Raw genomic sequence first — 96,156 nt, 5'->3', positions numbered from 1 at the left:
CGGCATGGTCGAGTCCATCCTGCCCTCCGCGGAGTAGCAGGGACCCCACCGTCCATCCCATCAGCTAGTCGGAAAGAGACATGATGCAGGAATTCGACTACGACCTCCAGAGCATCCAGGCCGCGCGTGACCTCGCCCGCAAGGGCCAGGTCGCCGCGAACCAGATCGCCAACTACAGCGTCGAGCAGATCGGCCGCATCCTCCGCGCCATGGTCGAGGTCGCGGAGAAGAACGCGGAGCAGCTCGCGAAGATGGCCGTCGAGGAGACGACCTTCGGCAACGTGCATGACAAGATCTACAAGAACCACATGGCGTCCGGCCTGCTCTACGAGCAGATCAAGGACAAGAAGACCATCGGCGTCATCGACGTGGACGAGAAGAGCCAAGTCATCACCATCGCCGAGCCCGTGGGTCTGGTCATGGGCATCGTCCCCTCGACCAATCCCACCTCCACGGTCCTCTACAAGTCCCTGATCGCGCTCAAGTCGCGCAACGCCATCGTCTTCTCGCCCCACCCCAAGGCTGCCAAGTGCACCAACCTCGCCATCAGGCTCATGTGCGACGCGGCCGTCGCCGCGGGCGCGCCGGAGAACATCATCCAGGGCGTCTCGCTTGCCACCATCGCCGCGACCAACGAGCTCATGCACGCCCCCGAGGTCAAGATGATCATCGCCACGGGCGGCCCCGGCATGGTGAAGGCCGCCTACAGCTCTGGCAAGCCGGCCCTCGGCGTCGGGGCGGGCAACTCTCCCTCATACATCGAGCGTACGGCCAACGTCCGCCAGGCAGTGCGCCAGATCATGGCGTCCAAGACCTTCGACAACGGCACCATCTGCGCCTCGGAGCAGAGCGTCATCTGCGAGACGGTGAACCACGACGAGGTGGTCTCTGAGTTCAAGAGGCAGGGCGGCTACTTCATGAGCGAGGAGGAGTGCAAGAAGGTCTGCGCCATCCTCTTCCGCAACGGCCACTCCATGAGCCCCAAGTTCGTGGGCCACTGCGCGCTCGACATCGCCCAGGCCGCCGGAATCCACGTGCCCGCCGACACCAAGGTCCTCATCGGGGAGCAGTACGGCGTGGGCGACGAGTGGCCCCTCTCGTTCGAGAAGCTCACCACCGTCCTCGCCTTCTACACCGTCGCCGACTGGCATGAGGCCTGCGACCTCTCCATCGCGCTGCTCCAGAACGGCATCGGCCACACGATGAACATCCACACCGAGGACAAGGAGATCGTCCGGAAGTTCTCGGTGAAGCCCGCCTCGCGCATCCTCATCAACACCGGCGGAACCCAGGGCGGGACGGGCCTCTCCACCGGTCTCGAGGTCGCCCTGACCCTGGGCTGCGGCACCTGGGGCGGAAGCTCGGTCTCCGAGAACGTGGGACCCCAGCACCTCATCAACATCAAGCGCATCGCCAACGGCACCGTCGAGCCCGACCAGGTGGCGGCCGCCGACGAGACCTTCGCCAAGTGGCACCCCGAGCTGGCCGCGCAGTACGGTTGCGCTCCCTGCGGCCAGGCCGGTGCAGTCTGCGAGCACTCCGGGAGCGTGGCCGTCCCCGAGACCCACGAGACGGGCATCGAGATGCCCGTGGGCCATGGCACGAGCGGCATCAGCTACTCCGTGGGCTGCAACGGATGCGGCAGCGCCCCCGCCCAGGCGCAGCCCCAGGCTCCGAGCGACGCGATCGACGCCGAGGAGCTCAAGAAGATGGTCAACGAGCTCGTCGCGGCATTCCGCGGGGAGTAGCCAGGCAAAGCTGTCGGTGGCGCTGGCAGCCACCGCCAAGGCAAGGAGCTGAACTATGAACGAGGCACTGGGAATGGTCGAGACCGTGGGCTGCGTCGGCGCGGTCGAGGCCTCTGACGCCATGGTCAAGGCCGCCGAGGTCACCCTCGTGGGCAAGGAGAACGTCGGCGCCGGGATCGTGACGACCTTCGTGCGCGGCGACGTCGCCGCCGTGAAGGCGGCCACGGACGCGGGGGCGGCTGCCGCCGAGCGCGTGGGGGAGCTGCGCGCCGTGCACGTCATCCCGCGCCCGCATGCGGACGTCGAGCTCATCGTCCCTCACCTGAACGCCTAGGGCCTTGGAGCCGTCGGCCTTCTACTCCGAGCTCGACCGCCTGTATGGCGAGCCGGGCTCGGACGTCGCGGGCTTCCTCCGCGAGGCGCTGAGGCGCTCCCGGCTCGCCGATGACGATGCCCTCGAGGCGGCGTCGGCCAGCGAGCTGGGGAGCGTCCTGCGCCTGCGCGGCGAGCTCGACGAGGCCGAAGGGCTCTACGGCGAGGTCCTGGACGCCCTGGACCGCCTGGGGGCGGACGCGTGCTCGCGGGCGAACGCCCTCATCAACCTTGGTGACGTCTACGTTGCCCAGGGGCGAGGCATCGCGGCGGTCGACGCCTTCGACCGCGCGGAGTCGCTCCTGGGGAGCGCAGGGGAGCACCCGCTCGAGCTGAGCGCCATCTGCAACAACCGCAGCTCGGCGTATCGGAGCCTGGGACGCCTCGAACGGGCGCGCTCGGAGCTGAGAAGGGCGGGGAGGCTGCTCGAGCAGGTCCCCGGGTCCGAGGGCAGGCGGGCCACGAACGCCATCAACCTCGCCCAGGTCCTGGTGGACGAGGGGAGGCTGGACGAGGCGGAAGAGGTCCTCTCGCCCGCGCTGCGGGCGTACCGCACGCTCACGGGCGGCAGGGACGTGCACAGGCCGCACGCGCTCGCCACGGCGGCCCGAATCTCGTACCTGAGGGGGCGCTACGCGCAGGCGGCCGTGCTGCTGCGGCAGGCAGCCGACCTCCTGCGCGACAAGATAGGGGGCGACTCCCCCAACCTGCGAACGCTCGAGCGCGAGTCGCGGCGCATGGAGGGGCTCGCCTCCCGAGCGGGGCAAGGACGGACGACGGAGGGACGGTGAAGCGCATGAGGGGCCTGGAGCTGGCACGGCGCTACTTCGGGAGCTTCGAGCCCGCCTTCGTGGCGGGCCTGCCGTACTCCGTCGAGCGACGGCTGGCCTTCGGCCTCGTCGGGCCGGGGTCCGAGTGCCTGGGCTTCGACGACGGGCTGTCTTGCGACCACGACTTCGGCCCCGGCTTCTGCGTGTGGGTTCCCCGCGACCTCTACGCGGAGTGGGGAGAGGAGCTCGCGCGCCGCTACGAGGCCCTGCCCAAGGAGTTCATGGGCGTGCGCAGGGTCGCGACCCCGCTTGCGGGCCAGAGGGTGGGCGTGTTCGAGACGGAGGCCTTCTATCGTGGCTTCATAGGCCTCGAGAGGGCACCCCAGAGCGTCTCCGAGTGGCTGCGCATCCCCGAGCAGCTCCTTGCCACCGTCACCTGCGGCGAGGTCTTCTGCGATCCCAGCGGGCAGTTCACGGGGGTGCGCCGGGCGCTCGAGGCGTTCTATCCCGACGAGGTCCTGCGGAAGAAGCTCGCCGCCGACATGGCGGTCATGGCGCAGGCGGGGCAGTACAACCTCGGGCGCTGCCTCCGGCGCGGGGAGCTCGTGGCGGCCGACGCCGCCCGCACGGAGTTCCTTATGGCCTCCATGGCGGCGCTGCACCTGCTCTCGCGCCGCTACATGCCGTTCTACAAGTGGTCGTTCCGCTCGCTCTCGCAGAGGGCACAGGCTCCCGCCCCGGTCTGCGGCCTGGTGGAGGGCATCGCGTCCGCCCCCGTCGAACGGGTCTCCCTGGACGACGTGGAGCGGCTCTGCTCCGTGGTGCTGGGGGTCGCGCTGGCGCTCGGCTGGACGACGACGGAGTCCAACTTCCTGCTCGATGCCGCCACGTCCATGTGGCAGGCGATCCCGAACGACTACCTCAGGACGAGGCCGCTCAACGAGGGGGCGTATCGCTGATGGCAGGTGACCGCCATGGCGCCGAGGGCCTCTGCGGCTCCTACGGGAGGCGCCTTGGGCGCAGGAGGGGGATGAGGGGGCTGTTCTCCGCTCCGGCGGTCGTCGGGCTGCTCGAGGGCGAGGGGCTCGACGCCGCCGCCAGGGAGACGCTCGAGCGCGTCGTGTGCCTCGAGTGGGAGCTGTTCGACGGCGTGAGGAATGCCGGCGGCCGCGCGAGCTGCCAGGATGACCTGCGCTCCTTCTTCTCGTACCGCTGCGCGCAGTACCTCGCCTTCCCGCACGAGATCGTCCCCCGGGTGCTGGGGGAGCTCGAGCGGGCGGAGCTGGAGGGGAGGAACGTCGTGCGCGAGAAGTACGCCCGCATGATGGCGGTGACCGACCCCGAGGCGTTCGGCAGGGAGTGGTCCTCCCTCCTCGCCCCGCCCTCTCCCGTCAAGTCGGAGGCCCTGAGGCAGCTGCGCCGCCTGCTCGTCCCCGCACTCGAGGAGGCCGCCGCCGCGCTTCCCGTCTCGCACGGGCACGCCCGTCCGGACGAGTCCTCCGCAGGCCACGTCTCGGCTCTCGACTACCTCGAGGCGGAGGTCTGCTCGTACTCCCTTGGCACGATCTTCGCACTGAGGGACGCGCTCCGTCGCCAACTTGGGCACACTAACCCGATTGCACGGAGCTACGTGCTCTCAGGAAGGCTCCACGACGCAACGGAGGTGATTGAGTGAGCTCACGCAAGCAGGGCGGCGGGGACGACCGCCTGTACCAGATTGGCGAGGTCAGCAGGATGGGAGGACTCTCCCAGCGCATGCTGCGCCACTACGACGAGCTCGGACTCATGGAGCCCGACGTCGTGGGCGAGAACGGCTACCGGTACTACAGCCGGCAGACCATGCTCAAGATCCCGGTGGTCAACTACCTGAAGATGATGGGCTTCTCGCTCGACGAGATAGCCTCCATGCAGCGTCACTCGAACCTCCTCGAGGCGCGCAAGCTCCTCGGCAGGCATCTGGAGATCTGCGAGGACGAGGCGCGCAGGCTGTCCGAGAGGCGCGAGGCCATCGTCGACTGGGCGGAGCTCGTCGAGGAGGCGAACACCGTCCTGAGGGTGCGTCCCAGCGCCGTGAGCGTGAAGTTCCTCTCCTCCTGCGAGCTCCTCTGCCTTCCCTCGCGCTTCTCCGGCAGCTTCGCCGACGCCATCGTGAGCCTCGACTTCGCCTCCTTCGTGAGCGACGTGAAGAACGTCATCACGGGTCCCGTCATCCTGGGGTTCGACTCGGTGGACGACGCCGTGCGCGCCGCGTCCGAGGGCAGGGAGTGCGACGTGAGGCTCCTCCAGAAGCCCATGCACCCCATCTCGGGCGAGACGAGCGCGTCGCTGCCTGCGGGCATGTACCTCTCCGCCTACCACATCGGGGCCTTCGAGGACATGGGCAGCACCTACCGGCGCGTGCTCCAGTTCGCCCAAGAGAGCGGCTACCGTCCCTGCGGCATGGCCTACGAGCGCTTCGTGACCGACTTCTGGACCACCTCCAACCCCGACCTCTTCGTGACCGAGGTCCTTCTGCCAACCGAAACGGAGTAACGATGAACGAGTTCTACCTCAAGACCAAGCTGTTCTTCGGCGCGCGCGCCGTCGAGCACCTGCAGTCCCTCTCCCGCGCCAACGTCCTCGTGATCACCGACGGCTTCCTCCAGGAGTCCGGCATGGTGGACAAGATGACGCAGCACCTCCCTGTGGGCTCGCAGGTCCACGTGTACTCGAACGTCAAGCCCGACCCCAGCCAGGAGCTGGTCGACGCCGGCGTGAGGATGATCTTCGACGTCAGGCCCGACCTCGTGATCGCCTTTGGTGGCGGCTCGTGCATCGACGCCTCCAAGGCCATCCTCTACTTCGCGGCGGAGCAGGGCCTCGAGCGCCCGTACTTCCTCGCCATCCCCACCACGGCGGGCACCGGATCCGAGGTCACCAACTTCGCGGTCATCACCCGCGGGTCCACCAAGGTGGCGCTCATCGATGACGCCCTCATGCCCGACGGGGCGCTCCTCGACGCGGGCTTCACCCGCTCTGTCCCGCCCAAGATCACTGCCGACACGGGACTTGACGTGCTTACCCACGCTCTCGAGGCGTACGTGAGCAACGCCGCCACCACCTTCACCGACGCCATGGCGACCAAGGCGCTTCGCATCGTGTTCGAGGACCTCCCCGTGGTGTTCCGTGACGGGGACGCCATGAGGGCGCGCGGCCGCATGGCAGAGGCGTCCTGCGTGGCGGGCATCGCCTTCACCAACGCGGGCCTGGGCATCAACCACAGCCTCGCCCATGCGCTGGGCGGCCGCTTCCACGTCGCCCATGGCAGGCTCAACGCCATCCTCCTTCCCTACGTCATGCGCTTCCACATGGCGGAGACGAAGTACCGCGAGCCCTACGAGCGCCTCGCGGGCGAGCTGGGCATGGCGGACGCGGACGAGCTGCTGCGGCGCGTCCTCGACCTGCGCCGCGCCCTGGGCGTCGAGGGGAGCCTCTCGGAGCTGGACGGCATCGACGCCGCGAGCTTCGAGGCCCATGTGGGCGAGATGGCCGAGGCGGCGGCAAACGACCGCTGCACCCCCACGAACCCGCGCCCCGTCTCCAAGCAGGACCTCGTGAACCTCTACCGCGACGCCTGGCGGGGGTAGGGACGTCCGGCCCTGGCCTCGCGCCAGCACGGCGAGGCCAGGTGCATCCGCCCGCTGGGAAGGCGTCGCATCCCGCCCGCCGGACCACCGCTTGACACTGACAGCGAGTGAGCCCTTAGGACGGTAGCGAGGCAAGGCAGTTCGCATGTGATTGGAGGTCGCGAGCGTGGACGACGGCCAGGGACAGATACGCGTCGTACAAGAGACCGTCTCGGGCAAGGAGATCACCCTCGCCCACGTGATCGGCGGGCCCGAGCCCATCATCTACACGAAGCTGGGGCTCAACCCCTCGGTGGACTACGGCTCGAGCGCGCTTGGGATCATGAACATCACCCCGCCGGAGTCCGCGGTCATCGCGTCCGACATCGCGATAAAGAGTGCCGACGTCTACCTGGGGTTCGCCGACCGTTTCACGGGGACCATGATCATCACCGGCGAGATAGCGGACGTCACCTGCGCCATCGCCCGGGTCGTGGAGTTCTTCCACGACACCCTGGGCTACGTCACCTGCCGGGTCACGAAGCGCTAGGGGGTGCCGTGGGCGAGAGGGTCACGCGCAAGGAGTTCTTCGACCAGCTCTTTGGCGGGAGGCTGCGTCGCGACGAGCGAGGCGAACTGCGCATCACCCGTGTGAGGGTGCCCGGTCGCGAGATAGACCTCGCGCATGTGATGGGGAGTTCCCGCGAGCCGGTGTGCACGACCCTGGGTCTCGACATCGGGGTGCACGAGGGGGAGGACCACGCCGGGGAGGCGCTGGGCTTCATGCGCTTCACCCCCTGGGAATCCGTGGTGGTGGCCGCGGACATCGCGGTGAAGCACGGCTCGGTGGGCATCGGCTTCATGGACCGCTTCAACGGGTCGCTCATCCTCACGGGCCAGATCTCCGAGGTCGAGAGCGCCGAGCGGGAGGTACTCGACTACTTCGCGCACGTGCTCGACTTCCACGTGTGCAAGATGACGCGCAGGTAGGGAGGGGGAGAGGTGAAGAGGCTGTTCCTGATGGGCCGCAGCGAGGCGGGGAAGACCTCCCTCACCCAGGCGCTTCGCGGCGAGAAGCTGCATTACCACAAGACGCAGTACACCTATGCCGACGGCGAGACCATCGACACGCCAGGCGAGTACGCCGAGTCCAAGCAGGCCGGCGTCGGCCTGGCGTGCTTCTCGTTCGAGTCTGACGTCGTCGCCATCCTCATCGCTGCAAACGAGCCGTTCACCGTGCACGCCCCCAACGCGAACGCCTTCCTCAACCGTCCCCTCATCGGCGTCATCACGAAGATCCACGCCCCCAACGCCAACATCCCCATGGTCCGACAGTGGCTGGTCGACTGTGGATGCGAGAGGGTCTTCCTCGTGGACAACAGCACGGGAGAGGGGGTCGGCGCCCTCAGGGCGTACCTGGCGGAGGACAACCCCAGGATATCGCTCGAAGAGGCGAAGGAGCGCCAGCGCATGGGCCTGAGCGACTGGGCCCCGCTGCCCCAGGGGGCATAGCGCCGGCCCGTGACGAGCAAGCTCCATTCCGCGAGGAGGGACCACGAACATGGACACGCACTTCGACTTCGGGGGCTTCGTCCCCTCCGAGCGCATCTCCAGGCTCAAGGCGGCGTATCTGGACGCGCGCCCCAGCATCACCATAGACCGCGCCCTGGCCTTCACGCTCGTCGCCATGGAGCAGCCCGACCTCCCTCCCCAGCTGCGCATCGCGAGGAGCTTCCGCAAGGCCTGCGAGACGGCGCCGCTCCTCATCCAGGACGACGAGCTCATCGTGGGCCACCCCTGCGGCAGGCCTCGCGCGGGGGCGCTCTCTCCCGACATCGCCTGGGAGTGGCTCGACGACGAGCTGGACGAGATTGGCACGAGGCCACAGGACCCCTACTACGTGAGCGAGGAGGACAAGAGGACCTGCCGCGAGGTCATCTTCCCGTTCTGGAAGGGCAAGTCGCTCGCCGAGGCCTGCGAGGAGCGGCTGCGCGCGGCGGGCTTTTGGGACTATGCCGCCGACGCCTGCATCACGGACGTCACCTACCACGTGACGAGCGGCGGTGGTGACACCGCCCCCGGCTTCGACATCATCCTCTTCGAGAAGGGCATCGACGGCATCGAGGCCGAGGCCCGACGCCACCTCGCGGGACTCCCTGCCGAGAGCGACGACGTCGAGGGGCGCCGGGTCTACTACGAGGCGGCCATCGAGACCTGCGAGGGGGTGAAGGCGTACGCCGGGCGCCTGGCGGACCATGCGGAGGAGCTCGCGGGGAAGGCCGAGGACGCCAGCCGCAGGGAGGAGCTCCTCAGAATCGCAGAGGTGAACCGCAGGGTGCCCGCCAACCCTCCCAGCAACTTCTGGGAGGCGCTGCAGTCCCTCTGGACGGTGCAGTCGCTCTTCTCGCTCGAGGCGAACCAGTGCAGCACCTCCCTGGGTCGCGTCGACCAGTACCTCTATCCCTACTACGCGCGCGACGTCGAGTCCGGGGCGCTCTCGCGCGAGCGGGCCTTCGAACTCTTCGCCTGCTTCACGATCAAGTGCTCCGAGGTCATCTGGTACACACCTGGTGCGAGCGCCAAGTACTTCGCCGGCTACATGCCGTTCATCAACATGTGCGTCGGTGGCGTGGGCCGACACGGCGGAGACGCCACCAACGAGCTCACCTACCTCATCATGGAGGCCGTTCGCAAGGTACGCATGTACCAGCCGACGCTTGCCTGTCGCGTGCACAACCTCTCGCCCCAGCGCTACCTCGAGAAGATCGTGGACGTGATACGGGCGGGGGGCGGGATGCCCGCCGTGCACTTTGACGACGCTCACGAGAAGATGATGCTGCGAAAGGGCTACGACTTCGAGGACGCCCGCGACTACAGTTGCATGGGCTGCGTCGAGCCCCAGAGGAGCGGTCGCGTGCACCAGTGGACCTCGGGCGGCTTCACGCAGTGGCCCATCTGCATAGACCTCGCGCTGCACAACGGCGTGCTCAACAGCTATGGACCTCGACAGTGGCTCGCGACCGGCGAGGTCGAGGACTTCAAGAGCTTCGAGGACTTCGAGCATGCGGTGAAGGCCCAGCTCGACCACCTCATCGACGTCAACTGCAACGCCTCCAACATCGTCGAGGAGACCTACCGCGAGGTAAATCCGACGCCGTACATGTCGCTGTTCGTCGATGGCTGCATGGATAAGGGAAGGGACGTCATGGACGGGGGAGCCGTGCTCTATGCCGGTCCCGGCACCATCTTCGCCGGCCTCGGCACCTATGCCGACAGCATGGCTGCGGTCAAGAAGCTCGTCTTCGACGACCACAAGTACACGCTTCCTCAGCTCAAGGCCGCCATGGATGCCAACTGGGTGGGCTATGAGAACGTGAGGCGCGACTGCGTCGAAGCCCCCAAGTACGGCAATGACGACGACTACGCCGACCACTTCGCGGCGGACATCGTCGACTACACCGAGCAGCGCATGAACGCGCACAAGTCGCTGTACGCCTACCACATCCACGGCACGCTCTCCCAGTCGTTCAACACGCCACTGGGCGAGATGGACGGTGCCACACCTGATGGCCGCGCGGCGTACGCTCCGCTCTCCGACGGCATGAGCCCGTCGCAGGGCATGGACAAGAAGGGCCCCACCGCCGTCATAAAGTCGGTCTCCAAGATCAACGTCGAGGAGATGAGCCTGGGCATGTCACACAACTTCAAGTTCTCGCCCGGCTTCATCGACAAGCCCGAGGGCCGCAAGGCCGTCGTGGCTCTGCTCATGACGGCGTCCCTGCTCGGCAACGCCCAGATGCAATTCAACTGCGTCGACAACGCCGAGCTGAGGGACGCCAAGGCCCACCCCGAGCGCCATCGCGACCTCATCGCGCGCGTGGCGGGCTATTCCGCCTTCTTCAACGAGCTCTGCGAGGAGGTTCAGGACGAGATCATCAGCCGAACCGAGATCGACCGGGCATAGCGCACCTGTCGTCGCTCGTCGGTCTCTGGATTGCTGGCTGCGCCCCCTTCCCTCGGCCTTCCGGAGGCCGACCCCTCGCCCACGGGTGACGGAGGCCTGGCCCGGGGGATGGTATGCTGGAGCCCCTGGATGATGGCGAGGAGCTTGGGGCCAACGCCGCGACGCTCGATCGCATGCTCTCTGGGGACATCGAGACCCAACAGGCGTCAGGGAGGAAGTGCGGCATGAGGAAGGTCGTCGTATTCGGTAGCCTCAACACCGACATGTCCATCGAGTGCGACCGGCTTCCCGAGCTCGGGGAGACCGTGCGCGGGTCCGGCTTCGTGACAGTGCCCGGCGGCAAGGGGGGCAACCAGGCCGTCGCCTCCGCGCGCATGGGGGCGGACACCTTCATGGTGGGCAAGGTCGGCAACGACCCCAACGGGCGCGAGCTCGTCTCGTCCCTGGCCATGCACGGGGTGGTATGCATGAACGTGAGCGCCACCACGCGCGCGCCGACGGCGACCGCGGTCGTGCTTCGCACCAAGGGCAACAACCACGTCATCCTGGACGCCGGCGCCAACGAGAAGATGACCTACGAGGAGGTGCGGGCCGCCATCCACGGCCTGCGCGGCCTCGGAAACATCTTCCTGACCCAGCTCGAGTGCGACTTCGACGTGACCATGAAGGCGATATCCTGCGCGAAGCGCAACGGGCTCTACACCGTGCTCAACGCATCGCCCGCCCGCGAGCTGCCCGACGAGATCTACCCCCAGCTCGACCTCCTCTGCGTCAACCGCACCGAGTGCGCCGCCATCAGCGGGATCTGCCCCGAGGACGACGAGTCGGCCAAGGAGGCGCTGCGCTTCTTCGCCGGCAAGGGCGCCCGTGACGTCATCGTCACGCTGGGCTCCGAGGGCTCCGTGGCGCTCAGCCACGGCAAGTTCGTGCGCATCGACCCCTTCCCGGTGGACGCGGTCGACTCCACGGGCTCCGGGGACGCCTACCTCGGGGAGGTCGTCGCCCACCTCGCCTTCGGCGGCACGCTCAAGGGCGGCATGGTCTATGGCTCCGCCGCCGGCGCGCTCTGCGCCACGAAGGTGGGCGGGCAGGACACCATGCCCAGCTGGGCGGAGGTGGAGGCCCTCGCCAAGGACCGCGTGGCGGAGCTTGGCCCAGGCGCCTAGCCCCTCGGCACGATCGGACGACCAGGGAGCCCGGGGGCCAACGCCCCGGGCTCCCCTTATGCTCAGATGCTGGAATGTCGCCGGCAGGCCTGCCGCACGCCCTGGCGTGTGAGAGACTCTAGAGAGCTGTGCGTGCGTCCGCGGAAGCTCCGCCGGCGGCGCCAGGAATCCCGAGCGAGCGATTGGACTCTCATGGCCAGGCATTTCTCCGACCTCCAGCAGACGATGGGACGGGGCTTCGCCCGTGTGGGCGAAGATGGCCCCAAAGGGGGCCCGGAAGGAGGGGAGCCAGGCTCCAGCCATGTCGTGGCCGTCGTGGTCGTCTGCGCCGTCGTCTGCCTCCTGGCGCTCATGGCCGTGGGAGGATGGCGCCTCTACGTCTCGGCCCAGAGGGTGAAGGCCGAGGCCCAGCAGGTCGTGGGCAGCGTGGACGGGCTCAAGGCCGCGCTCAAGGACGGCGACGCGGAGAGGCTCTCGTCCATCGCCGCCGACGTCAACGGGGCGGCGCACGGCATGCAGAACGAGACGTCCGGCCTCCTCTGGGCCGCCGGCTCGCTCGTTCCCGTCGTGGGCAGTGACGTCTCGAGCGTCCGGAGCCTCGCCAACGTGCTCGTCGACCTCTCTGACAACGCGCTCACCCCGCTTGCCGCGAATCCCGATGCCCTTCAGCTCAAGGGGCTCGTGAGCGATGGTGCCGTGAACGTCGAGAGGGTCAAGGAGCTGGCCGCCCTCGAGCAGCAGCTCTCTCCCGTCGTCCGCCGCAGCGTCCAGACCATCGCTGGGCTGCCCAAGGCCCACCTGTCCCAGCTCGCCTCCGCCCTCGACAAGGTCCAGGCCAAGGTGGGCAAGGCGGACGAGGCCCTCGCCAAGGCGGACGCCATCGTGCCCCAGCTTCCCGCCATGCTCGGCGCCGACGGCCAGACGAGGAACTACCTCGTCGTCGCCCAGAACAACGTCGAGCTGAGGGCCACAGGTGGCTTTGCCGGCTCATGGACGACGCTCAGCGTCACCGACGGCGTCATCCAGATGGGGGACTCCCTCACCCTCCAGCACGCCGCGAACTTCCCCTTCGACTGGAGCGACGAGGAGCGCGCGGTCTTTCCCATGGTCAGCGTGGACGACCCCAGCGGCGTCAACTTCACGCCCGACTTCACCCGCGCCGGCGCACGCTTCGCCGAGGCGTACCAAGACAACACGGGAAGCCGCGTCGACGGCGTGGTGGGAATCGACCCGGTCTTCCTCCAGAGGCTGCTCTCGCTCACGGGTGGCGTCGTCGCCTCGGACGGGACCGAGGTGAACGGCGACAACGCCGCCGCAGAGCTCATGAACGGCGTCTACTGGCGCTACCCGGACAACCCCGACTACCAGGACGCGTTCTTCGCCGAGGTCGCCGGCCTGTCCTTCCAGAAGGTCCTGGGGGGGTTGGGCGACGTCGACGTGAAGAGGCTCTCCGACGTCATCGAGAAGTCCGCCGACGACCATCGCCTTCAGGTCTGGATGGCCGATGCGGACGAGGAACGGGCGATGGACGGCCTGGGCATGTCCGGGGGGATCGGACAGGACGAGGCCACCCCCGTCCTCGGGGTCTACCTCAACGACAACACCTGGTCGAAGATCGACTGGTACCTCTCCTGCGAGACGACCGTGGGCGAGGGCGTGCGAAACCCCGACGGCAGCACGACCTACGAGGTGGTGACCTCCCTGACGAACAACGGCAGCGAGGACGAGTTCGCAGGCATGCCCGAGTACATCTCGGGAAAGAACCCTGACAAGTGGAGCGTGGGTGACATGATCACCATCCCGCTGGTCCTGGGGCCAGCTGGCGGCCACGTCGACGGCCTCATCGTCTCTGACGGCAGCAGCCTCGACGAGCACACCCTCTACGGCCTCGACGCCTGGACGGGCACCCTGCACGTCGGTGCCCAGCAGACGGTCCAGCTGAGCTACAAGGTCACCGTCTCCCCGAAGGCGACCGCGCCGCTTGCCGTGCGCACCACCCCCCTGGCCCAGGAGTAGAATCCAAGGCCGCGTGCCATCGCGCGCACGTCCATCCGACCACCCATGGAGGTAAGTTCGTTGCTTTCTGTCGAAGAGCAGCTCAAGGTCATCACGTCCGGAACCATGCAGATCGTCCCCCTGGACGAGCTCAAGGTGAAGCTCGAGAAGGGCACGCCCCTCAACATCAAGCTGGGCGTCGACCCCACCAGCCCCGACCTTCACCTGGGGCATGCCGTCCCCCTGCGCAAGATGCGCCAGTTCCAGGACCTCGGCCACAAGGTCACCCTCATCATCGGCAACGGCACGGCGCTCATCGGCGACCCCTCGGGCCGCGACAGCACCAGGCCGCCCCTCACCGAGGAGCAGGTCGAGGCGAACGCCAGGACCTACGTCGAGCAGGCAATGAAGATCCTGGACCCCGAGAGGACGACCATCGTCCATAACGGCGACTGGCTCAAGCCCCTCGACCTTGCCCAGATGCTCAAGCTCATGAGCCAGTTCAACGTGGCGCGCATCCTCGAGCGCGAGGACTTCCACAAGCGCTACGCGGGCGGTCAGCCCATCGCCCTGCACGAGTTCATCTACCCCGTGCTCCAGGCGTACGACTCCGTGGTCATCAAGGCCGACCTCGAGATGGGCGGCAACGACCAGATCTTCAACCTCCTCGCCGGCCGCGACCTCATGCGCGCCATGGGCATGGAGCCCCAGGTAGCCCTCACCATGCCCCTGCTCGAGGGCACGGACGGCGTCAAGAAGATGTCCAAGAGCTATCACAACTACGTCGGCCTCACCGACGAGCCCGCAGACATGTTCGGCAAGGTCATGAGCATCACCGACGAGATGGTCCCGCGCTACTACCGCCTGTGCTCCACGCTCACGGTGGACGAGATCGACGCCATCGACGCCTCCTTCGCGGATGGCAGCGCCGATCCCTACCAGCTCAAGCGCGCCCTGGGTCGCAACATCGTTGACCTCTACCACGGCGAGGGCGCGGGAGCGTCCGCCGAGGCCGCCTTCGACGCGCAGTTCAAGAAGAACGAGGCGCCCGAGGATACCCCCGAGTTCCCCCTCTCGCTGGTCCAGCCCAACGACGAGGGCAGGGTCTACCTGGCCAAGTTGCTCGTCGACCTCGGGATCGCCAAGTCTGCGGGAGAGGCGCGTCGCCTCATCGACGGCGGTGGCGTCAAGGTCGCCGGGCAGCCCATTGCCCCCAAGGACTACAACGTGGCCCCCGAGCTCTTCGAGGCGGGCTGCTACGTACAGGCGGGCAAGAAGCGCTGGGCGCGCCTGGTCTAGGAGGCTCGGGACTCGTCCCTTCGAGCACATGATGCGGGCACCTACCATGCATGGTAGGTGCCCGTTGCGTCAGATTGCCTCCATCCGTGCGGTCATGTCGATGGGGGGCGCGTTGAACGGTGCCGTGGTCACGATGCCGTCGACGCCCGTCGCGGCGTAGGACTCGGCGTTCCCCTCGTTCACGCCCCCTGCGGCTATCAGGGTCAGCTGCGGGTCCGCCTCGCGGAGTCGCAGCACCAGGTCCGCCAGCTGGTCGACCGGGATCTTGTCGAGCTGGATGCCGTCGACGAGCCTCCTGCCATCCAAGCCGCGCGCGAGCTCCAGGGCCTCGTCGGGCCCTGCCTCGACGAACAGCTTCTTCTCGACGCAGGAGCCCCTGACCTCCGCGAGCCTTCGTGCCAGGCCGTCCATCCCGTCCAAGAATGCCACGTGCTGAGAGAACACGAGGACCGTCTCGGAGAGGCCCAGGCGATGCGGCCAGGCGCCACCCGCGTGGACTGCGAGGGTGAGGAGGTCCTTGGCGCCCGGCAGGCTCTTCCTCGTCGTGAGGACCTCGCAGGAGGGGTTGGCGCGGTGTGCCGCGTCGACCATCCGCCGGGTCTTCGTCGCCACTCCCGAGAGGTGGTCGAAGAGGTTGAGCGCGACCTTCCAGCCCATGTGCAGCTGGCCCGCCGCGCCCTCGACGACCATGAGGGTGCCGCCGGCCGCGATTCTGCTCCCGTCCGGCTCGAGCGAGACGACGGTGGCGCCCAGGCGTTCCATGACGCGCGCCGCCACGTCCCCGCCCGCCAGCACGCAGTCCTCGCGGGTGAGGTACTCCATGCGCCCCCTCCGCCCTCCGATGCCCAGGAGCTCGCAGGTGAGGTCGAGGTAGGGGATGTCCTCGGATATAAGCTGGTCGATGCGCTGGTCAGGAATGAATGTCATGCGGATCCTTCTTAGGGTTGGATTCCAAGAAAACGTGCCACGTCGTCCTCGTGGGTGGTGCGGAGCAGCAGCGTGGAGTCGACCACGGTCCTGAGCCTGCCGTCGAGGACGATGCCCACGCGCTCCGACATCTCCTGCGCCTCGCTGAAGTCGTGCGTGACGAACAGCAGGGTGCAGCCGAAGTCGCGGACGACGCGCCTCACGGCGTCGCGTATGTCGCCTCGTGTGGTCGGGTCCAGCGCGCTGAACGGCTCGTCCAGGACGAGCATCCCCGGACGCGTCGCCAGAGCCCGGGCGAGGGCGACGCGCTGCGCCTCGCCTCCGCTGAGCAGGTTGGGATGCGCGTCGGCAAGGTGGCCGACCCCCAGGAGTTCGAGGAGCTCCTGGGCTTGCCACCGCGCCTCGTGTGTCCCGGCACCCATCCTCTGCGGGCCATAGGCGACGTTGTCCACCACGCTGAGGTGGGGGAACAGCAGGCAGTCCTGGTACAGCAGCCCGATGCGACGGTCCCTGGGATCGAGCTCGCGGACGTTCGTCCCGTCGAGCTCGATGCTTCCCTCGCTGACCTCGCACGCGCCGGCTATGCTCTCCATGAGGACCGTCTTGCCTGACCCCGTCCGTCCGAGCACGGCGAAGGACTCGCCGGGGGAGATGCTCAGCCGCGGCACCCTCAGGACGAACTGCCCCCTACGCACGACGAGCCCCCTGATCTCGATTCCGATGCCCATCAGACCTCACGAGCTCCTTCTGCGCGCGAGACGGGGTGCCCGCCCAGGACGTTCGCCGCCGTCAGGGCGGCCGCAGAGACGAGGAGCATGATCATCGCGGTCGCCATCGCCGTGTCCGTGTCTCCCGTGGAGATGCTCAGGAAGATGCTCCCGGGCAGCGTCTCGGTCCGCATGCGCGTCACGCCGACCAGCATGAGCGTGGCGCCGAACTCACCCATTCCCCTCGCCCAGGTGAGGACGAGTGCCGAGACGAGCTGGTTTCGGCACAGGGGCAGCGTGATGGTCCTGAACACGTCCCACGAGCCCGCGCCCAGCGTCCTCGCCACGAACTCCATGCGTCGGTCGACCCCGCACAGGGCGGTTCTCGACATGCGGAGGGCGAAGGGCACGTTGACGGCCATCTGGGCGAGGACGATGCCCGCGGGCTGGAAGACCACCGAGACGCCATGGTCTCGCAGGGCCACCCCGAAGGGGGAGGAGAAGATTACCAGGAGGGCGAAGCCCAGGACGATGTAGGGCAGCGACAGCGTGAGCTCCACGAGGGTCTCGAGCGCGCGTCGGCAGGGGAGGCCTCCCCTCGTCATCGCCCAGGCGCACGGGAGGGCGAGCGCCATGCACAGGGCGGTCGAGAGGGAAGACGTCATCACGCTCATGCGGAGAGAAAACATGACCTCTTCGGACGAGAGGGCAAGGCCCAGATGGGCGATTCCGTTCGCCGCGATCGCGAGGATGGTGGTGCCCATGAAGAGGACGAGCACCGCGCTCGTCGCGACGCACAGGACCGGGAACAGCTCTCTCCTCCGAGTGGTCGCCAGGTGAGAACGATGCATCCCTAGACCGTCTCGTAGCCGTGGGACTCCCAGATCTTCCGAGCTTCGTCGCTGGTCAGGAACCCGACGAACTCCGAGAGTGCCTCGCTGTCGGACGCGCCTGACAGCTCCGCCGCGGGGACGGTCTTGGCGAAGGGCTCCATGTCGGACTCCGCCACGATGGAGACCCCCTCCCCGACGTTCTCCTTCCATACGATGCCGGCGTCCCCCTGCCCGTTCGCGAGCGCGGCGGAGATCTGCGGGGCGGTGGTCGTGGTCGAGACCCTTCCTTGCACCTCGTCCCAGATGCCGGCCTTCGTCATCGCCGCCCGAGCGACCTTTCCGATGGGGGTCGACTCGGGGTCGCCTATGAGTATGGCGTCGGCGTTCGCGAGGTCGACAATGGACTGGATGTTCCTGGGGTTCGAGCTCGGAACGGCGAGGACGGGGATGTGCCGCACGAGGTCCGTGCTGGCGGCCAGGGCGTCCCCCAGCCTCTCCGTCTCCTCGACGGAGCCGGCTATCCACAGGTCGCCCGTGCCGGACTCGCGTATCTGCGTGGCGATCTGTGCCGCATTGGCGTAGGTGACGTTCATGGTGCAGCCGGTCTCGTCCTGGAACCTCTGGGCTATCTCCTTGAACGGTTCGGCCATGCCGGCGCCGCAGTACACGTTCAGGGACTTGCCGGAGAGGGGAGCGGATGAGGCGACGTCCTTGCCCCCATTCGTCCCACCGTCGTCCGCCCCGTTCCCGGAGCAGCCGGGGAGTGCCCAGACGGAGAGCAGCGATGCGGCCGCCCCGAGCCGTAGCAGTCCGCGTCGGGTGATTGCTGGGTGGGTAAGCTCGTGCCTGAACATGGGTCTCTCCAATCCTTTGGTGGCTGCGCCCGGCCATAGGGTGGTGACTGCCCGCGGTCCCCCAAGGCTCCCGCCGCGCCCGACCTGCCGCCGGTCCTTTCCACCCGTTATAACTTATCGTGGATATCGATATTGCGAGCTAATCGCATTCCATAAATATAATAAATTCTTATATTTAATTATGTACAAAATATATCGACTGGCGATGCATGGTGGCATGGCGGGCCAGGCGACCTGGACGCATGGGCCTGGATCGTGCCCCCCGGCCCACCATCACGCCATCGGGGCACGTCCCCCGCCTCGTCCCGCACGTACGCGTAAGCAGCGTCGCGTGCGTGGCCTCTGCCTGTGTTCGCTTCTTTCTGGCGCCGTCCAGCGCCCCCCTGGGGTAGAGTCTCTCCCGTCTTTGGAGGGGACGTCGACGAGGATGGGCATGGGGACGTTCGGATCGGGGAAGGCTGCGCCGGCGGAGGCGCAGGCCAGCAGAGCCTGTGAGTCGATCGAGGGTGTGGCGGCGGGTCGCCCCCACATTCCCGCTGTGCCGCACAGCTTTCGCGAGAGGCACGGCGTGCCCGAGCTTCTTGCGCCCGCAGGCGGTCCCGAGCAGTTCAACGCCGCGTTGGCAGCCGGTGCCGACGCCATCTACTGCGCCCTGGGCAGCGACTTCAACGCCCGCCGTGGCGCCCATAACTTCAACTACGAGACCTTCGGGCGCGCCTGCCGCGACGCGCATCTGGTCGGCTGCCGCGTGTACGTGACGGTCAACGTCGTCATCCGCACCGACGAGATGCCTCGCGCGCTTGCCCTGGTGAGAAAGGCCTGGCTCCTGGGCGCCGACGCCTTCATCATCCAGGACTGGGGCCTGCTCATGGAGGTTCGCCGCCGCTTCCCGCAGATGGAGTGCCACGTCTCGACTCAGGCCAACGTCCATGACGCCCGCGGCGTCGCCTGGTGCCGCGACCTTGGGGTGGGCCGCGTCACCCTCTCGAGGGAGCTCTCGGTTGACGAGATAGCCACGATCGCCCGCGAGGGCGTGGAGCTCGAGGGCTTCGGCCACGGTGCGCTCTGTTTCTGCTACTCGGGCGTCTGCATGATGAGCTCGCTCAAGGGGAACCGCTCGGCCAACCGTGGCCTCTGCGCCCAGCCTTGCCGCCTCCCCTACGAGCTCCTGGACGGGCGGGGGAGGGTCGTCTCCGCCGAGGGCCGTGGTCGCCCGCTCTGTCCCAAGGACTACTGCACGGTCGACGACCTCGCGCGCCTTAACGACGCCGGGCTGGGCTCTCTTAAGGTCGAGGGCCGCATGAAGGCCCCCGACTATGTGCACTCGGTCGTCTCGTCCTATCGCCTCGCCCTCGACGAGCTCGCGGCCGGGCGCACGTCGACCCCGTCCGAGAGCGACCTGATCCACGACCGGCTCCGCCGCGCCTTCAACCGCGACTTCACCGACAGCTACCTGGACCACCGCTCGGACGACGACATGATGAGCTACGAGCGCTCGAACAACCGGGGCGAGCTCGTGGGAAGCGTCGTGGGCAGCCGTGACCTGGGCGGCGGAAAGGTGAGGCGCGGGGGGTCCAACGGCGGTCGCGAGCGCCTCCGCAGCAAGACCTTCGCCGAGATCGACGTCCTGCTCGACCGCCCGGTCGGTGCAGGCGACCTTCTGGAGCTCCGTCCCCAGGACGATTCCAGCCAGTTCCTTACCGCGCACGCCCCTTCGGACGCGCTGCCGGGCGACACCATCAGCTGCCGCGCCACCCGCGTGCTGCCTCGGGGCAGCGCCGTGCGCGTGATTCGCTCGAAGCGTGCCATGGACGACGCCGCGCGCGCCGCCACGGGCGAGCTCAGGCCGCGACGCGGCGTAGACGTGCGCGTCGTCTCTCACCTGGGCCAGCCCTTCGCCGTCGAGCTCGTCTGCTGCGACGGGAGCGCATCGGCGCGGGCGGAGGGCTTCGTCGTCGAGCCCGCGCGCACCCGTCCCGTGACGCGCGAGGACCTCGTCGAGCACGTGGGTCGCATGGGCTCGTCCCCCTTCGAGCCCCGCTCGTTCGAGGTCGAGCTGGACGAGGGCTGCGGCATGGGGTTCAGCGCCGTCCATGCGCTGCGCGCCCGGGCGGTGGAGGAGCTGACGCGCCAGGTCGAGGCACCCGTCAGGGCGCGCGCGGAGGGCCTCGCCACGGTGCCCGACCTTCGTGACATCGAGCTCGAGCTGGGAAACCTGAGAGGCGCACCAGCCACGCAGGGTGCGGGAGCGGCCGAGGTCTGCGCCCTGGTGGACGACCTCGACTCGGCGGAGGCGGCGGTTAAGGCAGGCGCCACGCGTCTCTATGCCACGCCCGAGGCGCTGCGGGACATGGATGGGCTCGTGCTGCCCGGGGGCTGCGTCCTGGTTCCCTGGCTCGACGAGGTCTGCCGCGAGTGCGACCACGAGCGCCTCGATGCCCTCGTGAGGCCCGGGGCGCCCTGCGCGGTGGGCAACGTGAGCGAGCTCGCCCTCGCCGCCCGGAGGGGTGCCATGGCCGAGGTCCGCGATTGCATCCCCGTGCACAACACCAGCGCCGCGGTCGCCCTCGAGCGCGCCGGCGCCGCGGGCATCTGGCTCTCGCCCGAGCTCACGCTGGAGGAGGGCTGCGCGCTCGCGCGGGCTGCCTCGGTGCCCACGGGCCGCATGGTCCTTGGGCGCACGCGCGCCATGACCAGCGAGCATTGCGTCCTCCAGGTCGCGGACCGCTGCATACACGACTGTCCGCGCTGCGCCCTGAGGAGGCGCCCGCACAGCCTGAGGGCGACCGACGGAAGCCTCATGCCCGTCCGGACCGACGTGCACGGCCGTAGTCGCATCTATGCCGCCACGCCCCTGGACGCCACGCCTGAGCTGCCGGAGCTCCTCGCGGCGGGGATGACGCGCTTCATGGCCGACTGCACGCTCCTCTCGCCCGACGAGGCCGCCTCCGCCGTCGGCCGCGTCGCCGCCGCGCTCAAGGCCGTCCAGGCGGGCCGACCTCCCCTCCGTCGCCTCGCAAACCACGACTCAGGCCACCTCTTCGAGGCGATCGACTGACGGCGATGGTCACTTCTGGGTTTTGTGGGGCGTCCTCGGAGTCTTGCGGCGAGGTTTGGGTAGACTCAGCAACGTAAATGGAATCGATGTGGTGGGAATTGCCGCACGAGGAGAGGAAGAGCATGGCAGACGAGCAGAGGACCCCGGTCAACCGCGAGCTCCTGGACGCGACCCTGGGCGTCATCCGCCAGAGCCTCCAGGCCGATGGGGGCGACGTGGTGCTGGTCAACGTCAACGACGAGGGCGTCGTGACCCTCGAGATGCAGGGCGCCTGCGCGGGCTGCCCGCTCTCGAGCTACGACATGAGCGAGGGCATCGAGCGCATCCTCAAGGAGCACGTGCCCGGCGTCACCAAGGTCGAGCCCGCCATGGCGTGGTAGCACCTGTAGGAGCGTTCGACGCTGCGGTCCCGGGAGGGGCCGCAGCCATTTTTTGCCCCGTGGGCAGGCGAGAGGAGCCTTCATGTGGCTTGATGCCATCTACCAGGGACTGAACCCCATCGCGTTCACGCTGGGCCCGCTCTCGGTCCGCTGGTACGGGCTGGCCTACTTCGCGGGCTTCGTCTGCGCTGGCGTCGCCATCTGGAAGGTTTCTAGACGCTGGGGCATAGAGCTCAGCCTGGACGACCTGACGGAGGTCATGGTGGGCATCGCCCTCGGGGTCATCCTGGGCGGTCGCCTCGGCTACGTGCTCTTCTACGGGGACGGCTTCTACCTGGCCAACCCGCTCAAGATCCTTGCCCTCTCCGAGGGCGGGATGAGCTTCCACGGGGGGCTCGTCGGCGCGGTGCTGGGAGGCTCGCTCGCCTGTCGCAGGCTGCACCTCTCCATCCCCACGGTCGCGGACCTCGCGGTCATCGGCGCACCCCTGGGGCTCTTCTTCGGCCGCTGCGCCAACTTCGTGAACGGGGAGCTCTGGGGCAAGGAGACGAGCCTGCCCTGGGGCGTCATGTTCTGGAACAACGGCGGTGGCCACGTGTACCGCCACCCCTCCCAGCTCTACGAGGCCCTGCTCGAGGGCGTCGTGATGTTCTGCGTCCTCTATGTGCTCTCGCGTCGCAGCCCGGTACGTCCCCAGGGGACCTTCCTGGGAACCTTCCTCGCGCTCTATGGCTGCTTCCGCTTCCTCGTGGAGTTCGTGCGCCTTCCCGACGCCCAGCTGGGCTACCTCCTGGGGACGGGTTGGCTCACCATGGGTCAGTGCCTCTCGCTTCCCCTGGTCGTGCTGGGGGTGGGGGTCCTCGTCTGGTCGCGCAGGGCGGCACGCCCGCAGCGGGGCAGGTCGTAGGGTCTGCCGAGGCCCCTTGCCCGGCCTCGGGACGGCATCCCAGCTGCTAGAATGATGCCCAACTGAAAAGACACCGAGGGCACGGTCCTACAGCTGCAAAGCCTAGGAAAAAGGATTCCGGTTCGACTCCGGACCAGCGGGAACTGTGTTCCAGGGAGAGGCGCGCCATGCGTGCGCGCCGTCTGGCGGGCGCGTGCGGCGCCTCCATCCTGCCTGCCCTCTTCGTGCCCTTTGGGGCGAGAGGAGCGGGAATGCGCTTTCCCACACCGGTCAAGCTGGCCCAAGGCGGCCTTGCGGTCGTGCTCTCTCTCGGCCTGGCGCTGGGCGGCGTCCCCGCCCAGGCCTGGGCCGAGGTGGCATCCGATGGGGGAGGGGCGGCTGCCGCCGAGGCCGTGGCCCAGCCAGGCCTCGAGTCGGATGGCGCCCCAACGTCAGGGCCGTCGGACAAGGGCGGCGCCCAGGCCCAGGAGCATCTGGACCAGTTCCTGAGGGACACCCGAATTATCTCCGGCGGGGGCGACGCCGTCCAGAAGTCTGCCGACGGACTGAGCTACGACATCGGCTACAAGACGAAGAACGGTAGCCCGAACACCTCCCTCAACTTCCGTCCCCTGGTCAACGACAAGACGTATTCCTACGCGCTGACCGTCGAGCAGAACGCCTACGTCAGCGCGAGCAGGGGCATCACGAGCGGCAGGTTCAACATCGTCGGGCGTCCCGTCGGCGGCGACGCAACCGTAGCGCTCACCATACGGGCCTACGCGCCCGGCACGAGCGCTTCCGCCATGGAGGACGGGAACGCCAGGGAGCTGGCGCACGCCACGGTCACCCTCGTGCTCGAGCCCGGTCCCACGACCTACCAGGTCGACCTTTCCCCCGTAGACGCTAAGACGGGCAAGAGGGTCGACGCGACCGCGGTCAAGGTCAACGAGGGCAACTCTTGGGGTAGCTCGGTCCGTCCCAACGACCAGGGGCTCTACGAGCTCGACTCCACCAAGACCTACTACGTGAAGGTGACGGCCGACGGCTACGAGGACTACGAGGACGGCAGCTTCAGGCCTGCCGGCAACGGCTCCGCGGGCATCAAGCTGAATCCCCTCGCCTTCGTGGACCTCTCCTTCAGGGCGGTCGACGCAACGGGCGCCCAGATCAAGGGTGCGAAGGTCGTCGTGAGGAAGGGCGGCTACTCCGGTCAGGTCCTCTCTCCCCAGCCCGACGGCAGCTATCGCGTCGTCGTCGGGCAGAAGCTGCAGGTCAGCGCATCTGCCGACCACTACGGTCAGGCAACGAGGACCCTTTCCGTCACGGAGGGCATGGCCGCGTCGCAGGACGTCCAGCTGAAGCTCAGCGAGGTGGTCGTGAGCTTCGTCGGCATCGACGCCGACGGCAGCGTTGACGCCGGCGCGAAGGTCACCGTGACCCATGTCGAGGAGGACCCCTACGGAGAGGACGAGGACGAGACGGTGACCGACCGGCCGGGAGCCGACGGCCGCTACGCGCTTGCGCTCTCGGACGGCCCCTACGCCGTCACCATCACGGGCTCCGACGGCTACAAGGCGCGCACGACCTACGAGCCGGACGGCAGCAAGGCCGAGGACCTCGTCCGCCTCAAGCTCTATGACGACCCCAACCAGGCCAGGGTGGACGCCCTGGCGAGGGCCCTGGATGACGCGCTTGGCGCACTCAGGCCGTGCTACCGCAAGGACAAGAACGCCAACGAGCTCGTGCGCAGCCTGCTCGCGGAGAAGCTGGGCAAGCCCGCCCTCGAGGGAGTCACGGTCTCCGTCGCCTCGACGGCAGACCCCCAGCGCGTCGCGGCCGACGGAAGCATCGGCTACCGGAGGTCGTCCCTCGACGGCAGCTTCCACAACCCCAACGTAAGCTGCAGCTTCGCCTTCGCGGCGGACGACTGCACGGCGGTCTCGAAGCCCAAGAGCGTCACCATAGGCTGGGATCAGGATTACTTCCACAGCCAGATGGAGGTCGAGGGACAGGCGCTCGACACGGAGTCCATCCTCGGGGGCAATTCCTCTCTGGATTCAGTGGCCTCCGACCTCGCGCTGCCATCGAGCCTGCAGGCAGACCAGCGCAAGGCGTACTCCAGCGTTCGTTGGTCGAGCTCCGACGAGGCGACGGTCGACACGGCGGGCAAGGTGACCCGCGGTGCCGTGGACAAGAGGGTCACGCTCACGGCGACGCTCGTCCCCAACGACTCAAACCTCAACGCCAACGTCGAGAGGGCGGCGGACTTCGGCAGCGTGACCAAGGTCTTTGAGGTCACGGTCAAGGCCGATCCCGAGAAGGTCGCCTCTGAGTCCGCGCGCCTGCAGTCGGCACTTGACGACAGGTTCGTCTACCCGAACCTGAGCTACTCGAGCGGTGGCCCCATCCCGGCGAATGGGGAGGGCATAGACGCCGACCTGCAGCTTCCCACGACGCGCACCCTGGGCGTGGACGGCAAGCTGGATCGCGTGAGCTACTCCAGCTCCACTGACGCGATCAAGGTGAACGGCTATGCCGCCCGGGTCGTGCGCCCGCTTCCCGGGGAGCAGGAGGGCGAGGCCGAGCTCACCTGCACCATCCAGAGCAGGGAGAATCCCGAGGTGAGGGCCAGCAAGACCCTGCGACTTTCCGTCAAGCCGCTGGACTCCCAAGAGGTCGGCGCCGCCCTCGACCTGATGGCAAGGGTCAAGGCGGGTTACGCGGCCGCCCTCGCGGCCGGGCAGTCGCCGCTCGGCATATCCAAGAACCTCTCCACCTTCCAGAAGGCGTACCTGGACGACTCGGGCGAGCTGCGCTGGGCGCGCAACGTCTCCGAGTCGTCGGCGCACGCGGGCGTCGTTCCCGAGCAGTTCCCCGAGTACGACAGCATGGGCAGCTACGACCAGGCGCGCACCTTCCGCTCGAGCAACACCAAGCTCGTGCTCAACGAGACGCTGCAGCTCGCCTGGAACGCCGACAACAGCACCATGCTCAGCCTATTCAGCCCCCAGCCCACCTACAACCAGGAGGTCACCGTCAGCTCCGTGCTGACGGACGAGCGCTACTCCGAGCTTGCGAGGCTCCGTGGGGACGACCCCGTCTGGGGAGAGAGGCTCCGCTCCCTCGTCTCGCAGCCGGTCTCCGCGCAGCTGAGGGTGCTGGGCACGACCGGCGTCGACGCACCCAGGCCACAGGTCGAGGTCAAGGCATCCGTCATAGGAAGGGATGCCTTCGGAAGCCCCGAGGTCTGGGCGCGTGAGGCCAGCTACGCGCTGGACGAGGGCTCGACTGCAGATGTGCTCACCGAGAGGATGCTCCAGGGGACGGGGCTCGCCCACGAGTCCCAGAACGGCCAGTACGGCTACTACCTCTCGACCATCAGCTCGCCTGACGGGAGCCGCAGGCTCAGCTACGACCAGGCCTCCGGCAGGTATTGGCAGCTCTTCGTGAACGGCGTCGCCGCCGACGAGGGGGCGGGCGGAATCACGTTGAAGAAGGGTGATTCCATCGTCTGGTGCTACTCGGCCTACGGTGACAAGCTGCCCGAGGACGACAAGAGGATGGTCACGGCCAAGGTCCGGGTCGTGGGGCCTGGCGCGGGGGGCGCAGACGTCAGTTGGGTCTCTTCCCGCGAGCTGGCTGTGCCCGAGGGAACCACGGCGGCTCAGCTCTCCAAGCAGGTGCTGAACGACGCCGGCTTCGACGTGGACGATGGCATCTACACCATCTCCGCCCGCTCGGGGCAGACGCTTCCCAACGGGACATCGCAGCTTGGAGCAGTCCAGGGACAGGACGGCGGCTGGAGCTGGTGGCAGTTCTTTGTCAACGGCGAGATGTCGAAGGAATACGCGTCCAACTACGTCCTGGGCCCAGGAGACGAGATCGTCTGGGCGTACGGAACGGAGAAGAGGGAGTACCCAAAGAACGACGTCACCGTCGATCCTGGCCTCAGCCTCCCGGACTGGCCATCCGAATGGCCGGGCTTCAGGGGCGAGGGCGAAAAGGGGTCCACTTCCGCGGCAACCCCCGTCGAAGGCGGCGAGGCGCAGTGGACCTTTGCTCCGAGTGCGGGCGAGGGGGCGCCAAGCGATCCCGTCCTTGCGGGCGGTAGGGTCTTCGTCGCGAGGGGAGACGTCCTCTATGCGCTTGATGCCACCACGGGGAAGGAGCTTGGCAGTGCCCAACTCCTCACCTCGGTCGACTCCACGGCACGCCTGGTGTACGACGGCGGTCTCGTAGTCGTTCCTCTGCACGGTGGGCGCCTTCAGGCCGTCGCGGCAGACAGCCTGAAGACCAAGTGGGCGATAAAGGACGCCCTCCCCGGGTCCAACGGCCTGCCCCAGCAGTCGCTGAGCACCCTGACGGTGCAGGGCGGCTACCTGTACTACGGCACTGCCGCAGCGGACGCCGGTGGCGGTTCGCAGGGCGGCTACCTCCTCTGCGTGAGCCTGCGGGACGGTAGCATTCGCTGGAGGAGGGAGAACTCCCAGACGGGCTTCTACTGGTCGGGCGTCACGCTCGTCGGAGGTCGTGCCATAGTCGCGGATGACTCCGGTGCCGTTCGCGTCCTCGACGCATCGGACGGCAGGGAGCTGGGGACCCTCGACCTGGGGGAGTCATCTCGCGCCGGCGTCGTTGCTTCCCCCGACGGCAAGGTCATCTTCGTGGTCACCAGGGACGGAGTGCTTCACCGCCTCGCCCTGGGTGCAAGCGGCGAACTTCGCGAGGAGGACCGGGTCAGGTTCAGCGACTACAGCACCTCGACGCCCACGCTCGTGGGCGGGAGGCTCTACGTGGGTGGCAGGAGGCTCCTGAACGGAAGGTATGCGGGGGGCATCTACGAGATAGACGCCTCGTCGATGAGGGTCGTCTCCAAGGCCGAGGTCCTGAAGTCCGGTGCGGCGCTTCCCGGAGAGGTCAAGTCTAGCCCCCTGGTCCGCACGGGCGAGGACGGGACCTACGTCTACTTCACCTGCAACGCACTCCCAGGTGGCGTCTACCTGTTCAGGGCCGGTGATTCCGGGGCGACGCTCCTGTACCAGCCCGAGGCTGGCCGGCAGCAGTTCGGCATTACCTCGGTGGTTGCCGGAGCTGACGGCAGCCTCTACTACGGCAACGACTCGGGCATGCTCTTCAAGCTCGTCGGCGGCGGCCCGATTGAGCAGCCGAAGCAACGCGATCAGGACGGCTCGGGTGGCGCGAGTGACAGGCGGGGCTCTGGGGCGCACGGCAACGGTGGTGGCGCAAGCGCGTCCGGCGAAGGCTCCGGCGGAGCCACCTCGTCCGGCGTTGGGGTCGGAAGTGGAGGCGGCACCTCCACGGCTGCCGGCGATGGCAAGGGCGCGGCGTCGAAGTCCACGGGCAAGTCCAAGGATGCCAGGTCCGCCTCCGAGGATGACGCGGCATCCCCCCGCGCGCGGAGGCTTCCGCTCTGGCCCATCGTGGGCATGGCGGGCGGCGTGGCGGTCCTGGCGCTCTGCCTGGCGTGGTGCAGGCGCGGTGACGAGGGGGAGCGGGCATGAGCGCACGTAGGCAGAAAGTCGTTCGCGGCGCTCTCTCGGCCGTCTCCGTCCTCGTCATAGCCTTCTGCGCGTGGTCCATGTCCCAGTACGCGAGGGGAGAGGACCCGCTGGCATCCCTGACGGCCGTCTCCGGACCCTCGCTTGCCACGACCCAGGAGGCGGCTGCCGGTTCGGGCATGGCAGCCGCTGCCTCGGAGTCCAGCTCGACGGGCGAGGGCCCTGCCAGCGCAGGCGATCAGGGGGAGTCCAGCTCGGAGGGGCGGTCGTCGGACACCTCCTCAGAGACGTCGGCTGCACCGCAGGACAAGCCTGCGGAGGGCTCTGAAAGGGGGAGTGACGAACCGGTCGAGGGTGCCTCGTCGGATTCGTCCGCGGGCGCCCCGTCCGAATCGACGGCCTCGGCGCCTTCCACGGACGACGGCCTCATCTCGGTCACCGTCTCCGTCAACGGGCGCGCCTCCACCGTCCGCGTGCGCGAGGGTGCCACGGCATATGACGCGCTCTGCGCCGTGGCGTCGGTGGACGCGGGCGCGAATCCCTATGGCTCGGGCAGCTGGGTCTACGTCATCGACGGCGTGGGGAGCACGGACATGTCCGGGGGCCACGGCTGGGTCTACGCGGTCGACGGCTCCAGTCCCAGCGTCATGAGCGACGAGTGCCCCGTGTCTGATGGCTCGGTCGTGAGCTGGAGCTACGTCTAGCCCATGGCAGCCTCAAGTCCATACCGCCCCTTCTCAACCTGCCACCCGGTGGTTCCCCTCGCCTGCGTCCTGCCCACGCTGCTCATGGCGATGCTCGTCGTGCAGCCGGTCTACGTCGGCATCTCGCTGGCGGGGGGCCTGCTCCTCTCGTCCCTCGTCCTCGGTCCCTCGGCCATCCTGGCCCGCCTGCGCTGGCAGCTGCCGTTCCTCGCCCTCATTGTGCTTCTCAACCCGCTCTTCGTCAGGGCGGGATCGACCGTCCTCTTCGAGCTCGGCCCCCTCGCGCCGAGGCTGGAGGCGCTCCTCTACGGTCTCTGCATGGGCGCGACCCTCGCCTCCGTCCTCCTGTGGTTCGAGTGCTGCGGCCAGGTCCTGGACGCGGACGGCGTGCGCGACGCCTGGGGCGGGCGCCTTTCTAGCCTCGCCCTCGTCACGTCCATGACGTTCCAGCTGCTGCCGCGCCTGCTGTACCGTGTGCGGCAGGCGGAGGGCGTGCTTGCCGCCTGCACGGCGGCGGAGGGGACGGGCGGCGCCCCAGGCGAGCCCGTCGAGGAAGGTGGCCCGGCCACGCACGCGCACTGGGCGCTCCCGGTGCGCCGCAGGGTCCGCTCCCTGGGCGTGGTCCTCGGCTGGGCCCTGGAGGACTCCCTCGAGCGTGCCGACTCGATGCGTGCCCGAGGCTGGGGAGCCCTGCCTCACAGGAGCTTCTACGCCCGGCAGCGCCTGCGCGCTGCGGACGTGACGCTGGCCTTGGCATTCACTCTGCTGGGGGTGCTGAACGCCCTCCTCGCCCGGGTGGCGCTCGGCCAGTGGCACTTCTATCCCCAGATGCCCCGGCTCATGGCCTGGTGGGGCTACCTTCCCTTCGTGCTGCAGGTCCTGCTGCCCAGCCTCGCGGTCCTTGCGGACAGAGTGTCTTGGAGGTCACGCTGATGCCCAAGGCCCTGCGCATGAGCCACGTCGGCTTCGCCTATCCCGATCCCGCCAGCGAGGGCGCCTGCCTGCCCCCCGTGCTGGGGGACGTCTCCCTCGAGCTCGACGAGGGAGACTTCGCCGTGCTCGTTGGGGCAACGGGTAGCGGCAAGTCCACCCTCCTGCGCCTCGCCAAGCCCCAGATGGCCCCTGTGGGCAGGATCGTGGGGGAGCTCGAGGTCGAGGGCGTACCCGCGGCGTCCCTCGCCAACGACGCGCGCCTTGGCGTCTCGCTCGTGGGGTACGTGTCCCAGGACCCCCAGGCCCAGCTCGTCTGCGATGGAGTTCTGAGGGAGCTGGCGTTCGGCCTCGAGAGCCTCGGCGTCCCCCAGCCGGAGATGCGCCGTCGCGTGGCGGAGACGAGCTACTTCCTGGGCATGGGGCCTTGGCTCCACGCCCGCTGCGCGGAGCTCTCGGGAGGTCAGCTGCAGGTGCTCGCCCTCGCCTCCGTCCTGGCCATGCGTCCGCGGCTGCTGCTGCTCGACGAGCCCACGGCGATGCTCGACCCCGTGGGGGAGGCGACCTTCGCGTCCCTGCTCGGGAGGGCCAACCGCGAGTTGGGCATCACGGTGCTCGTGGCGACGCATCGGCCGGCGCCCTTCGCGGGGTCGGCCACCAAGGCCCTCCTCCTCGAGGAAGGCCAGGTGGGGGAGCTGTCGCTCGAGGCGCTTTCCGGGCGAGAGGCGCTTGGCCTTCGCCCGTCGGGGCCCCGGCCCGACCACGAGGGGGGTGCCGCCTGCCTCGACCTGGCCGACGTGTGGTTCCGCCACGCGCGCGGCGCGGAATGGGTCCTGCGCGGACTCGACCTCTCGCTCGCGCGGGGGGAGTGCCGGGCCCTCGTGGGCGCCAACGGCTGCGGGAAGTCGACGCTCCTCTCGCTCGCCGCCGGCCTGCTGCGTCCCCAGAGGGGCAGGGTCCGCAGGGCCCGCGGCCTCACGCAGGCGCTGCTTCCCCAGAACCCCAAGGCGCTCCTCTCGCTTCCCAGCGTGCGCGAGGAGCTCATGGAGTGGGCGCCACGTTGTGGCTACTCGGAGGGGGATGCCGTGCGCGCCTTGCGCGAGCTGGGGCTGGGCGAGTCCCTCTGGGAGACGCACCCCTACGACCTCTCGGGCGGCCAGCAACAGCTGGTCGCGCTGGCAAAGCTGCTGCTGGCCAGGCCCGGCCTGCTGCTGCTGGACGAGCCCAGCAAGGGGCTCGACCTCGCGGCACGCCGCAGTCTGGGCAGGGCCATGCTCGCCGCGCGCGAGCGCGGGACGGCAGTGCTGGTCGCGACCCACGACCTCGCCCTGGCGCGCGAGCTCGCGGACACGGTCACCCTGCTCTTCGACGGGGAGGCAGCGGTCACCGAACCCAGCCAGGAGTTCTTCGAGAGCTCCTGGCTCTGGCGCTAGCCGTTGTGCGCCTGGGGGCCGGCTGCGCGCAGGAGGAGGCAAGCGGGAGGCACCGTCAGCTGCGCGCCAGTGCGAGCGTGCCGTGAGAGGTGCGAAGTGGGCGGTTGTCCTCCGCCAAAGATGGCCGGAACCGCTCACTTCTCGCACGCGGCGGCGGACGAACCGCCCACATCGACTCTCTCGTGGCAGCGTCGCCGTCGGTAGCCGACCGGGCGCTCGCGCCGCGCTCCCACGGCAGTGTCGTCGGCGGCACTTGGCGGCTGGCGAGGCGTGCGCCTCCCGGGGGAGAGGTCCGCTACTCGAAGCTGAGGAAGACCTCCTCGTCCACCTCGTCCTCGTCGTAGGGGTCGTCGTGGTCGTGGTCGTGCGCCTCGTCGGCGTCGTTCGAGACCCAGCTATAGGCCTCGGCGTCGTCACTTCCGGCGGGCAGGACCGAGCTGATGAGCGAGAGCCCGTCCACGGAGGGGACCACCTTGGTCCATTGGGTGATGAGCGCCTCGGAGGGGGCGGCCTCAAGCTCGACGAGCGAGTCGAGGTTGATGCGCGCCGCGCCCTCGAGGAGGTCCGAGCCCTCGTGCAGCTCCTGCAGGGCGTGGGCGATCTTGGTGAGGGCCTCCTCGGGGTCCGCCGCCTCCACCAGCGCGGGCATGAGGCAGTAGTTCTCGGCGGAGTCCGCCTGGTCGCTGTAGCTGAAGTTGCCAAGGTAGAGCATGGTCTTCTCCCCTCGTCGAGGACTCCTTTGCTCCGCTCTAGACCACTTGCCCGTGTCAGCCCGCCCTGTCGGCCGGACGGTCCCGCGAAGGCGACGGGTGCTATTCTGGACGAATCGAGGAGGGGAGGCGCGCATGGCCGGCACGGAAGGGATGGTGGCCCGGCCCGTCCGGGCCAGGGCGCTTTCCGCGTTGGAGCCCCTCTCGCTCGCGGCGGTGCCCCTTGCCATGGCGGCCTGCGCGATCCTGGGGGTCGAGGCGAGCGCGGGGCTCACCATGCTCGTCCTCGTGCTCTGCCTGACGCTCTTCCTCGCGGGCTACGAGGCCTCGCGCCCGACGCTCCGCCAGCTCGTGCCGACGGCGGTGCTCGCGGCGACCGCAGCGGCGGGGCGGGTGCTCTTCGCCCCCTTCCCGGACGTGAAGCCCGTCAGCGCCATCGCCATCGTCGCAGGCGCGGCCCTGGGCAGGAGGGAGGGTTTCATGGTGGGGGCCCTTGCCGCCCTCGCCTCCAACGCCTTCTTCGGCCAGGGGGCGTGGACTCCCTGGCAGATGTACGCGTGGGGCCTCGTCGGCTACCTTGCCGGGGCGCTCTTCGAGCGCGGCATGCTCGGTCGGCGCGGGGCGCTCTACGCCTTCGGCTTCGTGTCGGCGCTGCTCTACGGGCTCCTGCTCAACGGATGGTACGTGCTGGGCTTCGTCCGGCCCCTGACCTGGCCGGGAGTGCTTGCCGCCTTCGCCGCCGGGCTGCCCCTCGACTTGGTCCATGGCACGTCGACCGTGGCCTTCCTGCTTGCCATCTGGCTTCCCTGGGGAAGGTCCATCCGCAGGGTGGTGGCGAAGTATGGCCTCTAGCGGGACGTCGCGCGCGTCCGTGCCGGCATGCCGGGACCGGAAGGGAGGGCTGCCATGCCGAAGCACCTAGGGGCTCGGGGAGGCGGGGGAGAGGGTCGTCGCCCCCTGGCCGCCTTGGCCGTCGCCTTCGTTCTGTTGCTCGCGATGCTCGCCCCTCGCCTCGTCTCGCAGGTCGGGACCCTCGCGGCGGGCGACGCCCCAGAGACGGGCGGCGCCGGTCCCGACGCGCGCGCGGGCTTCCCGGGTGACTCGGCCGCGACGGCCACGGTCAATGACCCCAGTGCCGGCCAGCCGCAGCCCTCGCCCCTCGCCGACATGCTTGCCTCGGGGGAGCTGGGCTCCATCCGCCTCATAGGGGACTCCATCACCGCCGGCTACCTCTGCGACGGATGGGATGCGCCCTCGGACACCGGCGTCATCGTCTACCAGGGACGGCAGGGGAGCTACGAGGAGGTGGCGACCACCGTCGGCTGCTGGGCCAACGACTTCAGGGCCTGGGCGGGCGAGAGGGGCGTCTCGTTCGTGAACGCGGGGGTCAGCGGGTTCAGGATGCAGTACCTGGCGGAGGACCCCGACGCGTGGCTGGGGGACGGCGCCGACGTGGTCGTGGTCATGCTGGGCACCAACGACGCCGCCAAGGAGCCCCTGGGGGACTTCCGCTCGTGTGCCCGCGACGCCCTGGCGGCCGCCGCGGCACGTTGCCGCCTGCTCGTGGTGGTCTCGCCGCCCGCGAACGAGCGCACCGACGCGCACAACCTCTATGGCATGGACCAGGTGGACTCCGTCCTGGCTGAGCTCTGCCGGGAGGAGGGCTACCTGCACGTCTCGCTCCTTGACGCGCTCGAGCTGGGGACGGGCGACTTCAATCCCGACCAGGTCCACCCCACCAGCTCGGGTTCCCACAAGCTCTGGTCCGCGCTCTCGGGGCAGTTGGGGATTGACCGGGTCGACGCCAGCTGACCGTCTCGCCCGCGTGTCGTGCTTCTGTAGATGCGGGTGCCTCCCTTGTGCGTCCGCCCTGGGTTTGTGTACCATTCGTATGTTTGTTCCAATGTCAGAAGGAGAATCCATGTCCGGACACTCTAAGTGGGCCACCACCAAGCACAAGAAGGCCGCCATCGACGCCAAGCGCTCGGCCCTCTTCTCCAAGCACTCGCGCAACATCACCGTTGCCGCCCGCAACGGGGGGGACCCCAACCCGGACAACAACGCCTCCCTCGCCGCCGCCGTCGCCCGCGCCCGCATGGTCTCGATGCCCAACGCCAAGATCCAGGCGGCCATCGACAAGGCCTTCGGCACCGGCGCCGACGCCGTGGTCTACAAGGAGGTCACCTACGAGGGCTACGGCCCCGCGGGCGTGGCCGTCTACGTCGAGTGCCTGACCGACAACCTCAACCGCACCGCGGCCGACGTGCGCTCCTCTTTCACCCACGCCGGCGGCAACCTGGGCACCACGGGTTCCGTCGCCTTCCAGTTCGAGCGCAAGGGCTCCATCGCCATCGAGAAGGTCATCGTCAGCGACGACAAGAAGGTCGCCGACAAGGAGAACGCCGTCGACGAGGACGAGTTCATGATGGCCGTGGCCGAGGCCGAGGGCGACGACTACGAGGACGCCGGCGACCAGTGGATTGTCTACACCGCCTACGACAAGATGCAGTCCGTCGAGGCCGCCCTCAAGGCGCAGGGCATCGAGGTCAAGGGCTCCGAGCTCACCATGGTTCCCACCACCCCGACCGAGCTCGACCTGAACGACGCCAAGAAGGTCCAGCGCCTCGTCGACCGCCTCGAGGAGCTCGACGACGTCCAGAACGTCTACACCACCATGAGCGTCTCGGACGAGGTCGCCGCCCAGCTGGACGAGGACTAGTCCCGGAAGTGTCCCCCTTGGGGCGCCCATAGCCCGTGGATGCGGCGGCCCCTCGCGGCCGTCGCATTCTTTTGGGGGTCGGGCACGCAGCGAGCGCGAGCAGGGAGTCGCACATGAGGCAGGACATGACGCAGGCACAGGCCGAGGAGGCGCTCGAGCTTCCCGATCGCTACGGCAAGGCGGAGCTGCGCGCCGCCTTCAAGAGGCTCGCCCAGGAGTACCATCCCGACAACGCCGCCAAGAACGGGATCAGCCCGAGGTTCGCACAGCGCAAGATGACCGAGGTCAACAAGGCCTATGCCGTGCTGAAGCCCCTCTTCGAGGGCGACCGCGCCACCGTGCAGCGCGACCTCGTGGGCGGGAGCGTGGGCAGGCACGGCGTGGGCGTCCACTTCGACCCCGCCGGACGGAACTCCACCCGCACGCAGGTGGACGACAGCCTATTCTGGGACGAGGAGGGCAACCCCAGGAGCGCCGCCGCCGAGCGGGACGCCAACGCCGCCGCGGACGCGCCCGGCCACGGCCTCAGACGCCTCCTCCTCGGGCCCTGGCTCATCCGAAGCCTGCTCGTCCTCGCCTTCGCCCTCCTCTGGTACCGGACCTTCCCCTTCGTGGGGGGCAACGAGGCCCGCTTCGACCTGGGCCCTGCGGCGGGCCTCGGTGACTGGGCGCGCACGGTCGCGGCCTGCGTCTACCCCAGCTACCTCCTGCTCTACGAGCTCTTCGCGGGGCATCTGAGCGGGACCCTGCGCGAGGCCGCCAACGGCCTGGTCAGTCACGTCACCCGCATCCACGTCGAGGTGCGTCGGCAGGGGGCCTACCAGTCGAGTCTCGCCGACCTCATAGAGAAGCAGTGGTACGGCATCCTCATGCTGCCGCTGGTGCTCGTCGTCTGCGACTGGGCGCTGGCGCGGCAGGACGCGGCCCAGCGCATGGCCATCCTCGTCCTGGCTGCCCTCCTGGGCCTGGACGCCCTCCTGAGCTGCTTTGGGAGCGGCGTCGCCAACGGCATCGCACGAAGGCTCGCCCAGGCGGTCGAGAAGCGCTACGTCACGGCTCGCATGGAGCTCCTGCGCCGATGCGGCCAGTGGTCCTCCGGGCGCCACGCCGCGCACGCCAGCTAGGAGGGGCCGCGCGCGGCGGCGGGCGGCGCGTACCCGCACGTTCGGCGGACGCGGCGAGATGCCCGCCCCGGCCTGTCAAGGGCGGGAGGCATAGTAGAATGGCGAAAGGCAGAAATACGGGCGGCGGCGGAGCCGTGGTCCAGCGAGGAGAACGCACATGCACAACGTACGCAAGGTAGCGGAGGACACCTGGTGGCTCGGTGCCTCCGACCGCCGCATCGAGCTCTTCGAGAACATCCACAGGGTGCCGGAAGGCATGTCATACAACAACTACCTCGTCCTCGACGAGAAGACCTGCCTCCTGGACGGCGTGGACGAAGCGGTGACCACGCAGTTCTGGGAGAACCTCGACTTCGCCCTGGGCGGGCGCGACCTCGACTACATGGTCGTCGACCACATGGAGCCCGACCACTGCGCCGTCATCCCCGACCTTGTGAGGCGCTACCCCCAGCTGAGGCTGGTGGGGACCGCCCAGGCCTTCAAGCTCATGGGGCAGTTCTTCGACTTCGACGCCGAGTCGCGCGCCATCAAGGTCAAGGAGGGGGACACCCTCGACCTCGGGCGCCACACCCTCCAGTTCGTCTGCGCCCCGATGGTCCACTGGCCCGAGGTCATGGTCGCCTACGACCAGCTCACGGGTACGCTCTTCTCGGCTGACGCCTTCGGCGCCTTCGGTGCCATGAGCGGCTGCATCTTCGCCGACGAGGTCGAGTGGGAGCGCGACTGGGCCGACGAGGCGCGCCGCTACTACGCCAACATCGTGGGCAAGTACGGCATGCAGACCACCGCGCTGCTCAAAAAGGCGTCGAAGCTCGACGTCAGGCTCATCTGTCCCCTGCACGCCCATCTCTGGAGGCGCGACTTCGACCAGATCCTGGGCCGCTACGCCAAGTGGGCCTCCTACGAGCCGGAGCTCCGCTCGGTCGCGATCTTCTACGGCTCCGTGTACGGGCACACGGCAAACGCCGCCGACATCCTGAGCCGCCAGCTCGCCGAGCTGGGCGTGCGCGACGTGCGCGTGTATGACAGCTCCAAGACCGACGTCTCCGAGCTCATCTCGCGTGCCTTCCAGTACTCCCACCTGGTATTCGCCTCGTCGACCTACAACATGGAGATCTTCGACGGCATGCGCGACCTCTTGCTCGACCTGGGCAACCACGGCTTCTCGAAGCGCACCGTGGGCGTCATCTACAACGGCTCCTGGGCGCCCGCCGCAGGCAAGCTGATGCTCGCGCAGCTGGAGGCCGCGAAGGACGTCGAGGTCCTGGAGCCCGTCGTTCACCTCGCCTCGTCCGTGAAGGAGGAGACCGTGGGGGAGCTGGACGCCCTGGCGCACGCCCTCGCCGCCTCGGTCAGGGGAGAGTAGCCAGGTCCGGGCGGGGCGAGTCCCCTCCGCGCGCAACGACCGCGAAGCCCCGTCGGTAGCTGTTGCCGGCGGGGCTTCCGTCTCCCGTCCCGGCGGCGCGACGTGCGCCCCACCCGCCTATGCGGGAATGGGACATGGCTGCCGGATGTTTATCTATATGTTTAGTTCTTGTTAGGTAGATAATGCAGGAGGCGTTCATAGGTCAGCTTCGTCCCTGGGAGGAATCATGGCAAACCGCTTCGTCCTCAACACCGTCTCGTACCACGGCTCCGGTGCGATCAAGGAGATCCCCGGCGAGATCAGGCGCCGGGGCTTCAAGAAGGCCTTCGTCTGCTCCGACCCCGACCTCGTCAAGTTCGGCGTGACCGCGAAGGTCACCGACCTCCTCGACGAGGCGGGCATCCCCTGGTCCCTCTACAGCGAGATCAAGCCCAACCCCACCATCAAGAACGTCCAGGACGGCGTCGCCGCCTTCAAGGGGTCCGGCGCCGACATGATGGTCGCCATCGGCGGCGGCTCCTCCATGGACACCTGCAAGGCCATCGGCACCGTCGCCGAGAACCCCGAGTTCGCCGACGTGCGCTCCCTCGAGGGCGTCGCCGACACCAAGGCCCATGCCACCTTCACCATCGCCGTCCCCACCACCGCCGGGACGGCCGCCGAGGTCACGATCAACTACGTGATCACCGACCCCGAGAAGGTGCGCAAGTTCGTCTGCGTCGACGTCAACGACATCCCCGAGGTCGCCGTCGTCGATCCTGACATGATGGCCTCGATGCCCGCCGGCCTCACCGCCGCCACCGGCATGGACGCCCTCACTCACGCCATCGAGGGCTATACGACCCGCGGTGCCTGGGAGCTCTCGGACATGTTCCACTACAAGGCGATCCAGCTCATCTCCCGGAACCTGCGCGACGCGTACGCGGAGGCGAAGAGTGGCGTGCCCGCGAGCGGCCGCGAGGGCATGGCGCTCGGCCAGTACGTCGCGGGCATGGGCTTCTCCAACGTCGGCCTGGGCATCGACCACGCCATGGCCCACACCCTCTCGGCCCACTACGACACCCCCCACGGCGTGGCCTGCGCGATGCTGCTGCCGATCGCGATGGAGTTCAACAAGCCCGCCGTCACGAAGCGCCTCGCCGAGGTGGCCGTCGCCATGGGCGTCGACACCTCCGGCATGGGCGAGGACGAGGCCGCGGACGCCGCCATCGCGGCGGTCAGGCAGCTCTCGGCCGACGTGAACATCCCCAAGACCTGCGACGGCCTGGTCGAGGGTGACCTGGACCGGCTCGCCGATGACGCGCTCGCCGACGCCTGCTACCCCGGCAACCCCCGCAAGGCCGACCACGAGGCGGTCAAGGGGCTCTTCCGCAAGATCATGGCGTAGGCCTCGCCACCATCGTCACCTGCGAGGGGGGCGGTCCATGGGGCCGCCCCCCTTCCCCACGGCGTGCCTACGAGGCCTCGAGGGTCGCGAGCAGGGCGAGGTGATCGCTGCCCGCGATTTGCAGGGTCTCGAGCTGGCCGACCGCGATGCCCGCCCCCTTGCTGTAGACGATGTGGTCTATCTCGATTAGGGGAGGGATGACCGAGTTGGCGGGAAAGCTCAGGTGGAGTCCCTCGCCTGCGGCCTCTCCCGCGTCCAGGAAGCTGTCCCCCAGAAGCTTTCTGAAGCCGACGTGGTCCCAGGTCGCGTTGAAGTCCCCCATGATCACGTAGGCGTTGTCGTAGCCTGCCAGCTCCGACACGCTCGCCAGTCCCTCGCTCCAGAGGCCCTGCCCTCCCAGATGGGGCGAGTTGGGGTGCGTGCTCACGAAGCGGAGCCGACGCTCGCCCAGGGTCACGGTGCCCGCGGCGAGGGCAGAGGACTCGGTGGGCATGAGGTTCGAGCTCGTGTGCGAGAGGGGCTGCAGCGAGAAGATCGCGTTGATGCCGCCGTTGTCCGTGGCGGAGGCCTCGCCCAGGACGTAGTGGGGGAGAAGCTCGTGGATGCCCGACTCGCCCAACTCGTCCAGGAAGGTCCAGCTCACCTCCTGTAAGGCGAGCACCTCGACGCGCCTCTCCCTGACGGCCCGGACCAGCGCGGCCGCATCCGCCCTGCCGTTCCTCGTGTTGAAGGTCATGAGCCTGAGGTAGTCGTCGTCCGCGACGGGGGCGTCGACGTCAGAGGGGCTCGTGGCCTCGACCGCCGCCTCCGACACGGTCTGCGTGGGGAGGAAGTAGCCCAGGTGCCAGACGACCACCAGGGCCGCAGCCGCGAGGGAGAGCGCGGCGAGGTTCCTGCGCCGCCAGAGGAGGGAGAGCGCGAGGACGAAGGCGAAGGCGGGAAGGGTCCAGATCACGAAGGAGGTCAGCTCGGGGACGGCGCGTCCCTGCGCGTGGCTCAGGGGCAGCATGCGCAGGACCAGGAGCCCCAGGAGGGGCAGCATGAGCATCCAGAGCAGGAAGCTCAGGAAGTTGTGGCGTCCCCCTCGTCCGCGCCTCATGGAAGCCCCTCTCCCCTCGCGCCCATGGTCTGGCCCTCTCCCGTATCCTTGCATTCTAGACGTGCCAGGGCGCCGATCGCCCCTGGGCGCGGCCGTCTCCCGTCTGGGGCCGGCGCGCGGCCACGACGGCGCCCCAGGGGCAAGAGCCAAGACGGGCCGCCTCCGTCTTGGGGGCCACGCGGGCGAAGGCGACACAAGAGGGGGCAGCGCATGTTCCACATGAACGACTATCTTGCCTGGAGGGGCGACCTCCGCTTCGACGAGCGCCCCCTCAACGAGGTCGACGCGCTCGTGCTCTCGTGCCTGAGCTACCTCGACTTCACGGGGTTCGTCCCCGGGCCGGGAGCTGGTGGCGTGAGCCTCTCTGCCGCCTGCCTCGCGCTGGCCGACGAGGCGGGCGAGGACGTGTCCGGCCGCGTGCGCTCGCTTGCCACGCTGGACGCGGAGTACCTCCGCCGCCTCGCCTCGTCGAGGCGCTTCGGCGACCTCGTGCTCCACGACTACGTGGACCAGATCGACGAGGGGAGCTCGCTGCAGTTCGCCGCCCTCCGCGCGACGCTTCCGGACGGGGACGAGTTCGTGTCCCTGCGGGGGACCGACTCGACCCTCGTGGGCTGGCGCGAGGACTTCATGCTGAGCTTCACGGTGACCGAGGCCCAGAGGCGCGCGGCGGCCTACTGCGCGGAGGCCCTGCGCGGGCTTGCGGCCCGGGGGAGGGACGCCTACCTCGGTGGGCACTCGAAGGGCGGGAACCTGGTCGCCTTCGCCGCCCTCTCCTGCCCCGAGGGGCTACGCCCGCGGATCCGCGAGGCGTACAGCTTCGACGGCCCGGGCATAGCGCCCGAAATCATGCCCCAGAGCCCGTCCTCGCTCCTCGGTGACCGCTTCCATCACGTCTGTCCCGAGCACAGCGTCATAGGCATGCTCCTCTCGCGTCCCGAGGACCCCCACGCGTTCGTGCGAAGCGACGGGAGCGGCATGCTGCAGCACGACCCCATGACCTGGGAGTGCCTGCCCGACGGGCTGGCGAGGGCGGAGGGCCTGGACGACGACGCGAGGAGGGTGGACGAGGCGATCGCGGCCTGGGTCTCGCAGATCGACTTGGACCACCGCGCGGAGTTCGTCTCCGAACTCTTCGGCGTGCTCGGCGCAGGGGGTGCCGCCACCTTCGACGAGGTGCTCCAGCCGCCGAGCATCCAGGCGGTGCTCGCGGCCGCGGTGTCCGTCAGCGACCAGAGCCGCGAGCTCGTGCGCAGGCTGGTGGGGGCGACCGTGGACGCCTACCGGACGTCGGCGGGGGAGCGCGTCGCCGAGGCGCGGGAGGCTGCCGCCCGCCAGGCCCGCGAGCTGGTCCGAGACGTCGCCGACCACCTGGCGCTCGCGGGCGAGGAGGGGGAGGCCGAGGCCCCGCGGAGGCAGCCGCTCCTGCCCAGGGCGAGGGGGACGCGCCCGGACGACGACGCCTAGCGCAGCCCGGTCACGCCGCCCACCAGGCTGGCGACGACGCTGATCACGATGGCCCCGAAGAACGCCGCGCCGAAGCTCGAGATGAGGATCCCCGCGTGGAAGACGTTGCGCGAGAGGTAGCTCGCGAGCTCGAGCATCAGGGCGTTGATTACCAGCGAGAAGAGGCCGAGCGTCAGGAAGTTGAGGGGAAGCGAGAAGAACGTCGCCACGGGCTTCACGGTCGCGTTGACGAGGGCGAGCATGAGGGCGCACATGGCCGGGCCCATCCAGCTGCCGCCCACGGCCTCGATGCCGGGGACCAGCGCGATCGCTGCCATGGTGGCAATTGCGGTGACGAACCAGGTTCCGAGAAATGACATGGTTTCCTCCTTCTGATGGCTTGGTTATACCCAGGTCCGGTTCCTGTCATGCCTCGTGCCAAGGCCCCCTCTCGCTTTAATGGAGTAAAGTAGGCGGCCAGGGGAGGCCACGGATGTCCTGCCCATGGCGAAGGGCGGGGCGCATGGCTCGGAGTGCGGGCGAGAGGATCGGAAGCGCGGACGCGGAGCGGCTGTACCAGGCGGTCGGCCTGGTGTCCGACCCCTCCGAGGCCCGTGCCTTCCTCCAGGACCTCCTGAGCCCGAAGGAGGCGGAGGAGCTGGCCCGCCGCCTGCAGGTCGCCACCATGCTGAGGGACGGGGCGTCCTACCTCGAGGTGTCCCACCAGACCGGGGCGTCCTCCACCACCGTGAGCCGCGTCTCGAAGTGCCTGAACGGCGAGGCGGGCGGGTACCGCCGCGTGCTCGCCCGGATGGACGGGGAGTAGGGCGCACCGCCATCCGGCACCGCCATGGGCCCGCGGCTCCCTGCCGCGGGCCCATGGCTTGACGTCCCACCCCCGCGCTACCATGTGCCCGTCGGCACGGGCGACGAGGCGCGGCCGTTCGGTTCGAGGAAGGGGAGGGCACATGCCACTCAAGCTCATACGCACGGACGACCCCCGGCTCCTGGGCGCCCCCGTCATGCGCGAGCTCGGCGCCACTTCCGCCGTCGCCGAGGCGACCCTCCTCGTGCCCTCGGTCGATCAGGCGCTCGCCTGCAGGAGGGCGCTTGCGGACGACCCGCGCGCGCCCCACCTCCTGCAGGTGGCGACCCCCGTCGCCTGGGCGGAGGAGCGCTGGGGGCTGTGGGGTGACGGACGCCGCGTCGTCGACGCCACGGCACGGCTCGCGCTTCTGCGCGTCCTGCTCAACCGCGCCCGGTCCCAGGGCGCCCTCGAGGGCCTTGCCGGCACCAGCGGCACGCTGGACCTCCTCGCCCGCCTCTGCTCCGAGCACCTTCCCGAGCTGCCGCCGGATCAGGGCGACCCGCGATGGAGGGCCCTGGGGAGCGCGGAGCGCAAGCTCTGCGGGCTTGTGTGCGAGTACGGGGAGGCGCTCCGCCGCCGTGGCCTCGTGGAGCTCTGCGAGGCCATGTGGCTCCTGCCCGACGCACTCGCCGAGGCTCATGACAGCCACCCGCGCGTCGTCGCGGCGGGGTTCGACCAGGCGCCCCCCTCGGTCCTGCGCCTCCTCGCGCGCCTCGCGGGCGCGGGGGAGCTCGTACTGGTGGTGCGTTCGGACGGGGGTCCCGCGACGGCCCTCGCGGAATCGTCCGCGCGCGCCGTCGTGGCGCTCTGTCGCGAGCTCGGCGTCGAGGTTGCCGAGGAGGAGTCGGTCGAGGGGCATCGCGCGCCGGCGGCAGGCGAGCTCCTGGGACTGCGTGCGCGGCTCTTTCGCATGGGCGAGCCCTCCATGGGCGCGCTCGAGCCATCGGGCAGGGTCGCGCTCCTCGAGGCGTCGGGCCCCCTCAGCGAGGGGGAGCTCATGTGTGCCGAGCTCCTCGAGCGGGGACGTGCCCTGGCGGCCGATGCCGGGACGGCGAGCCTTGCCGTGGTGGTGCCCGACGTAGGCCGCGCCTGGTCCGAGCTCGCGCCCAAGCTCGCCACCCGCGGCGCCTGCGTCCGGGCCAGCATCCCCGTGCGCCTGGACCGCATCCCCCAGGTTCGTGCGTTCCTGGGCTTCGCAAGGGAGCTCGCGCGCCTTTCCGAGCTCGACCTCGGCTGGCCCGGGCCCGTCCAGGGTCCCGACGGCAGGCCACTGCCCCAGCTGGGCGACATGTCCTGGTGGCCCCCCCGGCCCATCGTGGACTTCCTGCTGAGCGACGCGAGCGGGATGGGACGGCAGCAGGCGTGGGAGCTCGACCGCCGCTGGCGGGGGAACCGCTCCCTCACCCCGCGCCAGCTGCTCGAGTCCCTCGGCCGCAAGCGCAGCACCAGTCCGGAGGTCCAGCAGGCGACGGCGGCGATACTCCGCGGCCAGATCGGTCACGCCGCGGGGCTGCTCGCCCATGCCATGGAGGAGGCGGACCAGGCCCAGGCCGACCTCGCACGCTCGCGGGGGGAGGGGCCGGGGACGCCTGGCGAGTCCCGGCTCCGCGGCATCGACGGCCTGCGCTCCCTCCAGGCGGTCTCCGGTAGCGTCAGCGAGCTCGGCCTGGGCCGCGGGAAGAGCAAGGGGCTGGCGCCGGCCGGCATGTCGCTCTCCGAGCTCTGCGACCTCTTCGTCGAGCTCGCGGGGAGGCAGGCGCTGCGCCGCCGCCTCGTCCTGGGGGACGAGGCGGCCCAGGTGGGAGTGAGGCTCCTCTCCCGCCCCGAGGCGGCCCGGCTCGAGCCCGCCTCCCATGACCTCGTCCTGGTCTCGGGGCTCACGGCGGCGGAGTACCCGCTCGCGCCCAGGGACGACGCGTACGAGGCGCTCCTCTCCAAGCTTGGCCTCGGCGGCTCCGACGACCCGCTCGAGCTCGCGCGCTCGCAGTTCGCCTCCGCCGTGGCCGCGGCGCGCAGCTCGCTTCTGCTCGAGCGCGCGACCCATGCCGCGGACGCCTCGGTCGGCTATCCGGCAGTCATGCTCACCGAGGCGCTGGCCTGCTACGGCTTCGAGGGCGAGGGTCCTTGTCCCCTCCGCGTCCGCGGCATGGGGGAGGGCGAGGCGAGCCTCTGCCTCTCGGGGGAGGGCTCGCGTCCCGCCCCGCAGGGCTCGCGCGCGGTCGCGGCCGGCTCGATGCTCTCGCCGGGGTTGCGCGGGATGATCGTCGTCCCCCGCCCGGGCGAGGCCGAGCTGCCGGGGGGCCGTCCGTCCCTCTCCGCCTCCCAGATGGAGTCCTACCTGGAGTGCCCCCACAAGTGGTTCACCCTCAGGAGGCTCGGCCTGGACCGCGTGGACGCCGGCTTCGGCCCGCTCCAGATGGGAAGCTTCGCCCACCGCGTCCTGGAGGTGTCGCACCGCAGGCTCGCGACGGAGGCCGCCCGCGCCGCCGGGCTCCTCGGGGATGGCGGGGAGGCCGACTTCGAGCTGCTGGGGCAGTCGTACGTCCCGGGAACGCGGGTCACGCCGCAGAACCTCGAGCACATGCGCGAGCTCGTCTTGACCGAGGTGGACCACCACCTCGCCCACCAGCTTCGTCGGGCCACCACCGTCGCCGCGCAATCGCTCGTCCCGCATGACAGCGGGGAGCGCCTGCAGCTCGACTTCCTGCGTCGCGACCTCCTGAGCACCGTCGAGTTCGAGCTGGGGGTGCTCGAGGGCTTCGAGCCCCGCCACTTCGAGCTCCGCTTTGGGGGGAGGCGTCCCCAGAGCGTGCACGTGAGCTATGCCGGCGCCGACTTCGTGGGCAGCGTCGACCGGGTGGACGTGAACGAGCACGGCTGCGCCGTGGTGATCGACTACAAGCACAAGGGCGCTGCGGGCTTCGCCGCCGAGTACGACGTGTTCGGGAGGGAGGGCTGTCCCGGGCCGGGGGGGCTCAGGCTCCCGCGCAGGGTGCAGGCCCTCATCTACGCGCAGGTCATCCGCCGCATGATGCCCGACCTCAAGGTGGTGGGGGCGATGTACCTCTCGACCAGGGGGTCGCGCGCGGACCAGCACGAGCTCGCGGGGGTGGTCGACGCCAACTTCGCCGACCAGGTGCTGGGGCCCGCGAGGCAGGCCCGCCTCGACTCCTGCTGCTGCGGCGGGCCTGGACAACTGGGCTTCGAGGAGCTGCTGGACGCCACCGAGGAGCAGGTCGCCGCGGCGATAGGGCGCATGCTCGCGGGTGACGTCCGCGCCGACCCCGTCGACGCCAAGGCCTGCCAGTGGTGTCCCGTCACCAACTGCGAGAGGAGGCTGTCCTAGTGGCACGCCGTCTGACACCGGAGCAAGAGCGCATCACGCGGACCCTCGACAGGCCGCTCTTCGTGGCTGCGGGGGCCGGGTCGGGCAAGTCGTCCACCCTGGCCGAGAGGGTCGCGTGGGCCCTCACCCCCGGCTCGGGCGAGGGAGGGGCGCCCTACCTCGACAGCCTCGACGAGGTCCTGGTGATCACCTTCACGCATGCGGCCGCGGACGAGATAAAGGAGAAGATCCGCGCCCGGCTGCGCGAGGGGGGCATGGCAGGCCATGCCCTCGAGGTGGACTCTGCCTGGATCAGCACCATCCATGGCATGTGCTCGCGCATCCTGAGGAGGCACGCCCTCGCCCTCGGCCTGGACCCCGGCTTCAAGGTCGCGGGGGAGGGCGTCTCGGCGGACCTGGTCGAACGGGCGGTCGACGAGGTGTGCGGCATCGTCCAGGACGACCCCGCCTACGCGGAGCTCAGGCGTAGCTTCGAGCTCAGGGGGCGGGCCGGAATCGACGGCGCCGCTACGGTGTTCGGCATGCTCAGGACCCTTCGCGACGCGGCGGGATCGGCCCTGGAGGGCTTCGACTCGGTCGAGTTCCCGGGGACCGCCCCCGACGTCTTCGGGGAGCTCTCGCTCTACCTCGACTGCGTGCAGAGGGCGCTCGTCCTGGGGCAGGAGGCAAAGGCCTTCTCGTCCAAGGCCGGCGAGGCGGAGCGCGCGAACCTCCAGAACTCCCTCGAGGTGGTGGGAAGGCTCCTCTCGCTCCCGCCCTCGCAGCGCGACGCGGCGCACGCCGCGGAGGCCTTCGGGCGCATAAGGAAGCCCGGCGACGCCTACAGGTCGAAGAAGATGAGGGAGCTGGGCGCCCAGATCAAGGCCGCCTATGCCGACTGCGCGCTCGCCGTGCAGATGGCTGGCGCGATGCGCTTCCGCACCCAGCTCGTCCAGCTCGCGCGCGAGGTGGACCGTCGCTACGCCGGGCTCAAGGCGGGGCTCGGGGTCCTCGACAACGACGACCTGCTCTCGCTCACCCTGCGCGCCTTCCGCGAGCATCCGGAGGTCGCGGCAGAGTACGGTCGGCGCTTCCGCCTGGTCATGGTGGACGAGTTCCAGGACACCAACGCCCAGCAGGTGCGTATGATCGAGCTCCTGAGCGGGCCCGGTGCCTGCCACCTCTGCACGGTGGGGGACGCCCAGCAGTCGATCTACCGCTTCCGTGCCGCCGACGTGCAGGTGTTCCGCGACCGTCAGGCGTCGCTGCCCCCCTCCTCGGTGGTGGAGCTCAAGAACAACTTCCGCAGCCACGACGACGTCCTGCGCTTCGTGGCACACGTCCTCGGACGCGGCCAGGAGGGAGGAGGGGGACTCCTCCCGCGCTTCATGGACCTCGTCGCCTGGGAGGGGCGCGCGAGCGGCTTCGCGGCGCGGGGGCTTCCCCGCGTCAGCGTGGAGCTCGTGTGCTCGAGGCGGCAGGGGAGGGCGCAGGTCTCGTCCCAGGACCGCGCCCGCGTGATGGCGGACAGGGTGGCCGAGCGCCTGGCGAGCTACATCGACGCCGGCCAGAGGCCCTCCGACGTGGCCCTCCTCCTGGGGCGCATGAGCAGGCTCGGCAGCTACCTCGAGGCCCTGCGCTCCCGCGGCATCGAGTGCGTGGTGAGCGGCGGGTCGACCTTCTCGCAGAGCGAGGAGGTGCGCCTCGTCTCGGCGCTGCTGCACCTCCTCGCCAACCCCAGGGACACCCAGGACGGGCTCTACCCCGTGCTCACGAGCCAGATGTTCTGCCTCTCGGCAGACGACCTCCTCCTCCTCGCGACCCGCGACCAGGAGGAGGTGGACGCCCTTACGAAGCGGGGGATAGACGCCGGCCTCGTGTCGTTCGACCTCCCCGCGGGCCTCGAGCCCTCTCCCGCGCTGCGCTCAGCCCGCGAGCTGGTCGTGCGCGCCTTCCGGAGGCTGGGGAGCTGGCCCGTGCGCGACGTGCTCGCGGCGATGCTCCGCGAGTCCGGCCTCGTCGCCCGCCTCGAGGACGGCGGTCCCGACGGCCAGGCCCGCCTGGCAAACGCCCTCGCGGCCGTGCGGCACGTGGGCGAGCTCGTGGACGAGGGCGGCCTCGGCGTCTGCGAGGCGTCCGTCGAGTTCGACCGCTGGCTCGAGGTCTGCAAGCTCGGTCCCGCCTCGCTCGTGGGCGGGGGTGGCGGCCCGGTGCAGGTCATGACCGTGCATGCCTCCAAGGGCCTGGAGTTCCCCGTCGTCGCGGCGTGCGAGTGCTGGGGCAACGACGCGCCCCCCTCCAAGGGCGTCTGCTGCGAGAACCGCTCCGGCTCCGTGCTGGCCGCCCTGATCCCGCCCGAGGCGGACTCGTCGTGGCTCCGCCGGGACGCCCCCGAGGACGACGCCTCCTGCACCGACTGCGTGGACTGGGCGAGGAGGCTCTTCACGAGCTCAGAGGAGGGCGAGGCGGCGGAGCGCGCCCGGCTGCTCTACGTCGCCCTCACGCGCGCGAGGGAGGCGGTGGTCCTGGGGGTCTCGGCCCAGATGTCGAAGGACGGGAGCCCGAGGCCGCTCCTCGCCTCCGGGGTGTGCCGCGCCCTCTTCGGGGAGGGGCTGCCGGAGCCCGGGGAGCACGACGGGCTCGTCGAATACGGCGGCAGCGAGCCCGCCGCGCTGAGGGTGACCTCCCTCGTGCCGGGACCCGAGGGGGGCTGCCTGCTCGACGACGGGGGGGCCGAGTCCCCCCGCGAGCTGGGTGCCCTGGGGGACGGCCCGAAGGCAGGGGAGGAGCCGTCCCCCTTCGTCAGCTACGACGTCGCCGTCGAGGACGGTCTCGCCGTGCGGGGCGAGTCGGCGCGTGGCTGGAGTCCCCGGGAGGGCGTCTTCAGCTATTCCTCCGCCCGGCGGCAGCTTGACGCGCTGGGGGGAGGGGGGCGGGACGAGGCCACCGCGCTCCTCTCCTGCGACGTCGAGGGGAACTGCGAGGAGCCTGGCCCGTCCGATGGCGCGGAGGCCGATGCCGACCGGGCGACGAGCCTGGGCTCCGCCTTCCACCAGCTTGCTCAGGCCATGGTCGAGTCGGCCTCGTCCCCCTCGCCCGAGCGCGTCGCCCAGACGGAGCGTTACTGGCGGCTCTCGCCCCGGCAGTGCGACAGGCTCGAGGCAGCGCTCGAGCGCTGGGAGGGGTCGGACATAAGGCGCGAGGCCCTCTCGCACGCGTGCCTCAGGGCGGAGCAGCCCTTCTTCAGGAAGGTCGAGTCCAGGTTCGGGAGCTACGTGGAGGGCGCCATCGACCTCCTCTGCTTCAACCCCGGTAGCCCCCGGGCGCTGGTGGTCGACTACAAGACCGGAGACGCGGGCCTCCCTTCCCAGGAGCTCCTCGAGCGCCACAGAATGCAGGCGGGCCTCTATGCCAACGTGCTCCTGGGGGAGGGCTTCGACGAGGTGGAATGCGCCTTCGTCTGCGTGGAGCTCGAGGCCGGCGGCGGCCAGCCGCTCGTCCTGCGCTACGAGTTCGGGGGAGGCCCCTCTCCCCTGAACTAGGCCCGACCGTCCTGGCCCATCGGCTATCATGGGTGGCCAAAAGCCACGCCGACGCCTCCGGCGGCAAGCAGAGCAGAGGCGCACCTTACCCGAGGCCTCGCGACCCTCGCGCGTCCGTCACCGTTCGCCCTTGGTCACGAGGCAGTCTGGAGAGCAGCAACCATGGCGTTCGTCCACCTGCACAACCACTCCGACTTCTCCATCCTTGACGGCGCCACCCGCATACCAGACATGGTGAAGCGCGCCGTCGACTTCGGGATGCCCGCCGTCGCCCTCACGGACCACGGCTACCTCTTCGGGATCCCCAACCTCGACCTCGAGTGCCGCAAGTACAACGACGGCGCCCTGGGCATGAGGCAGTGGAAGCACGACATCGAGTGCTTCCAGAAGGGTTGGGAGCTCGAGGAGCCCGAGGCGGACGAGCCCGGTGCCGCCGCCTGCGACCTGCCCCATGCGCAGTGGGAGTCCGACTGCAGGGTCTGGGAGGAGTCGGGCCATGACATCGCGGCGGTGAGGGCGAACCGCCCCGAGCTGAAGGTCAAGCCGATCTTCGGCTGCGAGGCGTACTTCATCACGGACGACTGCATCGAGCGCGGCACCAAGCAGCGTCGTTACCACCTCATACTCCTGGCCAAGAACGAGACCGGCTACGTCAACCTCATCCGCTGCATGTCGAAGGCCGCGGGGCACGAGATGATGTACTACAAGCCGCGCACCACCCTGGCCATGCTGAGGGAGTTCCACGAGGGTCTCATCTGCCAGAGCGCCTGCGTCCAGGGGATCATCCAGCAGTGCGTGCTGGACGGCGACTTCGACGGCGCGCGCGAGTGGGCGCGCACCTTCAAGGACATCTTCGGCGACGACTTCTACATGGAGATCCAGGACCACGGCCTGAGCTTCCGCAACGGCTGGGACGACCGCAGGCTCGACGAGTACCTGGTGAAGATGGCGCGCGAGCTGGACGTCAAGGTCATCGCCACCAACGACTTCCACTACCTCTCTCGCGAGGACGCCCCCACCCAGGACATCCTCTCGTGCATCGGCAAGGCCACCACGCTCGACGACGCCGGCCGCATGCGCATGGACGGCACGGAGTTCTACATGAAGAGCGAGGAGGAGATGCGCGAGCTCTTCTCATGGATCCCCGAGGCCTGCGACAACACCCTCGAGGTCGCCGCCAAGTGCGACTTCGAGATCGACTGGGCCAACATGTATCTGCCCCAATACCCCGGACTTCGCGAGGGCGAGACGGCCGAGGCGCGCTTCAGGGAGGAGTGCGAGCGCGGCCTCGCTAAGCGCTACGGCGACGACTGGGAGAACGTGGTCATCGGCGGCATCAACGTGCGTGAGCGCTTCGAGTACGAGTACAAGATCATCTGCGACAAGGGCTTCGCCAACTACTTCCTCATCGTCCAGGACTACGTGCAGTGGGCCAAGGACAACGGCATCGGCGTGGGCCCGGGCCGCGGCTCCGCCGCCGGGGCCATCGTCGCCTACGCCATGAACATCACCTCCTTCGACCCGCTCGAGAACGGCCTCATGTTCGAGCGCTTCCTCTCTCCCCAGCGCTCCGAGATGCCCGACATCGACATGGACTTCGACGACGAGCACCTCCAGGACGTCCTCGCCCACGTGCGCGAGGTGTACGGCGAGGACCGCGTCTGCAAGGTCATCACCTACTCCACGATCAAGGCGAAGCAGGCCATCAACGACGCGGCGCGTGTGCTGGGGTTTCCCGTCTACGTGGGCCAGCGCCTCTCCAAGATGCTCTCCAACGACCCAAAGCTGTCGCTGCCCTGCGCCCTCCACAAGACCGAGAAGCATCCCGACCAGTACTCGCCGGACTTCGAGGAGGCCTACCAGAAGGACGCGGACGCCCACCGCATCATTGACGCAGCCCTCTCGATCGAGGGCATGACCCGCGGCGAGGGCGTGCACGCCTGCGCGACGCTCATCGCGCCGACTCCCGTCACCGACCACGTGCCCACGAAGCTCGACACCAAGGGCAACGTCACCATCACGCAGTACGAGGGACACTCGGTCGCGGACATGGGCCTCCTCAAGATGGACTTCCTCGGCCTGAGGACCCTCACCGTCATCAACAAGGCCCTGGCCAACATCAGGCGCAGCCATCCCGGCCTCGCCAGCGAGGAGGACATCCCCGACGCCGTCCGCGCCTGCCTGAGGGACGGGGCGACCCACGTGGACATCGACGTGGACAAGATCGACTTCTCCGACCCCAAGATCTACGAGCTCCTGGGCTCGGGGCACACGGCCGGGGTCTTCCAGGTCGAGTCCGCGGGCATGACGGCGACGATCAAGAACATGCAGCCCAAGGAGTACAAGCAGATCGTCGCACTCATCGCCCTCTACCGTCCCGGCCCCCTCGGCGCTGGCATGGTCACGAGCTACATCAACCGCATGAACGGCAAGGAGCCCGTCGTCTTCTACGACGACCGTCTCTCCGACATCCTGGACGAGACCTATGGCACCATCGTCTACCAGGAACAGGTCATGCAGATCTCGGTGAAGATGTCCAACTTCTCCGCCGGCGAGTCCGACTCGCGCATCCGCAAGCCCGTGGCGAAGAAGAAGATCAAGCTCCTCACCAGCACCGTGTTCCACTGGGACAACGGCAAGGACGAGACGACCTACGACCACTGGATGAACGGCGCCGTGGAGAATGGCTACGAGAGGGAGACCGCCCAGCGCATCTGGGACGACGTCCTCGAGTTCGCCTCCTACGCCTTCAACAAGTCGCACTCGGCGGGCTATGCCATCCTGGTCATGCAGACCGCCTGGCTCAAGGCGTACTTCCCCCGCGAGTACATGGCGTCGGTCCTCACCAGCTACATGGGCAAGACGGAGAAGATCGTCCACTACGTCAGCTCCTGCAGGCACGAGGGCATCCAGGTCCTGCCGCCCGACATCAACGAGTCGGGCAAGGACTTCACGGCGACGCCCGAGGGCATCCGCTTCGGGTTCGCGGGCATCCGCGGCGTGGGCGAGGGCGTGGGCGACGCGATCATGGCCGAGCGCAGCCAGGGGGGACCCTTCAAGAGCCTCCACGACTTCGTGGACCGCGTCGACTCGAGCCAGGCCAACCGTCGCGTGGTCGAGGCGCTCATAAAGAGCGGCGCCTTCGACTCGACCGGCTATCCCCGCAAGCAGATGATGAGCTTCGTGGACAAGAACGACCCCAGCAACATCATCGACGCCGCCGCCAAGCGCCAGAAGGACCGCGCCTGCGGACAGAGCTCCCTCTTCGACATGTTCGCCGACGTCGAGGGCTCGGGCTTCGAGGACGAGGTGCCCCCCGCGAACGGTGACGAGTGGGACCGCCACACCAAGCTCGCCCAGGAGCACGAGGTGCTGGGCATCTACGTCTCGGACCACCCGCTCAGGCCCTTCGAGTACGCACTCTCGAAGGCGCGCGACTACACCATCGCCGAGATAGAGGAGTCGGAGGAGGTGGTCGACCCCTTCACGGGCGGCAGCTCCACCCGCTTCCGAGTCCCCGAGGGCAAGCCCATCCGGCTCGCGGGGATGGTGCCCACGGGCGGCGTAGCCAAGAAGGTCACCAAGAACGGCGACCAGATGGCCATCGTCACGCTCGAGGACATGGAGGGCGAGATATCCCTCGTCGTCTTCCCCAAGACCTACAAGGAGTGCGCCGCGGCGCTGGAGGGGGACGTGGACCCCGAGACCGGCGAGCGTATGGGCGACGTCTTCATCAAGGTCACGGGCAAGCTCGAGCGTGGGGACCGCGGCAACCAGATCATCGCGAGCTCCATCGTGTCGATGGAGCTCAGCGAGAAGACCAACCGGCCCAAGGTGATCGAGGTCAGCATGAGCTCGCGGATGCTCTCGATGGCGCGCATGGAGCAGCTCCAGGCCATCCTCGCCCGCTATTCCGGGATGGATAGGGTGGAGCTCCTGGTCGAGGCGGTGGGAGGTGACCTGATGCGCATGGAGCTTCCCGCCCGCGTCGACGCGCGCAACATGGTGCTCATGGCCGAGGTCGAGGACCTGGTGGGCTCGGGCGGGGGAGTGCGCGTCGCCTAGGGGGCCATGCCAATAATGTTATGAGATTACTGACATTTCTTGCGCATAGCTGCGTGCGCGCGGGGGCATAATGGAAGCGATGCCCGAGGTGGTAGGGGCCACCTGCTCGACGAGCGTGGGCAGAGAAGAGAGGATGAGCCATGCCTGAGGCCAAGTTCTATCGCTGCAACACCTGTGGGAACATCGTCGCCCTCATCAGGAGGGGCGGTGGCACCCTCAGCTGCTGCGGCTCCCCCATGGAGGAGCTCGTCGCCGGCTCCACCGACGCCGCCACCGAGAAGCACGTCCCCCAGGTCAGCGTCGAGGGCGACCAGGTCGTCGTCACCGTCGGCTCCGTCGAGCACCCCATGCTCGAGGAGCACTACATCCAGTTCATCGCGCTGGCCACCGAGGACGGCGTCACCGTCAGGTACCTGAAGCCCGGCATGAAGCCCCAGGCGACCTTCGCGAAGCCCGCCGGCGCCTTCACCGCCTACGAGTACTGCAACCTCCACGGCCTCTGGAAGGCCGAGGCGTAGGCCAGGCTCTGGCAGCTGCAACGTCGGCGCGGCGGCCTCGCATCGGGGTCGCCGCGCCTCCTTTTCGCCGCCCAGTCCCAGGCGGCCGGGAACGTGATCGGAGGTAGGTCGGATGAGGATGGGAATCGCCCAGATGGGAAGCAGGCCGGGCGACCTGCTGGGCACTCCGGGCAGGGTGGCTGCCCTTTCCGAGCGTGCCGCGGCAAGGGGCGTCGACCTCCTGCTCTTCCCCCTGCCCCTGCTCTCGGGTCCGGAGGGCACGACCGCCCCCGCCGACCAGGAGCCCTTCGCCTCAAGCCTTCTGCTGGCGCTCTCCGACCTCTCCCGCGAGGTCGCCTGTCCCTGCGTGGTGCCCGCCGTCATGAGCCTCGGCGACGTCTCCCAGGCCGAGGCCTTCCTCCTCGAGCGGGGCCGCGTGGTGCCGCTCGGGGCGCCCGCCTGGTCGGGCGACGCCTCGCTTGGGGTGCCAGGTGGCGCGTCGGAGGAGGCGTCGACGTCGGCGGCGCCTCCGGTGCTCGAGCTCTCCGGCCTCCGCCTGGGGCTCGCCCTGAGCTACGAGGACCTGGACGACTACGACGACCATGACCGCGACCTGGACGCGGTGGTGTTCCTCTCGCCCTATCCCTATGCGGCCGACGACCCCAGCTCCCCCCTTGGCGCAAATGTCCTGGGAGGGCGCTTCGCCGCCGACGCCGCCGCCACGGGCGCCTGGGTCGTCGCCGTGGGCGGGCTCGGGGGCTATGGCGAGCAGGTCTACACGGGCGGGAGCTTCGTCATGACCCCCGAGGGCGAGCTCGCCGCCCTCGCCCCCTCCTTCGAGGAGCAGCTCCTCGTGGCGGAGCTGCCCGCGCGGGGGGACGAGGTGGTCCTGCGGAGCCCGGCCGAGCCCGAGCTCTTCGACGAGACCCTCTTCATGTGGCAGGCCCTCTGCCTCGGACTCCGTGACTACGTGCGCAAGCTGGGGCTTCCGGGGGTCGCCCTCGTCCTGGACGGCAGCCTGGGCTCGAGGCTGCTCACCACCCTCTCGAGCGACGCGCTCGGCCCCCAGAACGTCCACGCCCTCCTGCCCTCCCTTGGGGGAGAGGCGCGCGAGCGCTCGTGCAGGAGGCTCGCCCGTGAGCTCGGGGTCGACCTCGTCGAGCTGCCCGGCATGGCCGGCCGCGGCCGGGAAGGAGCCCTCCCTCGCCTGCTGCCCTTCGCGCAGCTTGCCGCATATGCCCAGGAAGGGGGGCTGTTGCCTGTGGGCTTCCTTGACAAGACGGGCCTCTCGCTGGGCGGGGGCACGTCCCAGCCCGGTGTCCTCCTGCACCCCCTGGGAGACGTCTACCTCTCTGACGTCGTCGCGCTCGCGCGGCTGAGGAACGCCATCAGTCCCGTCTTCGGCGAGCTTGCCCTCACGGAGGGGGAGCTGCCCCGCGTCGAGGGCGTCGAGCCTCCCCGGGGCTCCCGTGCGCGCGAGGACTGGGTGGCGCGCGTCGACGCGGCGCTCTGCGAGCGCATCGAGTGGATGCGGCGCCCCTTCGAGCTGGCCGAGGCGGCAGGGGTGGACGATTCGTTCGCACGCGCCGTCCTCGCCGCATACGAGTCCACCGCCGCGTCACGAGCCGTCCTCGCCCCCTGCCTGGGCGCCAGCACCTGCCCCGTGGAGGACGCCGCGGCCCCGCTTCCGTTTGCCTGGCACGACGCGGCGGGTCCCGTCGAGTCGCCCCTGGAGCTGGCGCAAAGGCTCTTCTCCCCGCGGGACGACCCGAGGGGCGGGCGGACGGCCGCCGCGTCACCACGCGCGGCCGACGGCGAGCCGGCTGGGCCGGCGGCCGAGGGGGACGACGAGGCGCACGCGCAGGAGGCCCCCCGCGCCTTCGACGAGGCGATCTCGTATCTGAGGGACTTTGGCGTGGACGCCGGCTTCGGGATCGTCGACGACGCGACGCCCTTCTCCGGCGGGCGCCAGGGCGGGGGACGTGCCGACGGGAGACGCGAGTGGTCCGGCCCCTTCTCGGACAACTGAGCTCTGGGCCGGGAGGCCGCGTCCGCTCTGCTATCATAGAACGCACGTTCTAGATTGGAGTGCGGATGGTGATAATGGGCATCGACCCCGGGCTCGCGAACACCGGCTGGGGTATCGTCGAGACGCGGGGCCCGGTGTGCCGCGCCCGCGCGTACGGCTGCATAAGCACCCCCGCCTCGGAGCAGCTCGACCGTCGCCTGGGCAGGATCTATGCGGAGATATCCGACGCCATACAGGCCTACCAGCCGTCCCAGCTCGCCATAGAGAAGATCTTCTTCGGAGAGAACAGCCGCTCCGCCATCGCTACGGCCCATGCACGCGGGGCGGCAATCGTCGCCTGCGCCCGGGCGGGGCTCGAGGTGGGGGAGTACACCCCCATGCAGATCAAGCAGGCCGTGGTGGGCACCGGCTCGGCAGACAAGTACCAGGTCATCTACATGGTCCGCACCCTCCTCGCGCTCGACCACGACCCCAGGCCCGACCACTGCGCGGACGCCCTTGCTGCGGCGGTCTGCCACGCCAACCTGACCCGTACGCGCCACATCGTGCAGGACGGGGCGAGCGTCCAGGTGCTGGAGCAGCTCGAGGCGCAGGCCGAGGCCGACCGCGAGGAGGCGCGCCAGGTCACCGCCGCCGCGACGGCCGCCCACGTGGCGGGCGCTCGGGGTGCGTCGGGGATGGGCCGCTCCCGTCAGAGTAGGAGGAACTCCCAGTGATCTCTCAGCTTACGGGCAGCCTCTTGGAGGCCCTTCCCACGCGCGTCGTGCTGGACGTGGGCGGGGTGGGCTACGAGCTTGGCGTCTCCGCCACGACGGCGGCGTCTCTGCCCGCCGTGGGCGAGGCGGGGGTGACCCTGCTCACGCGCCTCCTGGTGAAGGAGAGCGCCCTCGAGCTCTACGGCTTCGCCACGAGGGAGGAGCGCTCGGTATTCGACCGCCTCGTCGCCGTGTCCGGCGTCGGCCCCAAGCTCGCGCTGGCGGTCCTCTCCACCTATTCCGCCGCATCGCTCGCCACCATCGTCGCCACCCAGGACGCCACGCGCATGGCGCAGGTGCCCGGCGTGGGCAAGAAGAAGGCACAGCGCCTGCTCATGGAGCTGCAGGACGTATTCGCGAAGGATGCGGAGCTCAGAGGGCTCGTGGGCATGTCCGAAGCGCCTGCCTCCGACGTCCCGCTGCCCCAGACGAGCGAGTCCGTCAGGGACGAGGCCGGCTCTGCCCTGCTGGCCATGGGCTTCACCCCCCAGGAGGCGGAGCTCGCCCTCCAGGGGCTTGGCGAGGCTGGCGTCACCACGATCGAGAAGGCCGTCGCCTACGCCCTCAAGAGGCTGGGGGGTGCTGCCTGATGTGGGAGAACGGGCGAGACGACCTCTTCGACGACGTGGCGGACCTCGAGCGAAGGGCGGGCGGCCCCCGGTCGGTGAGCGGCGAGCTCACCGAGGACGACCTGGACGTCGAGCGCAGCCTGCGCCCCGTGACGCTCGACGAGTACTGCGGCCAGGAGCGCGTGCGCCAGAACCTGCGTGTGCTCATCGCGGCGGCGAAGGACCGTCACGAGACCCTCGACCACGTGCTCTTCTCGGGCCCCCCGGGCCTTGGCAAGACCACGCTCGCAAACGTGGTGGCCCATGAGATGGGCGCCAAGATCAAGACCACTTCCGGTCCCGCCATCGCGCGCACCGGCGACCTCGCCGCCATCCTCACCAACCTCGAGGAGGGCGACGTCCTCTTCGTGGACGAGATCCACCGCCTGAACCACCAGGTCGAGGAGGTCCTCTATCCCGCCATGGAGGACTTCTTCCTTGACATCGTGATCGGGAAGGGCCCCGCAGCCCGTTCCATCCGCCTGGACGTCCCGCACTTCACCCTGGTCGGGGCGACGACGCGCACGGGCCTCCTCACCGGCCCCCTGCGCGACCGCTTTGGCATCAGCTACCGCCTCGACTACTACAGCATCGAGGAGCTTGCGGGCATAGTCGTCCGCTCGGCGCAGATCCTGGGCGTGCGGATAGACGCGCAGGGCGCGGCCGAGATAGCCTCTCGCTCGCGCGGCACCCCACGCCTGGCGAACCGCCTCCTCAAGCGCGTGCGCGACTACGCGCAGGTTAAGGCCGAGGGGAGCATAAGCTGGGACGTCGCCGCCGAGGCGCTCACCTTCTTCGAGATAGACGAGATGGGCCTCGACTGGATGGACATCAAGATCCTCGACGCGCTCACGCGCACGTTCAGGGGTCGCCCCGTGGGCCTGACCACCATCGCATCCGCCGTGGGGGAGGACCCCTCCACCCTCGAGGACGTCTACGAGCCCTACCTGCTCCAACGTGGCCTCATCATTAGGACGCCCCAGGGGAGGCAGGCGACGGAGCTCGCCTTCGAGCACCTCGGCGTCGTCCCGCCCGCAGGTCCCCGCTGACACCTGCGTCCCACCCTTGCGTTCGGTGGGCCGGTGCCCGCCACGTCCCGCCTGCAAGTCGGGCTGCCTAGGTAATAGACTGTCCTCTGTTGACCGCAGCCCGACGTTGGGAGACCGACATGCTCCAGCACGACTACCTGCTCGAGATAATCAGCCAGTTCGTCGACGTCGCGACGGCGGCCCTGAGGGGCGCCGTCATGGACGGGGACGTGGAGTCCGCGGGGCAGGCGGAAGACGCCATCGCGGGACTCCTCGACCTCGACCCCGAGGTCGCCCTGCAGCTCTCGCCAGACTCGCTGGTGACCATGATGCTGCTCTCCGGCGTGGCGGACTCGCTCGCCGGCTACGTCGCCTACACCCTGAGGAGGCTCTCGGGAGCCTATGCGGACATGGGCAGGGCCGCGCTCGCCGAGCTGCGCCTCGCCCAGGCGCGCGCCGTCGAGGAGAGCTTTGGCTGCGAGCCCGGCGCCGTCCCCGAGGAGTTCGCGAGCCTCGATGCGGAGCTTTCGTGACCGACTGGGCGATGTGGTCTACTAGCCCATGCCTCCATGGCTTGTTCCTCTCGCCCGCATGCCGTCGCGTCGCCCGGCGCAAGGGAGACGAGCGGCCATAATATGATGGGATAAAACGCTGTGGCCAAACCCTCTCAATCTGCCAGGCGCCTCGCCTTAAGGCAAGGGGAGAGTGACGGAAGGGAACGTCAGTGAGACTGAGATACCGCCAGGTGACCAGGGGCCAGGGGAAGATCTTCCAGAGGCTGACCGTGGAGGGGAAGGGCTCGGCCCTCGGGTCTCTCGAGGTCCGCTCGACCACGAGCGAGGGAAACGTCGTCCCCTCCTCCATCCACAGGCTGGGAGAGGAAGAGTTCGTCATCGTCGTTCCGGTGCTCGACCTGCCCCAATGCGTCGAGCTGTTCTCCGTCTCCGCCGACGGTGGCCGCAGCCTCCTCGATTCGCATAACGTCAGCCCCGGCTGGGCGAAGAACAGGTCGAGGATCAACACCGCTCTCAAGAACGAGGAGGCGGAGTCGATCAGGAACATCGACAGCAAGAATCGGCTGAACAAGTCAGAGATCACCATCGACAGGGTCTGCTTCAACGCCTGGGACAACAACGACATCGTGCACATCAGCGTCGTCAGCCTCGCCCCGCCCCGCCATGACTGGGGGGAGGTCCCGGGGCTCGTCCTGCTCGACTCCAACGGCAGGGAGGTCCAAGATGGCATCGCCGAGCCCATCGTCCTGAGCGACCGCATCGAAGAGAGGGGCTACTACTCGAGGCGTCACGTCACCTACTCCGTACGCATCGCCCGCGACCTATGGTCGTTCGTGGTCTGGGTCAGGCCGCGGGATGGGGAGGACTCCTTCGTCACAATCCAGGACTTCGAGCTCCAGGCCTGGCGTGACAGGTGGCATTTCGACACCCTGAGCGCAGACTTCGACGAGGCATACCCCGAGTGGTTCCGCTCTCACAAGGCATCCCGGAGCCTCCTCGAGATCCAGAGGCGCACGAGGCTGGCCATCCAGCCGCGCTTCTCGATCGTCGTCCCCGTCTTCAACACGCCGATCCCCTTCTTGGACGACATGGTGGGCTCGGTGCTCGGCCAGTCCTATGAGGACTTCGAGCTCCTGCTCGTCAATGCCAGTCCGGACAACCGGGAGCTCGCCGACCGCATAGCCCGCTACGTCAATGCGGACCGGCGCGTCAGGGAGCTGACCCTCGACGAGAATCTGGGAATCACGCTCAACACGAACCAGGGGATCCTCGCTGCCAGCGGGGACTTCGTCTGCTTCCTGGACCATGACGACGTCATCGAGCCGGACCTGCTCTTCTCGTACGCCGAGGCGGTGAACCAGCGCCCGGACACCGACCTGCTGTACTGTGACGAGGACAAGTTGCAGGAGGGGACCCTCGTCAGTCCCTTCTTCAAGCCGGACTGGAACCCCGACCTCCTCTGCTCCTGCAACTACGTCACCCACCTCCTGGCGGTGAGGAAGTCCGTCCTGGACGAGCTCGAGCTGCCGGGCAGGGAGTTCGACGGCGCCCAGGACCACAACATGACCTTCCGCATAAGCGAGCTCGCGCGGCACGTCCACCATGTGCGGAAGGTGCTCTATCACTGGAGGATCCACCCCGGCTCCACCGCCGGTTCCCCCGACGCGAAGAGCTTCACCTCCAATGCCGGCCAGCTGTCCGTCCAAGGGCATCTCGACCGCTGCCACATTCCCGCCAAGGCCGTCATCCGGCCCAAGTTCGACAACATCTTCCAGCTCGACTTCGAGCTCGAGGAGGAGCCGCTGGTCTCGATCGTCATCCCCAGCCGCGACGAGTCCGGAATGCTGGGACGTTGCGTCGACTCCCTCTACCGCTCGTCCTACAAGAACTTCGAGGTCGTCATCGTGGAGAACGGCTCTCGCGAGCCCGAGACGTTTGCTCTGTATGACTCCCTGGCGCGCGAGCACGAGCGCGTCTCCGTGGTCACCTACCCCCTGCAGGGCGACGAGTTCAACTTCTCCAAGCTGGTCAACTTCGGCGCGAGGAGGTCAAAGGGGGACCTCATCCTCCTGCTGAACAACGACACCGAGGTCGTCTCCCCTGGATGGCTGACGCAGATGGTCGGGAGGTGCCTCCGTGACGACGTCGGCGCCGTCGGGGTCAAGCTCCTGTACCCTGACGGCACAATCCAGCATGCCGGGGTCTCGTTCCACCTCACCTTCCCGGACCACCTCGGACAGCTCATGCCGGACATGTCGCCAAACTACTTCAACCTGCTGAACTTCACCCAGGACGTCACCGCGGTGACGGGGGCGTGCCTCCTCACCAGGCGGGAGCTGTTCGACAGGCTGGGCGGCTTCGACGAGACCGACTTCACGGTCGCGTACAACGACGTCGACTACTGCCTGCGGCTCGGGGAGCTTGGCTACCATGTCGTCTATTGTGCGGAGTCCGTCCTGACGCACTACGAGTCGGTCTCCAGGGGGTCGGACCTGGGCGGCGAGAAGGCGGTTCGGCACTGCGCGGAGAGGGCGAACCTCCTCAGGCGGTGGCCGAGCTACTTCGTCGAGGGCGATCCCATGCTGAGTCCCTACATCGCCAAGGACGGAAAGTACCGAAAGCTAAACTTTCTAATATAGTCTCCAAACAACTGGCCAAAGTTTCGAGAGGAGCCGCCATGAAGGGCATCATCCTTGCGGGAGGGAGCGGGACGCGCCTGTACCCGCTCACGACGGTCACGTCCAAGCAACTTCTGCCCGTGTACGACAAGCCCATGATCTACTACCCGCTGTCCACGCTGATGCTTGCGGGAATCAGGGACATCCTCGTCATCTCGACCCCGCGCGACCTGCCGAACTTCAAGAACCTCCTGGGGGACGGCTCCGACTTCGGCATCTCGCTCTCGTATGCGGAGCAGGAGGTGCCCAACGGGCTCGCCCAGGCCTTCGTCATCGGGCGGGAGTTCGTGGACGGGGGTCCCTGCGCCTTGGTCCTGGGAGACAACATCTTCTACGGCAACGGCCTCACCCAGCGCCTCCGCAAGGCGGCCCGCTCGGCGGCCGAGGGGCGCGCCACCGTGTTCGGCTATCGCGTGGACGATCCCGAGCGCTTCGGCGTCGTCGAGTTCGACGAGGGCTACAACGCCGTCTCCATCGAGGAGAAGCCCTCCGAGCCCAAGAGCAACTACGCCGTCACGGGCCTCTACTTCTACGACGAGCGCGTCAGCGACCTGGCCGCCCAGGTGAAGCCCTCCGCTCGCGGCGAGTACGAGATCACGGACCTCAACCGCATGTACCTCGAGGACGGGTCGCTCGACGTCATCACCCTGGGTCGTGGCTTCGCCTGGCTCGACACCGGAACCATGGGTTCTCTCTTCGAGGCCTCGCAGTTCGTGCGTACGGTCGAGACCGCCCAGGACCTGCCCGTCTCCGTCCCCGAGGAGATCGCCTTCGAGAATGGCTGGGTGAGCCGCGAGCGCCTGCTCGAGTGCGCCGAGCGCTACGGGAAGAGCGACTACGGCCGCCACCTGCGTGACGTGGCGGAGGGAAGGATCGTCCCGGGCGGAGAGTAGGCACCTCGCGCGCGAGGGCGGACACGGAGCCTCCCCCGAAAAGGGGAGGCTCCTCCTTGTCTCGACGCTCCTCAAGCTCGCGTGCTGCGCGTCCCTCTGCCTCCTGGCCCTCGTGCTCGCAGAGGCCGCTGCCGTCACGGCCATGGGGCCAGGTGGCTCGCCGCTGCTCGGCTGCGCGAGCCTCGTCTCGCAGGCAAGGGAGAGGGCGGCGTACGTCGAGCGCCTCTCGAGGATGTCCGACACCTCGTCAAGGTACTTTCGCCCCGGGCTGGACAGCCATGTGAGCAGGGAAGACGACCTCCCCAAGAGGCCCAACGTCATCCTCATCTTCACTGAGGGTCTCTCTCAGGAGGTCATCGACGACGAGCGTGACGTGATGTCCAACGTCCGGAGCTTCCAGGGCCAGTCCGTCTCGTTCGAGAACTACTACAACCACAGCTTCGCGACCTATCGCGGCCTCTCCGGCCAGCTCTTCTCGGGATACCAGTACGACAACTACGACGCGAACGCGCTGGTGTCGCTTCCTCAGGCGCTCTCGGGCCTGGGCTACGCCACGCGCTTCATCAACACGGAGCCCAATAACGAGCAGTTCACTGACTACCTCGGCACTCTGGGCTTCGACGAGGTGGTCGGCGAGCCTGGGACGTATTCGGGCATGGCGGCAAGCATGTCGGACGGCGAGGCGTACGAGCGCCTCTTTGACCTTGCCGAGGAGCTCGAGGGCGGGGACGAGCCCTTCTTCGCGGCCATATACACCTTTGGCACCCATGCGTCCCTCGACTCGGTCGACAGGCGCTTCGGCGACGGCGGCGACGCCGTGCTCAACAAGTTCCATGACGCGGACCACCACTTCGGGCGCTTCATGGAGCGCTTCCTCGCCAACGGGATGGCAGACGACACGATCGTGGTATTCACCGCAGACCACGCATCGTTTGCCGAGCGGGGGTTCGTCACCGCCTTCCCCGAGTCGTCGTACCGGGCGGAGGCCATCTCTGACATCCCCTTCTTCATCTATCACAAGAGGGTGGTAAGGAGGGTCATAGACGCCGGCGGCAGGAACTCGCTCGACCTCGCGCCCACGTTGATGGACTACCTTGGGCTTTCCGCTCCCAACTTCTTCCTCGGGACGAGCCTGTTCGAGAAGGATGGGAACCTCTACGACACGACCTTCTATGACGTGGACGCCACCCTGAGCACGAGGGGAGGGGTCGTCTCGGAGCTGGACGAGGACCGAGCGAAGCAGTTCGAGGAGGGGCTCTCGGGCTACCTCGCCGCGAAGCTGCCGAAGGATGGGCCGGGGACCGACGTCTGATGACTGTATGGGCGGGGCCATGCGCGTGGCAGGGACGTGACGAGAGGGGCTAGAGTAGGTGCACGATGCCTTGTTGCGCTATGAGACCCACCATCCGAGGAGCCGCCCATGGCTGAAGTGGCCAACGTGAAGCTAGCAAACGTACTCCTGGACGAGAGCGTCCAGTTCCTGCAGGAGCCCACCCTCCTCCACCGTTCCACCGCGCTCGTGCGGCGTGCGGAGGGGGAGGGCCCCGAGGCATGGGCCCTGGAGGGCCCGGGGACCCATGACTTCACGACGTTCTTCAACGCCCTCTCGGTCTCCAAGTGGCGCAGCTACACGGTCGCCAAGGAGTTCTTCCTCCACCTCGAGGCCAAGGGGGCGGCCTTCAGGCTGCTCCAGTCCCGCGCCGACGTCTTCAGCTGGGACGTCGAGCTGGTGGGGGGAAGCGAGCTCGACGTCCCCGCGTCGGACGAGTGGCACAGCATCGAGCTCCGGATGGAGAACTCTGACGAGGACGTGATCGAGTCGTTCGTCATCGTGCAGGAGGGCGAAGGGCCGGTCTTCATTCGCAACGCCCACTACTTCGCCAGCGTTCCCGCTGACGGCCTGCGCGACGTGGAGCTCGCGCTGTGCACGACGACCTTCCGCAAGGAGGAGTACGTCGAACGCAACGTCGAGCTTGCCAAGACGCGCATACTGGCCTCGGACGAGCCTATCGCCACGCACTTCACCATGCACATCGTCGACAACGGCCGCAGCCTCGACGCCGAGCGCCTTCAGGCGGAGCGCGTGTGCGTCCATCCCAACGACAACGTGGGCGGGTCGGGCGGCTACGCGCGCGGCATGATCGAGGCGCTCGGCCAGAGGCCCAAGGCGACGCATGTCATCCTCATGGACGACGACGTGCTCATCTCTCCCGAGAGCATCCTGAGGACCTACAACCTCCTGCGCATCGTGAGCGACGACCACGCCCAGGACTTCGTCTCCGGCGCGATGATGGACCTCTTCGAGCCGGACGTGCGCTGGGAGGACACCGGCTTCGTCACCTTCTCGGGCGACTGCGTCCCCCTCAAGCCCGCCCTGCGCATGGGGCAGCTCCACTCCGTCGTGGCCAACGAGGCCATGGGCGCCCACCCGGAGCTCTCGGGCAGCGAGGACCAGTCCCAGCAGTACGGGGGGTGGTGGTACTGCGTCATCCCCGTCACCGCCATCGAGCGCCATGGCCTGCCGCTTCCCCTCTTCGTCCGCTACGACGACATCGAGTACGCGCTGCGCTGCCGCGCCCGCTTCATGACCATGAACGGCATCTGCCTCTGGCACCCCTCCTTCGTGAGGCGCTACAGCGCGGCCGTCGAGCGCTACCAGGTGACGCGCAACTCCCTCGTCGCCCAGTACGCCACCGGGGTCGCCCCTCAGTCCGACTTCCTGCGCAAGGCCTACCACCTGGTGCAGCTGGAGCTCAAGAAGTTCAACTACACCAACGCCGAGCTCGTCCTCGACGCCCTCGAGGACTTCCTCAAGGGGCCCGCCTTCCTCGAGGAGCGCGGGCGAACCGAGAGGGCCTTCATGGAGGCGAACCGCCGGGCGGAGAGGCTCCTGCCCTTCCCGGAGCTGAGGCGCCAGGCCGAGGAGGAGGGCATAGACCTCTCCCTTATCGCACAAGTGGACGCCCAGAAGGACAGCGACGTGGTGGAGAGGCGCAGCCTCCGTCAGCGCCTGGAGGACTTCGCCACCTTCAACGGCCAGCGCCTCGACCTCGGCTACGTCCAGAGGGGGAGCTCCGCCATCATCGACGTGGCGGGATGGCTGTACCCCGCAGACCAGATAAGGCGCAAGGACACCATCGTCGCGGTGGACCTCGAGAACCGGCGTGGGGTGATCCGCCACATGGACCGCCAGCGCTTCAGGGCCGTCTGGGAGCGCTACAAGCGCGACGCCAAGGAGATCGAGCGCAACGGCGACCGCCTGCGCGAGGAGTACGCGGAGGCGGGCAGGCGCTTCGTGACGCAGGGGTTCTGGAGGGGCTACCTTGGGATCGACTAGCTCCGGAAGGGGGAGGGGCGCCACCTACCTCCTCCTGCACCTCCTCCTCGTCCTCTACTCCCTGTGCAGCATCTTTGGCAAGCTCGCCGCCGGACAGGAGTTCATGAGCCTGGGGTTCGTCCTCTACTACGGCGGGATGATCCTCGTGCTGGGACTCTACGCCCTGGGGTGGCAGCAGGTCATCAAGCGCCTGCCGCTCACCACCGCCTATGCCAACCGGGCCATCACGGTCGTCTGGGGCATCGTCTGGGGCGTCCTCCTCTTCGGCGAGCGGCTGAGCCCGCAGAAGGTCGTCGGCGCCCTCGTCGTCCTCGTCGGCGTGGCTCTCTTCGCGACCTCGCCTGACGGCGAGGGGGAGCAAGGGGGCGAGGCCTCGTGAGCGGCTCGGTCATGGCATACGCCGGGCTCAGCCTCCTCGGGGTGTTCGTGAGCTCCGTCTCGCAGGTCCTTCTCAAGAAGAGCGCCCTGAGGGGGCACGAGAGCGCGCTGCGCGAGTACCTCAACCCGCTCGTCGTGGTCGCGTACGCCCTCTTCGTGGGCGCGACGCTGCTCTCGGTGCTCGCGTATCGGGGCATCCCGCTCTCCATGGGCTCTATCCTGGACGCCACCGGCTACGTGTACGTCACCCTCTTCGGGGTCACCATCTTCCACGAGCGCATCACGCCCAAGAAGGGGCTGGCGCTCGCCCTGATCGTCCTGGGCATCGTCATCTACTCCCTGGGCCTCTCGTAGACCGGAGGTCCGCTTGGGTCTAGACTGTGACGGCCCCCAACCCACCTGAGCCCCCTGGGCAGTTTGGAGCGTCATGCTGGTCTCCATAGTCATACCCTGCTATCGCTCGAGCCAGAGCATCCGTGCCGTCGTGGGGCTCTGCTCCGAGGTGTTCGAGGGGCTCGCGGGCTACGACTGCGAGTTCGTGCTGGTGGACGACTGCTCCCCCGACGACACCTTCTCGGTCATCTCGCAGCTCGCGCGCGAGAGGGACGACGTCCTCGCGCTCACCCTCATGCGCAACTTCGGCCAGCACAACGCCCTCATGTGCGGGATGAACTACGCCCATGGCGACCTCGTCATGGGCATGGACGACGACCTGCAGACCCATCCCTCGCAGATTCCCGTCATCCTCAAAAAGATGGAGGAAGGCTACGACATCGTCTACGGCGTGTACCGGGAGTCCGCGAACGGGCCGCTCAAGAACCTCAGCAGCTGGCTCAACAAGACGTCGGCGCAGGTCCTGCTCTCTCGTCCCAAGGGGCTGGAGACGAGCAACTTCTGGCTCATCAGCCGCGCGGTGTGCGACCAGGTCATCAAGTACAAGAACTACAACCCCTACGTCGAGGCGCTCTTCGGCCGCATGACCAACCGCATCGGCAACGTGACGATCGAGCACCACGAGCGCGAGCATGGCGCGTCGAACTACACGCTCGGGAAGCTCGTGAGGCTCTGGCTCTCGTACTTCAACTACACGGTGCTGCCCCTGCGGGTCATGTCCACGCTTGGCGCCGCCACCGCTCTGGCGGGCTTCCTGTTTGGCATCGTCTCGCTCGTGCACAGGCTCCTCGACCCCGGGGTGCCCATGGGCTGGACGTCGCTCATCTGCGTCATGCTGTTCTTCTTCGGCATGGTGCTCCTCGCCCTGGGCATCATTGGCGAGTACCTGGGGGACATCGTCCTGTCGCTCAACAGCTCCCCGCAGTTCATCGTCCGCGAGGCGGTCTCGTCCTCGCGTGAGGCGGCCTCCCCCTCGCGTGAGGGCCGGTAGGGTCGCTAGGACCGCTCGCCCTGGCGACCCCGCCCCTCGCCTGCATCCCCGTTCATGAGGGCGATCTCCTGCGAGAGGCGCTCGACCTTGTCGGTGAGCCTCGAGACGTCAGAGGCGAGGCCGAAGAGCTTGAGCAGCATGAGGGCGATGATCGTCACGAAGACGAAGTTGCTGGGAGAGAGGAACCCCAGCCAGCCCGAGACGAGGATGGCCACGCCTGGGAACAGGGCGAGGAGCACCAGGACGAGCATCGAGACCACCCAGTAGACGGCGTCCGCGACGCGAATCTTCCTCTTGCTGATGCGACGCAGGACGAGGGCCAGGGCGAGGAGCGTCCCGACGACGAGGCTGATGCGAAGGGTGAGCGGCATGTCTCTCCTCACCTGAACCATTGGAATAGAAGAAGCGACAGGCAGGTGCGCGCCATGTACGAGAGCGAGCTGGAGAGCCTGAGGTAGCTCGTGCCGCCCTGCCTGTCCCGCATCACGGTGGGGACCTCCACCACCTTCGCACCCCTGCGGATGAGGTAGGCGATGGTGTCGGGCTCCGGCGAGAGGTCGAAGCTGCGCGAGAAGTGCTCGATCATCGACCTTGAGTAGAGCCTCATGCCCGAGGTCGGGTCCCCGATGACCTGGCCGGTCGTGAGCCGTATGAGCAGGGTGATGAGCTTCGCGCCAAACCCGCGCAGGCCTACGGCGCTGCCCCCCGCCACGACGCGCGAGGCAATCACGATGTCAGCGTCGCGCTCGGCCATCGCCTGGACCATGGAGGGTATGTAGCTGGGCACGTGCTGCCCGTCGGAGTCGAACTGGACGGCCGCGTCGTAGCCGTGCTCGAGCGCGTAGCGCATGCCCGCCCCGAAGGCGGCGGAGAGGCCACAGTTGACGGGCAGGTCGATGTGGTTCAGGCGCAGCTCGTCGCAGATCTTGGGCGTGTCGTCGCTCGAGCCGTCGTTGACCACCAGGTAGTCGATGTCAGGGCAGGTCGAGACGAGCTCCCCTATGGTCCGCGCCAGGCATTCCTGCTCGTTGTAGGCGGGGACGATCGCTATGACCCGGGGCGTCCCGCCCCGTCCCGTGGCGCCCACGCTAGCGGACGATCCCGTTGCGGGCCGCCCTGTCGGCCTCGTCCAGGGCGTCGATGGCGGCGATCTTGGACGAGAAGTACTCGCTCAGGCGGGCGTCCTCCATGATGGGGGTGAAGAGCTGGAGGTACTTCACGCCGGAGTGGGAGTTTATCTCCATGATGCGCGGCCCCTTGTCCGTCACGCAGGCGTCGAAGCCCAGGTACTCGCAGGCGCGCACCTTGAGGGATATGCGACGCATCATCTCGAGCATCTGGGGCCAGCAGTCGATCTGCCCCTCGGCGAGGGTGCCGCTCGTCGGGTGTTTGGGGGAGTCGACCACCTTGGCGGCGTACACCACCTTGCCCCCTCCGTAGCGCCCGCACGAGAGGTCCACGCCCACGTTGTACGAGCAGATGTCCGCCGTCGTGGGGGCCTGGTAGTTCGCGGAGCTCCCGGTCTCGTCCACGCCCACGGCGAAGCGGAGGTAGGAGGCGGCGGGCACGGGGTCGATGCCCGTGGGGTTGAGCACGAGGACGCGCATGGTGTGGATGAGCGGGTCGATGGCCGCCAGCTGGGCATTGGGATGGATGAACTCGGTGAACACGTAGTTGGGGTTCTCGGCGACGAAGCGCCCCACGCCCTCCGCCCCCACGGGCCTGCCGTTGAGGAGGTAGCTCCCGTCCTCGAACGCGAGCTTGAAGAAGCCGTTGGCCTCGCTGCCGTTGCAGGGCTTGCAGGCCAGCTCCCCCTCCCGTCGTAGGCAGGCGAGGAAGCCCTCCATTCCCGCTCCGTCGCCCTCTCCCAGGGGCAGCAGGTGCCCGCGGGAGCTGTAGTAGTGGTAGCGCGGCAGGTACTGCGCGAGCTCGGAGTCGCTGAGCAGCGCGTTGAGGGTGAGCTTGTCGTTGATCCAGATGCGCTGCCAGTCGTTGAGCGGCCAGAGTCTCCAATAGTCGTAGTCAGAGAGGTAGCTTCCGAGGTTGGCGTCGCTCAGCCCGTAGGCGTAGGCGGACTCGGCGCAGAAGCCGTGCGCGTGCGCCCACTCGAGGTAGTCGGCGTCGAAGAGCCCGCTGGCGCGCTCGGTCTCGAGGATGCCGAGGTAGCTCGCGGCCATCCTCTTCGTGAAACCGTCCGCGAGGAGGTCCTCGAGCTTGGGTAGCGCACTCTTCATTCTGTCTCTCATCTGTCAACTTCCCCGACGTTTGGGCGTATGAACCTTAGATACTATACAATGAGATGACCGCTAACGAGTGCGACGCGCGTCCCCAGGCTGCCTCGGGACGCGCGTCTCGGTTTGGGAAGAGGACCACTTGCCCGCTAAGGACCTGAAGTCCACAACGCTCAGCTCGCTCTTCTGGAAGCTCTTCGAGCAGGGCGGCACCGCCGTGGTCACGCTCGTGGTCCAGGTGGTCATGGCCCGCCTGCTCTCCCCGGTGGAGTTCGGCGTCCTGGCGATCATGCTCGTCTTCGTCAACGTGGGCAACGTCATAGTCCAGAGCGGCCTCAACACCGCCATCATCCAGGTTCCCGACGCCAGCGAGGCCGACTTCGACACCGTCTTCTGGATGAGCCTCGCCATCTCGGTCGTGCTCTACGTGGCGGTCTTCTGCCTCGCCCCGGCCGTGTCCTCCTTCTACGGCATGCCGCAGGCCGTGACCCCGCTGCGCGTGCTCGTCCTGGTGCTCGTGGTCAACGCCTACAACTCGATCCAGGAGGCGATCGTCGCCCGTCGCCTCGAGTTCCAGAAGACCTTCCGTGCGACGGTCACGGCAGGGGTCGTCTCGGGCAGCGCCGGCGTCGTCGCCGCCCTCCTGGGCGGCGGCATCTGGGCTCTCGTCGTGCAGCAGCTGCTGCAGCAGGCCTGCAAGTGCCTGGTGCTCGCCCTCCAGATCCCCTGGAAGCCGAGGCTGCGCTTCGAGCGCGACCGTGCCCTGCTCCTGTTCCGCTTCGGTTGGAAGCTCCTCGCCTCGGGGATTCTCGAGCAGGGCTACCAGAGCCTCTCCGACCTCCTCATCGGCAAGGTCTTCTCCAGCTCCGAGCTCGGCTACGTCTCGCAGGGCAAAAAGTACCCCTTCGCCCTGGGCGCGATGCTCGACGGCGCCATCCAGCCCGTCATGCTCTCGGCCGTGGCCCACGTGCAGGACGATGCCGCGCGGGTCAAGCGCCTCGCCCGCAGGGCCCTCAAGACCTCCACCTACCTCATCGTCCCCGCCATGACGCTCTTCGCCGTCGCCGCGACGCCGGTCGTGCGCATCGTGCTGGGCGAGGCGTGGCTCCCCAGCGTCCCCTTCGTCCAGCTCTACTGCGTCGTGTACGCCATGCTCCCCATCCACACCACCAACCTGCAGGTGCTCAACGGCATGGGGAGGAGCGACCTCTTCCTCAGGCTCGAGGTCGTCAAGAAGGTGGTGGGCATCGCGATCCTCTCCTTCACCACCTTCGTGCTCAGGGACCTCCACGCCATCGTGAGCGGGTACATCGTGGTCGCCCTCCTCTGCACCTTCATCAACGCCTCGCCCAACAAGCGGGTCATCGGCTATGCCTACCTCGAACAGGTGCGCGACATCTGTCCCGCCTTCCTGCTCGCCCTCGCGGCCGCGCTCGTCGCCTGGCCCGTCTCTCTCCTGGGCCTCGGCGACCTGCCCACGATCCTCCTCCAGGGCGTGGCCATGCTCGTCGCGTACGTCGGCCTCTCCGCCCTCTTCCGCGTGGAGGAGTTTTTCTATCTCCTTGACACGCTGCGAGAGCTTAGGATGGGAAGGGCCGGCTGATGGGCGCGGCCATGCCAGCGCCCGGGTTCGTCAAAGTGCACGCAAGGTTTGGAGAATTCGCATGTCTGCTAAGACGATATTGGTGACGCGCTCGTCGATGCCGCCGCTGGACGAGTACGTGCGCGAGATCGCGCCGCTCTGGGAGTCGCACTGGCTGACCAACATGGGCGAGAAGCACCAGCAGCTCGAGGCTGAGCTCGAGTCCTTCCTGGGCGTGCCCAACGTGGCCCTCTTCACGAACGGCCACTCGGCCCTGGAGTGCGTGCTCGAGGCCATGGACCTGCACGGCAAGGTGATCACGACGCCGTTCAGCTTCGCCTCCACCACCCATGCCCTGGTGCGCAAGGGCCTCACGCCCGTCTTCTGCGACATCAGGCCGGACGACTACACCCTCGACGCCTCGAAGCTAGAGGCACTCGTCGACGACGAGACCTGCGCCATCCTGCCGGTCCACGTCTACGGCAACCTCTGCGACGTCGACGCCATCCAGGAGGTGGCGGACCGCCATGGCCTCAAGGTCATCTACGACGCCGCGCACGCCCTGGGCGTGAGCAGGGACGGGGTCTCTTCCGCGTCGTTCGGCGACGCCTCGATGTTCTCGTTCCACGCCACGAAGGTGTTCAACACCATCGAGGGCGGCGCCATCTGCTTCCGTGACCCGAGCCTCAAGCCCCTCCTCGAGCAGTGGAAGAACTTCGGCATCACCGGCACGGAGTCCGTGGAGTACGTGGGCGGCAACGCGAAGATGAACGAGTTCTGCGCCGCCATGGGCATCTGCAACCTCCGCCACCTCGGGGAGGAGATCGCGAAGCGCGCGCGCGTCGTGGGACGCTACCGCGAGCGCCTCTCTGAAATCGGCGGCCTGACGCTCTGCGCGGGACAGCCGGGCGTCACCCCCAACTACGCCTACCTCCCCGTCCTCTTCGACCCCGAGGCCTTCGGGGCCACGCGCGACGACGCGTACGAGGCCCTCATGGCACGCGACGTGCACACGCGCAAGTACTTCTTCCCCCTCATCAGCGACTACGCCTGCTACGCGGGGCGCTTCGACTCGTCGCTCACGCCCGTGGCCCAGAGGGTCTCGAGCCGCGTCCTCACCCTCCCGCTCTATGCGGACCTCGCCCTGGAGGACGTCGACCGCATCTGCGACGTCATCCTCTCCGTGAGGGTGGGGTAGATGGAGCAGAGCCCGCTGCTGAGCGTCGTGGTATCGGTCTACAACCACGGCGGCTACATCGAGGAATGCCTGCGCAGCATCGCCTCCCAGAAGGTCGACTTCCCCTTCGAGGTGCTGGTGGGGGAGGACTGCTCCACCGATGACAGCAGGGAGGTGCTGCGAAGGCTCGAGCCCGAGCTGCCCGACTGCTTCACCATCCTCTATCGCGAGCACAACATGGGGGCCGTGGCAAACGGCGAGGACCTGTACGCGCGCGCGAGGGGCCGCTACCTCGTCGACTTCGAGGGCGACGACTTCTTCACCTACGACGGCAAGCTCGCCGAGCAGCTGCGCTTCCTCGAGGGGCATCCCGACCACTCCGCCGTGTACACCAACTGCCTCGTCGTGGACGCGCTGTCGCGACCCAACGGCGAGCGCTATCCCGAGTGCGTCGACGACGAGTACAGCTACCGCGAGAACTTCTACTACTGCCTCCCCGGACAGAGCGGGACCCTCATGTGCCGCAGGGAGGAGTACTTCGCGGCTCGCGACCGATTCAACGAGCTCAAGGGGTACGACTTCTACCCCGGCGACCGCCGCAACGCCTTCCTCTTCCTCACCATGGGCAAGGTGCGTTGCGTCCAGGAGCGCTGGAGCGCCTACCGCCACGTGAGGAAGGGCGGCTCGAGCTACTCGGCCACCAGGCAGAAGGACGCGGCCTTCGCGAGGAACGAGGTCCTCTACGGCAAGGCGCTCCTCGACTACGCCCTGCGCTACGGGGACGAGGAGGCCCAGTCCTGGGCGCGCCTGACCTGCTATCGCCTGCGCTTCAAGTGGAGCCACGGCTCCAGGAGGGTCGAGCGCATGGGCGAGGTGCTCCGCGACGCGCTCCGGGAGAGGAGCCCCCTCTCGCTGGTCCTCGCCCAGCCGCGCTGGTATGCCGGGCTGCTCGCGAGGGTGCTCAGGGGGCGCAGCATCAACCTCTAGCCCGCCGCTGCCTAGGCCTTGGAGTTGCTCGCCTGCGCACGCGAGTAGACGAGGTTGATGGCGCGCGCAACGGGCGTGGGCCAGAACCTCTCGAGCATCCTGAGGTCCTCCTCGGTGCGCGTGTTGTCCCGTATGAGCGCGCTCGTCTCCGAGCCCTCGTGGATCCTGTGGTGCATGAGCACCTCGCGGTCGTAGACGAAGCTGCCTTCGAGGCGGGAGAAGCGCTCCCACGCGTCCCAGTCCAGGTTGCTCCTCATGTCGGCCCGGAAGGGCGGGTTGGGAAGCAGGGGGAGGTTGAGGGTCACCGAGGGGCAGCAGATCGCCGAGCCAAGCGAGAGGACCCTCCGCTTCGTGCGCAGGTCGTCCGCGGACCCCGACCACCCGATGGGGGAGAGGAGCCGGCGCTTCACGCGGAGCAGGCGGTTGTCGTCCACCTTCCGTCCCTCGCGCAGCTCGCCGTAGTTCGTGAAGAAGATCAGCGGCCGCTCCACCGCGGCCATGCCGCCGAGCATGTGCTCGGCGTAGCCGGGCTCGTAGGTGTCGTCCTGGTGGGCGAGGGTCAAGAGCGGGGTCTGCGACTGGCTCACGGCGAAGTTCCAGTCGCTCGCGATGCCCGGCTCGGCCTCGTTTGCGCGGAGCTCGAGCCCGTAGCGCCGGGCCACCGAGCGTATGTGCTCGTTGGGCGTGGAGGTGGACACGAAGACCCTCGTGCGCACGGTCTGCGCCAGGAGGGACTCCACGCACTCGGCGAGGTAGGGGCTCTCGCCGTACGCGAGCACGGCGAAGCTGTGGTCATCGCTGGTGAGCAAGGCGCCTCCCAAGGCCTTGCCCGTCCCCGGTGTCGCGCACGGGCTCGCGCGCGGCGTGGCATCAAGGAGGGCTCGTGTGAACTCTCTGGTACCGTCCCCGATCCCACGGCACCTTAGTCTAAAATGAAACGATAGCATCATCCTGGCAGGGGGTCTATTTGCCAGCAATGAGAAAGGACTTCGCCATGAAGAAGCGACGCAGCCCGATTCTGGCGGCGACCGTGCTGGCCTCGTTGGCACTCTCGCTTGCCGTACTGGTCACCCCGGCGCATGCCGCCTCGTACAACAACGTGTACCGCATGTACAACCCCAACTCCGGGGAGCACTTCTACACGGTGCAGCTCCCCGAGGCGAAGCACCTGCTCCAGGTGGGCTGGCGCTGGGAGGGCGTGGGCTGGGTGGCGCCCGCCACGTCCGGCACTCCCGTGTATCGCCTGTACAACCCCAACGCGGGCGACCATCACTACACCACCAGCGTGGAGGAGCGTGACCACCTCGTCGAGCTCGGCTGGAACAAAGAGCCGGTGGGCTGGTACTCGGAGGAGTCCTCGAACTCGAAGGGCATGCTGAGGGAGTACAACCCCAACGCGAAAAGCGGCGCCCACAACTTCACCACCTCCCGCGAGGAGCACGACTACCTGGTTGGGCTGGGCTGGAGGGACGAGAGCGGCGAGGGCTATGCCTGGCGTGCCTCCAACAGGGATGCGGCCCCCATCGAGTCGTTCTCCGTCCAGAGTCCCGCCTGGGGCAGCCTGCAGACCGTCACCATTGACAAGGACGCCAACGTGGCGAAGCGCGTGGACGTCCCCGGGGCCGCCTCCACGAAGGAGACGAGGGATCCCTACGTCGCCCGCGTCAGCTGGTCCGGTCACACGGCCTACCTGAACCGCATGAAGGCCAAGGCCGAGCAGATCGGCAGTCCCACCGAGTACTTCCTCGCCTGCGACTACGATCTCTGCCGCGTCACGGTGCTCGAGCGCAAGAACGGGAGCTGGGAGGTCATCAGGACCTGGAACTCCAACATGGGCGGGCATACCTTCAAGGGCGTCTGGCACATCAGCCACAAGCGTAAATGCGACTGGAATCACGACTACTTCGGCAAGGGCTACAACGACTGGGCGAGCTGCTACATAGAGTCCTTCTTGCCCTATGATACGGGTCATCTTCAGTATGTTGGTGGCAAGGGCTACGACGACGGGCAGACCATCCACTCGACGGGCTACGAGAGCACGGGCTACGACAACTACGGCTGCATAGGTCTCCTGTGGGAGAACGCCAAGTGGGTCTACGACAACGCTGCCCGCAACGTCGCCCCGAGCGACGAGAACGCCTATCACGGAACCAGCCAGGGGACGACGGTCTACGTCTTCTAGTGCCATTCATCCCGATCGACCAAGCGGACGGAAGAGGTCTTAGATGAGCTATTCCTGCTTTGGAGTCAGGCGCAGCCTGCTGGGGCTGATCGCCCCCGTCGCTCTGGGCGCCACCCTCGCGCTCACTCCCGCGATCGCCCGGGCCGAGGAGCCCGCCGTCGCGGCGGCACAGGGCCCCGAGGTCGTCGCCACCTCCCAGGCGACAGAGTCGGCGCCGTCCGACTCCGTCGTGGGCGAGGCCCCTGCGGCCGTGACAGGCGCATCGGAGGCAGACTCGTTTGTGGCAGCTCCCGCAGTGGGAGCCAGCGAGACGGCGGCGGAGCCGGAAGATGCGCCGACGCCCGTGGAAGAGGGGAAGGGGGGCGAGCCCAAGCAGGCCGTCGCGGACGACGCGCAGGCCAACGCTGCCACGCCTTCCCCCTCGTCAGAGGATGCCTCCAATGCGGGCGACCCTGCGACGGTGGACGCCTCCGCCAAGCCCGCGGGCAACGAGACGGCCAAGGAGACGGTGGGCGAGCCCGCCACGGATGGGGCAGCCGCCGATAAGAAGGTTGCGGAAGCCGTCGCGCCAGCCACCGAGGCGGATGCGAGCGCCTCCGACGCCAAGGCGAGCGCCGCAAAGCCAGGTGTGGACGACCAGCTTGCAAAGGGCATGGCGACGGCCAGCTCCCCCGATGGTGCGAGGTCGCCGCTGAAGCTCTCCAAGCTTGCCGTGGAGAAGCAGCCCGCGAAGGCCCAGGAGGCGGATGCCAAGGCGAAGACGGAGCCCGCGCCCAAGAAGGCGGCGGAGTCCGCGCAAAAGAAGAAGGAGGAGGAGGCATCGAAGCCGGCGGTCAAGTACGCCAACATGTACCGCCTGTACAACCCCAACTCCGGCGAGCACTTCTACACCTCCGCGCTTGGGGAGGCCAGGCACCTCTTCGAGCTCGGCTGGCGTTGGGAGGGCGTGGGCTGGGTCGCCCCCGAGACGTCCAAGGCACCCGTATATCGCCTCTACAACCCCAACGCGGGAGACCACCACTACACCACCAACAAGGGCGAGCGAGACCAGCTCGTGAGGCTTGGCTGGAGGAGCGAGGGCATAGGCTGGTACTCCGACCTCGACAAGGACTCCGTGAGCGTCTGGCGCCAGTACAACCCCAACGCGAGGAGCGGCGCGCACAACTTCACAACCAGCACCGTCGAGAAGGACCACCTCGTGAAGGTGGGCTGGCGCGACGAGAAGATCGCTTGGAACGCGTCCAACCAGGACGTGCGGGCAATCAAGGGCTTCTGGGCGGTCTCCTCGGCCTGGGGGAGCAGGGAGCGCTACTGGGTCGGCGCCGACGCCGACATCGCCCGCTCGCGCTTCGTCACCCCGAGCGAGGGTGCTGGCTACTATGCCTACGCAAAGTCGGACGGCAAGATCTCTCGCGGCAAGGTCAAGGTCGGCTCGAAGGTCCTCCTCTCCAACAACGAAGGCAAGCTGACCACCCAGACCTCCTGGCTCATCACCAAGGTATACGACGGAGGCAACCAGCGCTACTACCTGGCAAAGGACACGGGAGACGGCTACTCCTACGCGAAGACGGGCTTCTTCAAGGCTGCCCTCGAGGGGACCACGACCCAGCTCTGGTTCTTCGGCCATCCGTCCCAGGGTTACGTGACCCGTGGCGCGTATCGCGCCAGCAACGGCGTCATCGTCTCCGACTACGTCAATGGCTCCCTTGCCGAGAACTACGAGAAGCCCGGCATGGTCGTAAGCAAGCGCTACGATGGCCAGCCCCAGCGCTATTACCTCGAAAAGGCCAAGGACGGCCACCTGTATGCCCGTGTCGGGAAGTTCAAGGTCGGCAAGACCGACTACTACGGCAGGGAAGACACCGGCTACGTCGTCCGTGGCTACTACATCAACCCCAAGGGCGAGGCCTACTTCGGCGACAACGACGGCAAGCTCACGAGCGGATGGCTCTCCGCCGCCGGACTGCGGGCGTGGCGTCGCATAGCGAACTACGGCAGTGCGACCCAGTACATCCTCGTCGTGGACTCTGACGCCTGCAAGACCTTCGTCTTCCAGGGGAGTGCCGGCCGTTGGGTTCCGAGGTTCGAGTGGCTGGCTGGAGTCGGCCTCACGAAGTACAACAACGGCAACGGGACCCCCAAGAGCGAGTACTACACCCTCGGTGGCGACAACGCCAGCTACAACGCCAGCGGCAACGGCGAGTGGAGGCGCTACTACTACGAGAAGGACGACCTGTACTACTTCTCGGGCTTCGTGCTCGACTGTGGCTTCCACTCGACCATCCCGAGCCTTGGGCCTGCGGAGAACCAGGTCGGTCGCAAGATCTCGCATGGTTGTGTCAGGCTGCTCATACAGAATGCCAAGTGGATCTACGACAACTGCGCGCGGGGCACGCGCGTGGTGAGCTACTAGCTCGTCAGAAGCAGGGCGTGGCGGGGCTGTCGGGAGGAATCCTGGCAGCCCCGTTTCTTGTGTCTACACGCCTTATTGAGGACGGACCACGTCTGTCCGTGGGAGTGGCGTCGACTACCTCGCCACCTTGCGCCTGCCCACAAGGCAGAGCGTGAGGCACGATGCCAGCCCGGCGAGGCTCATCAGGCAGCCCACGCCCAGGCCGGCGGGCGTGAAGCCGAGCTGGACGTGATGCTCGCCTGCGGGCAGGAAGAAGCCGACGAAGCCGTAGTTCGCCCTGAAGCTCTCGACCTCGCTGCCGTCGACCAGCACCTTCCATCCGTCGGCGTGGGGCACGGCGACGCAGGCGACCGCATTCGTCTTGGCAGACGCGCTGGCCTCGAGCGAGCCGTCCGTGGCTCGCGTGAAGTCCCCGAAGTCCGCTGCCCCGTCGCCCTCGTCGGCTCCGGGAAGCCTGCCTGCCTGTTCCGTGGAGGCCACCTCGTCCGGGACGATCACGGCCCTCTCCAAAAGGGCGCGCCTCTCGCCCGCATCGGGCAGCGCGTTGGCCTCTCCCTCGCTCACGACCGCCTGGCGCAGGCTGCCCAGGGAGCTCGCCTGGGCGTTCTCGTACACGTAGACGCTGCCTATGCGCTCGCGCAGCGACGCCCAGCTCGATCGCATCGGCTCCTTCGAGAGCACGTAGCGCAGGTTGAGCAGGGCGGGCACCCCGTCGGCGTCCGGCGCGTGCCTGTAGGCGTACTCCATCATGCTGCCCTGGCCGTAGGCCTCGGGCCACAGCCTGTCGAGGAACTCCCTGAGGTCGCTGTCTATGGTGCTGTTGTAGGTGGTGGCGGAGGGGTACGACTGCGCCAGCGAGTCGTTGTAGTGCGTCCAGTCCACGTACAGCTTGTCCACCCTCCAGACTCCCGGGTCCTCCTCCCTTAGCTTTTCCAAGGCGTCGAGCGTGTCCTTGTCCTTGGCGCCAAGGCTCGGCATGGCGTCTGGCTCCAGCGTGCCGCGCAGGTTGGTCACGAAGAAGGCGTCGCCCACCGAGGAGGCGAGGAGGGCGGCGACCAACGCGGTCTGGGCAAGACGACCCGCCCCGTCCCAGCCGGACCTCCCCACCGCCCACAGGCTTCCGGCGACGCACGCCGACGCCGCGGCGAAGAGCAGGCAGACGAGCCTGCCGTTGAGGGTGTGCGCGAGCGACCAGGCGACGACGAGGGCGGTCAGGGCCAGGGAGGCGAGAAGGAGGGGGCGTGACGTGCGCCCGGCAAGCACGCGCCTCTCCACCGCCACGGACATGGCGAGGCAGACGGGGAGGGCGAGGACGAAGCTGCTTCGGTAGTTCACGTACGCCATCGCGTTGAGCAGCGTGGGCAGGAGCTGGTCGAAGAGGTAGAGGGCGACGAGGAGCGCGGCGAGCGTGCAGAGGACGCGCTCCCTGCGGCTCCCCTCGTCATGGAGCCAGGAGAAGAACTGCCCGAGGAGCATGAGGCAGCCGGCGGAGTAGCCCAGCGCCGGGAACTCGTAGGCGAAGCCACGCTGGAAGTTCGTGCTCGCGAGGTCGACCACGTCGGGGGTGAAGCCCACGGCGCCCGTGTTGACGAGCCCGCTTCCAAGGAAGCGGCTGAGGACGTAGGGCAGCCAGTTCGCGGGCACCGGCGCGAGGGCGGCCGCGAGGCGCGCGGGCAGGGGGGAGCCTCCCGTGACGCGGCCCGTCTCGTCGAGGAGGAAGAGCGCATAGGGCAGGAAGAGCGCGCCAGAGAAGAGCAGCCCGCAGGCGACCGCCGCAGCGACCCACGCCAGCCCCTTGAGGTACGCTGCCACCCCGGGAGACTTGACGTGGAAGGGGAGGCGAAGGAGCACATAGAGCGCTGCCGCGACGAGCGACATGAACGCCGTGTAGGCGCTCCAGCCCACTGCCACTGCTACGACGGCGGAGACGAGCAGGAGGCGTACCGACGTCCGCCTCTGCATGAGGAGCTCGAGCACGAGGACGAGCGCCGTGAAGACGACGAAGGCCGACCCCAGCCAGTAGTGCTGCCCCCAGAGGACGAGGTAGCCGGAGAAGGCATAGAGGAGCGAGCTCAGCACGCGCGCCAGCCTGCTGTCACAGAAGCCCACGAGGAGGTGGTCGAAGAGCAGTCCGGCACAGACTATCCTGAGGGCCTGCACCACGACCAGCACGAGGGCGAGCCTTCCCTCCCCAAGCGCGAGGCCAAGGGGCACTAGGACGAGGTTGAAGGGGTCGAAGAGCCAGGACTGGAACGAGGTGACGCCCGTTCCCAGGCCGTAGTCGAAGTTGAAGGAGAGGGCCGACCCCTCCCTCACGCGGCCGATCAGGTTGAGGTAGAAGGGGACGTACTGGTCTATGGTGTCCGTCCCCGCGTCCCCCGCCCCATACACGAAGAGCCTGCCGCCCATGAGCATGGCGCCATACACCAGGGCGACGCCCAGCGCGAGCCCGCAGCAGAGGACAGCCAGCTCGCGTGCGTCGCGCCTTCCCGACACGTCCCCCTCCCGCGCGAGGAGGCGCGGCGCGAGCGACGCGAGGAGGAGCGAGAGGGCGGAGATGGGAAGCTCGAAGGCGTAGTCGGCCCAGTTCAATGGGATGCTCCTCTGAGGAAGGGGGACGCGGATTCATCACTGCTATCATATTCTCCATCCGACTGTCCATGCGGTGATGGGAGCGCGCAGTGTCAGAAGACCGACATCGTCTGGTCGTGCTGGGGTCGATGGACGAGTTCGTCCCGCTGGTGAGGAAGGCCCGGGAGCGCGGCTGGCACACGATCGTCTGCGACGGGTATCCCAACACCCCCGCAAAGCTGATCGCCGACGAGTCGTACGACGTCGACCCGCGCGACGCGGACGCCGTGGCGCGCCTCTGCGCCGAGGTCTGCGCCGACGGCATCGTGAGCTCGTACTCGGACCTGCTCGCGGAGTGCTGCGCGAACATCGCACAGCGCGCTGGGCTGGGCTGCCCGCTCCCTCCCGACCGCCTCGCATACCTGCGTGACAAGTCGCTCATGAAGGGGATGTTCGACGAGCTGGGGATTCCCTATCCCAAGACCGCCAGGGTGAGGAGGGGACACGTCCGCGAGGACCTCGAGGGCATGGGCTTCCCCTGCGTGACGAAGCCCGCCGACGCCTGGGGGTCGCATGGCGTGAGGGTCTTGGGGGACGCGCGGGAGGTGGAGGCCGCCTACGACGAGGTGGCCGGCTACTCGGACGCTCCCTACATCTTCGTCGAGGAGTATGATGACGGGCTCGAGTTCAACCTCATGTCGTGGGTCGTGGACGGCCGTCCCGTCGTGCTCGAGGTCGCCGACCGGGAGAAGAGCGACGACGGCGAGGCGACGGTCCCCTGGGTGAGTCGCATCGTCTACCCCAGCGCGCACACGGACGACGTCCTGGGCGAGGCGACGGAGATGCTCCAGAAGGTGGCAGGCTACGTCGGGCTCCTCAATGGCCCCCTGTGCATGCAGTTCTTCTGGGCCCCCGGCAGGGGCGTCAGGGTCTGCGAGTGCGCGGGACGCATCTTCGGCTATGAGCACGAGCTGCTCGAGTACGCGAGCGCCGGGGCCGTCTGCGTCGAGGACCTCCTGCTCGACAACGTCTATGACCCCGTCGCCGTCTCGTCCCGCCTCGAGGGGCATGACCCCCACCTGGCCGACGTCGCGGCGGGCCTCTACTTCCACGGAAGGGACGGCCGCGTCGCCTCCGTGGGCGGGCTCCCCGACGAGTCCGACCCCCTCGTCAAGGAGACGATCGTCTACTACCGGCCCGGGGAGATCATCTCGCACCAGGTGGGCGACAAGCCCTATGCCGCCCGCGTGTACCTCTGCTCCCCAGACCGCGGGGAGCTCGACCGCAGGACCGACGAGCTCTTCCAGAGCGCGAGCATGACCGACGGGCAGGGGAGGGAGCTCCTCCTCAGGAACCGGCGGAAGTCCCCGGAGGGCACCGCCTAGGCTGCCGGCCCCACGATGCGTCCCCTCTCGCCCAGTTCAAGAAGACACCAGGAGTTCACAGGATGATTGACTTCAACGTACCCCCCTACGTGGGAACCGAGATGCAATACGTGAGGGAGGCGGCGGAGAGGAACCACAAGATCTGCGGTGACGGCCCCTTCTCGCTCAAGTGCCACAAGTGGATGGAGGAGCGCTTCGACGCGGAGAAGGTCCTCCTCACCACCAGCGGGACCTCCGCCCTCGAGATGGCCGCCGTCCTCTGCGACCTCGAGCCGGGCGACGAGGTGATCCTGCCGAGCTTCACCTTCTCGTCCACCGCCACGGCCTTCCAGGCCGTGGGCGCGATCCTCGTGTTCGTGGACATCCGACCCGACACCATGAACATGGACGAGGAGAGGGTCGAGTCCGCCATCACCGAGCGTACCCGCGTGATCGTGCCCGTGCACTACGCCGGAGTCTCCTGCGAGATGGACCGCATCATGGACATCGCCCGCAGGCATGGCCTCCTCGTCGTCGAGGACGCCGCCCAGGGCGTCATGAGCAGCTACCACGGGCGGGCGCTCGGGACCATCGGCACCTTTGGCTGCTACTCCTTCCACGAGACCAAGAACTACTCCATGGGCGAGGGCGGCGCCATCGTGATCAACGTCCCCGCCTACATCGAGAGGGCCGAGATCATACGCGAGAAGGGCACCAACCGGCAGCGCTTCTTCCGCGGGCAGGTGGACAAGTACACCTGGGTGGACCGCGGCAGCTCCTACCTCCAGAGCGACCTCAACGCGGCCTACCTGTGGGGCCAGCTCCAGGCGGCGGACCAGATCAACGACGACCGCCTTGCCACCTGGCATGCCTACCGGGACGCATTCGCGCCCCTGGCCGAGGGGGGGCTCGTGGAGCTTCCCGTCGTCCCCGAGGGCTGCGTCCACAACGCCCACATGTTCTATCTCAAGTGCCGCGACCTCGGGCAGCGCCAGGAGCTCATCGCCCACCTCAAGAAGCGTGGGGTCATGGCCGTCTTCCACTACATCCCCCTGCACAGCTCGCCTGCTGGCCTGCGCTTCGGTCGCTTCGACGGCGAGGACCTGCACACTACGCGCGAGAGCGAGCGCCTGGTGCGGCTTCCCCTCTACTTTGGCATGTCCGCCACGGACCGCGACGTGGTCATCCGCGCCGTGCTCGACTTCTTCGAATAGGGGCACCCATGGAGCAGAGGGTCGCGCTCGTCACGGCAATAGGGTCCTTTTCGGCCGAGGCAGTGGTCCAGGGGCTGCACGACCAGGGCGTCAGGGTGGTGGGCGTGGACGTCTACCCACGGGAGTGGGTGGCGCAGAGCCTCTTCGTGGACTCCTTCCGCCAGGCCCCCTTCGCCTCGTCCGAGGCGAAGTACTCCGCCTTCGTGCGGGAGGTCTGCGCCAGCGAGGGGGTGGGGCTCCTTCTCCCCCTGACGGACGTCGAGGTGGACTTCTTCAACGCCCATCGCGACCTGCTGGCTGACTTGGGCACGAAGGTGCTCATCTCCCCGGCGTCCGCGCTCGCCCTCTGCCGCGACAAGCGTGCGATGGCGGAGTTCCTCAAGGGATCGAAGTCCGGCGTGCGGGGCATCCCCACCGTCCCCCTCGCATCCCTGGACGGGCGCTATCCGGGGCATCCCGTGGTGGTGAAGCCGCTCGACGGCAGGAGCAGCCAGGGCCTCACGCGCGTGAGGGGGCCGGAGGACTGGCGTGCGGTCTGCCCTCCCGACCCCGAGCGCTACATCGTGCAGCCCCTCGTCGAGGGGCCGGTCGTCACCGTGGACGTCGTCCGCGACCAGTGCGGATCGGCCGTCGTCGCCGTCCCGCGAAGGGAGCTCCTGCGCACGCCCAACGGGGCGGGAACGTCGGTGCGCATGTTTCACGACGACGCGCTCGTTGCCGCCTGCCAGGGGTTGGCGGACGAGCTTGGCGTGGTGGGCTGCGTCAACCTCGAGTTCATAGAGGAGGCGGAGGGGGCATACCGCTTCCTCGAGTGCAACCCGCGCTTCTCGGGCGGCGTGAAGTTCAGTTGCATGGCCGCGTACGACTGCGTCGCCAACCACCTGAGGGCACATCTCGGCGGGCCCATCGCGGGGCTGGGGGAGTACGAGGACTGCTTCATCGCCCGCAGGTATAGCGAGTTCGTGACGTCGAGGCCCTGACGTTCGTCCTGCCGTTCTGGTGCCTTCGTGCCCGTTTGGCCAGCACGCGGTGCCTTGTCCTACACTCTTGGGGCGCAACCATCCCGTCCCATACTTGAGAGGTGCTCATGCAAGAGACAGTCAGCTCCGGAAACTTCACCTTCACTCCCACGTCCATCGAGGGAGTGACCGTCGTCGACTGCAAGTCCTATGGTGACGCCCGCGGCTACTTCATGGAGACCTACAAGCGCTCCGACTTCGTGGCGGGCGGGATCGACGCCGACTTCGTCCAGGACAACCAGAGCTCCTCCACCCAGGGCGTGCTGCGTGGCCTCCACTTCCAGATCGACCACCCCCAGAGCAAGCTGGTCCGCGTCGTGGAGGGGGAGGTCTTCGACGTCGCCGTCGACCTGCGCGAGGGCAGCCCGACCTTCGGCAAGTGGGAGGGCGTGGTCCTCTCGGCCCAGAACCACCGCCAGTTCTTCGTCCCCCGCGGCTTCGCGCACGGCTTCTACGTGCTGAGCGAGACGGCGGTATTCTGCTACAAGTGCGACGACGTCTACCATCCCAACGACGAGGGCGGCCTCATGTGGGACGACCCGACGATAGGGGTCGAGTGGCCCCTGGTCGAGGGCGTCGAGGTCAACCTGTCCGAGAAGGACACCAGGCATCCCAGCTTCTCCGACTACTGCTCTGCCCGCGGCATCGCCCGCTAGCGAGGGAAGGAACGCCCATGAAGATTCTGGTAACCGGCTCCCACGGCCAGCTGGGCAACGAGCTGCGCCGCCTCATCAAAGAGGGCCATTCCGAGATCGGGCCCATTCCCGAGGCCTACGCGGGCGCGGACGTCGACTACATAGACATCGAGGACCTGGACATATCCGACGCGGCGGCCGTCGACTCCTGGTTTGACGCCCATGGGCCATACGACCTCACCATCAACTGCGCCGCGATGACTAACGTCGACGGCTGCGAGGCCAACTTCCCGGCCGCCTTCGCGGCGAACGCCCTGGGTCCCATGAACCTCGCCCGCGCCTGCTCGCGACAGGGGGCGACGCTCGTCCAGGTCTCCACGGACTACGTGTTTCCCGGCAACGTCGAGGGCGAGCGCCTCGAGTCCGACGTCCCGGCGCCCATCAGCGCCTATGGGCGCTCGAAGCTGGCGGGGGAGGGCCTTGCCCTCGCCGCCAACCCCAGGACCTTCGTGCTCCGCACGGCCTGGCTCTATGGCTACGTGGGGAAGAACTTCGTGAAGACCATGCTGCGCCTCGCCGAGACGCACGACCGGGTGACCGTCGTCGACGACCAGATGGGCAACCCCACCAGCGCGAACGACCTTGCGCACGAGATCCTCTCGCTTGCGGTGACTGGGGTTTACGGCATCTACCACTGCACCAACGAGGGCACCTGCTCCTGGGCCGACTTCGCCCAGGCGACCTTCGAGGAGTTTGGCAAGGGTTGCGGGGTCGTCCGCTGCACGAGCGAGGAATACAAGCGGGCCAACCCCGCCTCCGCAGACCGTCCCCGCTTCTCGGCGCTCAGGAACGCCCGTCTGGAGGCGACCATTGGCAACCAGATGAGGCCATGGAGGGAGGCGCTGCGCTCCTATCGCCAGAACTTCGACGAACTTGCCGGATAAGCCCATGGGCGTGGCGCACGATCGCGGGACGCATGATGGCCTGGAGAGGTGCGGACGCAGGACGAGCATGGCGTTTGTGTTCGTCTCTGCACGTGATGGCCTGCGTCCGTAGAATCTAGGGAAGAGAGACCGCCCGAAGTTGGCCAGCTTCCCGATCAACGCTTGGAGGAACCCCCTTGAAGACCTACCTCGTCACCGGCGGCGCCGGATTCATCGGATCGAACTTCGTGCTGTACATGCTGCGCAAGCACGACGACATCCGCATCGTCAACGTGGACGCCCTCACCTATGCGGGCAACCTCGAGAACCTCGCCTCCATCGAGGGCGACGACCGCCACGTCTTCCTGCACGCGGACATCCGCGACGAGAAGGCCATGAGCGACGCCCTCGCCACCTACCAGCCCGACTACGTGATCAACTTCGCCGCCGAGAGCCACGTGGACCGCTCCATCGCGAACCCCGGCATCTTCGCCGACGCCAACGTGATGGGCACCGTGAACCTGCTCAACTGCTGCCGCGCCGCCTGGGACGACGGCAAGGGCGGCTTCGGCGACCACCGCTACCTGCAGGTGGGCACCGACGAGGTGTACGGCACCCTGGCCATCCCGGAGAAGATCAACTCTGACGGGAGCCCCGCCGACCCCGAGCATACCGACTACTTCCGCGAGACCACGCCGCTCAACCCGCACAGCCCCTACAGCGCGTCCAAGACCTCTGCCGACCTCTTCGTCAAGGCCTATCACGACACCTACGGCTTCCCTGCGGTCATCACGCGCTGCTCCAACAACTACGGGCCCTTCCAGTTCCCCGAGAAGCTCATCCCCCTCATGATTCACAACGCGCTGAACCACAGGGAGCTTCCCGTGTATGGTGATGGGCTCAACGTGCGCGACTGGCTCTATGTGGACGACCACTGCAAGGCCATCGACATGGTCGCCACGGGAGGCCGCCTGGGCGAGGTCTACAACGTGGGCGGACACAACGAGCGCGCCAACATCTACATCGTGAAGACGATCATCGCCGAGGTGGCCAAGGTCACGGGCGACGAAGCCGTGAACGAGGGGCTCATCCGCCACGTCACCGACCGCGCCGGGCACGACCGCCGCTACGGCATGGCGCCGGACAAGATCCGCGAGGAGCTGGGCTGGTACCCCGAGACCCCCTACGAGGAGGGCATCGTGAAGACCATCCGCTGGTACCTGGACAATCCCGAGTGGGTCGACCACGTGACCAGCGGCTCTTACCAGGAGTACTACGCGAGGATGTACGACGGCAGGTAAGACCGCTTTCCGGTGGAGTCTGATTTGTGGGGCATTCCGTGGGAATGCCCCATTTTCTTGAGCCGGCGCGATTGTTGCCCAGAACCTCAGGGCAATGGGGTACACTAGCTCTTGTGACTAGGTGTCACAATGTATCGCGCGACAGCGCAGCGCTTCGCCCCTCGGGGCAAGAAAGAAAGGCACGACATGGCACAGGGTACTGTTAAGTGGTTCAACCCCGACAAGGGCTATGGCTTCATCTCTCGCGAGGATGGCGACGACCTGTTCGTCCACTACTCCGAGATCCAGATGGACGGCTTCAAGACTCTGGACGAGGGCCAGGCTGTCGAGTTTGACATCACCACCGGCCAGAACGGCAAGCTCCAGGCTTCCAACGTTCACAAGATGTAAGTGCCCTGCAAAACAGCAGGTAGAAGGCTTGTATAAAGCTTTCGTGCCCCAATTCGCCCATCACGGCGGGTTGGGGCGCTTTCTTGCGTCGTGATTCCGTCCATCCGTCGGCTAGGCGACGCTCACGACGTCGAACGCGTGCGACTCTCGCAAACCTGTGACGTCGAACGCGCACGCCTCTCGTCTAAAAACGTCGAATGCGTGATAGTTGCATCCCAAAGCGTCCAACGCGTGCCAATTTCGTCCCAAAGCGTCCAACGCGTGCGTTTCTTGCCCCAAAGCGTCGAACGCGTCTGAGACAATCGCGCCAACTGGGCAAACGCGGTGGCCTCAGACGCGTCGGACGCTTTCGCCGTTTCGGGGGACGCGTTTGACGTTGTCGGCATGTCGATAGACGCGTCGGACGCCGTCGTCACGCCAAGAGGCGCGTCGGACGTAGTCGTTACATCGAGAGGCGCGTCGGACGTAGTCGTTACATCGAGAGACGCGTCGGACGCCGCCGGCCTCTGCCCGCCCGAGCTCCGACCTCTGCCGGGAGGGGGACACCTCGCTTGGGGCGGATATACTTCTTCTTGAGCGGCGACGGCAGACTGGGAGCGAAGCGTGAGATGTGTTGCGATGTGCAGGGGTCTGGGCGTGGGCTACGCCTGCGTCCTCCTCGACCGTCCGGCCGGGATGCTGGAGGCCAGGGTATCCACCCATGCTGGTGACGAGGTCCCCTCTCGTTGCCTTCCCGTCGGACCGGGCGTGCGCGAGACGCTCTGCCACCATGCCGCCGCAGGCTGCGTATGGGTCGTAGTGCTCCCCCTCCTCTCCACGGACTGCGACATTGCGCTCGAGTCTCCCTCTGGGGAGAAGGGCCGCCTGAGGTTCTCCGCTCGCGGCTCCAAGCTGCAGTCCCGTCTCCTCACCCTGCGCCATCCCCAGGTGGCGTCGGCCATTCGCGGGATCGAGCGCAGGGCTTCGGGGGCGACCGCCTCCCTCAGCGTCAGGGAGGTCTGGCCCAAGGGGGATGACGTCGCCGTGTGGCGGCTGGGCGCGACCTTCCCCGAGGAGGGTGCGAGCGGGCCCGAGCTCGAGGTCCTCTCGTCCGACGCCTCTCGGCAGGTGCATGCCAGATGGCACCTGCTCGAGGACCAGCTGGTGAGGGATGCGGTGGGTTCCCGCCGCGTCATGAGCTTCTCCCTGGAGCTTCCCCGCAACCTCGACCACTTCTGCGTGGTCGTCCGCGTGGGGGAGAGGAGCTGCTTCGCGGGCATGCACCCCAACGTCGCCGCCTCCCACTGGGCCAGGACGAACGAGCGCCTGGGCGCGGCATACGCCGATCCCGCCTACGAGCGCTGGTTCGAGGCCCACCGCGCGACCGACGCAGAGCTTGGCCGCCAGCGCCGGGACTGGAGGGACTCCCTTGGCCCGGACGCGCCGCTCGTCTCGCTCGTGATGCCCGTGTACAGGACGCCTGCCAGCTTCCTGAGCGAGGCCGTGGGCTCGGTCCTCGCGCAGTCATATCCCAACTGGGAGCTCGTGCTGGTCAACGCCAGCGGGCCCTGCGACTCCGTCGACCAGGTCCTGGGCGCGATCGACGACCCCCGCATAAAGGTCGTGGAGGTGGAGAACCGCTCGATCGCGGAGAACACGAATGCCGGTATAGCTGCCGCAACGGGCGACTACGTCGGCTTCATGGACCATGACGACGTGCTGGAGGGAGACTGCCTCTGGTGCTATGCCCAGGAGGTCGCCAGCAACCCCGAGGTCGACCTCCTCTATTGCGACGAGGACAGGCTCAGGGACGGGCACCTGCACGGGCCTGCCTTCAAGTCTCCTCCCAGCCTGACCAAGTTGCACGGCCACAACTACGTGACGCACCTCCTCATGGTGAGCAGGAGGGTCCTCGACCTCACGGAGCGCTCTGGCGCGGACGTGGCGGGCGCGCAGGACTTCGACCTCACCCTCAAGGCCTTCGAGGTCGCGCGAGACGTCGTGCGGGTCCCGCGGGTGCTCTACCACTGGAGGGAGCACGGAGGCTCCACGGCGGGAGGTGGCGACCAGAAGCCCTACGCCCACGTGGCAGGCAGGATCGCGCTCGAGCGTCACCTTGCCCGCCGCGGTCTCGTCGCGAGCGTGGGCGACGGGCCTCTGCCCTACACCTATCGCGTCCGCTACGACTTGGGCGAGGAGCCGCCCCTGGTGAGCGTCATCGTGCCCAACCGCGACCACGCGGGGCTTCTGGGGCGCTGTGCCAGGAGCCTGCTCGACCGCACCGACTACCCGCGCCTCGAGCTGGTGGTGGTGGAGAACGGGAGTTGCGACCAGGAGACGTTCGACCTCTACGAGAGCCTTCGGCAGGACCCGCGCGTGCGCGTCGTGAGCTGGCAGCCGCGCCACGAGGGCGAGTTCAACTACTCCGCCATCGTCAACCTGGGGGCCTCGCACGCCCTGGGAGACGTGCTCCTCTTCCTCAACAACGACACGGAGGTCATCGACCCCTCCTGGATGTCGGAGCTGGTGGGGGAACTCGGGAGGCCCGAGGTGGGAGTCGTGGGGGCCAAGCTCCTCTACGAGGACGACCTCGTGCAGCATGCGGGCATGGTGGCCAATGCCAACTGCGACTTCGCCCACGTCAACCAGAACCTGGCGGCCGACGCGCTGGGATACGGCTACTCCGCCGGCCTGCCCGGAGACTTCTCCATGGTGACGGGCGCCTGCCAGGCGGTGAGGCGCGAGGTCTTCGACGAGCTGGGGGGCTACGACGAGGAGCTGGCGGTAGGCTTCAACGACGGCGACTTCTGCCTGCGGGCGCGCGAGGCGGGCTACGTGGTCGCGTACACGCCGTATGCCCGCCTGCGCCACCGGGAGTTCTCGTCACGCGGGCGCGAGTCCGTGGACGTGGGCATGCGTCAGCGCTACCTGAGCGAGAAGGCCCTCGTCGTACGGAAGCACCCTGGCTTCTTCGCGAAGGGGGACCCTGCCGTCGACCCCAACCTGGACAGCTTCAGTGACTACTTCCAGCTGAGGCACGACGAAGCATAGGGTGCCGCCCCGAGGTTGCCGCCCCGCCCGGGCGCGCCTAGCGCCCCGCCCCGCCCGTGACATCCCTGAACGCTCGCAGGGGAGAGGTGATCGTCCTGCCTATCTTGAAGGAGGCCGACCCGGTCACGCACTCCAGCTCGCCCGCCAGGGCGTCAAGGCCCAGCCTGGCGAACGAGAGGTCGGTCTGCGAGCGCCGGACCTCCTCCTTCTCGAGGGCGAAGTAGCGGAAGAGGAGCTCGTCCAGGGGCAGCTCGAGAATCGCCTCGCAGCGGTCCCAGCGGTCGGGGTTGATGGCGTCCTCGCGTGCCAGCTGGTCGAAGCGCAGCTCACGCAAGCCCTCGTCGTGCATCTTCTGGTAGATCGCGGAGAAGCCCTCGAGGGAGCGTGCGCGCTGGAGGTTCATCGCGACGCCCTCCGTGACCCAGTTCACGAAGGACTGTCCGTACAGCTCCCAGGTACCCTCCCCGTCAATCTGGTCCCTGAGCTCGACGAAGGCGTCGTAGAAGTCGAGGGGGTACGAGTCGCTCGTGAAGAGGGCGCTTCCGGGGTTGTTCACCCGGTAGCGGTGGAGGGGGCGGTCAAGGAGCGCTATCCGGTGCGCCTCGGTCAGGGCCCTGCAGGTGAAGAGCAGGTCGGCCGTGCGGTGGACGTGCTGGAAGCGGAGCCCGCGCCCTTGCACGAAGCTCGCTCGCCAGAGCTTGTTGTGCACCCAGTTCTGGAAGGAGTTGAGTATGCGCTGGGGGTGCTCGTGAGGGTCGAACACGTCCGCGCCTATCCAGTCGACGTCGAAGCACCAGTGGAAGTACCTGAGCTCGCCCGTCTGGTCGTCGAGCTCCTGCGTTCGGAAGACGACCAGGTCTGCGTCGGTCTCCTCCCCGCGGGCGATGGCCTCTTCGAGGAGGGTGGGCTCCATGAGGTCGTCCGAGTCGAGGAAGTAGAGCCATTCTCCCCTGCAGGCGGCGCGACCGGCGTCGCGGGCCACGCCCTCGCCGCCGTTGGGCTGGTCTATGACACGGATGCGCGGGTCGGTGGAGGCGAGGCGCTCGAGTAGCTCGAGGGTGCCGTCGGTGGAGCCGTCGTTGACCAGGACGAGCTCGAAGTCCCCCATGGTCTGGGCCAGCGCGGAGGCCACCGTCTGCTCGATGTGCCGCACCGCGTTGTAGCAGGGTATGGCTATGGACGCCTTGGGCATGTGGGGCTCTCCGTTCGAAGTCTACGGTCCCAATCAGTCTAGACGAGCCCGTGCCGGGGTTGTATCGTCGCACGCGGCCAACGGAGGGCGTGCAATGCCATGTCCCCGTTCCTTGTCCAGAATTGGACCTTGGCCCTTGTGCGGCCGACGACTGGCGCGGCATGCCACGCGTCGCTTGCCAGAGGGTAGACTCAGGTCGCTGAGCAAACGTCGACTTTGGAGGACGCATGACCGAAGAGGAGCTCAAGGAACGGCTTGACGCATATGTGGACGAGGTCTGGGAGGATGCCGTCGAGGACATCCGCTCGCTCGTGAGGATTCGCTCCGTCGAGGACCTCGGGGCGGCCGCGCCAGGCATGCCCTGGGGGCCGGCCAGCCACGACGCCCTGGTGCAGGGCCTCAAGATCGCCGAGCGCCTGGGCCTGGAGGCCCACGAGTGCGAGGGCTACATCGGTTATGCGGACTTGCCGGGCGACTCGAGGCGACAGATCGCCACCATCGCGCACACCGACGTCGTGCCCGAGGGTCTGGGCTGGACCGTCGACCCCTTCGACGTGACCCGAAGGGATGGCTACCTCATCGGCCGCGGCGTCCTCGACGACAAGGGCCCCCTGGTCCTCTCGCTCTATGCCGCGCACTTCTTCAAGCGCCTTGCCGATCGCACGGGCAAGAGGCTGCCCCGCACCCTTCGCTGCATCGTGGGCAACGCGGAGGAGACCACGATGGGCGACCTCAAGTGGTACCTCGCCCACTACGACGGGCCCGACTTCTGCTTCTCGCCGGATGCCGACTTCCCCCTGATCTGCGGCGAGAAGGGCGTCTTCCATGGCCACTTCACCTCCGCGAAGGCCTTTGGGGGCGAGGGGGAGAGCCGCATCGCCTGGATGGATGGCGGCACCGTCGCCAACGCCATCCCCGGTCGCGCCGAGGCGCTCGTGCGTGCCGACGTCCCCGCCCTTCCGGCGGCCGAGGGCATCGAGCTCAAGGAGGAGCCCTCGGGTCTCGTCCGCATCGTCGCCACGGGCAGGGGAGGGCACGCGTCGCTTCCCGAGGGGACGCTCAACGCCATCGGTCTGCTCGTGGGCTACCTGCTCGACAACGGAATCTGCAGTGCGGGCGAGAGGGGCTTCCTCGAGCTCCAGCACGCCCTCTGCGCCTCGGGGCACGATGGCGCCGCGCTGGGCATCAAGACCTCGGACGAGAAGTTCGGCCCCCTCACCGCCATCGGCGGGACCGTGCGCACGGTGGGTGGCCGTCTCGTCCAGACCGTGGACAGCCGGTATCCCACGAGCATCGACGGCGACGCCATCCGCGAGCGCCTGGGTGCCCTCGCCGAAGCCCATGGCGCCAGCTTCGCCGTCGACCAGGACAAGGTGCCCTTCTACATCGACCCGCAGAGCCCCGAGGTCCAGTGCCTCCTCAGGAGCTACGACGACTACGCGGGCGGCAGGAGCGAGGCCTTCGTGATCGGGGGAGGCACCTACGCGCGCCTCTTCGAGAGGGCCTGCGCCTTCGGTCCCCACGAGCCCAAGGAGGAGGTCCCCGACTGGGTGGGACCCGAGCACGGGGCCGACGAGGGCGTGAGCGAAGAGAGCCTGCGCCGTGCGCTCAAGGTCTACGTCCTTGCCATCTGGAGACTCATGCAGCTCGACTAGCCGAAGCCGGCATTCCCGGACGAGCCTGCCTCATTGCGACCCTCCCGTGCGCTTGGGCGTGCGGGAGGGTCGCCTACAGTTCGATGTCGCGCCAGTCGTCCAGCCAGAGCTCCGCAGACTCCCTGAGCGCCTCGACCTCCTGGGTCGGGTCGTCGCAGCGCACCCCGCAGGTGAGGAAGCCCGCCTCGCGGGCGGCGCGCGTGCCGGGCACGATGTCCTCGAAGACGATGGTCTCCTGCGGCTCCCCGCCGAGCTCGTCCGCGCAGGCGAGGTAGATGTCGGGCTCGCTCTTGGGCACCTCGACCTCGCGGTTCGTGACCAGCACGTCGAAGAGGGACCGGAGGTCGACCCTCTGCATGCTCAGGAGCACCTCGGGGTCGTTGGTCGTGGCGAGCCCCAGGGGGATCCCCCGGGACCTCAGCTCCCGCAGGTAGCGCAGGGCGCCGGGCCTCAGGCTCGCCTGCGTCTCGTAGAGCGCCCGGCCCAGGCGGTTCCACTCGTCGCAGATGTCCTCCACCGTCTCTTCCAGGCCAAAGCGCTGGATGGTGTAGGCTGCCCCTGCCGCAAACCCCAGCGCGTTCATGGCCTGGGGGTAGTCCTCCTCGTAGGGAAGCCCGCGCGAGCTCAGGAAGACCTCGTCGACCTGTCGCCAGATGCCTGCTGTGTCGCTTAGGGTCCCGTCAAAGTCGAATATCGCCACGGAGAAGCGGGGAGGCCAGAGTTCCTGCGGTGCCATGGGGCTCCTCTCGGATTCTTGCGCGACGTCCTGCCGCGTGGGCGTGCGACCCATTGTAGCGGCAGCTTCGCCAAGGGGTCGCGCCGACGGGCGCAATGGCCCCCGCTTGCCGTACCGCGCGCGAGGTCGCCAGAACATGTCGGCCGTCAATGCTACCCTTGCAGCGTTTGCAATAACGAGGCGTCTCTATGCGAAAGGAGACAGGATGGGCGACGAAGAGCTGAAGCAGGAGGTCCACCAGTACGTCGAGGACGTCTGGGAGGACGTCGTCAAGGACATCGAGTCCCTCGTGGCCATCAGGTCCGTCGAGGACATGGGCAACGCGAGGCCCGGCATGCCCTATGGTCCCGCACCCTACGAAGCGCTGAGCGAGGCGCTTGGGATAGCCTCTCGCCTGGGCCTTGACGCCCACGACTGCGAGGGCAGGATTGGCTATGCGGACCTCGAGGGGGACTCGCCCAAGCAGATCGCGACCATCGGTCACACCGACATCGTCCCCGAGGGGACCGGCTGGCACTACGACCCCTTCAAGGTCACCCGCAAGGACGGCTTCCTCATCGGTCGCGGCGTCCTCGATGACAAGGGCCCCACGGTCCTCTCGCTCTATGCGGCCAAGTACTTCGTCGACAAGGTGGCCGCCACGGGCAGGAGGCTGCCCTACACCCTGCGCTGCATCCTCGGCAACAACGAGGAGACCGACATGCGCGACGTCGAGTGGTACATCGAGAACTTCGAGCAGCCCGAGTTCCTCTTCACGCCCGACGCGGACTTTCCGCTGATTTGCGGCGAGAAGGGTGGCTACTCCGCCACCATCCGCTCGGGCAGGGTCTCTGACGTGATCGTGGACTTCGACGGCGGGACGGTGGGCAACGCCGTCGCCGGCGAGGCCGCGGCCGTCGTGCGCGCCAGTGCGGCGAGCCTTCCCGCGGCGGAGCGCATCGACGTCGAGGAGGCGGGGGAGGGCCTCGCGCGAATCGTGGCCCACGGCATCGGCGCGCACGCCTCGACTCCCGAGGGCTCCATCAACGCGATAGGCCTCATCGTCGACTACCTGCTCCAGAACGGGCTCTGCGGCGAGGGCGAGCGCGAGTTCCTCGAGCTCGAGCGCCTCGTCTTTGGCTCCACGGACGGCTCGACCCTGAACATCGCCGCGACGGACGACCTCTTCGACCCCCTCACCTGCATCGGTGGCACCATCCGCACCAAGGACGGCGTCTTCGAGCAGACCATCGACTCCCGCTATCCCAAGTCCATCACCTCCGACAAGATCACGGCTGAGGTGGGCGCCCTCTGCGAGGCACACCACTGCAGCCTGACCGTCGATCTCGACATGGTGCCCTTCTACACCGACCCCGCCGCCGAGGGCATCCAGACCCTGGTGCGCACCTACAACGAGTACACGGGTCGCAACGACCAGCCCTACACCATCGGAGGCGGGACCTACGCGCGCCACTTCAAGGCCGGCGGCGCCTTTGGTCCCAACGACCCGCACTTCCCCATGCCCTACTGGGTCGGGGCCGAGCACAGCGCCGACGAGGGCTTCGAGGAGGCGCAGTTCAAGCGTGCTCTCGAGATCTACATCGTGAGCATCGCCAGGCTCATGGAGCTCGAGTTCTAGAGGCGCGGCCAAGACGTGGCCTCACGCGTGCGCGGCCGGGGTGGGAATCGTCCTGCCTCGGCCGCGCCGTTTGGCTGAATGGTTCCTGTCATTTCCATGCCACGGCCTATACTAGGAGAGGTGTGGAAAATTTTTTGATCGAAAGGACCCCCACATGCGCTTAAAGGGTGCTCAGGGGCTTGCCTGCATCTCTGGTGCGATCCTTGCGGCGGCGCTGCTGCCCACGTCCCTCGCGTGTGCCGTCGAGCCGGCGACGCCACCGGCCTCGGGAGGCCTCGGCGAGGTCACGGCTTCCGCCCCCACGACGTCGGACGAGGAAGGGGGCGCAACGATTCCGGACGAGCTTGGCCGGCCCGACGGGCCTGAGGAGCCGGTCGCTTCCCCCCAGGGGGACGCGAAGGCATGGGATGGGGCGGGTGCGCCGGGCACGGCGGAGGATGCCGTGGTCCACGTGGCGCCCGTCCAGGAGGAAGGCCCCGCAGCCTCCGACGAGAAAGAAGCCCCCGCAGCCTCCGACGAGGGGGAAGGCCACGCAACCGAAGGCACTGCCCCCGAAGTGGCCGAGGGCGAGGCGGCGACAGCTCCCGAGGGGGGCGTCGTGGAGACGCGGCCCTCCGCTGCCCCCGAGCCGATGGAGGCCAAGGAGCCCGTCCTGATGGCGAGTGAGCTCGCCGCCCCTGCCACGAACTCCGGCAAGGCCAAGGCGACGTCGCGGGCAACGGCCACGGCGAAGTCGGCGAAGAAGGCGTCGACCGCGCCCGTCGCGCAGCCCTCCGCCAAGCAGGCTCTGGCCGAGGGGAAGGAGTCGACCCTTTCCTACGACGACGTGCACCGCCTCTACAACCCAAACAGCGGCGAGCACTTCTACACCACCTCGCCCAAGGAGCGCGACAACCTCGTGCACGTGGGCTGGTGCTACGAGGGCGTCGGCTGGATCGCGCCCAGGACGGGCCTCGACGTGTTCAGGCTCTACAACCCCAACGCCGGCGACCACCACTACACCCTGAGCGACGAGGAGCGCAGGACGCTC

75 protein-coding genes (1 of these 75 running past the window's edge) are annotated in these 96,156 nt (G+C 68.2%); 61 read left to right on the top strand and 14 right to left on the bottom strand.

Translation table 11 applies throughout. The annotated features are described in order from the left end of the window. Positions 1–80: 80 nt before the first annotated feature. From HMPREF1868_RS06830 to tyrS, 14 genes are all read left to right on the top strand, one after another. The gene (locus HMPREF1868_RS06830) at positions 81–1,748 is read left to right on the top strand and encodes an acetaldehyde dehydrogenase (acetylating) (RefSeq protein WP_231782273.1); all 1,668 of its coding nucleotides are present in this window, start codon (positions 81–83) and stop codon (positions 1,746–1,748) included. 55 nt (positions 1,749–1,803) lie between these two features. Continuing rightward, a complete protein-coding gene (locus HMPREF1868_RS06825) occupies positions 1,804–2,082 on the top strand; it encodes a BMC domain-containing protein (protein WP_062531416.1) in 279 nt (92 codons plus the stop codon). Positions 2,083–2,086: 4 nt separating this feature from the next. Then, positions 2,087–2,911 (top strand): tetratricopeptide repeat protein, encoded by an 825-nt coding sequence (locus HMPREF1868_RS06820; RefSeq protein WP_062531415.1) that lies wholly within the window; start codon positions 2,087–2,089, stop codon positions 2,909–2,911. A gap of 5 nt (positions 2,912–2,916) precedes the next feature. Further along, on the top strand, positions 2,917–3,849 hold the full coding sequence (locus HMPREF1868_RS06815) for a DUF4037 domain-containing protein (protein ID WP_062531445.1): 933 nt from the start codon (positions 2,917–2,919) through the stop codon (positions 3,847–3,849). Beyond that, the gene (locus HMPREF1868_RS06810) at positions 3,849–4,565 is read left to right on the top strand and encodes a DUF4125 family protein (protein ID WP_062531414.1); all 717 of its coding nucleotides are present in this window, start codon (positions 3,849–3,851) and stop codon (positions 4,563–4,565) included. The genes HMPREF1868_RS06815 and HMPREF1868_RS06810 overlap by 1 nt, the downstream gene beginning before the upstream one ends. Next, on the top strand, positions 4,562–5,422 hold the full coding sequence (locus tag HMPREF1868_RS06805; protein WP_062531413.1) for a MerR family transcriptional regulator: 861 nt from the start codon (positions 4,562–4,564) through the stop codon (positions 5,420–5,422). Before HMPREF1868_RS06810 ends, HMPREF1868_RS06805 begins: the two co-directional genes overlap by 4 nt. Before the next feature lie 2 nt (positions 5,423–5,424). Then, positions 5,425–6,516, top strand: coding sequence for a 1-propanol dehydrogenase PduQ (locus tag HMPREF1868_RS06800; protein ID WP_062531412.1), 1,092 nt, complete (start codon positions 5,425–5,427; stop codon positions 6,514–6,516). A gap of 166 nt (positions 6,517–6,682) precedes the next feature. Beyond that, positions 6,683–7,045 carry a BMC domain-containing protein gene (locus HMPREF1868_RS06795; RefSeq protein ID WP_062531444.1) on the top strand — a complete coding sequence of 121 codons (363 nt, stop codon included), beginning with the start codon at positions 6,683–6,685 and terminating at the stop codon, positions 7,043–7,045. Between the two features lie 8 nt (positions 7,046–7,053). Then, complete coding sequence (locus tag HMPREF1868_RS06790; RefSeq protein ID WP_062531411.1) at positions 7,054–7,485, top strand: BMC domain-containing protein; 432 nt, start codon at positions 7,054–7,056, stop codon at positions 7,483–7,485. 12 nt (positions 7,486–7,497) lie between these two features. Next, on the top strand, positions 7,498–8,007 hold the full coding sequence (locus HMPREF1868_RS06785) for a EutP/PduV family microcompartment system protein (RefSeq protein ID WP_062531410.1): 510 nt from the start codon (positions 7,498–7,500) through the stop codon (positions 8,005–8,007). Positions 8,008–8,056: 49 nt separating this feature from the next. After that, the gene (cutC, locus tag HMPREF1868_RS06780) at positions 8,057–10,459 is read left to right on the top strand and encodes a choline trimethylamine-lyase (protein WP_062531409.1); all 2,403 of its coding nucleotides are present in this window, start codon (positions 8,057–8,059) and stop codon (positions 10,457–10,459) included. Between the two features lie 113 nt (positions 10,460–10,572). Further along, on the top strand, positions 10,573–11,625 hold the full coding sequence (locus tag HMPREF1868_RS06775; protein WP_062531408.1) for a ribokinase: 1,053 nt from the start codon (positions 10,573–10,575) through the stop codon (positions 11,623–11,625). 192 nt (positions 11,626–11,817) lie between these two features. Beyond that, complete coding sequence (locus HMPREF1868_RS06770; RefSeq protein ID WP_156439436.1) at positions 11,818–13,641, top strand: DUF4012 domain-containing protein; 1,824 nt, start codon at positions 11,818–11,820, stop codon at positions 13,639–13,641. 60 nt (positions 13,642–13,701) lie between these two features. Beyond that, positions 13,702–14,919 (top strand): tyrosine--tRNA ligase, encoded by a 1,218-nt coding sequence (gene tyrS, locus HMPREF1868_RS06765; RefSeq protein ID WP_062531406.1) that lies wholly within the window; start codon positions 13,702–13,704, stop codon positions 14,917–14,919. A 69-nt stretch (positions 14,920–14,988) separates the two neighbouring features. Here the strand turns inward: tyrS and modD are convergent, their stop codons facing one another. The 4 genes from modD to modA are packed head-to-tail and all read right to left on the bottom strand — an operon-like array spanning position 14,989 to position 18,240. Further along, entirely contained in the window at positions 14,989–15,846 is an 858-nt protein-coding gene (modD, locus tag HMPREF1868_RS06760; RefSeq protein ID WP_062531405.1) for a ModD protein, read from the bottom strand. Positions 15,847–15,857: 11 nt separating this feature from the next. Then, positions 15,858–16,574, bottom strand: a complete 717-nt coding sequence (locus HMPREF1868_RS06755) for an ABC transporter ATP-binding protein (protein ID WP_062531404.1) — start codon at positions 16,572–16,574, stop codon at positions 15,858–15,860. Further along, positions 16,574–17,404, bottom strand: coding sequence for an ABC transporter permease (locus HMPREF1868_RS06750; protein WP_062531403.1), 831 nt, complete (start codon positions 17,402–17,404; stop codon positions 16,574–16,576). The genes HMPREF1868_RS06755 and HMPREF1868_RS06750 overlap by 1 nt, the downstream gene beginning before the upstream one ends. A gap of 2 nt (positions 17,405–17,406) precedes the next feature. Further along, positions 17,407–18,240: a molybdate ABC transporter substrate-binding protein gene (gene modA, locus HMPREF1868_RS06745; RefSeq protein ID WP_062531402.1), complete on the bottom strand. Its 834-nt coding sequence runs from the start codon at positions 18,238–18,240 to the stop codon at positions 17,407–17,409. A gap of 433 nt (positions 18,241–18,673) precedes the next feature. Here modA and HMPREF1868_RS06740 point away from each other — a divergent pair, with 433 nt between their 5' ends. The 7 genes from HMPREF1868_RS06740 to HMPREF1868_RS06710 all read left to right on the top strand — a co-directional run bounded on the left by HMPREF1868_RS06740 (position 18,674) and on the right by HMPREF1868_RS06710 (position 31,153). After that, positions 18,674–21,298 (top strand): U32 family peptidase, encoded by a 2,625-nt coding sequence (locus HMPREF1868_RS06740; protein ID WP_197414968.1) that lies wholly within the window; start codon positions 18,674–18,676, stop codon positions 21,296–21,298. 122 nt (positions 21,299–21,420) lie between these two features. Next, complete coding sequence (locus HMPREF1868_RS06735) at positions 21,421–21,678, top strand: NifU family protein (protein ID WP_062531400.1); 258 nt, start codon at positions 21,421–21,423, stop codon at positions 21,676–21,678. 82 nt (positions 21,679–21,760) lie between these two features. Then, positions 21,761–22,585, top strand: coding sequence for a prolipoprotein diacylglyceryl transferase (gene lgt / locus HMPREF1868_RS06730; protein ID WP_062531399.1), 825 nt, complete (start codon positions 21,761–21,763; stop codon positions 22,583–22,585). Between the two features lie 251 nt (positions 22,586–22,836). Next, positions 22,837–28,089, top strand: a complete 5,253-nt coding sequence (locus HMPREF1868_RS10175; protein ID WP_156439435.1) for a DUF4430 domain-containing protein — start codon at positions 22,837–22,839, stop codon at positions 28,087–28,089. Then, positions 28,086–28,790 carry a DUF4430 domain-containing protein gene (locus HMPREF1868_RS06720; RefSeq protein WP_062531397.1) on the top strand — a complete coding sequence of 235 codons (705 nt, stop codon included), beginning with the start codon at positions 28,086–28,088 and terminating at the stop codon, positions 28,788–28,790. The genes HMPREF1868_RS10175 and HMPREF1868_RS06720 overlap by 4 nt, the downstream gene beginning before the upstream one ends. Before the next feature lie 3 nt (positions 28,791–28,793). Further along, complete coding sequence (locus tag HMPREF1868_RS06715) at positions 28,794–29,723, top strand: energy-coupling factor transporter transmembrane component T family protein (RefSeq protein ID WP_156439434.1); 930 nt, start codon at positions 28,794–28,796, stop codon at positions 29,721–29,723. After that, positions 29,723–31,153, top strand: a complete 1,431-nt coding sequence (locus tag HMPREF1868_RS06710; protein ID WP_062531395.1) for an ABC transporter ATP-binding protein — start codon at positions 29,723–29,725, stop codon at positions 31,151–31,153. The genes HMPREF1868_RS06715 and HMPREF1868_RS06710 overlap by 1 nt, the downstream gene beginning before the upstream one ends. 295 nt (positions 31,154–31,448) lie before the next feature. Here HMPREF1868_RS06710 and HMPREF1868_RS06705 read toward each other — a convergent pair whose 3' ends face one another. Then, the gene (locus tag HMPREF1868_RS06705) at positions 31,449–31,865 is read right to left on the bottom strand and encodes a hypothetical protein (protein ID WP_062531394.1); all 417 of its coding nucleotides are present in this window, start codon (positions 31,863–31,865) and stop codon (positions 31,449–31,451) included. A 133-nt stretch (positions 31,866–31,998) separates the two neighbouring features. Between HMPREF1868_RS06705 and HMPREF1868_RS06700 the strand changes: the two genes are divergently transcribed. From HMPREF1868_RS06700 to fucO, 6 genes are all read left to right on the top strand, one after another. Continuing rightward, positions 31,999–32,715 carry an ECF transporter S component gene (locus HMPREF1868_RS06700; RefSeq protein ID WP_156439433.1) on the top strand — a complete coding sequence of 239 codons (717 nt, stop codon included), beginning with the start codon at positions 31,999–32,001 and terminating at the stop codon, positions 32,713–32,715. Positions 32,716–32,769: 54 nt separating this feature from the next. Continuing rightward, entirely contained in the window at positions 32,770–33,675 is a 906-nt protein-coding gene (locus HMPREF1868_RS06695) for an SGNH/GDSL hydrolase family protein (RefSeq protein WP_062531393.1), read from the top strand. A gap of 109 nt (positions 33,676–33,784) precedes the next feature. Beyond that, positions 33,785–34,582, top strand: coding sequence for a YebC/PmpR family DNA-binding transcriptional regulator (locus tag HMPREF1868_RS06690; RefSeq protein WP_009278979.1), 798 nt, complete (start codon positions 33,785–33,787; stop codon positions 34,580–34,582). 113 nt (positions 34,583–34,695) lie between these two features. Further along, positions 34,696–35,706: a J domain-containing protein gene (locus HMPREF1868_RS06685; RefSeq protein ID WP_062531392.1), complete on the top strand. Its 1,011-nt coding sequence runs from the start codon at positions 34,696–34,698 to the stop codon at positions 35,704–35,706. Between the two features lie 157 nt (positions 35,707–35,863). Further along, entirely contained in the window at positions 35,864–37,072 is a 1,209-nt protein-coding gene (locus HMPREF1868_RS06680; RefSeq protein ID WP_062531391.1) for an FprA family A-type flavoprotein, read from the top strand. Positions 37,073–37,298: 226 nt separating this feature from the next. Continuing rightward, positions 37,299–38,459 carry a lactaldehyde reductase gene (gene fucO / locus HMPREF1868_RS06675; protein WP_062531390.1) on the top strand — a complete coding sequence of 387 codons (1,161 nt, stop codon included), beginning with the start codon at positions 37,299–37,301 and terminating at the stop codon, positions 38,457–38,459. A gap of 67 nt (positions 38,460–38,526) precedes the next feature. Here the strand turns inward: fucO and HMPREF1868_RS06670 are convergent, their stop codons facing one another. Continuing rightward, positions 38,527–39,558, bottom strand: coding sequence for an endonuclease/exonuclease/phosphatase family protein (locus HMPREF1868_RS06670; RefSeq protein WP_062531389.1), 1,032 nt, complete (start codon positions 39,556–39,558; stop codon positions 38,527–38,529). Positions 39,559–39,768: 210 nt separating this feature from the next. Here HMPREF1868_RS06670 and HMPREF1868_RS06665 point away from each other — a divergent pair, with 210 nt between their 5' ends. Then, positions 39,769–41,025, top strand: coding sequence for an Mbeg1-like protein (locus tag HMPREF1868_RS06665; protein ID WP_062531388.1), 1,257 nt, complete (start codon positions 39,769–39,771; stop codon positions 41,023–41,025). Here the strand turns inward: HMPREF1868_RS06665 and HMPREF1868_RS06660 are convergent. Beyond that, the gene (locus HMPREF1868_RS06660; RefSeq protein ID WP_009278985.1) at positions 41,022–41,384 is read right to left on the bottom strand and encodes a phage holin family protein; all 363 of its coding nucleotides are present in this window, start codon (positions 41,382–41,384) and stop codon (positions 41,022–41,024) included. The two genes, HMPREF1868_RS06665 and HMPREF1868_RS06660, sit on opposite strands and share 4 nt — an antisense overlap. Positions 41,385–41,527: 143 nt before the next feature. On the opposite strand from HMPREF1868_RS06660, the gene HMPREF1868_RS06655 reads away from it, so the two are divergent. From HMPREF1868_RS06655 to HMPREF1868_RS06575, 17 genes are all read left to right on the top strand, one after another. Then, positions 41,528–41,830, top strand: a complete 303-nt coding sequence (locus HMPREF1868_RS06655; protein WP_062531387.1) for a YerC/YecD family TrpR-related protein — start codon at positions 41,528–41,530, stop codon at positions 41,828–41,830. 142 nt (positions 41,831–41,972) lie between these two features. Beyond that, on the top strand, positions 41,973–45,218 hold the full coding sequence (locus tag HMPREF1868_RS06650) for a PD-(D/E)XK nuclease family protein (RefSeq protein ID WP_062531386.1): 3,246 nt from the start codon (positions 41,973–41,975) through the stop codon (positions 45,216–45,218). Further along, positions 45,218–48,739, top strand: coding sequence for a UvrD-helicase domain-containing protein (locus HMPREF1868_RS06645; RefSeq protein WP_062531385.1), 3,522 nt, complete (start codon positions 45,218–45,220; stop codon positions 48,737–48,739). Before HMPREF1868_RS06650 ends, HMPREF1868_RS06645 begins: the two co-directional genes overlap by 1 nt. 162 nt (positions 48,740–48,901) lie before the next feature. Beyond that, positions 48,902–52,804, top strand: coding sequence for a DNA polymerase III subunit alpha (dnaE, locus tag HMPREF1868_RS06640; RefSeq protein ID WP_062531384.1), 3,903 nt, complete (start codon positions 48,902–48,904; stop codon positions 52,802–52,804). Positions 52,805–52,944: 140 nt separating this feature from the next. Next, on the top strand, positions 52,945–53,322 hold the full coding sequence (locus HMPREF1868_RS06635) for a desulfoferrodoxin family protein (RefSeq protein ID WP_062531383.1): 378 nt from the start codon (positions 52,945–52,947) through the stop codon (positions 53,320–53,322). A gap of 112 nt (positions 53,323–53,434) precedes the next feature. After that, entirely contained in the window at positions 53,435–55,330 is a 1,896-nt protein-coding gene (locus tag HMPREF1868_RS06630) for an NAD(+) synthetase (protein ID WP_062531382.1), read from the top strand. A 65-nt stretch (positions 55,331–55,395) separates the two neighbouring features. Further along, complete coding sequence (gene ruvC, locus HMPREF1868_RS06625) at positions 55,396–56,046, top strand: crossover junction endodeoxyribonuclease RuvC (RefSeq protein ID WP_009278992.1); 651 nt, start codon at positions 55,396–55,398, stop codon at positions 56,044–56,046. Then, the gene (gene ruvA, locus HMPREF1868_RS06620; RefSeq protein ID WP_009278993.1) at positions 56,043–56,675 is read left to right on the top strand and encodes a Holliday junction branch migration protein RuvA; all 633 of its coding nucleotides are present in this window, start codon (positions 56,043–56,045) and stop codon (positions 56,673–56,675) included. Before ruvC ends, ruvA begins: the two co-directional genes overlap by 4 nt. Then, a complete protein-coding gene (ruvB, locus tag HMPREF1868_RS06615; RefSeq protein ID WP_009278994.1) occupies positions 56,675–57,742 on the top strand; it encodes a Holliday junction branch migration DNA helicase RuvB in 1,068 nt (355 codons plus the stop codon). The genes ruvA and ruvB overlap by 1 nt, the downstream gene beginning before the upstream one ends. 119 nt (positions 57,743–57,861) lie before the next feature. After that, positions 57,862–58,254 carry a hypothetical protein gene (locus HMPREF1868_RS06610; RefSeq protein ID WP_009278995.1) on the top strand — a complete coding sequence of 131 codons (393 nt, stop codon included), beginning with the start codon at positions 57,862–57,864 and terminating at the stop codon, positions 58,252–58,254. A 191-nt stretch (positions 58,255–58,445) separates the two neighbouring features. Continuing rightward, the gene (locus HMPREF1868_RS06605; protein ID WP_082719573.1) at positions 58,446–60,875 is read left to right on the top strand and encodes a glycosyltransferase family 2 protein; all 2,430 of its coding nucleotides are present in this window, start codon (positions 58,446–58,448) and stop codon (positions 60,873–60,875) included. Between the two features lie 38 nt (positions 60,876–60,913). Then, complete coding sequence (gene rfbA, locus HMPREF1868_RS06600; RefSeq protein WP_062531380.1) at positions 60,914–61,807, top strand: glucose-1-phosphate thymidylyltransferase RfbA; 894 nt, start codon at positions 60,914–60,916, stop codon at positions 61,805–61,807. Between the two features lie 112 nt (positions 61,808–61,919). Then, positions 61,920–63,119, top strand: a complete 1,200-nt coding sequence (locus HMPREF1868_RS06595; protein WP_156439430.1) for an LTA synthase family protein — start codon at positions 61,920–61,922, stop codon at positions 63,117–63,119. A 108-nt stretch (positions 63,120–63,227) separates the two neighbouring features. Then, positions 63,228–65,144 carry a glycosyltransferase family protein gene (locus HMPREF1868_RS06590; protein WP_062531378.1) on the top strand — a complete coding sequence of 639 codons (1,917 nt, stop codon included), beginning with the start codon at positions 63,228–63,230 and terminating at the stop codon, positions 65,142–65,144. Then, the gene (locus tag HMPREF1868_RS06585) at positions 65,131–65,523 is read left to right on the top strand and encodes an EamA family transporter (RefSeq protein WP_062531377.1); all 393 of its coding nucleotides are present in this window, start codon (positions 65,131–65,133) and stop codon (positions 65,521–65,523) included. Before HMPREF1868_RS06590 ends, HMPREF1868_RS06585 begins: the two co-directional genes overlap by 14 nt. Further along, a complete protein-coding gene (locus tag HMPREF1868_RS06580; RefSeq protein ID WP_197414967.1) occupies positions 65,520–65,876 on the top strand; it encodes a DMT family transporter in 357 nt (118 codons plus the stop codon). The genes HMPREF1868_RS06585 and HMPREF1868_RS06580 overlap by 4 nt, the downstream gene beginning before the upstream one ends. Positions 65,877–65,949: 73 nt before the next feature. Then, positions 65,950–66,906, top strand: a complete 957-nt coding sequence (locus HMPREF1868_RS06575) for a glycosyltransferase family 2 protein (RefSeq protein ID WP_062531376.1) — start codon at positions 65,950–65,952, stop codon at positions 66,904–66,906. 5 nt (positions 66,907–66,911) lie between these two features. Here HMPREF1868_RS06575 and HMPREF1868_RS06570 read toward each other — a convergent pair whose 3' ends face one another. Genes HMPREF1868_RS06570 through HMPREF1868_RS06560 form a run of 3 tightly spaced genes read right to left on the bottom strand, consistent with a single transcriptional unit; the run spans position 66,912 to position 69,140 of the window. Next, the gene (locus HMPREF1868_RS06570; protein WP_062531375.1) at positions 66,912–67,277 is read right to left on the bottom strand and encodes a DUF2304 domain-containing protein; all 366 of its coding nucleotides are present in this window, start codon (positions 67,275–67,277) and stop codon (positions 66,912–66,914) included. Positions 67,278–67,285: 8 nt separating this feature from the next. After that, positions 67,286–67,993, bottom strand: coding sequence for a glycosyltransferase family 2 protein (locus tag HMPREF1868_RS06565; protein ID WP_062531374.1), 708 nt, complete (start codon positions 67,991–67,993; stop codon positions 67,286–67,288). Position 67,994: 1 nt separating this feature from the next. Continuing rightward, the gene (locus HMPREF1868_RS06560) at positions 67,995–69,140 is read right to left on the bottom strand and encodes a sugar-transfer associated ATP-grasp domain-containing protein (RefSeq protein WP_062531373.1); all 1,146 of its coding nucleotides are present in this window, start codon (positions 69,138–69,140) and stop codon (positions 67,995–67,997) included. Positions 69,141–69,279: 139 nt separating this feature from the next. On the opposite strand from HMPREF1868_RS06560, the gene HMPREF1868_RS06555 reads away from it, so the two are divergent. From HMPREF1868_RS06555 to HMPREF1868_RS06545, 3 genes are all read left to right on the top strand, one after another. Then, positions 69,280–70,740 carry a lipopolysaccharide biosynthesis protein gene (locus tag HMPREF1868_RS06555; RefSeq protein ID WP_062531372.1) on the top strand — a complete coding sequence of 487 codons (1,461 nt, stop codon included), beginning with the start codon at positions 69,280–69,282 and terminating at the stop codon, positions 70,738–70,740. A gap of 61 nt (positions 70,741–70,801) precedes the next feature. After that, positions 70,802–71,917, top strand: a complete 1,116-nt coding sequence (locus HMPREF1868_RS06550; RefSeq protein WP_062531371.1) for a DegT/DnrJ/EryC1/StrS family aminotransferase — start codon at positions 70,802–70,804, stop codon at positions 71,915–71,917. Continuing rightward, complete coding sequence (locus HMPREF1868_RS06545; RefSeq protein WP_062531370.1) at positions 71,918–72,883, top strand: glycosyltransferase; 966 nt, start codon at positions 71,918–71,920, stop codon at positions 72,881–72,883. Between the two features lie 11 nt (positions 72,884–72,894). Here the strand turns inward: HMPREF1868_RS06545 and HMPREF1868_RS06540 are convergent, their stop codons facing one another. Next, positions 72,895–73,692, bottom strand: coding sequence for a glycosyltransferase family A protein (locus HMPREF1868_RS06540; RefSeq protein ID WP_062531369.1), 798 nt, complete (start codon positions 73,690–73,692; stop codon positions 72,895–72,897). Positions 73,693–73,877: 185 nt separating this feature from the next. Here HMPREF1868_RS06540 and HMPREF1868_RS09890 point away from each other — a divergent pair, with 185 nt between their 5' ends. Both HMPREF1868_RS09890 and HMPREF1868_RS09605 read left to right on the top strand, forming a co-directional pair. Beyond that, positions 73,878–75,065: a L,D-transpeptidase gene (locus tag HMPREF1868_RS09890; protein WP_197414966.1), complete on the top strand. Its 1,188-nt coding sequence runs from the start codon at positions 73,878–73,880 to the stop codon at positions 75,063–75,065. Between the two features lie 43 nt (positions 75,066–75,108). Beyond that, on the top strand, positions 75,109–77,478 hold the full coding sequence (locus tag HMPREF1868_RS09605; protein ID WP_082719570.1) for a L,D-transpeptidase family protein: 2,370 nt from the start codon (positions 75,109–75,111) through the stop codon (positions 77,476–77,478). A 114-nt stretch (positions 77,479–77,592) separates the two neighbouring features. Here the strand turns inward: HMPREF1868_RS09605 and HMPREF1868_RS06525 are convergent, their stop codons facing one another. After that, positions 77,593–80,070 carry a YfhO family protein gene (locus tag HMPREF1868_RS06525; RefSeq protein ID WP_062531368.1) on the bottom strand — a complete coding sequence of 826 codons (2,478 nt, stop codon included), beginning with the start codon at positions 80,068–80,070 and terminating at the stop codon, positions 77,593–77,595. An 89-nt stretch (positions 80,071–80,159) separates the two neighbouring features. On the opposite strand from HMPREF1868_RS06525, the gene HMPREF1868_RS06520 reads away from it, so the two are divergent. The 8 genes from HMPREF1868_RS06520 (at position 80,160) to HMPREF1868_RS06485 (ending at position 89,925) form a co-directional block, all read left to right on the top strand. Continuing rightward, complete coding sequence (locus HMPREF1868_RS06520) at positions 80,160–81,434, top strand: ATP-grasp domain-containing protein (protein WP_156439429.1); 1,275 nt, start codon at positions 80,160–80,162, stop codon at positions 81,432–81,434. A 62-nt stretch (positions 81,435–81,496) separates the two neighbouring features. Then, positions 81,497–82,627: a dTDP-4-amino-4,6-dideoxygalactose transaminase gene (rffA, locus tag HMPREF1868_RS06515; protein ID WP_062531366.1), complete on the top strand. Its 1,131-nt coding sequence runs from the start codon at positions 81,497–81,499 to the stop codon at positions 82,625–82,627. Positions 82,628–82,635: 8 nt separating this feature from the next. Continuing rightward, the gene (locus tag HMPREF1868_RS06510) at positions 82,636–83,607 is read left to right on the top strand and encodes an ATP-grasp domain-containing protein (protein WP_062531365.1); all 972 of its coding nucleotides are present in this window, start codon (positions 82,636–82,638) and stop codon (positions 83,605–83,607) included. 107 nt (positions 83,608–83,714) lie between these two features. Continuing rightward, positions 83,715–84,302, top strand: coding sequence for a dTDP-4-dehydrorhamnose 3,5-epimerase (gene rfbC, locus HMPREF1868_RS06505; RefSeq protein WP_009279016.1), 588 nt, complete (start codon positions 83,715–83,717; stop codon positions 84,300–84,302). Positions 84,303–84,319: 17 nt separating this feature from the next. Continuing rightward, positions 84,320–85,225, top strand: coding sequence for a dTDP-4-dehydrorhamnose reductase (gene rfbD / locus HMPREF1868_RS06500; RefSeq protein WP_062531364.1), 906 nt, complete (start codon positions 84,320–84,322; stop codon positions 85,223–85,225). Positions 85,226–85,401: 176 nt separating this feature from the next. Next, positions 85,402–86,505 (top strand): dTDP-glucose 4,6-dehydratase, encoded by a 1,104-nt coding sequence (gene rfbB, locus HMPREF1868_RS06495; protein WP_062531363.1) that lies wholly within the window; start codon positions 85,402–85,404, stop codon positions 86,503–86,505. A gap of 186 nt (positions 86,506–86,691) precedes the next feature. Next, entirely contained in the window at positions 86,692–86,895 is a 204-nt protein-coding gene (locus HMPREF1868_RS06490) for a cold-shock protein (RefSeq protein WP_040656760.1), read from the top strand. Positions 86,896–87,498: 603 nt separating this feature from the next. Further along, positions 87,499–89,925, top strand: coding sequence for a glycosyltransferase family 2 protein (locus HMPREF1868_RS06485; RefSeq protein WP_231782272.1), 2,427 nt, complete (start codon positions 87,499–87,501; stop codon positions 89,923–89,925). 37 nt (positions 89,926–89,962) lie between these two features. Here the strand turns inward: HMPREF1868_RS06485 and HMPREF1868_RS06480 are convergent, their stop codons facing one another. Beyond that, a complete protein-coding gene (locus HMPREF1868_RS06480; RefSeq protein ID WP_062531362.1) occupies positions 89,963–91,117 on the bottom strand; it encodes a glycosyltransferase family 2 protein in 1,155 nt (384 codons plus the stop codon). Positions 91,118–91,344: 227 nt separating this feature from the next. Between HMPREF1868_RS06480 and HMPREF1868_RS06475 the strand changes: the two genes are divergently transcribed. Beyond that, on the top strand, positions 91,345–92,772 hold the full coding sequence (locus HMPREF1868_RS06475; RefSeq protein ID WP_062531361.1) for a Sapep family Mn(2+)-dependent dipeptidase: 1,428 nt from the start codon (positions 91,345–91,347) through the stop codon (positions 92,770–92,772). A 73-nt stretch (positions 92,773–92,845) separates the two neighbouring features. On the opposite strand, the gene HMPREF1868_RS06470 is transcribed toward HMPREF1868_RS06475, so the two are convergent. Continuing rightward, positions 92,846–93,508 (bottom strand): HAD family hydrolase, encoded by a 663-nt coding sequence (locus tag HMPREF1868_RS06470; protein ID WP_062531360.1) that lies wholly within the window; start codon positions 93,506–93,508, stop codon positions 92,846–92,848. Positions 93,509–93,713: 205 nt separating this feature from the next. Between HMPREF1868_RS06470 and HMPREF1868_RS06465 the strand changes: the two genes are divergently transcribed. Continuing rightward, complete coding sequence (locus HMPREF1868_RS06465; protein WP_062531359.1) at positions 93,714–95,126, top strand: Sapep family Mn(2+)-dependent dipeptidase; 1,413 nt, start codon at positions 93,714–93,716, stop codon at positions 95,124–95,126. Positions 95,127–95,280: 154 nt separating this feature from the next. Continuing rightward, a protein-coding gene (locus HMPREF1868_RS09600) for a CotH kinase family protein (protein WP_082719569.1) crosses the window boundary here: on the top strand, positions 95,281–96,156 show its 5' end (the start). Its footprint extends 2,127 nt past the window's final position; 876 of the gene's 3,003 nt are visible here — the first part of the coding sequence; its start codon is at positions 95,281–95,283; the stop codon falls past the right edge of the window.

The sequence above is a fragment of the Olsenella sp. DNF00959 genome (assembly GCF_001553055.1).
Classification (GTDB): domain Bacteria; phylum Actinomycetota; class Coriobacteriia; order Coriobacteriales; family Atopobiaceae; genus Olsenella_I; species Olsenella_I phocaeensis.
This window is presented reverse-complemented; position numbering and strand designations above follow the sequence as displayed.

What these genes read in the sequence shown, in the direction of transcription:
- HMPREF1868_RS06830 (WP_231782273.1), top strand. Translation starts at nt 81, where the DNA reads ATGATGCAGGAATTCGACTACGACCTCCAGAGCATCCAGGCCGCGCGT.
- HMPREF1868_RS06825 (WP_062531416.1), top strand. Translation starts at nt 1,804, where the DNA reads ATGAACGAGGCACTGGGAATGGTCGAGACCGTGGGCTGCGTCGGCGCG.
- HMPREF1868_RS06815 (WP_062531445.1), top strand. Translation starts at nt 2,917, where the DNA reads ATGAGGGGCCTGGAGCTGGCACGGCGCTACTTCGGGAGCTTCGAGCCC.
- HMPREF1868_RS06810 (WP_062531414.1), top strand. Translation starts at nt 3,849, where the DNA reads ATGGCAGGTGACCGCCATGGCGCCGAGGGCCTCTGCGGCTCCTACGGG.
- HMPREF1868_RS06800 (WP_062531412.1), top strand. Translation starts at nt 5,425, where the DNA reads ATGAACGAGTTCTACCTCAAGACCAAGCTGTTCTTCGGCGCGCGCGCC.
- cutC (WP_062531409.1), top strand. Translation starts at nt 8,057, where the DNA reads ATGGACACGCACTTCGACTTCGGGGGCTTCGTCCCCTCCGAGCGCATC.
- HMPREF1868_RS06775 (WP_062531408.1), top strand. Translation starts at nt 10,573, where the DNA reads ATGCTGGAGCCCCTGGATGATGGCGAGGAGCTTGGGGCCAACGCCGCG.
- HMPREF1868_RS06770 (WP_156439436.1), top strand. Translation starts at nt 11,818, where the DNA reads ATGGCCAGGCATTTCTCCGACCTCCAGCAGACGATGGGACGGGGCTTC.
- modD (WP_062531405.1), bottom strand. Translation starts at nt 15,846, where the DNA reads ATGACATTCATTCCTGACCAGCGCATCGACCAGCTTATATCCGAGGAC.
- HMPREF1868_RS06755 (WP_062531404.1), bottom strand. Translation starts at nt 16,574, where the DNA reads ATGGGCATCGGAATCGAGATCAGGGGGCTCGTCGTGCGTAGGGGGCAG.
- HMPREF1868_RS06750 (WP_062531403.1), bottom strand. Translation starts at nt 17,404, where the DNA reads ATGCATCGTTCTCACCTGGCGACCACTCGGAGGAGAGAGCTGTTCCCG.
- modA (WP_062531402.1), bottom strand. Translation starts at nt 18,240, where the DNA reads ATGTTCAGGCACGAGCTTACCCACCCAGCAATCACCCGACGCGGACTG.
- HMPREF1868_RS06740 (WP_197414968.1), top strand. Translation starts at nt 18,674, where the DNA reads ATGGGGACGTTCGGATCGGGGAAGGCTGCGCCGGCGGAGGCGCAGGCC.
- HMPREF1868_RS06735 (WP_062531400.1), top strand. Translation starts at nt 21,421, where the DNA reads ATGGCAGACGAGCAGAGGACCCCGGTCAACCGCGAGCTCCTGGACGCG.
- lgt (WP_062531399.1), top strand. Translation starts at nt 21,761, where the DNA reads ATGTGGCTTGATGCCATCTACCAGGGACTGAACCCCATCGCGTTCACG.
- HMPREF1868_RS10175 (WP_156439435.1), top strand. Translation starts at nt 22,837, where the DNA reads ATGCGCTTTCCCACACCGGTCAAGCTGGCCCAAGGCGGCCTTGCGGTC.
- HMPREF1868_RS06720 (WP_062531397.1), top strand. Translation starts at nt 28,086, where the DNA reads ATGAGCGCACGTAGGCAGAAAGTCGTTCGCGGCGCTCTCTCGGCCGTC.
- HMPREF1868_RS06715 (WP_156439434.1), top strand. Translation starts at nt 28,794, where the DNA reads ATGGCAGCCTCAAGTCCATACCGCCCCTTCTCAACCTGCCACCCGGTG.
- HMPREF1868_RS06710 (WP_062531395.1), top strand. Translation starts at nt 29,723, where the DNA reads ATGCCCAAGGCCCTGCGCATGAGCCACGTCGGCTTCGCCTATCCCGAT.
- HMPREF1868_RS06705 (WP_062531394.1), bottom strand. Translation starts at nt 31,865, where the DNA reads ATGCTCTACCTTGGCAACTTCAGCTACAGCGACCAGGCGGACTCCGCC.
- HMPREF1868_RS06700 (WP_156439433.1), top strand. Translation starts at nt 31,999, where the DNA reads ATGGCCGGCACGGAAGGGATGGTGGCCCGGCCCGTCCGGGCCAGGGCG.
- HMPREF1868_RS06695 (WP_062531393.1), top strand. Translation starts at nt 32,770, where the DNA reads ATGCCGAAGCACCTAGGGGCTCGGGGAGGCGGGGGAGAGGGTCGTCGC.
- HMPREF1868_RS06690 (WP_009278979.1), top strand. Translation starts at nt 33,785, where the DNA reads ATGTCCGGACACTCTAAGTGGGCCACCACCAAGCACAAGAAGGCCGCC.
- HMPREF1868_RS06685 (WP_062531392.1), top strand. Translation starts at nt 34,696, where the DNA reads ATGAGGCAGGACATGACGCAGGCACAGGCCGAGGAGGCGCTCGAGCTT.
- HMPREF1868_RS06680 (WP_062531391.1), top strand. Translation starts at nt 35,864, where the DNA reads ATGCACAACGTACGCAAGGTAGCGGAGGACACCTGGTGGCTCGGTGCC.
- fucO (WP_062531390.1), top strand. Translation starts at nt 37,299, where the DNA reads ATGGCAAACCGCTTCGTCCTCAACACCGTCTCGTACCACGGCTCCGGT.
- HMPREF1868_RS06670 (WP_062531389.1), bottom strand. Translation starts at nt 39,558, where the DNA reads ATGAGGCGCGGACGAGGGGGACGCCACAACTTCCTGAGCTTCCTGCTC.
- HMPREF1868_RS06665 (WP_062531388.1), top strand. Translation starts at nt 39,769, where the DNA reads ATGTTCCACATGAACGACTATCTTGCCTGGAGGGGCGACCTCCGCTTC.
- HMPREF1868_RS06660 (WP_009278985.1), bottom strand. Translation starts at nt 41,384, where the DNA reads ATGTCATTTCTCGGAACCTGGTTCGTCACCGCAATTGCCACCATGGCA.
- HMPREF1868_RS06655 (WP_062531387.1), top strand. Translation starts at nt 41,528, where the DNA reads ATGGCTCGGAGTGCGGGCGAGAGGATCGGAAGCGCGGACGCGGAGCGG.
- HMPREF1868_RS06650 (WP_062531386.1), top strand. Translation starts at nt 41,973, where the DNA reads ATGCCACTCAAGCTCATACGCACGGACGACCCCCGGCTCCTGGGCGCC.
- dnaE (WP_062531384.1), top strand. Translation starts at nt 48,902, where the DNA reads ATGGCGTTCGTCCACCTGCACAACCACTCCGACTTCTCCATCCTTGAC.
- HMPREF1868_RS06635 (WP_062531383.1), top strand. Translation starts at nt 52,945, where the DNA reads ATGCCTGAGGCCAAGTTCTATCGCTGCAACACCTGTGGGAACATCGTC.
- HMPREF1868_RS06630 (WP_062531382.1), top strand. Translation starts at nt 53,435, where the DNA reads ATGAGGATGGGAATCGCCCAGATGGGAAGCAGGCCGGGCGACCTGCTG.
- ruvC (WP_009278992.1), top strand. Translation starts at nt 55,396, where the DNA reads ATGGTGATAATGGGCATCGACCCCGGGCTCGCGAACACCGGCTGGGGT.
- ruvB (WP_009278994.1), top strand. Translation starts at nt 56,675, where the DNA reads ATGTGGGAGAACGGGCGAGACGACCTCTTCGACGACGTGGCGGACCTC.
- HMPREF1868_RS06610 (WP_009278995.1), top strand. Translation starts at nt 57,862, where the DNA reads ATGCTCCAGCACGACTACCTGCTCGAGATAATCAGCCAGTTCGTCGAC.
- rfbA (WP_062531380.1), top strand. Translation starts at nt 60,914, where the DNA reads ATGAAGGGCATCATCCTTGCGGGAGGGAGCGGGACGCGCCTGTACCCG.
- HMPREF1868_RS06590 (WP_062531378.1), top strand. Translation starts at nt 63,228, where the DNA reads ATGGCTGAAGTGGCCAACGTGAAGCTAGCAAACGTACTCCTGGACGAG.
- HMPREF1868_RS06575 (WP_062531376.1), top strand. Translation starts at nt 65,950, where the DNA reads ATGCTGGTCTCCATAGTCATACCCTGCTATCGCTCGAGCCAGAGCATC.
- HMPREF1868_RS06570 (WP_062531375.1), bottom strand. Translation starts at nt 67,277, where the DNA reads ATGCCGCTCACCCTTCGCATCAGCCTCGTCGTCGGGACGCTCCTCGCC.
- HMPREF1868_RS06560 (WP_062531373.1), bottom strand. Translation starts at nt 69,140, where the DNA reads ATGAAGAGTGCGCTACCCAAGCTCGAGGACCTCCTCGCGGACGGTTTC.
- HMPREF1868_RS06550 (WP_062531371.1), top strand. Translation starts at nt 70,802, where the DNA reads ATGTCTGCTAAGACGATATTGGTGACGCGCTCGTCGATGCCGCCGCTG.
- HMPREF1868_RS06545 (WP_062531370.1), top strand. Translation starts at nt 71,918, where the DNA reads ATGGAGCAGAGCCCGCTGCTGAGCGTCGTGGTATCGGTCTACAACCAC.
- HMPREF1868_RS09890 (WP_197414966.1), top strand. Translation starts at nt 73,878, where the DNA reads ATGAAGAAGCGACGCAGCCCGATTCTGGCGGCGACCGTGCTGGCCTCG.
- HMPREF1868_RS09605 (WP_082719570.1), top strand. Translation starts at nt 75,109, where the DNA reads ATGAGCTATTCCTGCTTTGGAGTCAGGCGCAGCCTGCTGGGGCTGATC.
- rffA (WP_062531366.1), top strand. Translation starts at nt 81,497, where the DNA reads ATGATTGACTTCAACGTACCCCCCTACGTGGGAACCGAGATGCAATAC.
- HMPREF1868_RS06510 (WP_062531365.1), top strand. Translation starts at nt 82,636, where the DNA reads ATGGAGCAGAGGGTCGCGCTCGTCACGGCAATAGGGTCCTTTTCGGCC.
- rfbC (WP_009279016.1), top strand. Translation starts at nt 83,715, where the DNA reads ATGCAAGAGACAGTCAGCTCCGGAAACTTCACCTTCACTCCCACGTCC.
- rfbD (WP_062531364.1), top strand. Translation starts at nt 84,320, where the DNA reads ATGAAGATTCTGGTAACCGGCTCCCACGGCCAGCTGGGCAACGAGCTG.
- HMPREF1868_RS06490 (WP_040656760.1), top strand. Translation starts at nt 86,692, where the DNA reads ATGGCACAGGGTACTGTTAAGTGGTTCAACCCCGACAAGGGCTATGGC.
- HMPREF1868_RS06480 (WP_062531362.1), bottom strand. Translation starts at nt 91,117, where the DNA reads ATGCCCAAGGCGTCCATAGCCATACCCTGCTACAACGCGGTGCGGCAC.
- HMPREF1868_RS06475 (WP_062531361.1), top strand. Translation starts at nt 91,345, where the DNA reads ATGACCGAAGAGGAGCTCAAGGAACGGCTTGACGCATATGTGGACGAG.
- HMPREF1868_RS06470 (WP_062531360.1), bottom strand. Translation starts at nt 93,508, where the DNA reads ATGGCACCGCAGGAACTCTGGCCTCCCCGCTTCTCCGTGGCGATATTC.
- HMPREF1868_RS06465 (WP_062531359.1), top strand. Translation starts at nt 93,714, where the DNA reads ATGGGCGACGAAGAGCTGAAGCAGGAGGTCCACCAGTACGTCGAGGAC.